The following is a 99,666-nucleotide window of genomic DNA, read 5'->3' on the forward strand; positions in this document are numbered from 1 at the left end:
AGCGCGAGCGCAGGGTCAAGAAGACGCCGTGAGCGTCACCGGCTCCCGGGGTGCGGCAGGTCGCGCACGCCGGTGAGCAGCGTGGTCACCGCGCCCATGATCCGCGTGGTCGCCTCGTCCAGCACGGCCTTGGTCGGCTCCAGCCCGTACAGGTCGGACAGGTCGACCTCCGCGCCCGCCACCACCGACACCTTCCGCCACGGCCGGGGCAGGAACTTCCCCGGCGGCAGCAGTTCGCGGGTGCCCCACTGCGCCACCGGCACGACCGGCGTGCGGGTCGTCAGCGCCAGCCGCGCGACCCCGTTCTTGCCGCGCATCGGCCAGCCGTCGGGGTCGTTGGTGAAGGTGCCCTCGGGGTAGACGATCACGCACTCGCCCGCCTCCAGCGACGTGCGCGCGCTGTCCAGCGCCTGACCGGCCCGCACGCTCTGCCGCTCGACCGGGATGTGCCGTCCCGACGACATGACCCACCCGATCACCGGCGCCTTCCACAGGCTCGCCTTCGCCAGGTACCGGGGCACCCGGCCGGAGGCCAGCGCGAACGCCGTCAGCGTCACCGGGTCGGCGAAGGACAGGTGGTTGGACGCGAGCAGCACCGCGCCCTCGCGCGGGATGTTCGTCCGGCCCGCCATCCGCATCCGCACGAACAACACCACCAGCGGCCACAGCAGGTCGATCGCCACGGAGTACCAGAAGCCGCGGCCCCGCCGGGGCAAACGGGTCGTCAGCGCCACCATCTGGGAGAACGTCACGCGAGGATCTTCGGTCATGCCTCCAGGGCCTGTCACCACGCCCCACCGCACCGCCGTCGCCCCGGTCTGATCGAGTTCGACTAATCTCCTCCCCCGTGGCAGGGCTCCCCACACCGCGGACCGCGGTGAACCGGATCAACGTGCTCCTCGTCGAGGACGACGAGGGGGACGCCGTGCTGGTCGAAGCCCTGTTGGAAGAGGTGGAGGCGGACGTCGCCCTGCACCGGGCGCGGACCCTGCGCGAGGCCGAGGGCCTGTTGTCGAAGGCGGACTGCGTGCTGCTCGACCTGGGCCTGCCCGACACGACCGGCCTCGACGGCCTGACCAGGCTGCTGGCCAACCCCGCGCCGGTGGCGATCATCGTGCTCACCGGCCTCAACGACGAGCACCAGGGCACCCAGGCGGTGGCCCAGGGCGCGGAGGACTACCTGGTCAAGGGCCACGTGGACGGTGTCGGCCTGGCCCGCAGCATCCGCTACGCCGTCGGCCGCAAGCGGGTCGAGGAGACCCAGCGCCAACTGCGCGACGAGCAACTGCTGGCCGCGGAGAAGACCCGCCTGGAACGCGGCCTGCTGCCCTCGCCGATCATGCACGGCGAGGACATCGGCTGGGAGGTCAGCTACCGCCCCGGCGGCAGCCGGATGCAGCTGGGCGGCGACTTCTACGACGTGGTGCGCACCGCCGACGGCACGCTCCAACTGCTCATCGGCGACGTGTGCGGGCACGGCCCGGACGAGGCCGCGATCGGCGTGCTGCTGCGCATCGCGTGGCGGGCGCTGGTGCTGGCCGACCAGGAGCCGTCCCGGGTGCTGCGCACGTTGCACCAGATCCTGGAGCACGAGCGCCACCAGCCCGGCCTGTTCACCACGGCGTGCATGGTGACGATCTCGCCGGACCGCCGCTGGGCGCGGGTCTACCTGGCCGGGCACCCGGAGCCGATGCTGCTGGTCGGCGACCGGGTGGTGGAGCTGCCCCGCGACCGCGCCGGGCTGCCGCTGGGCGTGCTGCCGGACAGCACGTGGAGCGGCCTGGACGTGCCGTTGCCGCCGGGCTGGTCGTTGCTGCTCTACACCGACGGCCTGGTGGAGGGCCGCGTGCGGGGCGACACCGAGCGGCTGGGCTCCGAACGCCTGATCGACCTCATCGGTGAGGTCACCACGGCCCGGCCCGACTGGGCGCGCACGCCGAAGACCCTGCTCAACGAGCTGATCAGCAGGGTGAAGGAACTCAACGGCGGGGAGCTGGACGACGACATGGCCGTGCTGTTGATCTCGGAGCGCGACTGATGGCCGACTACCGCACCCGCTGGCCGGCGAGCCGGCTGCTGATCGCGGCCGTCGCGATCCTGATCATCGTCTGCGGGGCGATCATCGGCAGCCTGGCCGTGTCCATGTCGGGCCTGACGGACGCGCGCAAGACGCTGCTCGACAAGGTCATCCCCGCGGGCAAGCTGGTCCGCGACCTGGACACCGCGCTGGTCGACCAGCAGAGCGGGCTGCGCGGGTACGTGCTCACCGCGAACGACGACTTCCTAACCCCTTACACCGAGGGGCGGCAGGCCCAGCGGCAGGCCGTCGACAAGGTCCGCGACCTGATCGGCCCGACGCGGCCGGACCTCGTGAGCGACCTCGACGAGCTCGACCGGCGGGCGACCGAGTGGCGCCAGACCTACGCCGAGCCCCTGGTGGCGCAGGTGCGGCAGACCGGCGAGCCGCGCTCGGCGGTGGCCGACGCCGAGCGCGGCAAGGGGCTGTTCGACCGGGTCCGGGCCGCCGCCGACGGGCTGGGCGGCAAGCTCGACCAGGCCGCCGTCGACGCGCGGCGCGAGCTGGACTCCGTGGCCCGGTCGCAGCTGTGGCTGCTGGGCGGCCTCGGCGTGCTGCTGGTGCTGATCATCGCCGGGGTGGCGGTGGTGCTGTACCGGATCGTGATCGCGCCGCTGAGCGGGCTGGCCGCGGACGTGCGGCAGGTGTCGTCGGGTGACTTCGCGCACGCGGTCGAGGCGGGCGGGCCGCGGGAGACGGTGATGCTCGGCGAGGACGTCGAGGCCATGCGCGTGCGCATCCTGTCCGACCTGGAGGACCTGCGGCGGTCGAACTCCGAGCTGGAGCAGTTCGCCTACGTCGCCTCGCACGACCTCCAGGAGCCGCTGCGCAAGGTGGCGAGCTTCTGCCAGCTGCTGGAGCGGCGCTACTCCGGCCAGCTCGACGAGCGCGGCGAGCAGTACCTGCGGTTCGCCGTGGACGGTGCGAAGCGGATGCAGGTGCTGATCAACGACCTGCTGGCGTTCTCGAGGGTGGGCAGGCTCACCCGCGAGCAGACGCTCGTGGACTGCGACGAGCTGGTCGCGCAGGTGATGGACAACTACTCCGAGGTGATCGAGCGGACCGGCGCCACCATCGAGGTCGGCGAGCTGCCGACGGTGCGCGGCGAGGAGTCGCTGCTCGGCGGCGTGTTCGGCAACCTGATCAGCAACGCGCTGAAGTTCCACGGCGAAGATCCGCCGCACGTGCGCGTGGACGTGGAGCGGACGGGCGAATTCTGGACGTTCACGGTGAGCGACAACGGCATCGGCATCGACACCGAGTACGCTGAGCGCATCTTCGTGATCTTCCAGCGCCTGCACCACAAGGACGACTACCCCGGCACCGGCATCGGGCTGGCCATGTGCCGGAAGATCATCGAGTACCACGGCGGCACGATCTGGCTGGACACCAGCGGGACCGGGCCCGGCACCACCTTCAAGTTCACGCTGCCGGCAGTGAAGGACGACGAGCAATGAGCAACCCGCTGAACGTGATCGACGTCCTGCTGGTGGAAGACGACCCCGGCGACGCGTTGATGACGCAGGAGGCGTTCGAGCACCACAAGATCCGCAACCAGCTGCACGTGGTGCGCGACGGCGTCGAGGCGCTGGAGTTCCTGCGCCGCGAGGGCCAGTACGCCGACGCGCCGCGGCCGGGGCTGATCCTGCTCGACCTGAACCTGCCGAAGATGGACGGCCGGGAGGTGCTGGCCGAGATCAAGGCGGACGAGACGCTGCGGCCGATCCCGGTGGTCGTGCTGACCACGTCGGAGGCGGAGGAGGACATCCTGCGCAGCTACAACCTGCACGCCAACGCCTACGTCACCAAGCCGGTGGACTTCGACCGGTTCATCGAGGTCGTGCGGCAGATCGACGACTTCTTCGTCACCGTGGTGAAGCTGCCCCGCTAAGGTTGCCCGTCATGGGCACGGTGATCTCGGCGGACGGCACGACGATCGGGTTCTCGCGGGTCGGCGACGGCCCCGCGGTGGTGCTGGTGGACGGCGCGTGCTGCTTCCGCGGCGGTGGGCCGATGCCCGCGGTCGCGCAGGCCCTGACCGGGTACACCGCCTACACCTACGACCGGCGCGGCCGGGGCGAGAGCACCGACCGCGGCCCGTACGCGATCGAGCGCGAGGTGGAGGACCTGGCCGCGGTCGTGGAGGCGGCGGGCGGCACGGCGTTCGCCCACGGCTTCTCGTCGGGCGCGGTGCTGGCCCTGCACGCGGCGGCGGCCGGGGTGCCGTTGCGCGCGTTGGCGCTGCTGGAGCCGCCGCTGTCGTTCGAGGAGCCGACCGGGCCGGACCCGCGGGACGAGATCGACGCCCTGGTCGCGGCCGGTCGGCGGGGTGACGCGGTGATCCGGTTCCAGGTCGCGTGCGGCATCCCGGAGGAGTTCACCGCCGGGATCCGCGAGTCGCCCGGCTGGCCGGCGCTGGAGGCGATGGCCCACACCACCTCCTACGACCTGACCATCACCGGCACCGTCCCGGACCTGGCCTCGGTCACCGCGCCGACGCTCGTGCTGGACAGCGAGGGCAGCGACGAGCGCCTGCGCGGCTGGGCCGACGGCGTGGCCGGGCACCTGCCGAACGCGCGCCGCCGGACGCTGGCCGGCGACTGGCACGGCGTCGCGCCCGACGTGCTCGCCGCCGCCCTGGCCGAGCACTTCCGCTGACCTGGCGTCTCAGCCGATCGAGTACCGCACCGCGCCGTCCTCGGACTCGGCGGTGAGCAGGCCCCGGTGCACCAGCACGTCGAGGTGCGCGGCCGTCTCGCCGGTGGCCAGCACCTGGTTGAACAGGTCGAGGTCGGCGAACGACCGGTTGCGCCGCGTCCAGCCGAGCTTGCGCGCGGTCTCGAAAGCGGTGCCGGTGCCCGCCCGCACGGCGTCCAGCGTGGCCGTGAGGCGGTCTTCGTGGTGGGCGAGCAGCTCGTCCACCCGGGCGTGGCTGGACTCCGTGACGGGGCCGTGAGCGGGCAGCAGGCGCAGGTCGGGGAAGTCGCGGACGAGGCGCAGCGAGTCGAGGTAGTCGCCCAGCGGCAACGCGGGCCGGGCGGGCTCGAAGCCGATCGACGGGGTGATGTGCGGCAGCACGTGGTCGCCCGCGAACAGCAGCGACGAGTCGACGTCCACGAAGACGACGTGTCCGCGCGTGTGACCGGGGGTCGGCAGCACCTTCAGCACCCGCTTGTCCAGGGCCAGGTCGCTCTCGTGGAGCCACTCGTCGGGCTCCTCGTAGTCGCGCAGCTCCGCCTCGGCGACCGACTCCACCACGGCACGCCACCGCTCGGCCAGGTGCGGCGCGCCCCACGCGGCCAGGTCGCGGAAACCGTCACGGGCACGGCCGATGACCTTGGCCAGCGACGGCTGCTCCCCCGCGCCCAACGCGATCTTGGTGCCGAAGCGGCGGCGCAGCGCCACGGCCATCGTGTAGTGGTCGCGGTGCACGTGGGTGACCAGGAAGCGGCGCACGTCCTCGAAGCCGTACCCGAGCGCGCCCAACGCCGACTCCAGCGCCGTCTCGCCCGCGTCCAGCGCCCAGCCGGAGTCGATCAGGACGAGCCCGTCACCGTCCTCGATCGCGTAGACGTTGACGGTGTGCAGGCCGTCGTTGGGCAGGGGCAGCGGGATGCGGTGCACGCCGGGCGCGACCTCGAAGACTCCGGGTTCGGTCCACTCCATCCCCGGATACTACTTGCCGGTAACCTCGGCTTGGCCGGTCAGTGCTTCCCGGGCCGGGGCCCGCCGTGCCGCCGCCTTGAGCACGAACGGGACCACGACCAGCGTGAGCAGCGCCAACGCCGGGTAGGCCCACCCGATCGCGGACAGCCAACCCGGCCTGGGGATGGTCCAGATCGTGGGCTGCCGGTCGAGCTGGAAAGCGATCACGTCCCAGAACATGACCGGGCACCACAGCACCAGCAGCACGCCCTTGGCCCACCGCGCGATCGGGGTGTGCACGAGCCAGATCAGCAGCGGCGCGACCCACACCCAGTGGTGGTCCCACGAGATCGGCGACAGCAGCAGCCCCAGCACCTGCACGACCAGCACGCCGATCAGCACGTCGCCCGCCCGCACCGCCGCGCGCAGCGCGAAGCCCGCCAGCACGACCGAGACCACCACCGCGAGCACCCACGGCCACGTCATCTCGACGTCGTAGCCCAGCGTTCGCGACAACGCGCCCCGCAACGACTGGTTGTGCGCGGTCGCGATCGGACCGACCCGGCTCGCGTCACCCATGAGCCCGAACCAGTAGTGCTTGGCCTGCGCCGGGTCCACGAGGAACCCCAGGCCGACGCTCGCCACGAACGCGACCACCGACCACACCGCCGCCGCGAACCGCCGCGTGGCCAGGTAGTACAGCCCGGAGATCGCGGGCACGAGCTTCACACCCGCCGCCAACCCGATGCCGACGCCCGCGAGCCGCGAGTCCCGGGCCGTCATCGCGCCCAGCACCACCGCCGCGAGCAGCAGGTTGACCTGCCCGAAGTCGAACGTGTGCACCACCGGCTGCAACCACAGCAGCACGGCGGTCCACAACAGCGCCCGACGCCGCCACAGCGCCGCGTCCGCCGTCCAGCCCTCGCCCGCCACCAAGCGCAGGGCGACCCGCACCATCCAGTACAGGCACAGCCCGGACAGCAGCCGCAGCGCCCACTGCGCGGCGACCCACGGCAGCCACGTCATCGGCAGGAACACCAGCGCGCCGAACGGCGGGTAGGTGAACGGCAGCGGGAAGTCGGGCGGCGAGTTCGGCGAGGTGACGTCGTAGAGGTCGCCGGAGAGCACGTGCGGCGCGAGCGCCCAGTACACGTACAGGTCGATCGTCTCGTTGCCGAACCCCGTGACGATGGTCCAGGTGCGGCCCAGCACGGAGGCCACCAGCAGCACCGGCGCGGCGGCGAGCAGCCACCGCTCCGCGTTCACCAGCGGGCGCGAGGACGGTTCAGCGGACACCGGGTTCGACCTTCGACGTCGTGGTGAGCGGCGTGCCGACCGGCTCGTGGCGCTCGGCGCGCACCGCGGTCGCCATCACCGCGAGGGTGAGCAGGCCGAGCAGCGGGTAGCACCAGCCGAGCGCGGCCAGCGGCCACGGCCGGGGGATCTCCCAGATGGTCGGCTGCTGGTCGATCAGGAACGTGATCAGGTCCGCGCCGGTCACCACGATCCACGCGGCGGCGACCGCGAGCACGGGCCAGGTCCGACGCGCGCCGTAGACGGCCCACAGCACCAGGGGGATCACCCACACCCAGTGGTGGCTCCACGAGATCGGCGAGAGCAGCAACCCGAACAGCTGCACGGCGACCACCGTGGCCAGCGCGTCCTTCGCCCGGACGGCGGCGCGCAGCGCGAAGCCGGTCAGCACCGCCGAGACCACCACCGCGAGCACCCACGGCCAGGTCATCCCGACGTCGTGGCCCAGCGTCCGCGACAACGCGCCCCGCAACGACTGGTTGATCGCCGACCCGACCGGACCGACCCGGTCGGCCGCGCCCAGCAGCTCGAACCAGTAGCGCCACGAGTCCGACGCCGAGGCGGCGAAGCCGACGGCCACGGTGAACGCGAAGCCCACCGCCGTCCACAGCGCGGCCTTGAACCGGCGCGTCACCAGGAAGTAGAGCACCGAGATCGCCGGGGTGAGCTTCAGGCCCGCCGCGACGCCGACGCCGAAGCCCGCCACCAGGTGCCGGGTGGCGACCACGGCGGCGAACGTGCCCGCGATCAGCACCAGGTTGATCTGCCCGAAGTCGAGCGTCTTGCGCACCGGCTCGCACCACAGCGCCAGCGCCGTCCACAGCAGCGCCCGGCGCGACCACGTGCCGTCGAACCGCTCCCCCGACCGGGCCGCGACCAGCGACAACGCCGTGTGGACCAGCCACCACAGGCACACCAGCGACAACGCCTGCCACACGATCCGCGCGGCCACCCACGGCAGCCAGGACAGCGGCAGGAACACCACGGCCGCGAACGGCGGGTAGGTGAACGGCAGCGGGAAGTCGGCCGTGAACGGCATGTCGATCGTGTAGAGCTGGTCGGTCAGCAGGTTCGGGGCGAGCGTCCAGTAGACCTTGAGGTCGATCATGCCCCAGCCGGCGGGCGCGCCGAGCCGCCAGAAGTACCAGCCCAGCGACAGGACCAGCAGCAGCGGCGCGAACCTCAGCACCCGCTGTTCGAACCGCTCAACCACCCGTGCTCCCGCGCTGCTTCCCGGACGCGTCCTGCTCGTCCGCCACGTCGTCGTCCCCGGTCTCCGGCGACGCCGGCCCGGCGTCGGGCGGCGCCTGCTCGACGACCAGCGTCGGCGGCTCGACGTCGTTCAGCCGCGCCTTCAGGTCCTTCGCCAGCGCCCACAGGGGCCGGCGGCCCAGCAGGGCCCGGCCCACCCACACGCCGATCAAGACGGTGACGAGGAGGTAGGACCACCAGATGACCGGGTTCGCCGACCCATAGTGCCACCGGGCGACGATCGTGCCGTCGGGGAGGGTGACGAGCACCATCCACACCGAGAAGCCGGCCGCGACCGCGAGCCACCGGTCCTGCCAGGCGAACGCGGCGGCCAGCGCCAAGGCCCAGGTGAAGTACCACGGGAGCACGGACGGCGCGAGCGCGGACGCGGCGAGCAGGGCGATCGCGGCGCGGCGCACGGCGTCCACGCCGCCGGCCCGGGCGAGCCACCACTGGCGCAGCAGCACGATCGCCAGGACGTACACGCCGGCGGCCCGGAAGAAGCCGAGGAAGCCCTCGTAGGTGGCGCCGGGGACGTGCCGCCCGATCGAGTGGTACAGCAGCTCGGCGGCGGCGCACGGCAGCGACATCCACGTCAGCAGCGGGGTCTGGCTCTGCAGCACGTTGATCCAGCCGAGGTCGACCCCGGCAACGATCGTGGACAGCGCGAACACGCCCGCGAACGTGATGCCGCCCACCGCGCACGCCTGGAAGAACCGCTGGCGCGCCGGGCCGGACAGCCGCGCCACCCACACCCACACCAGGAACGGCACCACGAGCACCGCGGTCGCCTTCACCGCGGTCGCCAGCGCGATCACCGCGATGCCGCGCACGTGCTTGCGGTCCAGCACCATCAGCACGCCGACCGCCATCAGGCCGACCATCAGGATGTCGTTGTGCGCGCCGCCGATGCCGACGGCGATCACGAACGGGTTCGCCACGGTCAGCCACAGCGCGGTCGACGTGCGCCCGCCCAGGTGCCTGGCCAGCCCCGGCATCGCCCAGGCCAGCAGCACCAGGCCGCCGAGCACGGCCAGTCGCATCAGGACCGCGCCGATGATCACGTTGTCGCCGGTGATCGCGACCGTGGACTTGGCCAGCAGCAGGAACAGCGGGCCGTACGGCGAGGGCGTGTCCTGCCACAGCGACGCCACGTTCCCGCCCAGCGGCAGGGGCAGCGCGGACGCGCCGGTCGTGTACGGGTCGTACCCGCGCAGCAGGACCGCGCCCTGGGCCAGGTAGCTGTAGACGTCCCGGCTGTACAGCGCCGGTGCGATGATCATGGGTGCGGTCCACGCGGCGGCGGCCAGCACCACACCGCGCCCGCCGACCTCGCCGGCGCGCACCATGCGGCCCAGCCGGACCCACGAGTAGACCAGCAGCGCCACGCCGGCGAACACCACGGCGGTGGCGAGGTCGCGGCCGTGGCCGTACCGCACCGCGTTGAGGATCGTGCCGCTCAGCAGCGGGTCGCGCCGCAGCACCGCGCCGGCGCCGATGCCGCCGACCGTGATCAGCAGCCCGCCGAGCGCGCCCAGCCGCAGGACGTTCGGGGGAACCTGCCGGAGAACCGTCGCCCACGGGCCGGCCTTGCGAGCCGGGCCGTCCGTCCGCGCGCCACTTCCGCTCACCTCAGCGGTCACAGCCAGGCCCACCTCATCGGTCTCGTGTTCGGTCCTCGTCCCCGTCGACCGCTTCTGCTGCCGACGACATCACCATCATGGCGGGGATCAAGGACGAATGAGGCCACGATCAGTAATGTTGACACGATCAGCTACCACTGTTGACCAGAAGCCGTGCACTTAGCCGTGTTGTTACCCCGCTTTGTGATGATTCACACGGAAGAGCAACCTCGGCTTGTCATCCGCTGACGCGGACGCCGGATGCGACGCACGTCACCCGGACTTCAGCTCAGGGTGCTTCTCGAGGTAGTCCCGCACGAACGGGCATTGCGCCACGACGGTGAGCCCCTTGGCGCGCACGTCCTCCAGCGCGTGCCGGACGAGGCGGCTGCCCAGGCCCTTGCCCTCGATGGCCACCTCCGTGTGGGTGAACGTGACGACGCCGTCGGCCGAGGTGTACTCGGCGAAGCCGCCCAGCTCACCGTCCAGGCGGACCTCGTAGCGGGACTGCTCGGGGTTGTCGGACACGGACGCTTCGGTCACCGGTGCTCCTCCGCGGTCGGACTTGGCCGGTGCCACGGTAGTCGCACCGGGCAAGATTGTCGGATGGACGTGTATCTGCTGATCCTGGGCGACCACCTGCCCAACCCGAACACGGGCGCGCAGGTCACCGAGTGCGACCGGCTGCGGGCGGTGGTGGAGCAGGCCGTCGTGGCGGAGGAGGCCGGTTTCGCGGGGGTCGCGATCGGCGAGCACCACTTCACCCGGTACATCGTGTCGGCGCCGGAGCTGCTGCTGGCCACGATCGCCGAGCGCACGTCGACGTTGCGGCTGTCGACCGGCGTGACGCTGCTGGCGCACCACGACCCGGTGCGGGTGGCGGAGAACCTGGCCACGTTGGACGTGCTGTCGCGGGGTCGGGCGGAGCTGATCGTGGCGCGGGGTGTGTCGCAGCGCACGGACGTGGCGTTCGGCGTGCAGGACGACGTGCGGGCGCGGTTCGACGAGAACCTGCGGTTGCTGTTGCGGCTGCTGGAGGAGCGGCACGTGACGTGGGAGGGCAAGTACCGCAGCCCGCTGGTGGACGTGACGACGATGCCGCGCCCGGTGCAGCAGCCGCGGCCGTTGGTGTGGATCGGCAGCGGGTCGGCGGTGTCGGCGGACCTGGCCGTGGAGCTGGGGCTGCCGTTGATGCTGCCCAGCACGTTGCGCGACCCGAGCACGCACCGGCCGGTGGTGGAGCGTTACCGGGCGGCGATGGGCGGGCGCGGGCGGGTGGCGTTGCCGAGCCACGTGTTCGTGGCGCCGACGGCGGCCGAGGCGCGGGCGGTGTGGCGGCCGCACCTGGCGGCGTACGCGGAGTTCGCCGACCCGTGGCGCGGTGACGGCGAGGTGGACGTCGACGTGCTGATGGAGGGCGCGGCGGTGTGCGGTGACCCGGTGGAGGTGACCGAGCGGCTGAACCGGCTGACCGAGCTGCTGCACCTGGACGCGCAGCTGGTGATGGTCGACATAGGGGGTCTGCCGCACCACGCCGTGCTGGACACCATCCGCCTGTTCGGCCGGGAGGTGCTGCCGAACCTGATCGGGGGACCGACGCGGTCGGCGGACCCGCGGCAGGCGTCCTGAGCGTTGAACTCGGGGGTCCTGAACGTAGGACACTCGCGTTCTGAACGTAGGACACACGCGTTCTGGAGGTAGGACACTCGCGTTCTGGAGGTTGGACAAGCGGGGTGAGGTGGGCGGTGGGTGGGTAGTCAGGGGGTGAGGAGGTAAGAAATGGTGCAGCCGAAGACGCCCGAGCCGCGGCCCGTGCCCGTGCCGGACCCCGTGCCCCAGCCGCCTGGCGAGCCGTCGCCCGCCACCGAGCCGCCCATCCCGCCCACGCCCGAGCCGCCGTCACCGAGCGAGCCCGCGCCGAACGAGACGCCGCCGACCCGGTAAGGGTCGAGGTGAGCCGGGTCGGCATGGTGCTCACCAGGTGCGCACGACGACCAGGCGGCGGGTGGCGCGGGTCAGGGCGACGTAGCGCTCGGCCGGCGTCATCCGCTCCGGGTCGACCACGACCACCACGTCGAACTCCAGGCCCTTGGCCGCGCGCGGCGTCAGCGGGCCGGTCGGGGTGATCACGGCGAACGTGCCGGTGGCCGGGCGGAACGACTCCGGGTCGGTGGCGACGACCTCCAGCGGCGGCTCGCCGTGCCGCACGGAGGTCGGCGGCACGGCGTCGGGGTCCAGCTCGGCCAGCGCGCCCGCGGCGTAGGCCATGATCTCGGCGGGCGTGCGGTAGTTGACCGTGAGCCTGCGGTACTGCCAGCGGTCCCCGACCAGCGGGCCCAGCGCGGCCCCCCAGTCGCGCACACCCGCCTCGGACTGGCGTTGGGCCAGGTCGCCGACGACGGTCATGGACCGGTTCGGCCCGCGCCGGGACAGCAGCCGCCAGTCCATCTCGGACAGCTCCTGCGCCTCGTCCACCACGATGTGGCCGTAGGTCCACTCGCGGTCGGCGGCGGCGCGTTCGGCGAGCACGCGGTGGTCGACCGCGGTGTGCCGGTCGGCCAGCCACTCGGCGTGCACCAGGTCCACGGCCCGCAGGTCGTCCTCGTACATCGCGGCGTCGCTGTCGATCACGTGCAGCACGCCTTGCGCGTACTCGACGGCCCGCCTGCGCTCCTCGGCCGCGCGCCGTTCGGCCGTGCCGTCGGAGCCGAGCAGCTCGGCGGCCTCGTCCAGCAGCGGCACGTCGGAGACCGTCCACGCGGTCGGGTCGGCGCGGTGCAGCTCCGGGTGGCCGAGGGCGTGGCAGCGGCCGGCGTAGAGGTCGGCCAGCAGCGCCTGCGGGGTGAGCAGCGGCCACAGCTCGTCGACCGCCCGCAGCACGTCGGGGTGCCCGGTCAGCTCGCGGCGCACGTCGGCCGCCAGCTCCGGCCAGTCCTCGCCGATGAGGTCCAGCGCGGGCGCGACCAGGACGTCCACCAGGGCCCGGTGGAACACCGGCCGCGCCTCGTTGTGCCGCAGACCGGCGGCACGGGCCCGTCGCCTGGCCCGCTCGGCGAGCTCCGCGGTCAGCGCCACGGTGACGTCCTCCAGCTCGACCGCGAGCGGTTCGGCGGGCAGCTCCTGGCGGTCGGCGATGGCCGCCACCAGCAGGTCCACCGCCCCGAGGCCGCCCTTGAGCGCCTGCAACGCCGGGGTGTCCTCCCGGTCGGTCCGCACGCCCGGGAACAGCTCGCCCGGCGTGGCGAACACGACGTCGGTCTCACCCAGGGACGGCAGGACGTCGCCGATGTACCGCAGGAAGCCGGTGTTCGGGCCGACCACCAGCACGCCCTGGCGGGACAGCCGCTCGCGCTGCGTGTAGAGCAGGTAGGCCACCCGGTGCAGCGCGACCGCCGTCTTGCCGGTGCCCGGCCCGCCCTCGATCACCAGCACGCCCCGGTGCGGCAGGCGGATCACCTCGTCCTGCTCGGCCTGGATCGTCGCCACGATGTCGCGCATGGTCCGCGAGCGGGGCGCGTCCAGCGCGTCGAGCAGCGCTTTCGAGGTGAGCTGGAGCTCGTCGTCGTGGAAGCCCTCCAACCGCCGTCCCCTGGTCCGGAAATGGCGGCGCAACGTCACGCCCTCCGGGTTCGCGGCGGTCGCGGTGTAGAACGGGCGGGCGGCCGGCGCGCGCCAGTCGGTCAACAACGGTTCGTAGTCGTTGTCGGTGTCGAACAAACCGACCCGGCCGACGTAGACGCGCTCGCCGGCGCGGTCGATGCGGCCGAAGCACAGGTTCTCCCCGGCCGAGTTAAGACGGCTGACCTGCTCGGACAGGGTGCGCACGGCCACCTCGCGGTGCCAGCGCTGCTCGTGGCCGTCCTTGAGCGCGGCGTCGAGATCGGCCTGGAGGGCGGCCCTCTCCCGGTCCAGCCGGTCGTGCAGGAAGGCGATCCGCTGTTGCTCGTCGAACAATTCCCCGGTGGTCACGCTTGCCCCCTGTGCTATACTTGGCTTAGCCGCATTCCGCCATTCACGGCACAATCAACCTTTGTTTTTACCACGTTTTCGCGCGCGTTTCGCGGTATGCCCCTCCGCGTCACCGGACGGCGTGAAATGATCTGCGGCGTGGAATCCGACGAGTTGGTGGTCGCCGTCGCGCAGCACGCGCCCGTGCCCGGTGACGTCGCGGAGAACGCGCGCCGCGCGGCCGCCCTGGTGGCCGAGGCGGCGGACGCGGACCTGCTGCTGTTCCCGCTGCTGTCGTTGACCGGCTACGATCTCCACCGGCTGGCCGAGCCGTCGGCCTGGACGATCCCGGACGACCCGCGGCTGGACGTCGTCCGCGAGGCCAGCCGGGCGCACGGCGTCACGACGGTGGTCGGCGCGGCGTGGGCGGGCCCGGACGGGCGGGTGCTCGCGTCGGTCGCGCTGTCCCCGGACGGCGGGGTCGAGGTCGTCGGCAAGCACCACCTGAGCCGGGCCGAGCGGGAGCTGTTCGAGCCGGCCGGGCCCGCGCACCCGGTGGACGTGCGGGGCTGGCGGGTCGCGCTGGCCGTGTGCTTCGACGCGGCGGCCCCCGAGCACGCCCTGGAGATGGCGCGGCGGGGAGCGGACGTCTACGCCGTGTCGGCGCTCTACACCGAGGGCCAGGAACGTCGACTCGACGTGCACCCCGCGGCGCGTGCGCTGGACCACCGCATGTACGCGCTGGTGGCGAACCTGGCGGGTGCGGGTCCGGGGTGGCGTTCGTGCGGCGGCAGCGGGGTGTGGCACCCGGACGGGCGGCGGGTGGCCGCGGCGGGCGCGGGTGCCCAGGTCGTGACGGCCCGGTTGGAGCGCGCCGAGCTCGACCGGCTGCGCGCCGCCGACGCCGCGGCCGGGTACCGGGGGTAGGCGTGGGCGTCCTGGACGGCAAGGCCGTGATCGTGACCGGGGCGGGTCGCGGGTTGGGCGAGGCGTACGCGCGGCACGCGGCGGCGTCGGGTGCGCGGGTCGTGGTCAACGACGTCGAGGGCGCGGCGGAGGTCGCGGCGTCGATCGCGGACGCGGGTGGTGAGGCGGTGGCGCACACCGGGTCCGTGGCCGACCCGTCGGCGGCGTCGGCGCTCGTGCGGTTGTGCGTGTCGTCGTTCGGGCGGGTGGACGGCCTGGTGAACAACGCGGGCGTCACGCACTTCGCCCAGCCGTGGGAGGACGAGCCCGACGTGCTGCGCCACGTGGTCGAGGTGAACGTGCTCGGCACGATGTACTGCGGCACGGCGGCGGCGAAGGTGATGCGCGGCGGGTCGATCGTGAACGTCGTGTCGGGCGCGATGCTGGGCCGCGCCGACGCCGCCGCCTACTCGGCGTCGAAGGGGGCGGTGGCCTCGTTGACCCTGTCGTGGGCGGGCTCCCTGGCCGCGCGCGACGTCCGGGTGAACGCCGTCGCGCCGCTCGCGTGGACGCCGATGATGGACCTCGACCCCCGCGCCGGGCAGATCAGCTCGCCCGACCAGACCCCGGCGAAGATGGCCCCGCTGGTGACCTACCTGCTCAGCGACCGGGCCGCGGCCGTGACCGGCCGGCTGGTCCGCTTCCTGCCGGACAAGCTGCACGTGATCTCGCAGTACGCCGTGAAGCAGCCGGTGCTGACCCGGCCCTCGTGGGACGTCGACGCCATCGCCGCCGCGTTCGAGACCGAGCTGACCGCCGAACCGCCGGGCCGTGAGAGGTGGCGGGTCTGACCTCGACCTGGAGGGCCCGCAGCGCCGCTCTGACCTCGCACTAGAGGGCGCGCAGCACCGCCGCCGTCTCGGTGATGCGGTCGGTCAGGGACGGCGGTTCCGGGGCGGTCACCCACCGGGCGACCGCGACCTGGAAGACGGCCACGGCGCTGTGGGCGGCGAGCGCGGCGGCGACCTCGGTGACGCCACGGGCCCGCAGGGCGTGGGCGGTAGCGTCGGCCAGCGCCGCGAGCTTGAGCAGCTCCCGTTCCCGCAGGCCGGGGTTGGCCTCGACGATCCGGTGCCGCCGCGCGGCGTGGTCGTGGCGGTCGGCCAGCAGGGCGCCGGCGGCGAGCACGCCGGCCAGCGCGGCGTCCAGCGGTGCGGCGTCGGGTGGTGCGGCGAGGATCGCCTCGGACGCCGTGGCCTCCATGGTCTTCGAGCCGTCGAAGAGCACTTCGCGCTTGTCGGTGAAGTGGCGGAAGAACGTCCGCTCGGTCACGCCGGCGCGTTCGGCGATGTCGCCCGCGGTGGTCTGCTCGAAGCCGCGCTCCGCGAAGAGGTCCATCGCGGCGCGGGTCATCCGCCCTCGGGCGTCCGGCTCCCAGCGACTCATGCCGGGAAGTGTAGTGATGACAGTGACTGACATGCTGTGCTACGTTCGATGTCAGTCACTGACATCCCTCGGAAGGACCACCGCGTCATGCGCGTCTTCGTCACCGGCGCCTCGGGCTGGATCGGCTCGGCCGTCACCGATGAGCTGCTCGCCCACTCCCACGAGGTCGTCGGCCTCGTCCGCACCGACTCCGCCGCCGCCGCGCTGGAGGCCAAGGGGGCCACGGCGCACCGCGGCAGCCTCGACGACCCCGCCGGCCTGGCCTCCGTCGCCAAGTCCGCGGACGCCGTCGTCCACCTCGCGTTCAAGCACGACTTCACCGACTACGCGGGGGCCGGCCGCACCGAGCGCGCCGCCGTCGAACGGATGCTCGACGCGCTCGACGGCACCGGCCGGCCGTTCCTGCTCGCCTCCGGCCTGGCCTCCGACGTCACCGGCCGCGCGGTGACCGAGGACGACCCGTCACCGCACCACGGCCCGGACTCGCCGCGCGGCGGCAGCGAGAACCTCGCCCTGTCCTACGCCGACCGGGGCGTCCGCCCGGTGGCGCTGCGCTTCGCCGCGTCCGTGCACGGCATGGGCGACCACGGCTTCGTCTCGACCCTCACGGAGATCGCGCGCCGGCACGGCGTCGCGGGCTACCTCGGCGACGGGGCCAACCACTGGCCCGCCGTGCACCGCTCCGACGCCGCACGGCTGGTCCGGCTGGCCCTCGACCAGGCGCCGGCCGGGTCAAGGGTGCACGCGGTGGCCGAGGAAGGCGTGCCCACCCGCGACATCGCCGCCGCCATCGGCGCTCACCTGGGCGTCCCCACGGCATCCGTGCCGCCGGAAGACGCCGAACGGCACTTCGGCTGGATCGGCGCGTTCTTCGCCATGGACATGCGCGCGTCGAGCGCCCGCACCCGCGACCTGCTCGGCTGGACGCCGACGGGTCCGACGCTGCTCGCCGACATCGCCGCCGGCGCCTACGCCCGGCCGGACCTGGCCGCTACGCGCTGACCCGCTGCCTGCGCAACGGCACGATCAGGGGCGTCCCGGTCTCCGGGTCGTCGATCACCCGGCACGGCAGGCCGAAGACGTCCCGCACCAGCTCCGCCGTGACGATGTCCGAGGGCTTGCCCTGCGCCACCACGCCCACACCGGGCTTCATGGCGATCAGGTGCGTGGCGTAGCGGCACGCCTGGTTCAGGTCGTGCAGGACGGCGACCAGCGTGTGGTTGCCGTCCTCGTGCAGGTCGGCGCACAGGTCGAGCACCTCGACCTGGTGGGCGATGTCGAGGAACGTGGTCGGCTCGTCCAGCAGCAGGATCGACGTCTGCTGCGCCAGCACCATGGCCAGCCACACGCGTTGCCGCTGCCCGCCGGACAGCTCGTCCACCAGGCGGTCCGCCAGGTCGTGCACGCCGGTCATCCGCATCGCGGCGGCGGTCACCTCCTCGTCCTCGACCGACCACTGCCGCAGCAGCCGCTGGTGCGGGTACCGGCCGCGCGCGACCAGCTCGCCGACCGTGATGCCGCCGGGCGCGATGGAGGTCTGCGGCAGCAGCCCGAGGCGGCGGGCGACCTCCTTCGAGCGCAGCGTCGAGATCACCTCGCCGTCGAGGTACACCGCGCCGGCGCGGGGTTTGAGCATCCGCGCCAACGCCTTGAGCACGGTCGACTTGCCGCACGCGTTGGGGCCCACGATGACGGTGAACGAGCCGTCCGGGATCTCCACGTCCAACCCGGACACGACGATCCGCTCGTCGTAGGACAGCGTCAGTTCCGACCCCCGGAGCCTGGTCACGTCGTGCTCCCCTTCCTCCACTCGTGGGCCAGCAGCCACACCAGGTAGAGCCCGCCGATCGCGCCGGTGGCGATGCCCACCGGTAGCTGGGTCGTCGGGAACAGCCGTTGCACCGCGAAGTCGCTCACCACCAGCAGCAGCCCGCCCGTGAGCGCCGACGCGGCCAACCCCGGGCCGGACGCGCCGGTGAGCCGTCGCGCGACCTGCGGCGCGGCGAGCGCCACGAAGCTGATCGGCCCGGCGGCGGCCGTGGCGACGGCCGCCAGGCCCACGCTCACCGCGAGCAGCGCCAGCCGGGTGCGCTCGGCGGGCACGCCCAGCCCGGTCGCGGCGCTGTCGCCCATCTCCAGCAACGCGAGCCGGCGGCCGAGCGCCAACGCGCACGGCAGCAGCACGGCCAGCACGAGCGCGACCACCTGCGCCTCGTCCCAGCCCCGGTTGTTCAGACCGCCGACCAGCCACGTCTGCGCGGCCAGCGCGCTTTCCAGGGTGGCCCGCGTGATCAGGTAGGAGTTGACCGCCACCATCACCGCGCTCACGCCGATGCCGATGAGCACCAGCCGAAAGCCCTGCACGCCCTGCTTGAGCGCCAACAGGTAGACCGCGGTGGAGGTGAGCAGGCCGGCCGCGGTCGCGCCGAGCGCGGTGGCCGCCATGCTGCCCTGCGCCAGCACGAGGACCGCGATCGCGCCGGTGGCCGCGCCCTGGGTGAAGCCGATGATGTCGGGGCTGGCCAACGGGTTGCGGGACAGGCTCTGCAGGATCGCGCCGCTGAGCGCGAGCGCCGCGCCGACCAGCAGGCCGGTGACCAGCCGGGGCAGGCGCAGCGTGAAGACGACGAAGTCGGCGTAGCCGTCGCCCTGGCCGGCGAAGGTGGCCAGCACTTCGCCGACGGTGAGCGGGAAGTCGCCGGTGACCACGGTGGCGACGGCCGCGACCGCGGTCAGCAGGGCGATGGCGGTGCTGACGAGCAGCGCGCGTTCGCTGATCCGCAGCGAGACGACGGGCGTGCGGATGGTCCTCACAGCGTGGCGAGCTTCCTGCGCCGGCACAGCGCGATGAACACTGGCGCGCCGATGAACGCGGTGATGATGCCGACCTCCATCTCCTGCGGTGCGATGATCACCCGGCCGACGACGTCCGAACCCAGCAGCAGGATCGGCGAGAGCACCGCGGAGTAGGCCAGCACCCAGCGCTGGTCGCTGCCGCCGATCATGCGGGCCACGTGCGGCACGGTCAGGCCGACGAACGCGATCGGCCCGGCCGCGGCCGTCGCGGCGCCCGCCATGAGCGTGACGGCCAGGACGCCGAACGCGCGGGTGCGGTTGACGTTCGCGCCCAGCGCCTTGCCGGTGTGGTCGCCCAGCGCCAGCACGTTGAGGTTGCGCGCCAGCAGGAACGCGATCAGGATGCCCGGCAGCGCGAACGGCGAGACCTGGCCGATCAGCTCGAAGTCGCGGCCGGCGAGCGAGCCGACGTTCCAGAAGCGGAACGAGTCGAACGTGTGCGTGAACAACAGCAGGATCGCCGAGACGTAGGCGTACAGCACGGCGGTCAGCGCCGCGCCGCTGAGCACCAGCCGGTCCGGGGTGGCCGCGCCGCGACCGGCCGCGCCGAGCACGTACACGGCGGTCGCCGTGCCCGCCGCGCCGGCCAGCGCGAACCACACGTACCCGGTGGGGCTGGTGATGCCGAAGAACGCGATGGCGGACACGATCGCCGCCGCCGCGCCCATGTTCACGCCGAGCAGGCCGGGGTCGGCGAGCGGGTTGCGGGTCAGCGCCTGCATCACCGCGCCGGACAGGCCGAGCGCCGCGCCGACCAGCAGGCCGAGCACCGCCCGGGGCACGCGGACGTCGCGCACGATGGCCGCGTCGCCGGTGCCGTCGTCGGCCAGGAGCAGGGAGAAGGTGTCGGCGAACGGGATGCTCTTCGTGCCGATCCACAGGCTGAGCAGCACGATCAGGCCCAGCACGCCGATCGACACGAGCAGGCCGACCCCTCGCACCGCTTCGCGCGACACCCGCACCTCCCGGAAGTTTAGGTAAGGCTAACCGACGCACGGGCCAGTGGATCGTGAGGTCGACGACGGGCCTGAGGAAGCCGGGGTGGCAGCTCCCGGCGGGCGCGGTGGACATCGGGCGAACCGACCGCCGACTCCTACGACTGCCGCACGGTCGACCCGGGCGGCAGGCCGGGCCGCCGCGCTGCGAGAAGGGCGGGTCAGCCGACGTGCCGGCCGCGACGGGGGGGGTGCTCATGCGCATCGACGGCCGGCCACGCTGGAGGGCGCGGACCCGTTCCGGGAGACCGGGTACGCCTGCACCGGGAGCCGACTCGATCGCGGCGAGCCTCCCGCGCCACCTGACCAACGAGGTGGGCCGGGACATCATCCGCGACGCGGGCGACGAGCCGTGCGCCGACCTGGAGAACCCGATGCCGTGCCGTCCCGGGCGGTGGTCAGGCGAGGGTCAGCGCGACGATCGCGACCAGCGCCGGGGTGATCTGGGCGATCGCGCCGCCCACGCCCGCGCCCTTGGCGCGGCTCATCGCGAGGCGGTCCGAGACGCCCAGGCCGATGCCGGCCAGGACCATGAACCCGCAGGTGTAGTACAGCAGCGCGCGGCCCACCGGTTCGTCGCCCGCGTTCAGCGCGATCAGGCCGACGACCGTGCCGGAGGCCAGGAACAGGTTGTACAGGCCGACGTTGAACGACCACAGCCGGACCGGCTCGACGTCCCGCGCCGGCACCTTGAACACGCCCCAGTGCACGCCGGGCCGGCGGAACAGCAGCGTCTCCCACACGAACACCAGCACGTGGATCGCGGCCGCCACGCCGGCGGCGACCTGCGCGACGACGGTCACGACGACCACTCCCCCATCGTGATCCCGTGCCGCTCCACGACCTCGCGCAGCAGCGGGGCCGCGTCGTGCAACGGGGTGCCGGCGGGCACGGACCGGTCGACGTCGCGGAAGAACCGGCCCATGGCGTCGGTCAGGCTGATCGCCAGGAACCGCACCGACGGGGAGTGCACGGTGAACGTGTGCGCCGCGTCCGGCGGGATGGCGATCGACGACCCCGGGGTCAGGTCGTGGACCTCCCCGTCGACCAGCACCGCCATCCGGCCGTGCAGCACGTAGTACGCCTTGGCCCACGGCGTGACGTGCGGCGGCACGGTGGGTCCGCGCGGCGCGTCGACCTCGAACAGCTCGTAGGCGCCGTCGGTGTGCGCGGCGTCCACCTTGACCATGACCTTCGCGTCCGGCGAGTTCAGCTCGAAGCCCTCGCCGGCGGTGCTCGAGTGCGTCCTCATGGCCCGACGGTAGGAGCGCCGCCCGACCGCCCTCCATCCCCGGAATCCGGGATGGAGCCGCACCCCGCGCGGGCGCATACTCCGACCATGTGGGAAGGACGGGCGATCGGGGCGCGGCGCGAGATCGCCGCGCTCGCCACCACGGGCCTCGGGGTCGTCGAGCTGCACCGGGCCGCGATCGACGTGGTCGAGCGGGTCGTGCCCACCGACCTGACCTGCTGGGCGTCGCTGGACCCGGACACCGCCGTGATCAGCACGATGACCAGCGGCGCGAACCGCATCCCGGCCCAGTACGAGCCGGTGCTGGCGGCCTGCGAGTACAGCGGCGCGGAGCCGCACTCGTTCGCCGAGCTGGCCCGCCGCCCGGAGCCGGTGGCGCGGCTGTCGGACGTGCCGCGCGACGCCGCGCGCAGCGGCAGGCTGAACGAGGTGTGGCGTCCCCTGGGCCTGCACCACGAGCTGCGCGCGGTGTTCCGGGTGGACGGCACCTGCTGGGGCGCGGCGGGCCTGGTGCGCGGCGGCGAGTTCTCCGCCCGCGAGGCCGAGTTCCTCGCTTCGGTCACGCCCGCGCTGGCCGCCGCGACCAGGGTGGCGGTGCGGTGCGGCACCTACCGGGCCGGTGGTGACCCGGCGATCGTGGTCGTCGGCCCGGACGGCGCGCCGCGCGCCGCCACCGCCGCCGCTCGGACCTGGCGCGACGAGCTGGACGCGATCGCGCCGGGCCGGTTCGCGGTGGTGCTGCGGGCCGTGGTGACGGGTGCGCGGGCGTCGGCGTCCGGCACGTTCCGGGCACGGGTGCGCGACGCGGCGGGCGGCTGGGTCCTGGTGCGGGCCAGCCGGTTGATCGCGGAGGACGACCGCGAGACGGTGGTGACCGTCGAACGCGCGTCCGGGGCCGAGCTGCTGGGCCTGCTGTCCGCCGCCTACGGCCTCACCGCCCGTGAGCGCGAGGTGTGCGACGAGGTGATGGCCGGTCGGTCCACGTCCGACATCGCGGCCCGGCTCGCCATCTCCGCGCACACCGTGCAGGACCACCTGAAGTCGGTGTTCGGCAAGGTCGACGTGCGCAGCCGGGGCGAGCTGGTCGCCAAGCTGCGGCCGGAGGACCACGGCTCCCGGTAAGCCGACCCGGGTGACGCGGCAGATAATGTGGCCGGCCACGGATCGTGTTACGTTCAGGTGGTCGGCCACATGTTTCGAGGAGGCGGCCCGTGGGACAGCCGAGCACCGCGGACGGCGGCAGGCTGAGCTACGCGATCTTCACCCTGGCCCGCGCGCACCGGGGGTTCGCCGCCGCGCTGCTGCGCGACCTGGGCCTGCACCCCGGCCAGGAGCTGCTGCTGATGCAACTGCTCGACCGCGACGGGCAGACCCAGTCCGAACTGCTCGACCGCGTCGGCCTGGACCACTCGACGGTGTCGAAGTCGTTGCGGCGCATGCAGGAGGCCGGGCTGGTGACCCGCGTGCCGAGCGAGCGCGACCGGCGGGTGCTGCACGTGTGGCTCACCGGGAAGGGCCGGGCGATGCGGGAACCGCTGACCGCCTTGTGGTCCACGCTCGAACGCGCCTCCACCCGGGGCCTGGGCCCCGACGAGATCGACGCCTTCATCCGCCTCGCCGGTGCGGTCGAACACGCGATCGCCCACCGCGCGTCCCTTGAGGAGACCTGATGAAAGCCGTTGTGCTGAACCGTTTCGGCGGACCGGAGGAGCTGCGCCCGGCCGAGGTCGAACGACCCGAGCCCGGTCCCGGCCAGGTGCGGCTGCGGGTGCGCGCGGCCGGTGTGAACCCGTTCGACGCGAAGGTCCGCTCGGGCGCGATGGAAGCCGTCTTCACCACGCCGCTGCCGACGATCCTCGGCCTGGAGGCGGCGGGCGTGGTCGACGCGGTCGGCCCGGACGTCACCGGCTGGTCCGTCGGCGACGAGGTGCTCGGCTGGACCGACACGGGCGCGTACGCCGAGTACGCGTTGGCCACCGCGGTCGCGCGCAAGCCCGAAGGGCTGTCGTGGGAGCGCGCCGTGACGCTGCCCGTGGCCGCCGAGACCGCCGGCCGGGTGTTCCGGCTGCTCGGGATCGAGCCGGGCGAGACGCTGCTCGTCCACGGCGCGGCGGGCGGCGTGGGCTCGCTGGCCGTCCAGCTCGCCGTGGCGGCCGGGCTGCGGGTCATCGGCACCGCGGGCCCGGCCAACCAGGAGCACGTCGCCGCGCTCGGCGCCACGCCGACGACGTACGGCGAGGGCCTGGTCGAACGCGTGCGCGCGTTGGCACCCGAGGGGGTCGACGCGGTGTTCGACGTGGCGGGCAGGGGCGCTCTGCCGGCGTCGATCGAGCTGCGCGGCGGCACGGACCGCATCGTCACGATCGCCGACGCCCCGGCCGCCGCCGAACTGGGCGTGGTGTTCTCCGGCGGCCCGCCGGAGCGGTCGCCCGACCGCCTGGCCGAACTGGCGGACCTGGCCGCGCAGGGCGACCTCGTCACCCCGGTCGGCGGCACGTTCCCCTTGGCCGACGCCGCCGAAGCCCACCGCGTGAGCGCCTCGGGCCACGCGCGGGGCAAGCTCGTGCTGATCGCGTAGCACGGCGGCGTCGAGCGGTCGCGCGGTTCGGGGGCGGCGCAGCCGGTCGACATCCGGCGCGTTGAACCGGCCCAGCGCGTGTGCGGTGCCTCCATTCCGCGACACGAACCGCGGCACGACTCGGATCGCCATTCCGGCCCGATCGCACCCGATCGCCGGACGCTCGGGTTCGACCCGTTCGTGACGACAACGTTCCAATCGCAGGCCGTAAAGCGATGCCGATCCACCGCGCCGGCCCGACCCACCGAACCGACGACCATATGTCGAGTAACCCTTTCGGCGTCACCCGACAGCACCAACCAGCCGCCCTCACGTGGAATTCCGAGCGATCGCAAAAAATCGACCCTCCTGCACGCACAAGCGATTGACCTGCGGAAACAGGCAGTCAGAGGCGACGGCGAAGGTATTGCCCGGACGACCTTCGCCAAGATCACATAGAATATCCCGAAGTCGCTCACCGCAGGTCGGAAAGCGGCAAGCGGTTGCCTGTCGCGTGTAACGTCGTGTTAAATGCGATGGATCACGACATTCGAGATACACCTCGCGGCCGGCCTTCACATCGACCCGCAGCGCCCGCGCGTTGCCCGTCGAACTCGGGGGATAACCATGAGCAGAAGAGTGATCGGGACTTGTCCCGCGGCCGCCGCTCGCCCGGTACCGCACCCGGGCCCGACTCGCTGACCGCCGACCCACCGCTCCTGCCGCACCTGGCGTCGTCCGTCGCGTCAGGACAGGCGAACGGGATCGGTCGCGCCGGCTGGCGGGGTCCCGCCGGCCGATCGCGGGACACCGGTCGAAGGCACGCGCCGCACCGCGGCGCGATCGCGGCACCACGGAGAGACACCCTGATCGAACCTGCCGAACGGAGGCTTGCTCGTGCGAGCTGTTCACCTCAGTTCCGATCGCCTTCAGCACGCCGCCCCCATCACCCACATCGCGTTCCGGGCCGACGGCCGACGGCTCGCGTCCTCGTCCTACGACGGCACGGTCCTGGTGTGGGATGTGGAGGACCGACGCAGGCCGACGCCCGTCGCACGGCTGCACCACCGCAGACTCGTCAACGCCTCGGCGTGGAACCCGCGCGACCCGGAGGTCCTCGCGACCGCCTCGGCGGACAAGACGGTCGCCGTCTGGCGGATCGGCGCGGACGGCGCGGTGGCGGCGATCTCGACGCTCGCCAGGCACACCGACGACATCAACTCGGTGGGGTGGCTGCCCGACGGGGAGCGGCTCATCTGCGTCTCCGAGGACGGCCGGGCGACGATGTGGGACGGCTTGACGGGTCGCTTCCTGGCATCGGTGGCATCGCACGCGGCCCACTGCATGATGGTGTCGGTCAACAACAAAGGGCTGGTGGCGACCGTCGGCGAGGACGGCATGGTCGCCGTCTTCTCGCCCGACGACGACACGCGGCGCGCGACGAAGCTGTACGAGTCGTCGGTGGAGGGCTGCGAGTGGTCCCCTGACGGCGACACCCTCGCCATCGCCCGGGACGACGGGCGCGTGGACCTGCTGACCGCCGCCCTGGACGTCGTCGTGTCGGCCGAGGTGTCCGGCTCGGCGGTGCGCAGCGTCGCGTGGATCGACGAGGAGGTCTTCGTCGCCGGCGCCTACGACGGCGCTCTGCACTTCATCGACCGGTCCGGCGCCGTGATCGGCAGGCACTCCGACGACCGCGCGTGGCCGCGCTCGGTGGGGGCCGCGCGGGGCGTCGTCGCGGTCGGCAGCTTCTGGTCCACCCCGCACCTGCTCGACGCGCGGACCCGCGAGCTGGTGCACCCGCCCGCCGAGCCGACGCACGGCCCGAACGCGATCGCGGTGCACGGCCAGGACGTCTTCGTCGGCTGCGACTCCGGACTCGTGGTGCGGTTACCCGTGGCCGTGATCCGCCGCGGGGTCGACGTCGACCCGGGTTCGGTCGACGTCCTCTCCACCGGTGGCGGTCCGGTCCTCTCACTGGCGCACCGCGACACCGGCCTGTTCGCCGGCACCTACTCGGGAGAGGTGCTCCACCTCGCCGACGGCGACTGGCGCAGGACCGGCGTCGGGGCTCCCGTCCCCTCACTCGTGGCCCACGGGACCGGTGTCCTGGCGGGCACCTACAACGGCGAGCTGGTCCACGTCGGCGGGCCGCGGCTCGCCGAGCTGTCGCGGGTGCGGGGCCACGACGGGTCGGTCAAGTCGCTGGCGGCCTTCGCCGACGGCGACATCGTCTCCGGTGCCACCGACCGCACCGTGGCGATCGGGGACCACCGGCGGCGCACACCGTTGTGGGAGCACGGCAACCTGGTCAACTCGGTGGCGACGCTGGGGCACTGGGTCGCGAGCGCGTCCCGCGACCACACCGTCAAGGTGGGCCGGGTGGCCCGCGACCCGCGGGGTGACTGGGCCGCTTCCGACATCCGGACGTTCCTCGGGCCCGACGAGTCCGTCAAGGCGGTCGCGCTGATCGGCGACCCGGCCGCGCCCGTGGTGCTCGGCGGCTCCTACGACTTCAAGGTCTACGCCTGGCACGTGGCCGCCACCGGCGCCGCGGAGGACCGCCTGGCGGGTCGAGTGGTGTTCGACTTCGACCAGGCCGTCTCGTGCATGGTGCGCGTGGACGAGCGGAGAGCGCTCGTGGCCGGGTGGGACGGCCGCCTCGTCCTGGTCGAGGCCGCGCCGGACGGTCGGGTCGCGGTGGTCGGGGAGCTCTCGTTGCCGGACCTGGTCGCCGCCGCCGCACCCGGTGCGGTGGTGCGGTCGTGACCGCCCCTCGACGGGTGACCGTCCGCAGCCGCGTGCCCGTGCCGCTGGCCCGCATGAGCGACCGGTCCACCGAGCTGATCAGCTTCCACGAGCTCGGTGACGGTGCCGAGCACCTGGCGCTGCTGGTCGACCCCCATCCGCAGGTGCCGCTCGTCCGGCTGCACAGCGAGTGCCTGACCGGGGACGTCTTCGGTTCGCTGCGCTGCGACTGCGGGCCGCAGCTGGACGAGGCCCTCGACCGGCTCGGCTTCGAAGGGGGCCTGCTGCTCTACCTGCGCCAGGAAGGACGCGGGATCGGCCTGTACAACAAGCTCGACGCCTACCTGATCCAGGACCAGGACATCGACACCTTCACGGCGAACGAACTCCTCGGCCACGGTGCCGACGAGCGCCGGTACGACGTCGCCGCGGAGATGCTGGAGGCGCTGGGCATCCGCCGCATCCGGCTGTTGACCAACAACCCGGACAAGATCGAGCAGCTGCGCCGCGCGGGCATCGACGTGGTCGCCGTCGAGCCGACCGGCACCTACGTCAACCCGCACAACGAAGACTACCTCGGGGCGAAGCGCGCCATCGCCGGACACGAGTTCGACGCGGTGCGGTCGCCGCAACGGCAGCCGCCCCACCCGTGATCGACCCCCGGGCCCCGGCCGTGTCGGCGACACCGGCCGACCTGCCGGGGCCCGGCGCCGTCACCCGTCTCACCAGGAGGTCGTCACCCATGGTTCCGGTGCTCGTCGCCCGCGGGCTGGTCAAGAGCTATCGCCGACGGCGGATAGTCGACCGGGTCGACCTCGCGGTGGAACCGGGCGAGCGGGTCGCCGTCCTCGGGCCCAACGGCGCGGGCAAGACGACCACGCTGCTGATGTGCCTCGGCGTGGTCCGGCCGGACGCCGGCACGGTCGCCATCGCCGGGCACCACCTGCCGCGCGAGCGCGCGGCGGCCCGCGCGCGCGTCGGGTTCGCCGCGGGCTACCTGCCGATGCCCGACCGGATCCGGGTGCGCGAGTACCTCGCCGTCTACGGCCGCCTGCACGGTCTGGACGACGTGGGCGAGCGGGCGACGGCCGCCCTCCGGCGCTTCGGCATCGAACACCTGGCCTCCGCGATGGCCGCGGAGCTGTCGTCCGGGCAGAAGACGCTCGTCGGCATCGTCAAGGCGACGCTGCACGAGCCGCCCTTGCTGGTGCTGGACGAGCCGACCGCGTCGCTGGACCCCGACGTGGCGAACCGGGTCCGGGCCGGTCTGACCGACCTGTGCGGCCCTGGCCGCGCGGCGTTGTTGTTGACCAGCCACAACACCACCGAGGTCGAGCGGCTCGCGGACCGGGTCGTCTTCCTCTCCGACGGGCGCGTCGTGGCCAACGACGCACCGGCCCGGGTGGCGGCCCAGTTCGGCGGCAAGGACCTGGAGGACGTCTTCCTGCGGCTCGCCGGATCCCCCGTCGGGACCGAGCGGTGACGGCCGCGAAGCCGACGACCGGGGTGCGGTCGCGCCTGGTCCGGGTCGCCGCGGTGAGCCACCGGCACTTCCTCGTCCTGCGGCGCAGCCCGCACCGGTTCTTCGACATCACCGTGCTGCCGTTCGTCGACTCGTTGCTGTTCGGGTCGCTCGGGACGTTCATCGCCCGGGAAGGCGGCTCCGGCCGGACCACCGCCGCGTACCTGCTGGCCGGGATCGTGCTGTGGCACATCCTCTACCAAGCGCAGATCGCCGTGTCGACCGGCTTCCTCGACGAGATCTCCTCCCGGAACCTGCTGAGCATGATGGTCACCCCCATCCGGGAAGCGGAGTACCTCGCCGGCCTCGCGCTCGTCGGCCTGGCCAAGCTCGTCCTGGCCGTGGCCGGGGTCTCCGCGGCCGCTTTCCTGCTCTACGCGTTCGACGTGACGACGCTCGGCGTCGGTCTGGTGCCGATCGCGGCGGTGCTCGTGGTCGCGGGCTGGGCCCTGGGCCTGTTCGTCATCGGGCTGGTCCTGCGCTTCGGCGCGGGCGCGGAGGCGTTCGCGTGGGGGATCATGTTCTTGATCATGCCGCTGTCCGGCGTGTTCTACTCCAGGCAGTCGCTGCCGGCGTTCCTGCAGCCGGTCAGCGCCGCGTTGCCGACCACGCACGCGTTCGCCGCGGGGCGGAGCCTGCTGTCCGACGACGCCTTCCCCTGGCACGACTTCCGACTCGCGGCGATCACGACCGCTCTCCTCGCCGCGCTCGCCGTCGCGTTCGTGGTGAGGGCGTTCACCGTCTTCCTCCGGCGCGGTCACATCACGCGCCACATGTGAGTGCCGGTGTCCCACGCGACCGAAAGGAGCATCACGGGTGAGTGACAGGGTGGCGGAGCACCTCCCCTACGACGACCACACCGCCGCGGTGAGCCGGGAGGACGGGCCGGTGCCGCCCCGCCCGAAGGTTTCCGTGCTCATGCCGACGTACCGCCAGGCGCACTTCCTGCCCCGCGCGGTCGGCAGCCTGCTCGACCAGACCTTCCGGGACTGGGAGCTGATCGTGGTCGACGACGGCTCGCCCGACGACACCGCGGACGTGGTCGCGCGGTGGGACGACCCGCGCATCAAGTACCACCGCCTGGACCGCAACGAAGGGCTCGGGTTCGCGCTCGGGTTCGCGCTGCGGGCCGCCGTCGGCACGTACGTGGCCTACCTGCCCTCGGACGACCACTACGACCCGCGCCACCTGGCGAACGCCGTCGCGGTACTGGACGGCGAGCCGGACTGCTACGCCTGCTACGGCGGCCTGAGGTGGTGGACCACCACCGACGCCAGCAAGCCGTTCCGGGTGCGCGTCACGTCCGCGACGCTGCGCGGCGACGACGTCGTCGGCGCGGAGTCGCGGGCGTTGCTCGACCGCACCGAGCCGCTGCCGTCCGACGACGTCCGCAACGGCAACGTGCTGGCGCTCGTCCAGGTCGTCCACCGGCGGGACCACGAAGCGGAGGTCACCTGGCCGACCAGGTCCGAGATCGTCTCCGACGGGCTCGAACGGGACTACTGGCGCGAGCTCGCCCGGCGCGGCGCCCGGTTCCGGTACACCGGCGAGGTCTCGTGCGAGTGGGGTGACCACCCCGACCAGCGCCACAAGATCATCGGTGGTCGTGGCGCCGTGCACCCGACGGACCCGACCGGCCGGGGCTACGGGCTGTCCCGGTACCGGCAGTTCTACGGGATCGAGACCGGCTCGGCGCTCAACTGGCGAGCCGGCTTCTGGGGCCTGCCCCACGACCAGAGGGAGCGCTACGGTCCGCTGCACGCCACCGGGACGCCCGGCGCGGCGGTGGCGCCGGACGAACCGCTGCGGATCCTCGTCGTGGGCGAGCTCGGGTTCAACCCGGAGCGGATCCTCGCCCTGGTGGAAGCCGGGCACTCGGTGCGCGGCTCGTGGATGACCGGCACCCAGGCGTGGCAGACCGTGGGGCCGCTGCCCTTCCCCGGCGTCGAGGACATCCCGTTCGACGGCGATTGGACCCGCCGGGTCCGCGAGTACGCGCCGCACTTCGTCTACGCGCTGCTGAACTGGCAGGCCCTGCCCACCATCGGTCGCGTGCTCGACGAGGTGCCCGACATCCCGATGGTCTTCCACTTCAAGGAGGGGCCCCACCTCGCGGCGGAGATGGGGTTGTGGCCGGTGCTGGTGAAGGTGCTGCGGCACAGCGCGGGGGTGGTCTTCATCAACCCGGAGTGCCGCGAGTTCTTCGAACGCAGCACGACGGGGTGCGTCGACCCGGACCGCGTGCTGATCCTCGACGGCGACCTGCCCAAGGCGAACTGGATGACCGACGACTGGTCACCGAAGCTGTCGGCCCAGGACGGCGAGCCGCACACCGTGTGCGTCGGGCGGATCCGGGTGGAGAGCAGGAGCTTCCTGGAGCCCATGCCGGTGTTGGAGAAGGCCGGTGTGCACGTGCACGTGTACGGCGAGACCTACCAGAAGTGGAGCCGCGACTGGATCGAGACCGGCCGGGGCAGCCGGTTCCTGCACCTGCACCCCGCCGTGGAACCGGCGGACTGGGTCCGGGAGCTGTCCCGGTACGACGCCGCCTGGCCCCACGTCCACGAGAGCTCCAACGAGGGCGACCTCCGGCGCGCGCACTGGGACGACCTCAACCTGCCGGCCAGGCTGGGCACGTACGGGGTCGCCGGTCTCCCGTGGATCGTGCGGAACAACAGCGGGCACCGGGTGGCCGTGCAGAGCCTCGCGGAGCGCCACGGGCTGGGCGTCGTGTTCGACGACATCGACGACCTGGCGCAGCGCCTGCGGGACACCTCGGCGATGGCGGGCGTGACCGCCCGCGCTCGCGCCGCCCGACCCCACTTCAGCTTCGACGACCAGCTGCCCGTGCTGCTCGACTTCTGCCGGAGGGTGGTAGAAATGGGCCCGAGATGATCGCCTGGCGGCGGCGCCTCGCCGTGCGCGGGGCGTCGCGCCGGTGACCGCCGCGCCACGGGGAGACAGCCGCATGCCGATGACCCTGCGTTTCGAGGTCTTCCCGCAGGACCTGGACACGACGGTGGAGTTCTACACCTCGGTGCTCGGCTTCACCGCGGTGCGGTACGAGCCGGAAGGCTCGCACCCCTACGCCTCCCTCGTCCGCGACGAGGTGTGCGTCGGCGTGTCCCCGCGCCCCCAGGCCGTCCCGGCGGAGCACCGCCGTCCGCCGGTGGGGGTGGAACTCGTGTTCGAGGTCGACGACGTCGAGGCCGAGGCCCGCCGCGTCGAGACCTCCGGGTGGCCGATCGAGGAGGAGTTGCAGCACCGGCCCTGGGGGCTGCGTGACTTCCGGATCTGCGACCCCAACGGGTACTACGTCCGGATCACGGAACGGACGCCGGACGGTGAGGCCGAACCTTCGGCGGGGTGAGCGCGCCGAAGCCGGTGACGGCGGCTCGGTCCGCGACGCGGACCTGCTCGGGGCCGGCCGGCTCCCGGTGTCGCCGTCCGGCGTTTGGGATGCTCGTGCGGTGACGAACCACATCGACGAAGCGCTGCGGGCGCTGGCGGACGGCGACACCGGCACGGCCAGGGAGGCGGTGCGCGGCGGGGGCACGCCGTTGGCGGCGGCGTTGGCGGAGCACTTGGCGGCGACGCGCGACGGGTCGGTGTACGACCAGCCCGCGGCGTTCGAGGCGTTCATCGGCGGCGGCGGCAACGTGGGGCTCTACCGGGCCGTCAGCGAGGCGTTGGGCCGGCTCTACGCCGAGGTGGAACCGGCCGGCCTGCTGGACATCGGCTGCGGTGACGGGCGGGCGCTGCGGCCCGCGTTGGCCTCGCACGCGCCCGCCTCGGTCACGTTGGTCGAGCCTTCCGCGGCCTTGTTGGACGCGGCGGTGCGCGCGTTGGACGGCTACGACGTCGACGCCCGGCGGACGAGGGTGGAGCCGTTCGCGGCGGGGTTGGCCGAGGACGTCGTGTTCGACGTGGCGCAGTCGACGTTCGCGCTGCACACGCTGCCGCACGAGGTGCGCGACCGCGTGCTGGCCGACCTGGTGGGGCACGTCGGCGTGCTCGCCGTGGTCGAGTTCGACGTGCCGGACCTGGCGCACGGCAGCCCCGAGCACCGCCGGTTCCTGGCCGAGGCCTACGAGCGCGGGCTGGCCGAGTACGACGACGACCGGGACCTGGTGGCGCAGGGGTTCCTGATGCCGGTGCTGACCGGCCAGCTCGTGCCGGGCGCGACGCGGGCCACCTGGGAGCAGCCCGCGTCGCGGTGGGCGGAGCAGGTCGAGCGGGCGGGGTTCACCGGAGTGCGGGTGACCCGGCTGCACGACTACTGGTGGTCTCCGGCGTTCCTGCTGACCGCTTCCGGGTCTCCCACAGCAGCGACGCGGCCGTGAGCAGCACCAGCACGGCCGCCGAGCCGTGCACGGCCAGCGCGTAGGCCACCGTGCCGCCGTTGGTGAACACCGCGACGCAGTCGCCGATGGGGATGATCGCGTCGGCCAGCACCACCCAGCCGAGGGCACGGCGGTGCCCCAGCAGCAACAGGACCAGCGCGGTCAGCGCGTAGGCGAGGTCGCGGACGCCCTTGACCACGAAGTAGCCGTTGCCCTCGGGCCACGGGTCGATGCCGAACCCCGCCGCCGAGCCCTGCCCGTCGAGCAGGAAGCCGAGGCCGAACCAGAAGCCGGCGAGGACGACGAGCGCGGCGAGGACGGTGTTGATCCGCTGGTGGGACATGTCCCGACTCCAAGGTGCTAGCAGTGCTAGATACACGAGCGACACTAGCGTTAGTCGCGCTCGGATGTCTAGCACTGCTAGCATCGAGTGGTGCCCATCCAAGAGCGCCGCGAGCGCGAACGCGCCGAACGCCACCGGCTGATCGTCGACGCGGCCCGGGAACTCGCCGAGGCCGAGGGGTGGGACGCGGTCACGACCCGTCGCCTGGCCGAGCGGGTCGAGTACAGCCAGCCGGTGCTCTACAGCCACTTCAAGAACAAGGACGCGATCGTGCGCGCGGTGGCGTTGCAGGCGATCGGCGACCTGGCCGAACGGATGCGCGCCGCCCGCACGGCCCACCGCTCCCCCGCCAAGGCGCTCCGCGCGCTCGCCGACGCCTACCTCGACTTCGCCGCCACCCGGCCCGCGCTCTACGACGCCATGTTCGTGCGGGAGGTCGACCTGTCGTTCGGCACGGCCGAGTCGCCGCCCGAGCTGCGGGCCGCGTTCGGCGAACTGGTGGCGGTGGTCGAGCCCTTCGCCGGCGACGACGACGTGGAGACGCTCACGGAAGTGCTGTGGAGCGCGCTGCACGGCCAGGCCACCCTCAACCAGGGCCGCCGCCTGCGCCCCGACCACCACCGGGCCCGCGTCGAGGTGCTGCTGAGCAGGTTCTGCTGACGAATCGCCGCCGGGCTGTCACAGCCGACCACGGTCGCGTCGTCCCATGGGCATGAGTGAGCACACCGCACATCGCAGGGTCGCGTTGGTCACCGGCGCGAACAAGGGCATCGGCCGGGGCGTCGCCGAGCAGCTCGCCGCGCTCGGCATGACGGTCCTGGTCGGCGCGAGGGATCCACGGCGCGGCGAGGAGGCCGCCGCCGCGTTGCGCGCGACGGGCGGTGACGTGCACGCGATCACGCTGGACGTCACCGACCACGCCACCGCCCGGGCGGCCGCCGAGCAGGTCGAGGAGCGCTTCGGCCACCTCGACGTGCTGGTCAACAACGCGGGCATCACCGGTTCCGGTCAGGTCTCGCCCTCCGAGGCCGTCGACCAGGTGCCCAGCACGGTCGACCTGGCCATGGTCCGACGGGTGTTCGAGACCAACGTCTTCGGGGTGATCGCGGTGACCAACGCCGTGCTGCCGCTGCTGCGGCGGTCACCGGCGCCGCGCATCGTCAACGTCAGCAGCCACGCCGCGTCGCTGGGCCTGATCAGCGACCCGGACGGCCCGTTCGCCGGGCTGCCGCCGTCGGCGGCGTACTCGCCGTCCAAGTCGGCGCTGAACGCGCTGACCGTGCACTACGCCAACGAGCTGCGCGCGGACGGCGTCCTGGTCAACGCGGCCGCACCCGGCTACGTCGACACCGACAGCAACAACCACACGGGGTTTCTCACGGTCGCGCAGGGTGCCGCGGTCGTGGTGCGCCTGGCCACGCTGGACGCGGACGGGCCGACCGGCGGGTTCTTCGGCGCGGACGGCCCGCTGCCCTGGTGACCGCGGCCGCCGTGCCGGAACGACGAACTTGGCACGGTCCTGCGCCACCGCGACCGCGACCAGACCGCCACCCTCGCGACCGCAGCCACCGTGCCGGAACGGCGAACTTGGCACGGTCCTGCGCCACCGCGACCAGACCGCCGCCCTCGTGGCCGCGGCCGCGTTCCCGAACCGGGCGCGACCGGGACCAGGCCGTCGAGGCACCTCCGCCCCGGCGGCTCGCCGTCGGGCCACCGCCTACGCGTGGCTGAGCGTGTCGTCCCACTCGATGCGGTGGTCGAACTGCCAGGTGAACCTGGCCGGGTCGGCGAACTTGAACGCCAGGGGCATCAGGGCGTCGCGCAGGAGGCGGCCCACGGGACCGGCGGCCTTATCGCGGTTCGTGCGCGCGGCCTGGGCGATGATCCGCTCGACCCGGTCGCGGCGCATCGCCTCGTAAGCCCGGAACGCCTCGTCGTGCGGCAGGTCGCGCAGGCAGCGGGCCAGTTGCACGGCGCTCTCGAACGCCAGCGACGCGCCCTGGCCGGAGCTGGGTGAGGTCGCGTGCGCCGCGTCCCCGACCAGGACCAGTCGGCCCCGGCTCCACCTCGGCACGCTCGGCACGTCCTCCAACGCGCCCGTGACGACCAGGTCGGCGGGGTCGGTGGCGTCGATCAGGCGCACGGCGGGGGTGCGGTCGGGCGCGAACGTCCCGCGCAGCACGTCCAGCCACCGCCGCGGGCTCGTGGCGCGGGCCTCGGCCGTGGTCAGGGGCGTCTTGCGGGGCAGGTTGGCGAACCAGCCGCCGGAGCCGTCGTCGTGGACCTGGTAGCCGAAGAACGCGCGCTTGCCCGAGACCAGCCGCAGCGCGCCGCCGGTCGACGGCTCACCGGTCCGGGCGAGCCGCGCGCCGAAGCCGATCAGGCGGGCGTGCCGCGGGCCCGGCGCGTCGGGGTCGATGATCCGCCGCACGGTCGACCGGATGCCGTCCGCGCCGACGAGCACGTCGGCGTCCGCCTCCGAGCCGTCGGCGAAGCGCGCCGTGACGTGCGTGCCGCGGTCGACGGCGTCGACGAGCTCCTTGCCGTGCTCGACGGCGATGCCCTGCCGGGCCGCCTCCTCGCGCAGCACGCGGTACAGGTCGTAGCGCCACACCAGCAGTTGCGGCGGTTCGCTGCCGAACCGGCCCAGCGTCCGGCCCGTCCAGCTCTGCAGCTCCATGGCGGTGATCGGCGTGCCGATCTCCCGCACCGCGTCGGCCAGGCCGACGACCTCCAGGGCCTGCATGCCGTTGGGCGCGATGCTCAACGCGCCGCCCGAGCCGTCGGCCGTGCGGTCGTAGCGCTCGTGGACGCTCGCCTCGATCCCGGCCTTGCGCAGGGCGATCGCGGCGACGGGCCCGCCGATGCCGCCGCCGATGACGGTCGCTCTCATCGTTCCTCCTCGTGGAAGCCCGCCCACAGCGGGCGCCAGTCCTCGATGCGCTCCAGGAAGTGCCGGACGAACGCGACCTCGGCGGTCAGCAGCGCGATGCGGTACTCCTCCTCGACCAGGAACAGCGGGTGCGCGTCGGTGCCCGCCATGACCGACTCGGCCTCCTCCACCTGCCGGCGCAGGCCGTCGAGCCGGTCGCGCAGGAGGGCGACGACCTCGTCGGGGTGCAGCGCCGCGATCATGGACAGGGCCGCGACGAACTGCGGGTACTCGTGCCGGGGTTCGGCGACGAGCTCCCGCATCCAGTCCTTCAGCTCGGCCCGCCCGGCATCGGTCAACGCGTAGACCGTCCGCTCCGGCCGCTGCCCCTCGCGCGTCGTCTCGTGCGCCAAGATGAAGCCGGCCTTCTCGAGCTGCCCGAACACCATGTACAGCGAGCCGTGGGTGAACTTGATGCTGCGGTCGTCACCGTGCGCCCGCATGAGCCGGCTCAGCTCGTAGGGGTGCATGGGCTCGCGGACGAGGTACCCGAGCACCGCCAACCCGAGCAGGTTGCCGACCTTTCGCTTGGCCTTCACCGACACCTCCTAGTCAACTTTGACTATCCATGAGCGACTAGTCAGCGTCAACTATTTCTCGTCGCATGCACACCAGGCCGGGCCGGTCGTCCCAGGAGTCGACGACGGTGAAGCCGAGGCGTTCGTAGAGCCCGATGGCGTCCCGCCGCCAATGCCACACCGACAGCCGCACGGCCACCGCACCCGTGTCGGCGGCGTGCTCGAGCACCGCGCCGACCAGCGCCTTCGCCGCTCCCCTGCCCCGGCAGGCCGGGTCCACCCACAGCCGCTTGACCTCCAGCGAGGCGTCGGCCGACGCGGAGGCCGCGACGCAGCCCACCGGATTCCCACCGGTCTCGGCCACCCACACGGCGTCGGCGGCGAACGCGGTCCGCGGGTCGAGCACCTCGGCGCGGTAGCGCGGCGGCAGGTCCTCGACGGCGGTCACCGCGACGCCCTTCTCCGCCTCGGTCCGCAGGTGGTAGGCGAGCAGGAGGGGCGCGAGCGCCTGGTCACGCCACCGCGCGACAGTGATCTCGGCTGTCATCGCCGCAGCTTCACACGGCCGGCGGGTCCGATCACACCCGCACAACCCTACGTATGGGGCTGGTGACGATGGGCTCACGGCTGGTTCGTTGGGTGACGGGAGCCTCCCTGTCACACGGCTCCCTTTCCCTGTACCCCAAGGAGACCACCATGCTCGTACGAAAGGCCGTTGGCGTCCTCGTCGGCGTGCTGGGCCTGATGCTGCCGCTGGTCGCGGTGTCCGCGCCCGCCGCGTCGGCGCAGTCCCAGGCCCTGGTGCGCACCCTGTACTACGACGTGAGCCAGGCCCAGGAGTTCACCGCGGACTGGGATCGCGCCGCGACGAACTGGAACAACTCGGTGTCCAACGTCAAGCTGGCCCGCCGGACCTCGACCTCCGGCGTCAACATCCGCATCCTCGCGGACGACGGCTGGCCCCGGGCCTACGTGACGTCGCTGGGCAACGGCACCGTCTACATGGGACGCCAGGCCGTGCAGCAGGGCTACTTCCGGCCGCGGATCTCGACCCACGAGATCGGGCACATCCTCGGCCTGCCGGACCGGCGGACCGGCCTGTGCACCGACCTGATGTCGGGTTCCAGCGCGCCCGTGTCGTGCCGCAACGAGCTGCCGAACGCCGCCGAGCGCGCCGAGGTCGACCGCCGCTTCGCCGGTTCCCTGGCCGTGGCGGACGTGCGCGCGGCCGGTTACACCGGCAGCAGCACGGAGTGCTACGTCTACTGACGCGCGTGCCGGTGCCTCGTGGGGCCCGCCCTCCACGAGGCACCGGAACTCCGCCGCTCCCCCACCCGTTGCGGTGACGTGGACGCGGTGGAGACGGTGTTGGCGTGGAGCATCCCCGGCGGGACGCTGTCGGTGGTCGGTGTCGCGGTGTACGAACTGCTGCGCCAACGCCGCCGAAAGCGCAAGGGCACCCCGCTGGCCACCACGACGGTCAACGAGATCACCGCGATGTTCTACGGCTCCAAGCGCAGGGAGCTGGACTACCGCGACTCGGTGGCCGTCATGCGCGAGGAGGACACCCAAAGCGCCCCACCGCTGCGCTTGGACCTGGACGAGGGCGTGGTGCGGCTACCCCGGTCCGATGATGCCCGCCTGGACCACGCCACCCGCGGTCCCGGCCACGACGTTCACGGTGACCGGCGGCGCGGCCGTGCGCAGGGCGCGCCACAGCAGGACGAGCAGGACCGCCTGCCCTGAGAGGATGGCGCACCCGGCGAACCCCAGGATTGCGGTGATCGACAGCGCGTTCGTCACGTCGTCCCCTTTCCACCCGTCCGGTGATCTCGGTTGCCGCTAGCGTGGGGCGACCGGCGGGCGTCCCGACAGCGGAGGGACGTTTCCGGGACACCGCAGGGGACACGCCGAGGGGTGACGAGTGGAGCCGTCAGCGCCGGAACGCGCCTTCGCCGCGGAGGTCGAGCGACACCGAGCCGCCGCCCGCGTCACGCAGGACTGGGTCGCGCAGCGCGTGGGCTTGTCCCGCGCCAAGGTCTCCGAGGTGTGCGGCGGTCGTTACCTGCCGAGCCGACAGGTCCTGGACGCGCTGGTCGTCGCGCTGGCCATGGACCGCGAACGGGCGGTGCGGCTGTGGAAGGCCGCGTGGGAGGCACGCGAGCGGCGGCGCAGGGCCGAGAGGGCGAACCGCCAGGACGCTCCCGACGACTGGTCCTCGTTGCCGGTCCTGCCCGACGAGGTGCGGTCGCTGCTCCGCGCGCAGGAAGTGGCGGCCCGCGACCTGCCGTACCGGTTGCCCGGCGCGCGGACGCCGTCGTTGGACACCGTGTACGTGCGGCAAGAGCTGGGGACCGGCACCGAGGACGCGCACGACGAGCAGCCCCGCACGGAACCGGAGCTGGACGAACGCGGCCTGCTGCGCGAACGGGCGGCGCCCAAGCCGCGCCTGACCGTCCGGCCGCCCGCGCGCACGGTGCGGCAGGCGTTGGACGACGACGAGCACGTCCTCGTCACCGGCGGCCCGGGACAGGGCAAGTCGACGCTGTCGCTGCGCCTGGCGGGCGAGATCGCCGCGCGGTGGTCCGGCCGCGACGGGTCGCCGCCGCTGGCCGAGCCGGTGGTGCCGTTGCGGCTGACGGCCCGCGAACTGGCCAAGCGCCTCGACCTGCCGTTCCCGAAGGCGCTGGTGGAGAGCATCGCCGCGGACTACGGCTCGCTGCTGTGGTCCGAGGTCGATCCGACGCGGGTGGCCGAACGCGTGGCCGGCTGTCGGTGGCTGCTGTTGGTCGACGGCTTGGACGAGGTGGCCGACCCGGTCGGGCAGAGCCGTCTGCTGCACGTGCTGGAGGGGTGCGCGGCGCCGGGTTCGCCGTACCGCGTCGTGGTGACCACCCGGCCGATCGAAGGCTCGATCCTCGCCCCGCTCCAGCGCGCGTCCGCCGCGCGGTACGAGCTGCAACCGTTCGACGAGAGGGCGCTGCGCCGCTTCGCGGACAACTGGTTCGACGGCAGCCCCGGGCGGGCCGATCGGTTCCTCCGCCAACTCCGGGCAGCGCACCTGGACGAACTGGCCCGCGTCCCCCTGCTGGTGACCATCGCCGCGATCATCTTCGAGCGGTTCGGCGACCGCCCGTTGCCGGACAACCAGTACGAGCTCTACGAGGCATACCTGGGCTACCTGCTCACGGCCCACCCGACCGCCCCCGGCCCGTTCGACCACCTGCGCGACGACCTGCTGCAACACCTGGGCCGGGTCCGCCTCGAGAGTGACACCTCCCTCGTCACGGCCGCCCGCACGTGGGTCGCCGAGCGCCTGCCCGTGCGGGTCGGGTGGACCGAGGAGTTGACGACGTTCCTCACCGCGGTGGGCCCGCTGGTCCAGCGCGGCGACGACCTGCGCTTCCTGCACCACAGCTTCGCCGAGCACCTGGCCGCCACCGCCAGGGCCCGCGAACTGCCCGCCTCCTTCACCGCCGGGCACCACGACTTCACGTCCTTGCTGCACACCGCGTCACAGGGCGAGCCGGGCCGTCATGCGCGCGCGGTGCTGCTCCACTACACGCGTCTTCGCCCTGACCAGGCCGACCACGTGCTGCGGTCGTTGCACGGGGGCGGCGCGAGCCACCACGTCCTGGCCGCGAAGCTCCTCGCCCAGCACCTGCCGGCCGGCCCCGAGGTCGTCGACGACTTCCTGGCCACCGCCCGGGCGTGGGCGATGACCACGGACTACCTGGGCGCGGAGGTGCTGCGCCACGCGAGCCGTGCCGCCCACCACCCGGCGCTCGTGTCGTGGCTGCTCGACCTGATGCGCGACGACCGCGCGCCGTGGGAGTCCCGGGTCGAGGCGGCGACCGCTCTGGCCACCCGCCTGCGCACCGCCCACACGCCGGAAGCGGTCGCGCTCCTCTGCGCGGTCGCCGACGACCCGTCCACCGCGGTCCCCGACCGCCTCGCCGCCGCCGAGGCGCTGTCGCAGTGCGGGGCCTCCGAACGTAACGCGGCCGAACGCGGCTTGCGGGCCGTGCTCGCCGACCCCCATGCCGAGATGTCGGACTGCCGCACCGCCGCCGTGGTGCTCGCGAGCCTCAGCGTCGAGGGACGCGAAGGCGCCACGAAGGCATTGCTGGACCTCCTCGACGACCCGCTCATGCCGAACGACGACCTGGTCGAGATAGCGACCGGCTTGGTGGAGATCGGCGTCGAGTTCCACGACAGGTGCGCCGAGGTCTTCCTGTCGGTGTTGCGCGATCCGGTCGGCTCGATGACCGGCCGCCGTGACGCCGCAATCGCCCTCGCCTCACTGGGAGCCCACCACCTGGACCAGGCCGCCACCGCACTGGTGGAACTGGTCGGGCAGCGGTGGCGCCACCGCGTCGAGCGTGCCAACGCGGCGAAGACCCTCGCCGAGTTGGGGCCGGAACACCGGGCCACTGCCGCAGCTCACTTGCAGGACATGATGGCGGAGCACCAGCCGGAGCACTCCGATCGGCGCACCATCCTGGAGGCGTTGATCGATCTCGGCGGATGCAGCCCGCACGCGGCGGCGGTCCACCTGCGCAAGACGATCGACGATCACCAGGCGGATGTGAACGCGGTCTACTGGGCCGTTCGAACGCTCGCCGACTTCGGACCGGAGTACCACGACGAGGCGGCACGTCACTTGCTGCGTATCGCCGACGACCCGTTGGTGACCGGATTCGAGCGAGAAGCAGCTCTCGGTCGGTTGGGCGAGTTCGGCGAACCGCATCGGACCAACGCCATCAACCGGTTGCGCCATGATCTCACCGATCCGGGCACTGATCCGGGTCGGCGGTGCGACGCAGGTCGCGAATTGAGCCGCCTTGGGCCGGAGTTCCACGGCGAGGTGGTGGAGAACCTCCTCGACATCCTCTCGCACGTGCTCCGTCCCTATGATGCCTCCAGGGCTTGGCAATTACTCGCTTCTCTTGACACCCGGTACAAGGAGGCCGCGGCCCGAGCACAATTCGAGCTGCTCACCCCCGCGACTGAAGAAGACGCCTACCTGAGTTCTTACTTCAGTCCCGTGCCGATCAAGGCTGAGGACTCCGACCAAGCCGCTGAGACGCTGTTGCGCGCCCTCTCCGACACGACACTCTCTTGGATGGTCAGACACCAGGCGTGTACCAGCCTCATCAGGCTGCATCGCAGATTCCACCAGCCCTTGTTGGGGGTCTTCTTAGAGCTGTGGGAAACGGACAGGCTGTTGTCAAGCGCGCGCTACTTCACACGAACGGCCCCGCAGGTGCGGGCCCGGTTGGCGAAGCACATCCAGGAAGTCATCGGAGCAACCACTGACGCAGAGGTCGTCATCTCGGGAGCGGAGGCGCTGGCCGCACTCGGCCACCACGACGACTCGACGGCGTCGCTCGTGCGCGGTGTCGTGCTCGACCACGTCGTCGCACCGACCACGCGCTTCAAAGCTGCGACCTCGCTGGCCCTCCTCGACCCCCACCGCATCGCCGAGATGATCGACTTCGCCGCCGACACCATGCTTCACCCGTCGCCGTGGAGCTGGAAGTTCACGATGTCCCAACTCGCGCGCCTGGGCGGCGACATCACCGCACACGTGGCCACGCAGGTGGACCGGGATGTCGACTGCGACATGAAGCGGGAAGCCGCGGCGCTGGTGATGGAATTGCGCGGGGAGCCCGACCACGAGGCGGTGTCCGCGCTCCGGCAACTGGCGGACGATGCGCACCTGGCTTCCGACAAGCGCGGTGATGCCTTCATGACCTTGGCGCGGTTCGAGCCGACCGCAACGGACGCCGTCAACCACCTCGAGTCGGTGGTGAACGACGAGGACGCCTCCACGGACGAACGTGGCGGAGCCGCCTACGACTTGGTCCGACTCGATCGGTCCCACTGGCACAGGTGCGTCGTGGTGCTGCAGCGGATGCTCGTCGATCCGATGGTCACGCTGGAGGAGCATGTCGGGCTGGTCCAGCGGCTCAGCCGCCTCAACGCCCTCCGCCAAGCTGAGATCAACAAGCTCAACTTCGCGGTCGTCCACCACCCGAGCGCCTCCACGACCACCCGGCGTGACGCCCTCAACCGTGTCGCCGACCGGACGAGAGATGCCATTTTCGAGGAACTGGTGACGGACAGGGCGACACCGGTCGGGGTGCGCCTGCCGCGCTACCCGAGTCCGGCGTTGACCGATGTGGTGACCACGGCCGCGCGTGACGTGATGACCGCGATCGAGTCGACACGCGCCGACCGGGTCGATGCGGCGGTCGCACTGGTCGACGCATCGCACCAGGTCGTACCGGAAGCCCTCGGCACGTTGACCCACCTGGCGTCGGACTCCAGCCTCCGGTTCCGCGCCTGGCGGGCCTTGGCCGACTGCGGCACGCCCTACCGACGTGAAGCGGTGGCCAGGGCCCTCGACGTGGTCGGGGACGAGGCGGAATCCCTGCACGCCCGGTTCAGGGCCGCAAACCTGATCATCGGTCTGCTGCGGCTCCCGCCTGCCGGGGTAGTGGACTTCCTGCGCCGGGTGGCCTCCGACGAACGGACCTCGTCGTGGCGGCGGCTCGAGTCGCTGTTCCGGCTGCGCCACGTGGACGGGTTGGACGGTGTCCGGGCGATGCGCGACGACGAGCGCGTGTCCCCTGTCGTCCGACGGCTCGCCGCGACGAAGCTGGTGGACTACCGGCCGGAAGACCGCGCCACGGGAGCCGAACTGCTCCGGAAGATCGCGGCCGACACTTCGCAACGACCGGCGTTGCGGTGTGCGGCGGCATCGGACCTGGTGCGGTTCGGCGCACCAGGTCGTGCTCACGCGGCCGAGATCGCCCACGCGATGGCCGTGGACACCGCGCTGTCGCCGACCTGCCGAGTTCGAGCGGCCGAGATCCTGGAGAAGGCGGCTCGGAGCAGGCGACGAGAAGCGTTGGCGATCCTCGGTGAGCTGAGCGCCGCGGCGGACCCGCGGCACCGGCTGCGTGCGTTGGAGGCCGTCGCGGCCATCACGCCGTTGACGGCCACCCACCCGCTCCGCGCGATGACGCGGGATCGCGACCTCCCGCCGGTCGTGCGCCTGCGCAGTGCCGAGGCACTGGTGGCCAACCACCGGGAGCACCGCGAACCCGCCGTCATCGCGGCACGTGAGGTGGCGTTCGACGAGCGCCTGCCGAAGCACGTCCGCGTGCGCGCCGCGCGGAACCTCGCCCGGTGGAGCGAGGTGTTCCGCGACGTCGCCCGACAGCTGCTGCACGCCCTGCTCGAACGTTGAGCGGTCAGCGCAGGGACAGCGGGCGCAGGTCGGTCCAGTGCTCCTCGACGTAGGCGACGCAGGCGTCGCGGGTGTCCGGGCCGAAGCGGGAGGTCCAGCCGGCCGGGATGTCGGCGAACGACGGCCACAGCGAGTGCTGGCCCTCGTCGTTGACCAGGACGTGGAAGCGGCCTTCGGGGTCTTCGAACGGGTTGGTCACGGCACGATCCTCCGGTCGGGGTCGGTCGTCGCGCGGTGCAGGTGGTGCAGCACGGCGTCGGCCAGGTGGTGGGCGGTGGTTGAGGTGAACGAATCGGTCGCGTAGACGAGGTAGCACGGCACCGGGCCGTCGTCCGGCGGTTCGTAGAAGCTGACGGTCAGCTCGGCGGGTGTCGTGCCGGTGGGGACGGCGACCAGTGACCCGGTGTCGCCCTCCAGCGCCGACAGCACCGCCTTCTCGTGGTGCACGATCATGACCTGCGGTTCGGCGGGCACCGGCACGTCGGCGTGCTCGAACGCGGCCAGGTCGGTGGACCGGATGCGGGCCAGCAGCTCGGTGTAGCTGGGCTCGCCCGCGGTGTCGGTGCGCAGCACGACCCGGTTGAAGAAGCAGCCGACCAGGTCGGCCAGCGCCTCCTCGGTCCGGCCGGCCACCATGGTGCCGATCGGCAGGTCCGTGCCGTACGGCGTCAGGGCCGCGGCGACGGCGGCCTGCACGACCATGAACATGCTGGTGTTGGTGCGGGCGGCCAGCCGGTCCACGGCCGCGTGCAGGTCCGCGGGCAGCTCGAACGCCACCACGTCGGCCCGGTGGCGGCCGGGTCGCCGTTCCCCCGTGCGGGGCAGCGCGATGTCCGGCAGGTCGCGCAGCGTGTCGCGCCAGAACGCACGCTGCTCCTCCCCCACCACCTCCAGGACTTCCAGCGACCACAACGCGTAGTCGGCGTAGGTCACCGGCAGCTCGGTCCACTGTGGAGCGTCACCGCGCCGCCGGGCCGCGTAGGCGTGCTGGAGGTCGCGGAACAGCGGCACGACCGACCACTCGTCCACGGCGAGGTAGCTCATGGTCAGCAGCAGCGCCTGCGCGCCGGACGCGTCCTCGAGCACCCGGGCGCGCACGGGCGGGCGGCCGGGCTCCGGGGGTTCGGCGGCGAACGCGGCCAGCGCCTCGTCCAGCACCGCCACCGGCTCCACCCGCAACGGCGGCACGGGCACGGCGCGCTGCACGCCGCCGTCCAGCACCGTGCGCAGCGGCTCGTGGCGGCGCACGACGTCGGCGTGCGCGGCGATCAGGGCCGGCACGTCGAACGGGGTCCGGGCGCGCAACGCCAGCGCGTGGTCCCAGCCGACCGGCCCCCGCTGCACGGGCGCGAGCGGCAGGTCCACCGGCCGGTCGAAGCGGCGCAGCCGCGGGCGGGCCGAGGTCGCGCCGGTCAGCCGACCGGCCAGCCCGGCGACGGTGGGCGAGTCGAACACGTCGCGCAACGCGATGTCGACGCCGAACACCGACCGGATCCGGCCGACCAGCCGCATGGACGCCATCGAGTGGCCGCCCAGTGCGAAGAAGTTGTCGTGGATGCCCGGTGACACCCCGAGGATCTCCGCGAACAGCTCGGCGATGGCCTTCTGCTCCGGCGTCACGGGCCGGTCGTCGCCGGTCAGCGCGGACCAGTCCGGCCGCGGCAGGGCGCGGCGGTCCAGCTTGCCGTTCGGGGTGAGCGGCAGCGGGCCGTCGAGGAAGAGCACCGTGGCCGGGACCATGTACTCGGGGAGCCGTTCGGCGACGAACGCCCGCAGGTCGTCCTCGGTCGAGCCGACCACGTACCCGACGAGCCTGGTCACGTCGCCCGTGCGGTCGGCGAGCACGGCCGCCTGCGCCACGTCCGGGTGCCGGGCCAGGGCGGCCTCGATCTCGCCCAGCTCGATCCGGAACCCCCGGATCTTGACCTGCGTGTCGACGCGGCCGAGGAAGTCGAGGTTGCCGTCGGCACGCCAGCGCGCCCGGTCGCCCGTGCGGTACATGCGCGCGCCGGGCGGCCCGAACGGTGACGCGACGAACCGGGACGCGGTCAGCGCGGCCTGCCCGATGTACCCGCGGGCCAGGCCGCGACCGGACACGTACAGCTCGCCGACCACGCCGGGCGGTACCGGCCGCAACCGGTCGTCCAGCACGTACACGGTGGTGTTGGGGTCGGGTACGCCGATCGGCACGGCCGTGTCCCATTCCGGCACCGCCTGCCACAGGGTCGAGTTGACCGTGGCCTCGGTGAGGCCGTAGGCGGCGAGCAGGTTGAGCCGACCGGCCCAGCGGCCGATCACGTCCGGCGGCACGGTCTCGGTGCCGACCAGGATGGTGGAGCCCTCGGGCAGCTCGCAGTCGGCGGGCAGCGCGGACACCAGCGACGGCGGCAGGATCATGTGCGTGATCCGCCGGTCGCGCAGGAAGTCGGTCAGCTCCGGACCGGCGACGCGCACCTCGTCGGGGGCGAACACCAGCCGCCCGCCCACGCACAGCGCCATGGTCAGCTCGAACACCGCCACGTCGAAGCCGACGGAGGCGAACTGGAGCACGCGGCTGTCCTCGGTGAGCCCCATCCGGTCGATCGCGGTGGCGGTGAGGCTGGCGATGCCCTCGTGCGGCACCACCACGCCCTTGGGCCGGCCGGTCGACCCGGAGGTGTAGATCACGTACATCGCCGAGTCCAGGGACAACGGCCCGCCGCGCACGGCGGTCGAGGGCTCGGCGGCCAGTTCTTCGCGTGCCGCGTCCGAGTCGAGGACCAGGACCTCGGCCACCTCCGGCACGGGGGCGGCCCGGGTGGTCACCACGAGCTTCGCGGCCGAGTCCTGGATCATGTACGCGATCCGGTCGGCCGGGTGGGACAGGTCCAGCGGCAGGTAGGCCGCGCCGAGCTTGAGCACCGCCAGCACGGTGGCGACCATGTCCGCCGACTTGGGCACCGCGATGCCCACCACCGACTCGTGGCCCACGCCGCGGGCCGCGAGCAGCCCGGCGATCCGGTCGGAGCGGGTGTCGAGCCAGGCGTAGCTGACGGAGCGGTGGCGGTCGACCACGGCGACGGCGTCCGGCTTCGCGGCCACGCACCGGGCGAACAGCGTCGTGAACGTCTCCTCCGGCACCTCGCGTTCGGTCCGGTTGAACTCGTCGACCACGCGTCGCCGCTCGTCGTCCGCCAGCAGGTCCACCGCGCTCACCGGCGCGGACGGCGCGGCCAGCACGGCGTCCACCAGCGCGGTCAGCCGGCCGCCGAGCCGTTCGGCGGTGACCCGGTCGAACAGGTCGGTCGCGTACTCCAGCCGGCACACCACCGGACCGTCGACCACCTCGGTGAAGCTGAACACCAGGTCGAACTTGGCGGTCGTGGTCTCGTGGCCCACCCACGTCACGGGCAGGCCGTCGAACGTCCCGGCGTCACCGCCGCGGCTGTGGTAGCCGACCATGACCTGGAACAGCGGGTTGCGCGCCGCCGACCGGGTGGGGTTGATCCGGTCCACCACCGCCTCGAACGGCACGTCCTGGTGCGAGAACGCGGCCAGCGACGTCTCCTTCACCCGCGCCACCAGCTCGGTGAAGCCCGGGTCGCCGGACAGGTCGGCCCGCAGCACCAGCGTGTTGACGAAGAACCCGACCAGGTCGTCCAACGCCTCGTCGGTGCGCCCCGCGATCGGCGCGCCCAGCGGGATGTCGTCGCCCGCGCCCAACCGGCCCAGCAGCGCGGCCACGGCGGCTTGCAGCACCATGAACATCGACGCGCCGGACGCCTGCGCCAACGCCCGCAGCCCGTCGGCCTGCTCGGCGGAGAACGCCACCTCCACGTCCGAGCCGCGGAACGTCGGCCGTCCGGGGCGCGGCCGGTCGACGGGCAGCTCCAGCTCCTCCGGCGCGCCGGCCAGCGCCCGCGCCCAGAAGTCCAGCTGCTCCTCGCCCACGACTTCCAGCACGTCCCGCTGCCACACCGTGTAGTCGGCGTACTGCACGGGCAGCGGCTGCCACCCCGGGGCCGCGCCGTCGCGTCGGGCCCGGTACGCGGTGGCCAGGTCGCGCAGGAACGGCCGGTCCGACCACTCGTCGGTGGTGATGTGGTGCAGCAGGATGACGATCAGGTGCTCGTCGGGGGCCAAGGACGCGACCGTCACCCGCAACGGCAGCTCGACGCGCAGGTCGAACGGCCGCCGCACCTCGTCGCGCACGATGCCGGCGACCTCGTCCTCCTCCGCCGAGCGCACGACCACCACGGGCGTGACGTCGTGCAGGACCCGCTGGAACGGCGTGCCCTCGTGCTCGCCGAAGACCGTCCGCAGCGCCTCGTGCCGGTCGACCACGTCACCGACGGCCGCGGTGAACGCGGTGACGTCGAGCGGGCCGTGCAGCGTGAACACCAGCGGGAAGTTGTACGCCGCGGACGTGCCCTCCATCTGCTGGATCAGCCACAACCGCTGCTGCGCCGACGACAGGGGCAGCTCGTCGGGCCGCGGCACGGGACGCAGCGGCGGCCGGGCCGGGCCGCCGCCGGCGCGTGCGGCCAGTTCGGCGACCGTGGGCGCGTCGAACAGGTCGCGGATGGCCAGCTCCACGCCCAGCGCCGACCGGGCCCGGCTGATCAGGCGGGTGGCGAGCAGGGAGTGGCCGCCGAGGTCGAAGAAGTTGTCGTCCACGCCCACCGACGGCACGCCCAGCACGTCGGCGAACAGCCCGCACAGCACCTCCTCCGCGCGGGTGGAGGCGGCACGCGACGACGTCGCGCCCGTGACCACCGGTTTGGGCAGGGCCCGCACGTCCAGCTTGCCGTTCACGGTCAGCGGCAACGCGTCCACCGGCACGATCGCGGCGGGCACCATGTAATCGGGAAGGCTGCGCTTCAGGTTTTCCCGCAGCGGTGCAGTTTCGACCGAAGCCACGACATAACCGACGAGCCGCTTCACGCCACCGGGACCGGCGTCGACCACGACCGCCGCGTGCGTGACACCGGGCTGGGCGGCCAGCGCGGCCTCCACCTCGCCCAGCTCGACCCGGTAGCCGCGGATCTTGACCTGGTCGTCGGTGCGGCCGAGGAAGTCGAGGTTGCCATCCGGCCGCGCCCGCACCAGGTCACCCGTGCGGTACATGCGGGTGCCGGGCGGGCCGTACGGGTCGGCCACGAACCGCTGCGCGGTCAGCCCGAACCGGTCGTGGTAGCCGCGGGCCAGGCCGACGCCCGCGATGTACAGCTCGCCGGGCGCGCCGGGCGGCACCGGCCGCAGGTGCGCGTCCAGCACGTACGCGCGGGTGTTCCAGATCGCCTTGCCGACGGTCGCCGTTTCGCTGTCCTCAGTGGACGCCCCAAGCGTGTTGATCGTGTACTCGGTGGGCCCGTACAGGTTGTAGCCGTACGTGCCGGGCGTGTCCCGCAGCCGCTGCCACACCGACTCCGGCACGGCCTCGCCACCGAGCAGCACCAGGGCGGGCACGTGCCCCTCCAGCAGGCCCTCCTCGATCAGCAGCTGGGCGTAGGTCGGCGTCACGTTGACCACGTCGACCAGGTGCTCGTCGCAGTACGCCACCAGGGCTGCCGCGTCGCGGCGCAGCTCCTCGTCGCACACGTGCACCTCGTGGCCCTCGACCAGCCACAGCAGCTCTTCCCACGACATGTCGAACGCGAACGACACGGTGTGCGCGATGCGCAGCCGCCGACCGCCGGCCGCCGCGATGGCGGGCGCGAAGATCGCCTGCCGGTGGTTGAGCTGCATGTTGGTCAGGCCGCGGTAGGGCGTGACGACACCCTTCGGGCGGCCCGTCGAGCCGGACGTGTAGATCACGTACGCCGGGTGGTCCAGCGAGAACCTCGGCCACTCGACGATTTCCGGCACGCCGGTGAGGTCCAACTCGTCCACGTGCAGCGCGTCCGGCACCAGGCCGACGGCCGCGGTGGACAGCACGCACAGCGGCTCGGTGTCCTCGATCATCATCAGCAGCCGGTCGGCCGGGTGGTCGAGGTCCAGCGGCAGGTACGCGGCCCCGGTGCGCAGCACCGCGAACAGCGCCACCACCATCTCGATCGTGCGCGGCAACGCCAGCGCGACGACCCGCTCGGGCCCCGCGCCCCGGCTGATCAGCACCCGGGCCAGGGTGTCGATCCGGTCCTGCAGCTCGGCGTAGGTCAGCCGCCGGTCGCCGAACACGAGCGCGGTCACGTCCGGGGTCTCGCGCGCCCGGGCGGCGAGCAGGTCGGCGATCGTGTCCTCGACCAGCGGGTTGGCGCCGGCGTCCCACTCGGCTTCGAGGGCGTGCCGTTCGTGGTCGGGCAGCACGTCGATCGTGCCGACCGGCGCGTCCGGGGAGTCGACCAGGCGGCGCAGCACGGTGGTGTAGCGGGTGAGCAGCGCTTCGGCGGCGTCGGCGGCGAAGGTGTCGGGCCGGGACGCCAGGGTCACGCGGGTGCGCGCGCCGGGCGTGATGATGAGGGTCAGCGGGAAGTGCGTGCCGTCCACGTTGGACACGTCGAGCACGCCGTGCCGTGACGCCAGCTCGTCCTGCCGGTCGTCGCCGTCACCGGTGCGCAGCACGAACAGCGTGTCGAACAGCTGCCGGTGCCCGGCCTCCCGCTGGATCTCGCCCAGGCCGACGTGCTCGTAGGACATGAGCGCGGTCCGCTCGGCCTGGATGCGCCGCAGCAGCTCCAGCACGGTCTCGCGGGGGTTCAGCGCGACGCGGGTGGGGATGGTGTTGAGGAACATGCCGATGACGTGCTCGACGCCGTCGACCTCGACCGGGCGGCCCGCGACGGCGGTGCCGAACACCACGTCGTCGCGGCCGACCTGGCTCGCCAGCACCATCGCCCACGCGGCGTTGAACACGGCGTTGGCGGTCAGGCCGTGCTGCCGGGCCCGCGCCCGGATGCGGTCGGTCAGCTCCTCGGTCAGCTCCTGGTGGAACTCGGCCGGGATGACCGGCTCGCGGGACCGGTCCACGGGCGCGACCAGGGTCGGCTCGCGCAGGCCGGACAGCGCGGTCCGCCACGCCCGCAGCGCGGCGTCGTGGTCCTGCCGCGCCAGCCAGGCCAGGTAGTCGCGGTAGGAGCCGGGCGGCGGCAGCACGGCGTCCGGGTCGCGGTAGAGCTCCAGCAACTGCTCCAGGAACAGCCACGCCGACCAGCCGTCCCACAGGATCAGGTGGTGGGTGATGACGAGCCGGTCGCGGCCGTCGGGCAGCCGCAGCACCAGGAACCGGCACAGCGGCGGCACGGCCAGGTCGAACCGCTCGCGCCGGTCGGCGGCCAGCAGCTCGGGCACGTCGGCGTCGTCGGCGTCGACCACGCGCAGCGGGATCTCCAGGCCGGGCGCGATGAACTGCACCGGGGAGGGCACGCCGTCGCTGGTGAACCCGGCGCGCAGGCTCGGGTTGCGGGCCAGGAGCGAGGCGCCCGCGCGGCGCAGCCGGTCGACGTCGAGCCGGCCCGCGAAGTCCATCGTCTCCTGGGACAGGTAGACGTCCAGCGCACCGGTGTCGTAGCTGGAGTGAAAGTACAGGCCCTCCTGCAACGGCGACAGCGGCCACACGTCCTCCGCCTCGGGCAGGGCGGCGCGCTGCTCGTCGGTCAGCACGAGCAGCGGTGCGTCGGCGGCGGTGTCGACGGCGGTGTCGACGGCGGCGAGCGCGGCCACCGTGCGGTGCTCGAACACGTCACGGGGGCTGATCCCGATGCCGAGCCGGCGGGCCCGGCTGGACACCGCGATGGACGTGATGCTGTCGCCGCCGAGGGTGAAGAAGTCGTCGTCCACGCCCGGCTCGGCCAGGCCGAGGACGTCGGCGAACACCTCGCACAGCAGCCGTTCCCGGTCGGTGCGCGGGGCACGCCGTTCGGCCTTGGCGAGCGTCGGCGCGGGCAGCGCGTTCTGGTCGAGCTTGCCGCTGGGGGTGAGCGGGAGGTCGGGCAGCGCCACGACCGCGTGCGGGACCATCGCGGCGGGCAGGGCGTCGGCGATGCCGGCCCGCACCGCGTCGAGGTCGACGTCGGCCGGCGTCACGTACGCCAGCAGTTGCCCGTCGCGGGCGATGACCGCGGCCCGGGCCACGCCGGGCAGCTTGACCAGCGCCGACTCGACCTCGCCCAGCTCGATCCGGTTGCCGCGCACCTTGACCTGGCGGTCGGTGCGGCCGAGGTAGACCAGCACGCCGTCGCGGCGGCGCACGACCAGGTCGCCGGTGCGGTACATGCGTTCGCCGGGCTCGCCGAACGGGTTCGCGACGAACCGCTCGGCCGTGAGCGCGCGCCGGCCGTGGTAGCCGAGGGCGAGCTGGACGCCCGCCAGGTACAGCTCGCCCGGCACGCCGGCCGGCACGGGCCGCAGGAACGGGTCGAGCACGTGCAGCCGGGTGTTCCAGACCGGGCGGCCGATCGGCACGGCCGGGTCGGGCGCGCCGTCGTACTCGAAGTGCGTGACGTCGACGGCGGCTTCGGTGGGGCCGTAGAGGTTGTGCAGCGGCACGGCCGTGAGCGCGCGCCACCGGGCGGCCACGTCGCCGGTCAGCGCCTCGCCGCTGCTGAACGCGCGGCGCAGGCTCGCCGACCACGTCGCGTCCTCGTGCACCTCGGGCACGGTCAGGAACGCGGCCAGCATCGACGGCACGAAGTGCAGGGTGGTGATCCGCTCGCGGCGGACGAGGTCGGCCAGGTAGGCGGGGTCGCGGTGGCCGTCCGGCTTGGCCAGCACGACCGCCGCGCCCTCGCACAGGGCCCAGAAGAACTCCCACACCGACACGTCGAAGCTGGAGGGCGTCTTCTGCAGCACGCGGTCGTCGGCGGACAGGCGGTACTCGTGCTGCATCCACGCGAGCCGGTTGACGATGGCGCGGTGCGTGACGACGACGCCCTTGGGCCGCCCGGTCGAGCCGGAGGTGTAGATGAGGTAGGCGGGCTGGTCGGGGTGCGGGGCGGGCAGTTCCCCCCGGGGTGCTCCGGTGTCGGCGCAGTCCTCGGGTCGGACGACGGTGGTCGCCCCGGAGTCCGCCAGCATGAACTCGACCCGGTCGGCCGGGTAGTCGAGGTCCAGCGGCAGGTAGGCGGCACCGGCCTTGAGCACGCCCAGCAGGGCCACCATCAGCTCGGCCGACCGGGGCACGGCGACCGCGACGACGGCGTGGCCGCGCAGCTTGTGCGCCAGCGCGGTGGAGCGCCGGTCGAGTTCGGCGTAGGTGAGGGTGACGTCGTCGTACACGACCGCCGTGGCGTCCGGGGTGCGGGCGGTCTGGTCGGCGATCCGGCTGACCAGCGTGCCTTCGGCGACCTCGGCGGTGGTCGCGTTGAGGCGCGCGAGCCACTCGGCTTCGGCGTCCGAGACCAGGTCGAGGCTCGCGACGGTCCGGTCGGGGGTGGTGGTGAACGCGGACAGCAGCCGGACCAGCCGGTCGGCGAGGGCGGCGACCTCGGCGTCGGGGAGGCGGTGCTTGAGGCGCAGCTCGACGCGGTCGCCGGGCAGGGCGATCAGGGCCAGGGGGTAGTGCACCTGGTCGCGGATCTCGACGTCGTCGACCAGGTCGGGGAAGTTCTCGACCACGACGAGGGTGTCGAACAGCTCGCCGTGCCCGGTGACGCGCTGGATCTCGGCGAGCCCGAGGTGCTGGTGGTCCAACAGCCGCGCCTGCTCACCCTGCAACCGCTCGAAGACGGCCGCGAGACCGTCACCCCCACGCCACCGCTGCCGGACCGGGACGGTGTTGATGAACAACCCGACCGCGTTCTCGATGCCGGGTACCTCCGCCGGCCGCCCGGCCACGGTGGTGCCGTAGACGACGTCGGCGCGCCCGGTGAGGCCACCGAGGAGCAGGCCCCACGCCCCGTGCAGGACGGTGCTGAGCGTGAGTCCCCTCCGCCGCGCCTCACCGACCAGGGCGGCGCTCAACTCGGCGGACAACCTGACCCGGTGCTGCCCGTGCCTCGCCGACACCTCGCCCCACGGCGCTGCCGCGCGCGGGATCGCTTCGCCGGCCACCGACACCACTTCGCCGGTGGCGGCCAACGGCGCTGCGTCGGCGTCGACCAACGACACCGCCGCACCGGCCGCCGGCCCGGCCGGCATTGCTTCGCCGGCGTCCCCTCCCAGGGGACCCCTGCTTTCATTCTGCCGGCCGGCACCGACGATTCCGGTCGGGGCGAGGGTGGTTGTGGACAACCCGACGATCTTCGTCGGTTCGTCCACATCGGACAGGGCGGCGCGCCAGGCGGCGTGGGCCGCGTCCCGGTCACGGCTCGCCAGCCACGCGAAGTAGCGCCGGTGGTCGACCGGCGGGATCCGGCCGCCGAGCAGCTCGCGCCGCAGCAGCCCCACCGACCAGCCGTCCAGCAGGATGTGGTGCAGGGTCAGCACCAGGCGGTCGCCGTGGCGGGCCGCACGCATCAGCGGCGGGTGGGCCAGGTCGAACGGTTCGGCGCGTTCGGCGGCCAGCACGGCCTCGACGTCGTCGTCGGCCGGGTACTCGCGCCACGGCAGCGACACCGACTCCGCGATCACCTGCTCCACGCGGCCGCGCTCGGTCTGGCGGAAACCCGCCCGCAGCAACGGGTGCCGGTCCAGCAGGCCCTGCACCGCGTCCCGGTCCACGTCGAGGCTCAGCACCTCCTGCACCACGTACGAGTCGTCCGCGTCGTACTGCGCGTGGAAGAAGAACCCTTCCTGCAACGGTGACGCGGGCAGCACGTCCGACGAGAACCCGTCGAGCGAGACCTCCGCGCCGACCGCGCGGGCCACCCGAGCCAGCGCCGCCACGGTCCGGTGCTCGAACACCTCACGCGGGGTGAATTCCAGCCCCGCCGCACGGGCCCGCGACACCAGCTGCATCGTGACGATGCTGTCGCCGCCCAGCTCGAAGAAGTTGTCGTGGATGCCGGGCGTGAGCCCCAGCACGGCCTCGACCAGCCCCACCAACGTCCGCTCGACCGGGTTGGTGGCCGGCGCGTCACCGGCCGGCGCGGTCCAGTCCGGTTCCGGCAGCGCCGCCCGGTCCAGCTTGCCGTTCGGGGTCAGCGGCAGCGGCCCGGCCACCGGCACCACCACCGACGGCACCATGTACTCCGGCAGCAGCCCGGCGACGTGCTCGCGCGCGTCCACCGGCGAAGCCGACCCGACCACGTAGGCGACGAGCCGCTTGACCCGCCGGTGGTCCTCCCGCACCAGCACGGCGGCCTGCGCGATCGCCGGGTGCGCCATGAGGACGCTCTCCACCTCGCCCGGCTCGATCCGGAACCCGCGGATCTTCACCTGGCCGTCCGCCCGGCCCAGGAAGTCGATGCCGCCGTCCGCCCGCCACCGCGCCCGGTCGCCCGTCCGGTACATCCGTTCGCCGGGCCCGGCGAACGGGTCGGCCACGAACCGGGACGCGGTCAGCGCCGGCTGCCCCCGGTAGCCGCGCGCGAGCCCTCGCCCGCCGACGTACAGCTCGCCCTCCACGCCCACCGGCACGGGCCGCAGCGCCGTGTCGAGGATGTAGCAGCGGGTGTTCGGGTCCGGCACGCCGATCGGCACCGGCCCGGTCCAGTCCGGTTCGGCGGGCCACAACGTCGAGTTGACCGTGGCCTCGGTGAGGCCGTACGCGGCGACGACCCGCAAGCGCTTGGCCCACCGGGCGATCAGCTCGGTCGGCACGGTCTCGGTGCCCACGATCAACACCGCGCCCTCGGGCAGCTCGCAGTCCGGCGGCAACGCCGCGACCAGCGACGGCGGCAGGATCATGTGCGTGGCGCCGTGCGCGGCGATGTAGGAGGTCAGCTCCGGGCCCGCGACGCGGCGGTGCGACGGCACGACGATCGCCCGCCCGCCGACGCCCAGGGACATGCACAGGTCCCACACGGCCACGTCGAACCCGACGGACGCGAACTGCACGACCCGGCTGTCGGGCGTGATCCCGATCCGGTCCACCGCGGTCGCGATGAGGCTGCCGATGCCCTCGTGCGTGACCACGACGCCCTTGGGCCGCCCGGTCGAGCCGGACGTGTAGATCACGTACGCGGCCTGGTCCAGCGCGATGTCCAGGCCCAGGTCCGAGCCGTCGGCGGGCAGCTCGAACCGCGTGTCCGGCGTGACGACGAGCTTCGCGCCCGCGTCGGCGACCATGTAGTCGACGCGGTCGCGCGGGTGGTCGAGGTCCAGCGGCAGGTAGGCCGCGCCCGCCTTCATCACCGCGAGCAGCGTGACGACCAGGTCGACCGAGCGGGGCAGCGCCACGCCGACGACGTCCTCCGGCCCTACGCCCGACGCGACCAGCGCGCGGGCCAGCCGGTTCGCGGCGGTGTTCAGCTCGGCGTAGGTCAGCGACACGTCCTCGCACACCACCGCCACGGCGTCCGGGCGCAGCGCGGCCTGGCGCTCGACCGCGCCCGGCCACGTCACCTCGTCCACCTCGCGCGGCGACGTGCCGAGGTCGAGCAACCGTGCCCGTTCGGCGTCGTCGACGAGGTCGATCGACGCCACCGGGCGGTCGGGGTCGGCGTCGAGCACGCGCAGGAAGCGGCGTTGGTGCTCGGCCAGCTCCTCGGGCGTGCACACGGCGGCGTTCGCCTCGAACGTCACGACCAGCCTGCCGTCGGCGCGCTGGAGGAACGACGTGGTGAGGTCGTTGACCGGGCCCAGCGACAGCATGTGGAACGCGGGGTCGAGCCCGGTGAACCCCATCTCCTTGCCGAAGCCCAGGTAGTTGACCGTCGGCCCGACCAGCTCGGGGATGCCGTCGCGCAGGCCGAGCTCGCGGGCCAGGTCCTCGCCGCGGTAGGCGCTGTGCGGGATCACCTCGCGGATCTCGCGGTCGACCTCGGCGATCAGCCCGGTGATGGTGCTGTCCGGCCGCACGGTGACGCGCAGCGGCAGCACGGTGGACGCCATGCCGGGCGTGACGCGGCTGACCGCGTCCCGCCGACCGGTCACCGGCATGGCCAGCACGATGTCCGACGCGCCGGTCACGCGGTGGGTGTAGGTGGCGACGGCGGCGATGACCTGCCGTGACGTCAACGGGTTCGGCAGCTCGACGGTGCGGCGCACGACCTCGCGCACCTGCCCGGAGGCCCGCGGCACGAGCCGCACCGGCTCGGGGTGGTCGGCCATCCTCGCGTGCCAGAACGCCCGGTCGGCTTCCCGCGCGGGCGACTCGCGGTAGGCGACGTCGGCGTCGACCAGCGCCCGCACCGGCTTCGGTCGCGGCTCGGTGGAACCCTCGTACAGCTCGCCCGCCCGCCGGGTGATGAGCACGCAGGCGTAGGCGTCGACCACGAGGTGGTGGTAGCGCTGGTACCAGAGCACGTGGTCGTCGGCGATGCGCAGCAGCGCGTGGTGGAACAGCGGGCCGTTCGCGATGTCGGTCAACCGGGCCAGGTCGTCCTCCATCCACGCCCGCGCCTCGGCGACCGAGTCGAACGACAGCAGCGTGACGTCGGTGGTCGGCGGGACCGGGATCTGGCCCTCGTCGGTGAAGCGGACGTGCAGCGCGCCGGTCTCGCCGACCACCTGCCGCACGGCCGCCACCAGCCGTTCGTGGTCGACCGGTCCGCGCAGCTCCAGGTACCACCCGACGTTGTAGACGGGGTTGTCGGGCTCGAGCCGCTGTGCCAACCAGACACCCGTCTGAGCACCGGTCAAGGGCAGCGCCATGGTCAACCTTCCCGTTCCTTCCCGACTTCCCCGCACACACACCGCGGGTGGGGATGCGCGACGGCACCCCCACCCGCGGTGGACCGCCGACTAGTTCTTGATCGCCTCGAGCAGCGGCACGACCTGCTCGATGCCGTAGGGCACGCTCAGGACCGTGTTGAACGACATGGCCGCGCCGATCGGCGGGTCCATGTAGGTGAGGAACAGGTCGCGCTTCTCGGTGACGACCTTCAGCCGCTGGTAGGCGGGCACGGACTTGACCCGCTCCCACGCGCTCTGGTCGAACATGAGCCACACCAGGCGGTCGGCGTCGAGCAGGTCGAAGCGCTCCTCGCTGAACTCGGCCACGTTCATCTGGCCGGCGAGCTTGCCGATCTCGTCGACGAGGGTGAAGCCCAGCTCCTTCATGAAGATGGCCTTCGGGTCGGTCGGCGCGAACGCGGAGTACTGGCCGGGCTTGAAGCTGTCGGCCACCACCATCGTCTTGCCGGACCACTCGGGGTGCGCGGCCTTGGCGTCGGCGAACCGCTTGGCCACGCCGTCGATCAGCGCCTGCGCCTCCTTCTCCTTGCCCAGCGCCTTGCCGATGTGCAGGGTCTGGTCCTGCCAGGGCGCGGCGTAGTCGGGGAACGCCTTGGGCTGCGCGACCACGGGCGCGATCTTGGACAGCGTGTCGTACTGCTCCTGCTTCATGCCGGAGTAGACCGCGAGGATCAGGTCGGGCTTGAGCGCGGCGACCTTCTCCAGGTTGTACTCGTCGCGCTCGCCGACGATCTCCGGCTGGGTGTCGCCCCAGAGTTCCTTGGTCCACGGCCAGTTGCCGAACGGCCGCTCCTTGAACCAGTCCACGACGCCGACCGGCTTGACGCCCAGGGCCAGCACCGGCTCCTGGTCGGACAGGCCGAGCGTGACGACCTTCTTCGGCTCGCTCTTGATCTCGGTGGTGCCGTACTTGTGCTCGACCGAGACGGGGAACGCGCCGGTGGAGGCCGGGTTGGTCGGGCTCGTCCCGCCGGAGCCGGCGTTGCCGCCGCCCCCGCAGGCGGCCAGCGCCAGCGCCGCGGCCGAGACGACCGCGACCAGCTTGAACTTCGTGGACATCAGGGTTTCCCTTTCAGCAGGCGCGGCGGCGCGCGCCGTGACACCAGGTTAGGTTTGCATAACCTAACAAACTGCGAGGAGTTTCAGCTCACCCGTGAGACGCTGATCGCGTACTCGGGCTGCGAGGGCACCACCGAGGTGCGGCGGTCGAGCACGGACTGGAGGATCTCCCCCACCCGCACGGAGGTGTTGGACAGCAACGACGACGAGATGCCGTGCGTGTGCTCGGTGCCGCCCTGGAGGTACAGGCCGGCCAGCAGGTCGTCGTCGGTGTGCAGGCGGTAGTCGCGGCCGACGCTGAGCCTGCCGTGCGCGTCACGGGCGCAGCGCCCGGCCAGCTCGCCGAGCACCGCGGTCGGGTCGGCCTCCCGGTACCCCGTGGCGTAGACGATCGCGTCGGCGTCGAGCACCTCGTGCAGGCCGGTGGCCAGCGACTCGACGGTGACCGTCACGCCGTCCCCGCGGTCGTCCAGCTCGGCCACGCGGGAGAGGTTGAGCAGCCGCAACCGCTGCCGCCCCACCACCTTCTCCCGGTACACCCGCCGGTACAGCTCGGCGATCAGCTCGTTGTCGACCACCGCGTAGTTGGTGTTGCCGTGGTAGTCCATGAGCTTGCGCTTGACCGGCTCGGGCGCGGCGAAGTAGTCGTCCACGGCGGCGGGGTCGAAGATCCGGTTGGCGAACGAGCTGTCGTCGGCGGGGCTGTAGCCGTAGCGGGCGAACACCGCGCACACCTCGGCGGACGGGAACCGCTCGTGCAGGAACGCGGTGACCTCCGCGCCGCTCTGCCCGGCCCCGATCACGACGAGCCGGCGCGGGTCGGTCAGCGACTCGACGCGGTGCAGGAAGTCCCGGTTGTGCCAGACCCGCTCGGACGGCCGCACGCCGTCGGGCAGCGCCGGGCGCAGGCCGGTGGCCAGCACCAGGTTGCGGGCGCGACGCACCTCGACCTCACCCGCCGACGTGCGCGAGACGACGTCGAAGTGCGTGATCACGCCGTCCTCGGCCACCGGGCGGACGTCCACCACGTCCTGGTCGTAGGACACCAGGTCGTCCACGCGGTCGGCGGCCCACTCGAAGTAGTCGTGGAACTCGACCCGCAGCGGGAACAGGTTCTTGTGGTTGATGAAGTCGACCAGCCGGCCCTTGCCGTGCAGGTAGCTCAGGAAGGTGAAGGTGCTGTTGGGGTTGCGCAGCGTCACCAGGTCCTTGAGGAACGACACCTGCATGGTGGCGTCCTCGATCAGCATCCCGCGGTGCCAGCCGAACCGCGGCTGCCGTTCCAGGAAGTGGGCGGTCACCACGTCTTCGGCGCGCGCGGCGGCGTTGTGCTCGGTCACGGCGATCGCGAGGGCCAGGTTGGACGGCCCGAACCCGACGCCGAGGACGTCGAAGACCGGTGGCTGTGGCATGGCTGTCCCATCGATGCGACTGAGGATGATCGAACTTTGGTTACCCTAACCTAAGTCGATCGTTCGCGGGAGTGATCCAGCCCTCTTCTGTGATTAGGCTAGCCTCACCTAGCAATCAGGGGAAGGTGGGCACCGGGGTGAGAACCGTCCTCAAGGCGGCAGTGACCGGGCAGTGGAGGTCCGTGACCGTCGCCTCGGCGCTCGGCGCGGCCCACCAGGCGGGTGAGGCGGCCGTGCCGCTGCTCATCGGCGTGGTGATCGACGAGGCGGTGCGCACCGGCGCGAGCGGTCGGCTGGCGCTGTGGATCGGCGTGCTGGCCGCGGTGTTCGTGACGCTGTCGTTGAGCTTCCGCTTCTCCTTGCGCAGCGGGGAGAAGGCCTCCCACCAGGCCGCGCACGAGGTGCGGTCGCGGTTGGCCGCGCGGGTGCTGTCGGCCGACGGCGCGGCGCACGGCCGGTTGTCCGGCGAGCTCGCGAGCATCGCCACCAGCGACGCGCAACGGGTCGGGCAGGTGAACCTGGCGTTGCCGATCGCGTTCTCCGCGGTGATCGGCGTGCTGGTGGGCGCGGTGGCGCTGCTGCGGGTGTCCTGGGTGCTCGGGCTGCTGGTGCTGGTGGCCGCGCCCGTGCTGCTCGGCCTGGCGCACGTGCTGGGCAAACCACTCGAACGGCGCAGCGACGCGGAGCAGGAGCGGGCGGCGCTGGCGTCCGGCGTGGCGGCCGACCTGGTGTCCGGGCTGCGCGCGCTGAAGGGGATCGGGGCGGAGGCCACGGCGGCCCGCCGGTACCGGGCGACCAGCCGGTCGTCCATGGAGGCGGCGATCCGGGCCGCCCGGGCGCGGGCCTGGCTGGACGGCTCGATGCTGACCCTGACCGGTGTGTTCCTGGCGGTCGTGGCGCTGGTCGGCGGAGGGCTGGCCGCGGCCGGCGAGATCACCGTCGGCGAGCTGGTCGCCGCGGTCGGGTTGGCGCAGTTCCTGCTGTGGCCGTTGTCGATCTTCTCCTGGGTCAACGGGCTGCTGGCGCAGGGCCGGGCGTCGGCCGCGCGGGTGGCCGAGGTGCTGGCCGCCGCCCCGGCCGTGCCGCCGGGCACGACGCCGTTGCCCGCGGTCGCCGGGCGCGTGGAGCTGGACGGCGTGGTGTCCGGGTCGTTGCGCGGTGTGTCGTTGACCGCGTCACCCGGCGAGCTGCTCGGCGTGGTGGCCCGCGACCCGGCGGACGCGGTGTCCTTGCTGGCCGTGCTGGCGCGCGAAGTCGACCCCTCGGCGGGCACGGTGGCGCTGGACGGCGTGCCGCTGTCCACTGTGGAGGGTTCGGTGCTGCGGTCGGCGGTGCTGGTGGCGGCGCACGACGCGGACCTGTTCGAGGGCTCGGTGCTGGACAACGTCGCCGCCGGCGGGCCGCACGTGGACGCGGCGATGGCCGCGGCGCGGGTGGACGACGTGGCGGGGGCCCTGCCCGACGGCCTGGAGACGGTGATCTCCGCCCGCGGCCGGTCGTTGTCGGGCGGGCAGCGGCAGCGGGTGGCGCTGGCCCGTGCCCTGGCCGCCGCTCCCCCGGTGCTGGTCGTGCACGACCCCACGACGGCGGTGGACGCGGTGACGGAGGTGTCGCTGGCCGCCGGGATCAAGCGCGTGCGGGCCGGGCTGACCACCATCGTGGTCGCCACGAGCCCCGCGCTGCTGGCCGCGGCGGACCGGGTGGTGTTCCTGGCTTCCGGTGTCGTGGTCGCGGCGGGCGCGCACGCGGACCTCGTGGCCGACGACGACTACCGACTGGCGGTGCTGAGCTGATGCGCGAGTTGTTGGCCACCGCGTCCGGCACGCGGACGTGGGCGGCGGTCGGGGAGTTGCTGCGGCCGCGCCGGGCCCTGGCTTGGGGTGCGCTGCTGGTGCTGCTGGCCGGCACGGCGGTCGGGCTGCTCACCGCGCCGGTGCTGGGCCGCATCGTGGACCTGGTCGGCGCGGGGTCGTCCGCCATCGCCTGGCCCGTGGTCGTGCTGGTCCTGGTCGCCGTCACGCAAGGCGTGTCGACGGCGTTCGGCACGGCCCTCGTGGCACGGCTGGGCGAGGGGATGCTCGCCGACCTGCGCGAGAAGTTCGTGGAACGCGCGCTGCACCTGCCCCTCGACCGGGTGGAGGAGGCGGGCGCGGGCGACCTGACCTCCCGCGTCACGCGGGACGTGCAGGTGATCGCCGACGCGGTGCGCAACGCGTTGCCGGTGATGGCCCGCTCGGCGTTGACCATCGCGCTGACCGTGGTCGGCATCGCGGTCCTCGACTGGCGGTTCCTCGTGCCGGTGCTGCTGGCGCTGCCGATCCACGTGCACACCGTGCGCTGGTACGGCGGTCGTGCCGTGAAGCTGTACGCGGCGCAGCGCGTGGCCGTGGGCGTGCAGCAGCAGCAGTTGCTGGACTCGATCGGCGGCGCGGCGACCGTGCGCGCGTTCGGGTTGGCCGACTCGCACGTGGCGCGGGTCCGGTCGCGCTCGCAGGAGGCGGTGGACCTGGCGCTGCGCGGCATCCGGCTGCTCACCCGGTTCTACGGCCGGCTCAACGCGGCCGAGTTCATCGGGCTCGCGGGCGTGCTGGTGACCGGGTTCTGGCTGGTCGGCGCGGGCACGGCGTCGGTGGGCACGGCGACCGCCGCCGCCCTGTACCTGCACAGCCTGTTCAACCCGGTCAACGCCGCCCTGGCGCTGGCCGACGACGCGCAGGCCGCCACCGCGTCGCTGTCGCGCCTGGTCGGCGTGGCCGACGAGCCGATGCCCTCGACCGCAGGCCGGGTGCGGCCGGACGACACGACGATCAAGCTGGCCGGCGTCTCGTACTCCTACGTGGACGGTCACCCGGTGCTGCGGGACGTCGACCTGGAGCTGGCCGCGGGCGAACGGGTCGCACTGGTCGGCGCGTCCGGCGCGGGCAAGACCACGCTGGCGAAGCTGATCGCGGGCGTGCACGAGCCGACCAGCGGCTCCATCAGCCTCGGCGGGGTCGACCTCGCGTCGGCGGTGCGGTCGGTCGCGATGATCACCCAGGAGGTGCACGTCTTCGCCGGTCCGCTGGCCGACGACCTGCGCCTGGCCCGCCCGGACGCCACGGACGACGAGATCACCGCCGCGCTGGACCGCGTCGGCGCGCTGGGCTGGGCCGAGGCGCTGCCCTCGGGCCTGGACACCGTCGTCGGCGAGGGTGGCCACCGGTTGACCGTGGCGCAGGCGCAACAGTTGGCGCTGGCACGGCTCGTGCTGGCCGACCCGCCGATCGCGATCCTCGACGAGGCGACCGCGGACGCGGGCAGCGCGGGCGCGCGGGAGCTGGAAGAGGCGGCGGCGCGGGCGTTGGACGGCCGGACCGGGCTGCTGGTGGCGCACCGGCTCACCCAGGCCGTCACGGCGGACCGCGTGGTGGTGCTGGAAGCCGGCCGGGTGGTGGAGAGCGGCACGCACGAGGAGCTGCTCGCCGCCGGCGGCCGTTACGCCGAGCTGTGGGCGGCCTGGTCGGGCACCCGGTCCGAACCGACGCCGCCGCAGGGCAGGAGCAGCGGCGTCAGAACAGCACGATCAGCAGGATGATCCCCAGCACGATGGCGATGATGGTCGGGATGGTGGCGGGCGACCTGCGGTAGTGGCTGTGCACGGTCGTGGTGCGGAACCAGCTGTACGGCACGCGGCGACGGTGTCGCTGGACCCAAGGCATTTCGGCTCCCATCGTGGTCTCGTCCCCAGAACGATCACCCGGGAGGTACCCACGTGGGACGGCCGTTAAGCCACGATCGGGTGATCACCCCGAACGGCGGACCACCAACGCGGTGGGCAGGACCACCGGCTCACGGCTCGGTGCCGCGCCTTCCAGCCGGGAGAGCAGCAGGCGCGCGGCGGCCTCGCCCATCTCCCTCATCGGCTGGCGCACGGTGGTGAGCTCGGCGTGCGCGGCGATGGGTATGTCGTCGAAGCCGACCACCGCGACGTCGTCGGGCACCTTGCGCCCGGCGGCGGTGAGTGCCCGCATCACGCCCAGCGCGGACAGGTCGTTGTGGGCGAACACCGCGTCGAACCGCAGCCCGGTCGCCATCAGCTTCTCCGTCGCCACCGCGCCCCGGTCGGTGCCGAAGTCGCCCTCCACCACCAACCGCGGGTCCACGTGCACGCCCGCGTCGCCCAACGCGTCGAGGAAACCGTCCAGCCGCTCCCGCACGCACCCGAAGTTCGCCGGCCCCGTCACCACCGCGAAACCCCGACGGCCCGCGGCCACGAGGTGCTGCGCCGCCGCTTGCGCGCCTTCCCGGTTGGTCGTGGACACCGACGGGAACCCGGGCCGGCTGCCCCGGTCGTCGATCATGACCACCGGCAGGCCCTGGTCGTGCAGCGTCTCGATGTAGCTCAACGTGTCCGGTGGCTCGATCACCAGCAGCCCGTCGAACGCCTTCGCCGACACGTGGCTCGCGAACTGCGACAACGACTCCGTGCCCCGGTTCACGGTGTAGAGCAGCAGCCCGTACCCCTCGGCCTCCAGCTCGTCCACCGCGCCCTGCACCACCTCGCCGGTCCACGGCCAGGTCAACGAGGGCACCAGCATCCCGACCGTGCGCGCCCGCCCCCGCGCCAACCCGACCGCCCGGGCGCTGGGCACGTACCCGACGTCGGCGATCACCTGCCGCACCCGTGCCGCCGTGGCCGCGTCGACGTCCGGCTTGCCGTTGAGCACACGGGACACGGTCGCCTTGCTCACCTGGGCACGTTGCGCGACTTCGGCGATCGTGACTCGCACGGCTCACTCCTCGGCAGTGCTGCGGTACCGGTACCGGTACCGGTTACGGAGGCAGTCAACCGCTCACGGCGGGTAGCCGTCAACCCCTCGTCACCACATGAACGGCCTGGGCGGTCAGCCCCGGCGCGGATAGCATCCCGTTCGTACTCGTCCTCATCGAGGAAGCGACTTCGTTGATGAGTATTCGCATCGCCCTTTCGTCCGACGACAACTACGTGGTGCCACTGGCCGCCTGCGTGCGGTCCATCCTCGACAACGCGCATCCCACGGGCGACGTGGAGATCGCCGTGCTCTCATGCGGCATCACCGCGGATTCCCGGCGGAAGCTGGTGGCGTCGTGGGGACCGGCCGCCGCCCGCGTCACGTGGATCGACATCGACCTGTCCAGGCTGGCCGGGTTGCCGACGAAATCCCGGGCCACCGGGCACCTGAACGCCACCACCTACGCCCGGCTGCTGCTGCCCGACGTGCTGCCCGAGACCTGGGACCGGGTGCTCTTCCTCGACACCGACCTCCTCGTACTCGGCTCATTGGCCGAGTTGTGGACGACGCCTCTCGGCGAGTTCCCGTTCGCCGCCGCGCGGGATCCCTACACGCCGCTGATCTCGTCCGAGCACGGCGTGCCCGGGTGGCAGGCGTTGAGACTCGACCCGAACGCGCCCTACTTCAACGCCGGCGTGCTGCTGATCGACCTGCCGCGCTGGCGGCGCGACCGGATCAGCAAGCGCGCCTTCGACTACATCCGGGACCATCGCGACGAGATCCTGCTGGCCGATCAGGAGGCGATGAACGCCGTCGCCAACGGCGGCTTCCGGGTGCTGGACCCGGTGTGGAACGTCATGAACTACTGGTACTGGCCGGAGGACGACGTCTTCGTCCAAGAGCACGTGGTCGACCACGCCCGGATCCGCCACTACAACGGGGACAACAAGCCCTGGGTGTCGTGGAAGTACCACAAGCTCGAGCGCCTCCGGCAGCGGAGCCTGCGCGGGGAGGAGCGGCCCTGGTCGCAGCTGCGGCACGAGCACTGCGACTACGACGTCTTCTTCGACTACCTCGACCGGACCGCGTGGCGTGGCTGGCGACCGGCACCCGAGCCCGCCGGCGACGGCGTCCCCGTGGCCTGACCGGCGGCCGCCGGGAGCACGGGTCGGTCGGCGTCGTGCGGCCCGGGGCACCGGCCCGCACGACGCCGACCGGTGTCAGCGCACGACCTCGCCGTCCCCGTCCACCAGCTCCGAGTTCGCCTTGATGTGCGCCACCAGATCGTCGATCTGGGCGTACGCGACGGCGACGTACGTGTCCGCCGCGCCGTAGTAGATGGCCAGCCGACCGGTCTCGGGATCCTGCAACGAGGCGCACGGGAACACGACGTTCGGCACGAAACCCGTGGTCTCGTAGGGCTCCTGCGGCGTGAGCAGGTAGTCGCGGGTGCGGTAGAGCACCTTGGCCGGGTTCTCCAGGTCGAGCAGTGCCGCGCCCATGCTGTAGACCAGGCCGTTGCACGGCTCGTTGACCCCGTGGTACAGCACCAACCAGCCTTCGGACGTCTCGATCGGCGCCGCGCCCGCGCCGATCTTCACGCACTGCCACCACCGCGGGTCGTTGACCGACATCACCTTGCGGTGCCTGCCCCAGTGCACCAGGTCCGGGCTCTGGGACAGGTAGATGTCGCCGAACCGCGTGTGGGTGTTGTCGCTCGGCCGGGTGAGCACGACGTACCGGCCGTTGATCCGGCGCGGGAACAGCACACCGTTGCGGTTGTACGGCGTGGTGATGTTCTCCAGGCGCACGAACGTGCGGAAGTCGTGCGTCCGCCCCAGGGCCAGCGAAGCCCCGCCGAAGTCCGTGCACCAGATGATGTAGTACGCGTCCTCGACGAACACGACACGCGGGTCGTACGCGTACGTGGGCTTGTACGGCCGGCCGTCCTCGTCGACCCAGCGGATCGGTTCGTCCTCCAGTTCCCAGCTCAGCCCGTCCGCGCTGCGGCCCACGTGCAGGGCGGGTCGGCCGTCGCGGTGGTCGGCGCGGAACACGCCGGCGAACGCGCCGTCGTGGGCCACCACCGCGCTGTTGAACACACGTGCCGTCGAGGGCGTCGGGTTCCAACCGATCAGCGGACCGGCGCGGTGGCGCCAGACGGGGCTGTCACCGCCCTCCGGCGCGGGCTGCCACGGGATGTTCGGCAGCGGATCCCCGACGATCTTCACAGCGGGCATGGAAACCCTTCCGTTCCTGACGGCGTCGCCGATCTCGAGCCGGCTAACGCTCCACAGCGGACAGTTCAGCGGTCGAGACCACCAGGTCGGCCAGCGCGTCCCGGGAATACCGCGACCGGACCAGATCCCACGCGGCCTGCCTGCGGCGCAAGTCGGAGGCGGGATCGGCGAGCACCGCGGCGACCGCGGCCGCGAACTCGCCCGATGTCTCGGCGGCCAGGTAGTGCACGCCGTCCAGCGCGTCGATGCCCTCCATGCCCTTGGCCGTGGACACCACCGGGCAGCCGGCCGCGAAGGCCTGGAGGATCTTCAACCTGGTGCCGCCGCCGTTGCGCAGCGGCACGATGAGCAGCGATCCGGTGAAGAACGGCTCGGCGTCCGGCGGGTCGGCGACCAGGTCTACGACGCCCCCGGCGGCGGCCTCGGCGAGCACGGGGACGGGACGGCGGCCGGCGACCACGACCGGCAGCCCCGGCGCGGCCGCGGCGATGGCCGGGCCGATGCCGGTGACGATCTCGAGCGCCGCCAGCGTGTTGGGGAAGTAGTCCAGCGCACCCAGGAAGAAGCAGCTCACGGGGCGACGCGCCACCACGGGCCGCGAGCCCGCGGCCACCGGCACGGCGTTCGGCAGGACGACGATCGGCGCCGTGGGCGCGTACCGACGGCGCAGCCGCTCCCGGTCCGCCTCCGACGGCACGGTCACGACGTCCGCCGCGGCGACCATCCCGGCCTCCACGAACCGCACGCCGACCTGCTCGGGCACCTCCGGGTCGCGCAACCGCGGCCACCACGGGTGCGCCGACAACTCGTCCTGCAGGTCCGCCTCGGCGTTGTGCAGGTCCACCACCAGCCGCGCGGTCCCCGCGGCCCGGATCGCGGGCAGGTACTGGCTCAGCCAGATGTGGCTGGTCACGACCACCGGGTACGGGTGGGCGTCGAGGAACTGCCGGACCTGGTCGGCGGTGCGCCGGCAGTAGTACCAGTTGTGCGGCACCGGGAGGGTGCCTTCCGGCGTGGTCATGAGCATCGCCGCGCACGGCGGGCAGCGCCGGGCGCAGCTCACCGCCGCGCGCAACGCGTTGATCGACAGCACGTCCACCGGGCCGGTCCGGCGCAAGGCGTCGACGAGTGCGGACTGGCGCATCTCAGCGCCGGTCTGGACGGCCGTGCCCTCGCTGTGGCGCGAGAGCACCGCCAGTGTGCGGCGATCACCGGCACGCGGGTCGCGGGTCAGGAACACGTCCGGCTCGACGGGATCGGCGAACCGGGCGCTCACCACGGGAGAGTTCACGACAACCCCTCAGTCGGTCGGGTGGCTCGACGGCGTCGGGCCGGCCGGAACGGGTGGGTGCGCAGGCCGCTCAGTGCTGTCTGACCCGGGTGTCCGCGGTGCGCGGTCCCGGCACTTCCACGGTCGACGCCGCGGCGGACCGCCGCTCCACCTCCTCGGCGAAGCGACTCCACCCGGCCGCGTGCAGCCGGGCCACGTCCGCCACCATGCGCACGGTGTGGGACGGCACCGCGTCGAGCAGGTCCGCCCAGTCCTCCTCGCAGATCGACCGCGTCACCAGCAGCCGCAGCAACGCCCGACCGCTGTCGGTGAAGCGCAGCGAGGGGTCTTTGCGCAACGCGGCGAGCGTCGCCTCGCGGTCGGCGGTCGACCCGTCCGCCGCGGCGTCCTCCCCGACCGGCGTCGCGGTCGGTCCGGCGGGTGTCGTCGCCGGACCCGGCCGGTGCTCGTGCCCGGGCAGCACCGGGCTGTCCCCGCGCCGCACGCGGTCGCGCACATCCTTGGCGGTGCCGACGGACACCCCCGCCACGCGGGCGATCTCCCGCAGCGACGCGTCCGGCCTTTCCGCGATCAGCCGACCGGCGCGCAACCGGCCGTCCACCGCGCTCAACGGGCGCATCCGGCCGTCCGCGCCGATCCTGCGGTTGCTCAGCACCCGGTGGTCCGGGTCGCTCGCCCGCCGGATCATGCCCGCGGTCTTCACCGACAGCCCGGTCGCCGCCGCGATCGCGCGGTCGGCCCAGTGCGGGTACGAGGCGATGATCCGGCGAGCTGCGGCCTTGCGCTCCGCCAGCGTCAGCGGCAGTCCGTGCGCGATGTTGGCCTCCACGGCCAGCCGGAACGCCGCCTCGGTGCTGCCGTCGAAGAACCGCACCCGGATCTCGTCGTCACCGCGCAGGAGCGCCGCGCGCAAGCGGTGCATGCCGTCGATCACGCGCATCGTCCGCCGGTGCACCAGGATCGGCGGCAGGTCGTCCAACACCTCCGCGAGCGCGTGGACGTGGTCGACGTTCTCCCCCGCGTTGCGCGGCGAATCGGCGGGTTTCAGCAGGCGAGTCGGGACGACCTGGGGACGTCCATTCAGCGAGGCCGACGTCGAAGAATTGTTCAAGGCTTTCTTCTTCCTTGTGCTCACGGTTCTCGTCAACAGTCGTGAACACCGCGCTGTCCGGCGCGTGAACCCGACCGCGTGATCTCCAACAAGAACGGCGCGCCCCCAAGCACGCGGCGATGACGAAGCGGTTCAGCGGCCCGCCCCGGCGTATGGCTCCCGCTATGCGGGATCAGCGCCCACCCCCTCGGACAGTTGTGGTCCCGACGGCGATTGTGGTCACGTGGACAAGGTGCGTCAACACCACGAACGCGGGTTCGCGCCCTGGTCGGGCGTCGAGTGGGCGGATGACCAGGGCCGATAGTTGAACCGGTTCAGCGCGAATCGCGTGTGGCGGCCGGCGTCCATCCGTGTGGCCGGTCGTCCTCCGATCGCCGCAGTGACGCCGTTCAACCGCAGTCATTTCCACAGTCGAACAGTTTGTTTAATGCCGTCGCCAGGACGGCGCTAAGGAGCGCAACGCAATGCGGATGAGGGAACTGGCGCGCGGGTTTCCGGTCGGCGCGCTGGGCCTGGGTTGCAGTTCGATGTCACACGGGTACGGGTCGGCCGAGCGCGACGACGAGGAGTCCGTGCTGGTGGTGCGGCGAGCGGTCGAACTGGGCGTCACGCTGTTCGACACGGCCGACGTCTACGGCCCCCACACCAACGAGGAACTGCTCGGCCGGGCGCTGCGCCCGTACCGCCGGCAGGACGTGCGGATCGCGACCAAGTGCGGCTTGGTGGTCGGGTCGGATGGTCGGTTCAGCCGCGATGGCAGGCCCGACCACCTGCGGTCGGCGTGCGAGGCGTCCCTGCGGCGGCTCGGCACGGACACGATCGACCTCTACCAACTGCACCGGGTCGATCCGGCCGTGCCCCTGGCCGAGACGTGGGGAGCGCTGAGCGAGCTCGTCGCCGAGGGCAAAGTGCGCGCGCTCGGCGTCTCGCACGCGACGGTGGACGAACTGGCCCTGATGCACGGGATCCACCCGATCACCGCGGTGCAGTACGAGCTGTCGGTGTGGGCGCCGCAGCGCAAGCGGGACGTCCTGCCGTGGTGCCGCCGCAACGGTGTGGGTTTCCTGGCCTTCTCCCCTCTCGGCCGCGGTTTCCTCTCCGGCACGCTGACCCGGGACAGCCTGCCGGCCGGCGACTCGCGCCTGCGCGATCCCCGGTTCGGCCCGGCCGCCATGCGCACCAACGAGGCCATCGTCGCGGGCCTGCGCGCGGTGGGCGCCGATCACGGCGACGCGACCCCGTCCCAGGTCGCGATCGCGTGGGCGCTGGCGCAGGGACCGCACGTCGTGCCGATCCCGGGCACCCGGCGGCGGCGTTGGCTGGAGGAGAACGTGTCGGCGGCCGACCTGCGGCTGACGGAGGAGGACCTGCGCCGGCTGGACAACCTGCCACCGACCGTGGGCGAGATGTCCTGGGACGGCGCCCGCACCCAGCCACGCCTCGGCCTCGGCCACGGTCACGGCCGGGTGCCCGTGCAGCGACAGGCCCACGAAGTGCCGACCGCCACCGGAAGTGACTGCACGTGGCACACCGAACGCGGATTGTGAACACCCCGGCGGTGAAGTAGCGTCCGATCGAGGGCCGCCGGACCGGCCGGACGACGTTGCCCGCACGTCGGATCCCGCACTGCTACAGGGCTTCCGCCGCGCACGTCGAGTCGTGCCCGGCACGTTCACCCGGTCGGCGGCCCGGTCGCCGACCGGCACACCGCACATCGGCGGCCCGGTCGTCGACGACAGCCCGCACATCCGAAGCGGAGATGATGATGCTCGACACGCGACTCGATTCCGCGATCCGAGCCCTGTCCCGGGCCGATCGAAGCGACACGCCGCCGGCGGAGTTGCGGGGTCACATGGACGTGGTCACGCAGCACGTGCGCAGGACTCTCGAGGAGTCGGGCTCGCTGGCCTCCCTGGGCGAGCTGGCCGACGACGTGAAGGTCCTGGTGCTCCAGCAGTACTTCCGACACACGCAGACCGGCAGCCACAAGACGGAGTTCGACCGCGACACGGTCGGCCGGTTGCTGCACGAGTGGTTCGGCATCAGCCTGGACACCACCACGTCGGACACCGCCGCTGGGGGCGACCGGTTCACCCGGCTGCCGGGTCGCATCGGGGCCGAGGCGGTGTACCGGCTGGACTTCGGGCAGACCGAGGTCTTCCTGTTCATGACCCCGACCAAGCTCGAGGCGGCGCGGGCGTTGGTCCGGTCCCTCGCCGAGGACGCCGTGCTGACCACGGAGGCCACGTCGCCGCCGTGCGAGGTGGCCGAGTTCGTCCCGCTGTGGCTCAAGGACCGCCAGCGCGACCCGGGCGAGTTCTACATCGACCGCGACGACCACCCCATCGCCGACTACTACGCCTCGCAGGAACGCGTGCTGGCCGACGAGCTGGGTGTCCGGGTGCGCGAGAGTTCCGCGGAGCTGGCCCTCGTCGCGAACGGCGACGGCCTGCGCTACCACCGGGACCGCCTGGTCAACCAGTACGCGTTGCTCGAACGCGGCGAGGAGTGCGCGGAAGACCTGCGACTGGTCCAGGACCTGACGCTGATCGACTGGGACATGCAGGCGGGCACGATGTCCGGGACCATCTTCGAGCACCCCGACGGAGACCGCTACCTGTTCGCGCTGCACCCCGGCGAGGTCGTCGGGATGTTCTTCAGCCAGCGGCCCGTGTTCCCGGGCCCGATGATGATGCCCTACCACTGCGCCCTGCCGGTGCTGGACCGGGAGAGCGGCCGCTCGGTCGGCGCCGCCAAGGGCAAGCGGCTCAGCGCGCTCATCCGCGGGCTGGCCGCGGGCGACGAGGTCGATGCGCTCAGCGGACGAGCCGCCGGCGTCGCACTCAACGACGTCGCGGAGGAAACGGGTGGCGTCCGCCGTTACCGCGATGGGCTCGAAGTGGCCCGCGTCGCCGACCTGCCGGACACCGCGGTGCACCCGGTCGCCCACCTCGCGGGCGACGACCAAGGCGTCTCCGTCATCGAGTTGTCCACACAGGACAATCGACCGCTGCTGGACGCCCTCGGCGCGCCCAGGGGCGCCCGGCTGTTCCGGGTCGACAAGGTCGGCGAGGGCTTCGCCGACCTCGGCGCGGTGGTGCCCGGGTTCGCCGAGGCCGCGTCGGTGACCCTGGTCAACCGCACTCGCCGCAGCCCTCGGCAGACCTCCTACCCGGTGGCCTTCGACCACACGCTGCTCGGCCTGTCCTGGTGGCAGCTCCACCGGCTGGCCGCCGCGGACGTCATGCGGGTGCCCCTGGCGACCCGGTCGTCGCTGCGGCTGTGCCCCACCGACGAGATCCTGCACCGGTCCGCGTTGCTGGACTCCTTCCACTCGACTGGATCCCTGCGGCCGCGCACGGTGATCTCGGTCGACGTCGTCGTCGCCTGACGCGCCACTGCCCACGCCCACCGCACCGGACGGACGGATGAGGAATCCATGGACGAGACCCGCTTCGCGGAGAAGACCACCACCTACCTGCGCGATCTGGCAGAGCGCAGCGAAGCCATCCGCAAGATGTACTTCTTCGACCCGGAGTTCGAGGACGTGCCCGCCGACATCGGCCGAGACCTGCTCAACGAGAAGGTGAACTCGCCGCTGTTCGGCACGGTCCGCAAGTTCGACGGGCGGTTGCTGGTGCTGCTGTCGTACACGTGCGCGGCCAACTGCCGGTACTGCGAGCGGCAGGACCGGGTCGGCGTCGGTCTGGACCGGGTCGGCAGGCTGGCGCCCCGGCAGGTCGACGCGGTCGTGGACTACGTGGCGAACGACCCGTCGCTCTACGAGGTCATCGCCAGTGGCGGTGACCCGCTCATCAACCCCAAAGGGCTGGAGCGGCTGTTCACCTCCTTGAGCCGGGTGGAGCACGTCAAGGTCCTGCGCATCCACACCCGCTTTCCGCTGCAGTCGCCCGAGCGCGTGGACATGGCGTTGATGGAGCGCCTCGCGGCCACCAAGTCGACGGTGTACTTCAGCCTGCACATCGACCACCCGGACGAGCTGACGCCCCAGGTGCTGGCGGTGATCCGCGACCTGCGCCGCTGCGGTTTCATCCTGATCAGCCAGAGCGTGTTCCTCAAGGGCGTGAACGACGACATCGACACGCTGCAGCGAATGTTCACGGAGCTGTTCCAGCTCGGTGTCCGGCCGTACTACATCTACCACTGCCAGCGCATCCAGACGACCGAGCGGTTCGAAATGGACCTGGCCGAGGAGGTGCGGATCATGTCCGCGCTCCGCGAGCGGCTGAGCGGGCTCGCCTTCCCGCAACACGTCATCGACCTGCCATCGGCCCGGGGCAAGGTGCTCGTGCCGTCGCATCACTGGGACTGGGATCCCGCCAAGGTCCGCGACTTCGACGACTCGTCGCTGAGCACGGCGACCTGGCAGATCCTGCCGACGAGCTGAGCCCGTGGTCGCGTTCCTCTATCACGTGCCGGAAGAGCCGGTCCGCGAGGCGGATCGGCTCACCGCGCAGGTGCACGCCAACTTCGAGGACGAGCGGACCATCGCCCGTCTGGTGGACCACGTCCGCGCGCACGGGACCGAGCTGACGCCGGTGAACGCCGCCCGGGACGACTGGCCGGCCCGGGTCACGGACCGGCGGGTGTTCAACTACACCTACGGGTTCGGCCTGCTCGCCGACAGCGTGCGGCCGACGCTGGTGCTGGAGGCTGCGGGCGCGGACTACGTCGGCGCGCCGCCCGCCGGTCTGTACCTCAGCGCCAACAAGCCGCACGCGAGCGACCTGATGGGCGCGGCCGGGTTCGACGTCCCGCGGCAGCGCCTGGTCTGCGACCCGGTGGGGATCACCGAGTCGGCCGCGCTGTGCGCGTGGTTCGGCGGGTGCGACCACGTGGTGGTCAAGCCGGCGTACGAGGAGTCGAGCGTCGGGCTGGCGGTGGCCCCGGTCGAGCCGGAGGGGCTCCGCGCCGTCCTCGCCGACCTGTTCGACCTGCTGCCGGGCCCGTTCGTGGTGCAGGAATACGTGGAGGGGGTGGACGTCACGGTGCCGGTGATCGGGCGGACGGCGCCGCACTGCCTGCCCGCCGTCGGCCTGGTCCTCGAGCGCCCGGCCGACGGCCCGTTCGTCTTCGACGCCGCGCGCAAGGCCACGAAGGCGGACGTGCATTACGCGCCGCTCACCGAGTGGTCCGACGACGTGCTGGACGCGGTGTACGCGATGGCGTTGCGCGCGTTCCGGATCACCGGGCAGCGCGACTACGCGCGGCTGGACTGCCGAGTGACGCCGACCGGCAGGTGCTACTTCCTGGAGGTCAACGCCAACCCCCAGCTGGGACTCGGCAAGGCTTCGTTCGCCGTCTCGGCGAACGCGGCGGGCCTCGAGGTCGGCGAGGTGATCGGCGCGATCATCCGGGACCAACCGGCCGCGCCCGGCCTGCCCGGTGCCGTGCGGTGAGCTCCGGTCACGATGACCCCGACCGCCCGCGGTGTCGGTGCGGCGGCCGCCTCCTGCCCCCCGTGCGCCGCGGCGCCCCGTCGCCGGGTCGGAGGTCTCCGGGACGGATGTCGTCGGACAGGGCGTCGTCGGTCGCGTCGTCGTCCGGTACGTCCACTTGGGCGTCGTCTTCGCGCAGTCGGTGGTAGGTCCGGTCGAGCAGTTCGTCCGACGGCGGCGGCGTGACGGGTTGCCAGAAGTCCGGGCCGGGCGGGGCGAGCACCTCGACGCGCGCCCCGCCCGCCCAGGCCGCGTCGAACGCCAACCGCCACGAGTGCAGGAACGTGCGCAGCCCCGCCGCCTCGGCGTTCTTGTCGAACAGCGGGTCGCCCAGGATGGGGTGGCCGATCCAGGCCAGGTGCACGCGGATCTGGTGACGCCGCCCGGTGTGCGGGACGACGACCAGCAGCGTGTGCCGGTCGTCGTGCCAGGCCCGCGCGAAGCCGGTGTCCGACGGGTAGGTCCGCACGTGGCCGAACTCGGTGCCCGGCGCGAGCGACCAGCGCGACCGCTGCGCGTCGAACCCGATGTCGGACCGGTTGCCCGCCACCCGGACCCGGTTCTTGCGGCCGACGCTGAACGGCAGCGTGATCCGGCCGCGCTCGGGCAGCCCGGTGGACGCGGTCACCGCCAGGTACGCCTTGTCGACCGTGCGCTTGTTGAACTGGCGGGTGAGGTCGCCGTGGAACTCCAGCCGCTTGGCGAACAGGATCGCCCCGGAGGTGTTCTTGTCGATGCGGTGCGCCGGGAACAGGGTCTCGCCCGCCTCCTCGGCGAGCCGGACGAGGTCGGTGCCGTGCCGCTCGCCCATGACGGCGATGCCCGGCGGCTTGGCCAGCACCAACGCCGCTTCGTCCTCGAACAGCACCGCGCCGCGGCGCAACTCGGACCAGGTCGTCACCGCGGCGCCGCTTCCACCACGCGCAGCACCTCGCGGGCCCGCGCGGGCGCGCCATCCGCACCGTGGACCACCATGGCCAAGTCCGCGCCGACCCAGTCGGCGGGGACGGTGAAGGCGCAGTCCGTGCGCCGCCACGTCCCGCGTCGTTCACCGGGCGTGACGCGGTCGGCACCCACGACCTCGTCACCGCGGCGGAGGTGGCTGCCCGTCACCGGTGCCGGCGACCACGTCGTGAGGGAGATCGCCACCCGGGAGCCGGCCGCAGGCGTCGCGGCACCGAACGAGGGCATCGGGGGAAAGTCGAGTGCGTCGGGCCGAGGCGTCGTCAGGTCGATGTCCTCGACCGCCCACGGGCCCCATAGCACGGTGTAACGACCAGCCGGCGGGTGCGCGGTGAGCGGGCCGGGTGCCGGGTCGAGGGCGGCGACCAAGCGTTCGCCGACGAGGTCGAAGCGCACCTTCCCGGCCACGGCCGCCCGCAGCACGGGGCCGGGCCGAGGCTGTGTCAGCACGGCGTCCAACGCGTCGGCCAGGGCGTCCACCTCGCCGACCGGCACCAGCGTCGCCACGTCGCCGAGTGTTTCCCGCAGCACCGGCAAATCGTAACAGACCGACTCCGTGCCGAGATAAGCCGCCTCGACCGGGGGATATCCGAAACCCTCGAACCAACTCGGGAACAACACCGCGCCGGCACGTGCCAACAATGCGAACTTGGTCGAGTCGGGGATTCGGTTGTGCACCTCGACGGAAGCACCCGGCACGGTGGCGAATTTCGCCTCCAGCGCCGCGACGAATTCCACGTCGACCGGACCGCCGAAGACCAGCCGCAAGGTGCGTCCGGCGAACGCGGAGGCGGGCAGTGCCAGCACGTCGCCGCCGCCTTTGTGGTCGTGGAACGGCCGGGCGAAATACAGCACGCTGCCGTCCTTGTCGCCGTGCGGCACGCGGTCGGCCACCACGCTGTTGAGCGGCGGGTAGCACTGCTCGAACCGCAGCGCGCCCACGTCGGACCGGTAGTAGTCGCGGGCGTGGCGGTCCGCTTCCAGGGTGCTGGACAGGACGATGCCGCCCCGCACCACGACTCGACGCCAGTAGTCCCACACCTCCGGGTGGTCCGGGGTGGGCGCGTACTTGTTGAACCAGTTGGCGCTCTCGTAGTTCAGCACCGCGAGGGCGGCGCCGCACCGTGCGGCGACTTGCTCGGCGCAGGAGTAGAAGGGTGGGTGGAAGCCGCCGGTCGGCGCCACGACGACCACGTCGAAGTCGTCCGCCACCTCCGCCGGGTCGTACCCCGGGGTCGTGATGTAGCGCACCGGCGCGGAGACGTCGTCCAGGTCGGCGCGCGCCGCCGGGACCGTGTTGGTCACCACCGTCACGTCGGCGCCCGCGTGCGCCATGGCGTGGGCCATCAACAACGCGTGGTAACGGCCACCGGAGTACGCCACGCCGGAGGTTGAATAGTCGTACACGAAAATCGCCGCCGAAGTCACAACCCGTTCCTCCTGTTCGCGCCTGCACATTAGCAAGTACCAGTCCGGGCGAGCGGTGTTCAACCCGGCGGAAATCCTTCGGTGTCGGGCCTTGTCGGTGCGGAACAGGGCCGTGGATACTCGCCCGGTCATCGAGCCGAACGCGGGGAGCACGGCGCATGCTGGTCTGGCACGAGTGGGTCGAACAAGCCATAAGACCCCGGAAACTCATCCTCCGGTACGTGCCGGCCGCCGGCGTCGGCCCGGTCGCGGCACTCCTCGCGGTGAACGTGGTGGCGGGTGTGCTGCCGGTGGCGTTCGTCATCGCGGTAAGCGCTCTCATCGGCCACGTGGGTCACCTGGCGGGCGGCGGCGCGCCGGGTCCGGCCCTCTGGTGGTTGCTGGCGGCCTCGGCCGGCACGTTCTTCCTCCAGCACGTCGCGACGACGCTGCACACGCCGCTGGCCGAACTGGTCCAGCGCCGCGTGGACGGTCGGGTGCACGACAGGCTGATCGAGTCCGCCCTGCGCAGTCCGGGTATCGCGCCGATGGAGGACCGGGTGACGGTCGACCTGTTCAAGGAGGCGTCGCTGCGGCTGCGGGAGGACTGGGAAACCCCGGGCACCGCGCTCGTCGGCCAGTTGGCCCTGGCCGCCCGCTACACCCGTCTTGCGGGCTTCGTCGCGATCGTCGCCGCGGTGCTGTCCTGGTGGCAGGGGGCGGCGCTGCTCGCGGCCACCCTCGTCTTCCGCTACGGCCAGCGCGGCGGGCTGCGCCGGTACTCGCGGGTGTGGCAGGAGATCACCCCTCTCGTCACCCGCAGCGACTACCTGCGCGACCTGGCGACGGGCCGTGCGGCGGGCAAGGAGATCCGCGTTTTCGGCCTGGCCGGATGGCTGGCCGGGCGCCACGCCCGAGCGGTGCGCGACTGGCTGGACCGGGTGTGGCGGGAGCGTCGCCGGATCTACCTGTACCCGTACCTCGGATTCAGCGCGATCGGGCTGGTGATCGGCGCGTTGGTGCTCGTCTCGGTCGCGCACGCGGTCGGCACCGGCGGGCTGACGCTGACCGGGTTGAGCCTGGTGCTCCAGGCGACGGTGGCCGCCCTGCTGCTCGGCGACCACTACCCCGAGTCCGACGTGCCGAGCCAGTTCGGGATGTGGGCGGCGACGAGCCAGGACAGCTTCGACCGCCGGATCACGGCCGCGACGCGGCAGTTGCCGGTGCGGCGTCCCGCGGCCGACCCGGTCGGGCTGCCGCGCACCGGGATCAGCCTCGACCGCGTGGACTTCCGGTACGCGGCGGGCTCGCCACCGGTGCTGCGCGGGTTGTCGCTGGAGCTGCCCGCGGGTCGGTGCACCGCGCTCGTCGGCGTCAACGGCGCGGGGAAGACGACCTTGGTCAAGCTGCTGACCAGGCTCTACGAGCCAGAGGACGGCGCGGTGCTGGTGGACGGCATCGACCTGCGCCGGTTCCCGGTGCAGGCGTGGCGGCGCCAGGTCAGCGTCATCTTCCAGGACTTCATCCGGTACGAGCTGTCGCTGGCGGAGAACGTGGCGCTCGGCGCGGCGCACGTGCCGCTCGACGTCGAGGCGGTGCGCGACGCGCTGCGCCAGGTCGGGTTGCTGGAGTTCGCCACGCGGCTGCCGCACGGACTCCACACCCCGGTGTCGGGCGGGTACGCGGGCGGCACCGACCTGTCCGGCGGCCAGTGGCAGCGCGTGGCCATCGCCCGCTCGCTGTACGCGGTGGGCGCCGGGGCGAAGCTGCTGGTGCTGGACGAGCCGACCGCGGCGCTGGACATCCGCGCCGAGGCGGCGTTCTTCCGACAGTTCGCCACCCTGACCCGGGGGGTGACCTCGCTGCTGATCTCGCACCGGCTGTCCAGCGTCCGGCACGCCGACAGGATCGTCGTGCTCGACGGCGGGGCGCGGGCGGAGGTTGGAGGGCACGACGAGTTGATCGCCCGCGACGGCCTCTACGCGCGGATGTTCCGGTTGCAGGCGGACCGGTTCCTCGACCCCGCGCCCCGGGACGGCCAGGTCGGACGGACGGGGGTGTCCGGATGAGCGGGATCCTGGGCGGGTGCGCGGACCTGCTGCACGTGGCCTGGCGGGAGGATCCGCGCCGGCTCCTGGTCGCCGCAGTGCTGATGATCGGCCAGGCGGTCGCCCTGCCGCTGGCGTCCGCGGTGCTGGCGGTGTTCACCGACGCCTCGGTCGCAGGCGACGTCGGGCGCGCCGTCGGTGCGGCGGCGGCCACGGCCGGGCTGGTCGTCGCCTCGCTGGTGCTGGGGAACTTCGCCCACCTGGCGTACGAGGAGCTGGGCGAGCTGACCCTGCTGCGGTTCGACCGGGCCCTCGTGGACGTGGCCAACGGGTCCGCCAGGCTCGACCACCACGAACGGCCCGAGTACGCCGACCGGCTCCACGTGCTGCGGCAGGAGTTGCAGCGCGTCGGCTGGAACGGCGTGCAGGCGCTGGTGCCGTCGCTCGGGCTGGTGGCGGGCATCGGGATGACCGCGGTGCTGCTCGGCTCGCTCGACCCGTGGCTGCTCCTGCTGCCGCTGGCGTCCGTGCCGCCGGTGGTCGCCGGGCGGCGGGCGGAGGCAGTGGTGGCGGCGGCCCGGGAGCGGGTGTCGGAGGTCAGGCGCCGCGCGTGGCACCTCTTCGCGATGGTGGCCGACCGTGGCCCGGCCATGGAGTTGCGGGTGTGCGAGCTCGGCGACGAGGTCCGCCGACGGCACGCGCAGCTGTGGCGCACCGCCTCGGACGAGCTGGTACGCGCCGAGACGCGGGCGGCGCTGCTGCGCCTCGCGGGCCAGGGCGTGTTCGCCGCCGTGTACGCCGCCGTGACGCTGACCGTCGTGCTGGACGCGGTGTCGGGCCGGCACAGCGCCGGTGACGTCGTGCTCGCCGTGACGCTCGCCGGGCAGGTCGCCGGGCAGGTCACCAGCGCGTCCGCCCTGCTGCGCGACCTCCAGCGGTCGGCCGCGGCGATGGCGTCGCTGCGGTGGGCGCGCGGCGTCACCGCGACCGGGACGCCGTCGGACGCCGTGCTGCCACCCGACCGCATCCGCGAGGGCATCCGGCTGCGCGGCGTAACGTTCGGCTACCCCGGCGCGAAGCGGCCGGTGGCCGACCGACTGGACGTGTTCCTGCCCGCGGGCGCGACCGTGGCGCTGGTCGGCGAGAACGGGGCCGGGAAGACCTCGCTGGTCAAGCTGCTGTGCCGGTTCCACGAACCGGACGCGGGCACGATCGAGGTGGACGGCGTGGACCTGCGGCGGTTCGACCCGGCGGCCTGGCAGCGCCGCATCGCCGCGGGGTTCCAGGACTTCGTCCGGTTCGAGCTGTCCGTCCGCCACGTCGTGGGCGTCGGCGAACTGCCGCTGGCCGACTCCGACCCAGCGGTCCGCGCGGCACTGCGCCGGGCCGGGTCGGAGGACGTGCTCGACCGCTTCGACGGTGACCTGGACACCCTGCTCGGCAGCTCCTTCCCGGACGGCACGGAGCTGTCCGGCGGCCAGTGGCAGAAGCTCGCCGTCGGCCGCGCGATGATGCGCGAGGACCCGCTCCTGCTGGTGCTCGACGAGCCGACCTCGGCGCTGGACCCTCAGACGGAGCACCTGCTGTTCGAGCGGTACGCCGCCACCGCGCGCCGCACGTCCAACAACGGGTCCATCACCCTGGTGGTGTCGCACCGGTTCTCTACCGTCCGCGACGCCGACCTCATCCTGGTGCTGGCCGAGGGCAGGCTCGTCCAGGCCGGCGACCACGACGCGTTGATGGCCGAGGGCGGGATCTACCGCGACCTGTACGAGCTGCAGGCCGGGTCCTACCGGTCGTCGTCGGAGGCGGCCGGCGGGTAGCTGCCCTTGTCGTCGTGCACCTCGCGGCCGGTCAGCGCGGGCGTGAACACGCACACCATGCGCAACTGGGTCGTCGCGCGGACGGTGTGCCGCTCGTGGCCGTCCAGCAGGTACATCGTGCCGGGCCGCAACGGGTGCCGGTCGCCGCTCTCCCCGTCGACCAGCTCCCCCTCACCCTCAACGCACAGCACCGCCTCGACGTGGTTGGTGTACCACATCGCCGTCTCGGTGCCCGCGTACATCACCGTCTCGTGCAAGGAGAAGCCGACACCGTCACCGGCCAGGACGAGCCGTCGGCTGCGCCAAGTGGCTGCGACGACATCCCGTTCGGTACCACTGATCTGGTCGAGCGTGCGGACGATCATGCGAGCATCCCTTCCTGTTCCTGTCGTCGCGCCACCGGCGCGCCTGGCAGCGCGTCCACCGCGTCGGCGAGGATCCGCAAACCCCGGGCCAGTTCGTCGGCCGGGATGGTCAGCGCGGGCATCAGCTTGACCACCTCGTCACGCGGCCCGGCCGTCTCCACCAGCAGACCCCGCCGGAACGCCTCGCGCGCGACGGCCGCCGCATCACCCGGGCGCCGCAACGCCAGCCCCCACACCATGCCGCGCCCGCGCACGACCGGGTCCAGGTCCGGCCGTCGACCGGCGATGTCCGCGAGCGACCGCGCCAGCACGGCCGCGTTGACCGCCGTCCGGTCGGCGAGGGCGTCGTCGGCCCAGAACAGCTCCAACGCCCGCGCGGCGGTGAGCAGGGCGGGCCCCACCCCCCGGAACGTCCCGCTGTGCTCGCCGGGCCGCCACCGGTCCAGCTCGCGGCGGAACAGGGTGAGGCCGAGCGGCAACCCGTACCCGCTCAAGGACTTGGACAGGCACACGATGTCGGGGCGCACGCCGGCGGCCTCGAAGCTGAAGAACGGGCCGGTCCGGCCACAGCCCATCTGCACGTCGTCGACGATGAGCAGCACCCCGTTGCGCCTGCAGGCCGCGGAGAGGGACCGCAGCCACTCCGCGCGCGCGACGTTCACACCGCCCTCGCCCTGGACGGTCTCGACCACCACCGCCGCGGGTGGGTCGGTGCCGTCCCCGTCGAGCACGGCCCAGCGGTCCGCTCCGGGAGCGCTCGGGGTGGTCCCGTCGTCGAACGGGATCAGCACGGTGTCGCGCGGTGGGACGCCGGTGTCGTGCCGGCGCGCCGACCCCGCCAAGGACTGCGCGCCGAGCGTCATCCCGTGGAACCCGTTGACGAAACCGACCACGCGGCGGCGGCCGGTGATCTTGCGCGCGAGCTTGAGGGCGGCTTCGACGGCGGTCGTGCCCGCGGGACCGGAGAACTGCACCTTGTAGTCCAGGCCCCGAGGTCGAAGCACCACCTCGTCGAGGGTGGACAGCAGCAGGCGCCGGGGGCCGGTCCACATGTCCAACCCCTGCACCAGGCCGTCGCGTTCCAGGTGCGCCAACAGCGCCTTCTTCAGGTCCGGGTGGTTGTGGCCGTAGTTCAGCGCGCCGGCGCCGGTGAAGAAGTCCAGCCAGGCCCGTCCCGACTCGTCGTACAGGTGGCTGCCAACCGCCCGGTCGAAGACCACCGGCCACTGCCGGCAGTAGTTGCTGACGTTGGAGTCGAGGTGGTCGAACGCGTTCGGCATCGCGCTGCTCTCCGTCCGGTCGTGGGTGACGGGCACGCGTGGCGCTCAGCGCGCCAGCGGTCCGATGCGGTGCAGCACCTCGTCCTCGTGGGACGCGGCGCTGGCGAAGTCGGGTGCGCCGAACAGGGGGCGGGTGCGAAGGTCGCAGCCACGCGCGGCGGCGAAGGACTCGAAGAGCCTGCGCGAGGCCGGGTTGCCGGGCGTCACGGTCGCCTCGACGAACGTCACCGGCCCCGATCGGGTCGCCTGTGCCACCAAGGCGTCGAGCAGTCCCAGGCCGACGCGGCGGCGGCGGTGCCCGCCTGCGACCGCCACCTGCCAGACGAACAGCGTGTCCGGTTCATCGGGACGGCGGTACCCGGTCGCGAACGCGACCACCTCGCCGTCGAGACAACCCACCGCCGACGTGGCCGGGAAATCACGGCACCACAGCAGATAGCTGTACGGGGAATTGACGTCCAGCCCGCCGGAATCGCGGGCGATCCGCCACATCGCCGCGCCATCAGCGACTCGCGGACGCCGGAAAGTGATTTGCGACGACGTCGGACCGCCGCTCCCCTCGATCATGTGATCGACACTAGCGAGCAGGTGTGCCGTGCTCAAGACTGTGGGTTGAGCAGCGCGAACGCCGATTCACTGAAGTCGCGCGACACCGTTCATAGCGTTTTCCGGCATCCGGCCGTATGATGACTACGACGTTTCCCAATTTCCCTGACAAGCGTCGAGGCGAAGCCGCAAAAAGGCGTGCGGCCGGGATCGGTGGACAACCGGTGGCATCGCCCCTGGGGTGGAATGGTCCAGTGCGGCCGCGGTCAGGCCAGCACGGCGTGACCCGCCGGCGTCAGCTCGGCGGGCACCCACGAGCCCGAGTCACCCGGCACGGCGGGCCGGAGCAGCCCGGCGTGCGCCAGCTCGCGCGCGGCCGACTGGTCGCTGCACAGCAGCCCGTCCACCCTCAGGTCCGGCTCGACGCTGCGCGTCACCTCGGCCCGGCCGGCCGCGATGGCCCGCAGCAGGGCCCGCGCCCGGTGGTTCAACTCGTAGTTCATGATCGCCCCCGCGGAACGTGTGCACCTGTCATATCGCCGCGGCCCCGTGAAGTCTTACTTCGGTAGGGTCTCCGTTCATGGGGATGGTCGCGGCCGTGAGCCGGAGCGGGGACTACACGTTCACCAAGCCCAACCAGGAGGCGATCACGCTCGTCGCGGGCCTCGGCGTCGAGGGCGACGTGCACCAGGGCGTCACGGTGAAGCACCGGTCACGCGTGCGCCGCGACCCGACCCAGCCCAATCTCCGCCAGGTGCACCTCATGCACGCCGAGCTGCACGACGAGCTGAACGCCTCGGGCTTCGAGGTCGGGCCGGGTCGGCTGGGCGAGAACGTGACCACTCGCGGGGTCGACCTGCTCGGGCTGCCCACGGGCACGCGGCTGCGCCTCGGCCCGGACGCCGTGGTCGAGGTGACGGGGTTGCGCAACCCGTGCCCGCAGATCGACGCGTTCCAGGACGGCCTGCTCAAGCAGGTCGTCGGCCGCGACGAGGACGGCAACGTGGTGCGCCGGGCGGGCATCATGTCCGTCGTGCTGGTCGGCGGCGTGGTCCGGCCCGGCGACGAGATCCGCGTGGAGCTGCCCGCCGAACCGCACAGCGCGCTCGTGCCGGTGTGATCGGGCCGCTGCGATGACGGGCACTCGGCGCTACGGTCCGTGTCCGTGACAGGACTTCTCGCGGGCACGGTCGCGCTCGTCACGGGAGCCGGCGGGCTCATCGGGCACGGGATCGCGGCCCGGTTCGCGCGAGCCGGGGCGGCGGTCGTGGCGCACACCCGGCACAGCGACGTGACCGCGCTCGTCGCCGGGATCACGGCGTCGGGTGGGCGGGCGACCGGCCTGCGGGCCGACCTGACCGACCCCGACGACTGCCGCCGCCTGGTCCACGAGGCGGCCGAGTGGGGCGGCCGGTTGGACGCGGTGGTCAACAACGCGGGCGTGCAGCCGGTGCAGGACCTCGCGGGGATGACGGCGGCGCAGTGGCGCGAGGTGGTGGACGTGAACCTCACCAGCGCGTTCTGCTGCACGCAGGCCGCCGCGGAGGTGCTGCCCGCCGGCGGTTCGGTCACGCACATCGCCTCCGTCGAGGGCACGCACCCCGCCGCCGGGCACGCGCACTACAGCGCCTCGAAGGCCGCCCTCATCATGCACGCCCGGTCGGCCGCGCTGGAGTACGGGCCGCGCGGCATCCGCGTCAACACCGTCTCCCCCGGGTTGATCGACCGGCCCGGCCTGGCCGACGACTGGCCCGAGGGCGTCGACCGGTGGACGCGCGCCGCGCCGCTGACCCGCCTCGGCCGGCCCGAGGACGTGGGTGACGCCTGCGTTTTCCTGGCCTCGCCGATGGCGTCGTGGATCACCGGAAACGACCTGGTGGTGGACGGTGGCGTGTCCGCCCGACCCACCTGGTGAGCAATTCCGACCGAATTGGAAATCACCAGGAGCGGATTACGACATCCCGGTGAGATGCGAATTCTGCTGAATAGCGACCGGCACTCGTGGTCACCCCTGACCCATGCGACGAACACGAACCCTCATGGCTTCCTTGTTCGCCTCCGGCCTGTTGGCCGCTCCGCTGATCGCCACCGGCACGGCGTCCGCCGCGCCACCGGAGACGGATCTCGTGCTGGCGGTCCACGAAGAGGGCACCGGGGTCGAGTCGACCCGGCTGACCTGCGATCCGGCGGCCGGTGAGCACCGGCTGGCGCGGGCCGCGTGCGGCGAGATCGAGGCCGCCGGCGGTGATTTCACGCGGTTGCCCGGCACCGATCCGCAGGTGTGCACGTTCGATTACCGACCGGTGACCGCGGTCGCGTTCGGCTCGTGGCGCGGTGAGCCCGTGCGTTACGTGCAGGAATTCCCGAACCGGTGCGTGATGGAGCAGGAGACGGGCACGGTTTTCTCCTTCTGACCTCTTCCCGACCAGCCCTGACGACCTCGTGGCCGAACACCGGCCGCGGGGTCGTCCCCATTTCCGGCCGGTTCCGCGTAGTCGTGCGGTCACCGTGCGCGTGCGGCGAATGGTTGTTGTTGCGAAGGAGGTTAGCCGCTCGCCACGGGGGTAGGTCGGTAGGCGAGAGCACGCCGACCTTGAGGAGTCAGTCGTGGACGAGAACCAGGTGGGTGCGGTCCGCGAGACCGCCGGGCAGGAGGGCACCGCCGTGGCGCAGCACGCCAGGCAGGCCGCCGGAGAGGTGGGTTCGACGGCGCGTGACCAGGTCGGACAGGTGGCCCACGAGGCGACGGGTCAGGCCAAGCACGTGGTGCGCGACATGCGGGAACGGGTCGCGACCGAGGCCGAGGAGCAGGCGCGGCGGGTGTCGCGGCAGATCGACCGCATCGCCGACGAGCTGGGCACGATGGCCGACGGCTCCGGCCCCGACTCGCTGACCGCCGGCGCGTTGCGCCAGGTCTCCGACGCCGGCCGGCAGGCGGCCCGCTACCTCGACGAACGGGGTGCGCGCGGGCTGCTGGACTCGGCGCAGGACTTCGCGCGGCGCAAGCCGGGCACGTTCCTGATCGGCGCGGCGGTGGCCGGTTTCCTGGTCGCCCGCGCCGCGAAGAGCATGAGCGGGTCCGACCAGTCGCAGTCACGGCAGCCGCAGCCGCAGCGCGGGTACACCGACCAGACGCCGACCACGCCCGTGACCACGCCGACGGCCGTGCCGAGCGCGACCGCGACGCCGTCGTCGCCGTCGCCGATGCCGTCGGAGTACGGCACGTTGGCGCCGCAGATCCCGTCGGACCACCCGACGCCGTCGCCGCGCGCCCCCTACCAGCCGGAGGGGTCGCCGTATGTCCAGCGCTGAGACCCGGTTGACGGGCGGCCACGTGCCGGAGAGCCGCGTGCCCGCGGGCGGGGCCGTCCCGGCGGGCGGTCCCGTGCCGCCGGCCGAGGAGCAGGCGTCGCTGGGCCAGCTCGTCGGCGAGCTGACCGAGGACCTGTCGCGGCTGATGCGCCAGGAGCTGGAGCTGGCCAAGGCCGAGATCAGGCAGGAGGCCACGAAGGCGGGCAAGGCCGCCGGGATGCTGGGCGCGGCCGGGTTCGCGGGGTACATGACCGCGGTCCTGCTGAGCCTGGCGCTGGCGTTCGGCCTGGCCACGTTCATGGGGTTGGGCTGGGCGACGCTCGTCGTCGCCGTGCTGTGGGGCATCGCCGGGTTCGCCCTGTTCTCCGCGGGCCGCTCGCGGCTGCGCCAGGTCAACCCCAAGCCGGAGCGCACGATCGAGACGTTGAAGGAGGACGCGGAATGGGCCCGTCACCCGACCAAATAAGGCACGACATCGACCGGACTCGCGCGGAGCTGGTGGCGGACGCCAACCGGATCGTCGACCACACCAGGCCGCGCAACATCGCCCAACGCCGGGTGGACCGGGTGCGGCACCGGATGAGCACGTTGAAGGAGCGAGTCATGGGCACGGTTCCGGAGACCGCCTCGACGGTGCAGGACCGCACCTCGGGCATGGCGTCCGCGATGGGCGAGCGGGCGCAGGACGCCGCCTCGACCGTGGGCGACAAGGCGCAGCAGGCCGCGTCCGTGGTCGGTGAGAAGGCGCAGGAGGCCGCGCACGCGGTCCAGCGGGCTCCCGAGCAGGCGCGGCAGCAGGCGCGCGGCAACCCGTTGGCCGCGGGGCTGATCGCGTTCGGCGCGGGCGCGCTGGTCGCCACGCTGATCCCGGCGACGCGGGCGGAGCAGGACGCCGTCCGGCAGCTCAGCGAACGCGCCGGCGGCGCGATGGAGCCGGTGAAGGAAGCCCTCACCGAGTCCGTGCAGAAACTGAAGCAGGACGCGGGCACCATGGTCGGCGAGGCGGCGGACCAGGTGAAGCAGGTCGCCCAGGAAGCCACGCAGACCACCGTGGAGCAGGCGAAGGGCTCGGCCCAGGAAGTCGGCCAACACGCCCGCGAATCCGGCCAACAAATCACATCCGAAGTCCGCAACTCCTGACCGCCCCCGTGCGGCGGCACCGCTCTCCCCCGCGGGGCGCGGTGCCGCCGCCTTGTCCTACGGTGCGCCGGCCTCGTCCAACCACACCAAATGCACCCGTCGGACACCCGCCGACCGCGAACTGATCTCGAACAGCGCCCGTGCGCTCTCCGCGCTGTCGGAGCTGAGCCGGAAGCCGCCCTCGACCGCGTCGACCTCGGCACGCTCCGCGTAGGCCAGGCCGTAACCGGCGGCACGCACCTCCCCTTCGCCGTACTCCTCGACCACGGCGAACAGTCGAGGCGCACTCTCGCTCGCAACCTCATGCAGCACCACCGCGGGCACCAAGTCCTGCTCCACGACCGCCACCACGTTCACGCGCCCTCCAAGTTCTCGACGATGTCGGCCGGCTCGCCGCCTGCCATCAACGTGCCGTTCGCCTCCCCTGGTGTGACCGACCACATCACCGCTGTCTCGCCGAAGGCGCTCGGTGGCAACGTCACGGGTGTGCCTGACGCGACCACGCGTGCCTCACCGTTCAGCAACACGGACGGAACCGGGGGTCGGACGAGGAAGTAGGCCGACGGCATCCCCTGGATGACGAGCACCGGCGTCCGCCGGACGACGAACGCGGGATGGCGGGCGATCGCCTCGGCCAGCGAGTCGAACACCATGAAAGCACCGAGCCCGGAACCCGTCACAGTGAACACGTTGGGCCGGTTCAAGCCGGGGACCGACCACATCACTCGCGCTTCCTCGGCGTCGGTGGTCGCTTGGTCGACCCCCAGGAGGAGAGGGTTGACGACCTGCCGCTCGTCGGTCGGGTCGGCGAAGTGCCCGTCGTGCCAGATGGCTCCGGGAACGACGGGCCACCCCCTCTCGACGTAGTCCAGGGCCGCTTCCGATGTCGTGGACGGCGGGATGGCCACCTTGTTGCTCGGCACAGCTGTTCCTTTCCTGCGCTTGCCGCGGATGACGCTCGGTCTTGATCGAATGTGGGGGCGCGACGCCTCCCACGACAGCGCCAGGACGTTCCTTGCCGTGGCCGACCTGTGACAGCGGTACGCTCGACCAGCGATGACGGTCAGCGGGTCAACGCCAGGAGGTCACCCGATGGCAGTACGGCGAACCGCCTTCATCCGCGCTCGGAAGGCGGCGGGTTTCACTCAGGAATCGTTCGCCGAAGCGATGTACGTCGACCGTTCGACCGTGGCGCGCTGGGAGACGGGAACCCGGGAACCCTTGCCCCACCAGCGTCCGAAGCTCGCCCGGCTGCTCGGGATCAGCACGGACGAGTTGGCCGAACTGCTGTCCCCCGTCGCCATCCAGCCTTGGCCCGCGCACGCATCCGACGACGAGCAGGACGCGCTCGAACTCGTGCGCCGGATCAACGCGAGCGACGTCGGCCAGGAGACGTTGGAGCGCCTGGAAGCCGCCGTCGACGACTTGGCGATCGCGTATCCGCGGACACCACCCACCGCGTTGCTCGGTCGGGTTCGGCAACACCTCGGATACGTCACCCGGTTGCTCGACGCCCGCAAGACGCTGGCCGAACACCAACGGTTGCTCGTCGTCGGCGGTTGGTTGTCCCTGCTCGGTGCCACGGTGCACATCGACCTCAACCAGTCATCGGCCGCCACGGCTCGGCTCAAGACCGCTGCCAGCCTCGCAAGGCACGCCGGGCACGACGAGATACGTGCGTGGGTGTACGAGACGGAGGCGTGGCGCACGCTGACGGACGGCGATCACGACAAGGCACTGGAGCTGTCGCGGACGGCGAAGGCCATCGCGCCCGCCGACGGTTCCGCCGCGATCCAGGCCGCGGCGCAGGAGGGGCGAGCCCTGGCGCGGCTGGGGAGACGGAGTGAGGCATACGCGGCGATCCAGGAGGTCCAACGGCTTGCCGCGGGGTTGACCAGGCCGGACCGGCCTGAGCACCACTACCGCTACGACCCGGACAAGGCGGTGGCGTACACGGCGACGACGTTGGCGTGGGTCGGCGACCCGGCCGCCGAGGGGTACGCCCGCGAGATCATCCGGCGGCTCGGCGCGGGAGACGATCCGACGACGTGGCCGCGTCGGGTCGCGTCGGCCAACATCGACCTGTCGCTGGCGCTGTTGACCACGGACCGACTGGACGAAGCGTGCGGCCACACGTTGCGGGCCATCACGTCCGGGTGCGTGGTTCCCTCCAACCACTGGCGCGCCGCTGAAGTGGTGCACGCCGTGGAAGCGCGAGGGTTGCCGGAAGCGGTGGAGTTGAGGGAGGCGTACGAGGAGATGGTCAGGCTGTAGGTCGCGCCTCCGCCAGGATCGGTTGCGCCACGGCGAAGGCGCGGTTCGCGGCGGGCAGGCCCGCGTAGATGCCCACGTGCAGCAGGACTTCCTTGATCTCCTCCGCCGTCACGCCGTTGCGCAGGGCCGCGCGGACGTGCATGGCCAGTTCGTGTTCCTGGCCCAGGGCGGCCAGCACGGCCAGCGTGACGCACGAGCGCGCCCGCCGGTCGAGTCCCGGCCTGGTCCACACCTCGCCCCACGCGTAGCGGGTGATGAAGTCCTGGAAGTCGGCGGTGAACGCGTCGGTGCCGGCGATCGCCCGGTCGACGTGCTCGTCGCCCAGCACCTCCCGCCGCACGCGCATGCCCTCGTCGAAGCTCACAGGTGCGCCTCCAGGATCGCCGAGACCTCGTCGGCCGACTCCACGTTCGCCAGGTGCGCCCCGGGCACGAGGTGGAACGTCGCGCCCGGCACGGAGTCGGCGATGAACCGGCCGCACTCCGGCGGCGTGGCCTCGTCGCACTCGGCCGCGATGACGGCTGTGGGGGCCTCGATCGCCGGCAGCACGGACCGCAGGTCCATCGCCGCCAACGCCTCGCAGCACCCCGCGTAACCCTCGTCGTCCACAGAGGACAGTCCCGCCGCGAACGCGGACACCACCTCCGGTGACCGCTCGCGGAACGCCGGGGTGAACCACCGGCCCACCGCGGCGGGCGCGAGGGAACCGGTGCCCGACGCCCGCACGGCCGCCGCGCGGTCCAGCCACGGCTGCGCGGACGCGAAGCCGGCCGTCGTGCAGCACAGCACCAGCCGCTCGATCCGCTCCGGCGCGTGCCCGGCCAGCCACATGCCGACCATGCCGCCCATCGACACGCCGCAGTACGACACGCGGTCCAGCCCGAGCGCGTCCAGCAGCTCCAGCACGTCGTCGGCGAGGTCGTCGATCCGGTACGGCCCGTCCACCGCCCCGGAACGGCCGTGACCCCGGTGGTCGTACCGCAGCACCCGGAACCGCCGCAGCAGCACGGGCAGTTGCCGGTCCCACAACGCGGTCGTGGTGCCGAGCGAGTTGCCCAGGACGACGACCGGCGCGTCCGGCGGCCCGCTCAACTCGTAGTGCGGCTTCACGGTCGGCTCCTCCCCCGGTGCGCCGCCAGGGCGCGGTCGGTGAACTCGCCCGCGCGGCCGGTGTACCCGGCCGGGTCGAGCGCGTCGTCCAGCTCCTCCTCCGACAACCCGATCCGCAGGTCGGCCAGCAGCGCGTCGCGCAGCGACTGCCCGGCCGCCACCGCGGTCCGGCACACCTCGGCGACCAGCTCCTGCGCCTCCGACCGGCCGATGCGGTCCGCGAGCCGCACGGCCACGTTCTCGGCCATCAGCAGGCCGCCGGTCAGGTCCAGGTTGCGCCGCATCCGCTCGGGGTCGACCCGCAGCCGCGACAGCAGCTCACGGGTGCCGCGCACCGCGCCGCCGACCAGGCGCAGCAGCTCGGTGACGGTCTGCCACTCGCTGTGCCACGCGCCGGCCGCGCGTTCGTGCTCCTGCGCCATCGCCGACAGCACCGTGGCCACCAGCCCCGGCACGCGGCGGGTGCACGCGGTCACCAGGACGGCGCGCACCGGGTTGTGCTTGTGCGGCATCGCCGACGACGTGCCGCCGTCGCCCTCGGCCACCTCGGCGACCTCGGTCTGCGCGAGCAGCACCACGTCCTGCGCGATCTTGGCCAGCACCCCGGACACCTCGCCCAGCGCGCACGCCAGCTCGGCCACCCTGGTCCGGTCGGTGTGCCACGGGATCAGCGGCGCGGCCAGGCCGAGCTGGGCGGCGAGCTGCCCGGTCAGGTCACCGCCCGAGCGCACCGCGGCCAACGTGCCCGCCGCGCCGCCGAACTGCACGGCCAGCCGCTGGGTGCGCACGCGGGTCAGCGCGTCGTCGGCCTCGTCCACCGCGACCAGCCAGCCCGCGCACTTGAGCCCGAACGTGGTCGGCAGCGCGTGCTGGGTGAGCGTGCGGCCGGCGATGAGCGTGTCCCGGTGCCGCTCGGCGAGCCGCTCGCACTCGGCGGCCACGCCCCGCAGCCCGGCCAGGATCGGCCCCAGCGCCCGGAACGCGACCAGCGACAACGCGGTGTCCAGCACGTCCTGGCTGGTCGCGCCGTTGTGCACGGCGGCGCGGCCCTCCGCGGTGACGTGCGCGCCGATCGCCCGCACCAGCGGCACGACCGGCGTGCCCGAGGTCAGCGCGCCCTCGCCGAGGGCGACCGGGTCGTAGTGGCCGACGTCGATGGCCGTGACGACCATCCGGGCGGCCTCCTCTGTCACGATGCCCGCCCTGGCCTGCACGATCGCCAGCGCGCGCTCGAAGTCCAGCATGGCCCGCAACCACGCCCGGTCGCAGGTCTCGTCGTCCACGTCCGGGTCGGTGAACAACGTGCCCCACAGCGAGCGCGTGCCCGGTTCCCGCGGTCCGGCGGACCGGCCGCCGTGCTCAGAGCTCGAAGAAGACGGTTTCATGCTCCCCTTGCAGGTGGATGTCGAAGCGGTAGCCGTGCGGTGCGCTCGCGGCCACGAGCGTGGCCCGCCTGCTCTCCTCGACCGAGGTGAGCACCGGGTCCTCGGCGTTGGCCTCCTCGTCGGGGAAGTAGATCCGCGTGACCAGTCGCACCAGCATGCCCCGGCAGAACACCGACACGTTGAGGTGGGGTGCCTCCCAGCCGCCCCCGCCCCCGGCCGCGGGCAGCGGACCGGGTTTCACGGTCAGCAGCGAGTACCGCCCCTCGGGGTCCGTGGCGCTGCGGCCGAAGCCGCGGAAATCCTTCCAGCGCACCGCGCCGCGCGGGTCGTCGGGGTGGGCGAAGCGGCCGTCGGGGTCGGCCTGCCACGTCTCGACCACCGCGTCGGGCACCGGCGCGCCCGCGCCGTCGTAGACCGTGCCGCCGATCCGGAACGCGCCGGGCGTGCCCTCGGGCACCACGAACGGGCCGTCGGCCCACTCCAGGCCGAACGAGAAGAACGGGCCCACGGTCTGCGACGGGGTGGTCTGGAGCCCGCCGTGGGAGTCACTCATCGTCGTCCTCTTCCTCCAGCGGCGTGGGGTTCTTGCCCCGCAGCACGATGTCCCACCGGTAGCCCAACGCCCACTCGGGCACGGTCGTGCCGAGGTCGAACCGGGCCACCATCGCCTCGCGGGCCTTCGGGTCGCGGACCGAGTTGAAGATCGGGTCCTGGTCGAACAGCGGGTCGCCCGGGAAGTACATCTGGGTCACCAGCCGCTGGGTGAACGCGGTGCCGAACAGCGAGAAGTGGATGTGCGCGGGCCGCCAGGCGTTGTCGTGGTTGCGCCACGGGTACGCGCCGGGCTGGATCGTGGTGAAGGAGTAGCGGCCCTCGGCGTCGGTGACGACGCGGCCCACGCCGGTGAAGTTCGGGTCCAGGGGCGCGGGGTGGCGGTCGAGGTCGTGCCGGTACCGGCCGCCCGCGTTGGCCTGCCAGACCTCCAGCAGGGTGCCGGCGACGGGCCGGCCGTCGCCGTCGAGCACGCGTCCGGAGACGATGATGCGCTGGCCCTGCGGCTCGCCGTCGTGGCCCAGGGTCAGGTCGTTGTCGTGAGGTCCGACGCGGCCCTCGCCGAGCAGCGGCCCGGTGATCTCGCCCAGGCGCTGCGGCAGCAGCACGAACGGCCGGTGCGGGGCGCGGAGCACGTTGGACCGGTACTCGGGGAAGGACACGGGCGGGTGCGACGGCGTGTCGGACCGGTAGGTGTGCGGCGGATCGGTCGGCACCGGGATCTCCTGTTCGTCGTGCCGAGAGGACGGGTGTCTAGCGGGTCAGCTCGCGCAGCACGGCGAGCTCGCGGTCGGTGGGCGGCTCGCTGTGCTCCAGCTCGTCGGCGACCTCGAGGTCCCAACCGGTGCGCTCGCGCGCGGTCGCCGGGTCGACGCCGGGGTGCACCGCGGTGAGCACCAGCTCCCGGGTGCGCGGGTCGGGCCGCAGCACGCCCAGGTCGGTGATCACCAGCCGGGGTCCCGCGCCGGTCAGGCCCAGGGCTTCCCGCTCGCCCGGCCCCGAGCCGAAGCCGAACGAGGTGACGAAGTCGACCCGCTCCACGAACGCCCGCCTGGTCTGCCGCACCACCACGACGACCTCGCGGCACGACGCGGCGATCTCGGGCGCGCCGCCCGCGCCGGGCAGCCGCACGCCGGGGTTGCGGTAGTCGCCGCCGATCACGGTGGTGTTGATGTTGCCGAACCGGTCCAGCTGGGCCGCGCCGAGGAAGCCGACGTCGATCCGGCCCGGTTGCAGCCAGTAGTTGAAGATCTCCGGCACGCCGACCACGCTGACCGCCGTGTCGGCCAGCACGCCGTCGCCGATCGACAGCGGCAGCCGGTCGGGTTTCGCGCCGATCGTGCCGGACTCGTAGACCAGCACGAGGTCCGGCGCGTGCGTGCGGCGGGCGAGGTTGGCCGCCGTGCTGGGCAGCCCGATGCCGACGAAGCACACCGCGCCGTCGCGCAGCGCCCGTGCCGCCGCGACCGTCATCATCTCGTCGGAGCTGTAGTCGTGGTCGGTGCTCACGCGATGCCCTCCAACCACTGCGCGAACTTCTCCCGGTCGCGACTGATCTCGTCCCAGGCCACGTAGAAGTCGTTGTCGCGCACCGAGTAGTCGTGCGCGTAGGACGGGTGCGCGCCGCCCGGCGCTTCGGCGACGTAGTCCACGACCCAGGACGGCAGCACCACCGCGCCGGGCCGCGGCTCCAGCTCGTCCACGACCTCCTCGACGGTGACCAGCGACCGGGTCGCGGCCAGCACCGCCTCCTTCTGCACGCCGGTGATGCCCCACAGCTGCACGTTGCCGTGCCGGTCCGCGCGCTGGGCGTGCACCACGGCGGCGTCCAGCCTCAGCGCGGCGACCGCGGTCAGCACCTCGCCGGTGAACGGGCAGGTCACCGCCGCGATGTTCGCCGTCTGGGCGGGCAGGTCGGTGCCGGTGTAGCCGCGCAGCACGGCGAACGGCAGCCCGGACGCGGCGGCGACGTACCGGTTGGCCATGCCGGCGTGGCTGTGCTCCTCCAGCTCCAGCGGCCGCGGCCAGCCGTTCTGCACGGCGTCGCGGAACCGGTGCAGCGAGCCGACACCGGGGTTGCCGCCCCACGAGAACACCAGCTTGCGCGCGCAGCCCGCGCCGATGAGCTGGTCGTACAGCACGTCGGGCGTCATCCGGACCAGGGTCAGGTCGCGCCTGCCCTGCCGGATCACCTCGTGCCCGGCGGCGAACGGGATCAGGTGGGTGAACCCCTCGAAGGCCACGGTGTCGCCGTCGCGCACGACGTGCGCGACGGCCTCCGGGAGGGGCGCGATGGTGGCCAATCGGACCTCCGGGTGTGCACGGCCGGAACTCGCGGCGTCGTGCGGCGGGCAGGGGCGAACGTGCGGCGAACGCTAAGGAGCGCGCCGGAGCCAGGTCAACGGGATCTTCCACTCACCGGAAGCCCGGCGACGCCCGCACCGGCCCGCTGTCCCACCGGGTGCCGGCCGTCGCCGGCGGGGTCGCCCCGCCCGTGAAGCCGGGTTCACCACTGTCCATTTCGGACAGTTCAGCGACGCGCCGTCCGTTGCCGCACCAGCCGGAGGACGCGTCGGAGGCGCGACGGGCGCGGGGTCGCGGTCGTTCCCGAACCGGCAGTTCGTGGCATCCCCAAGCCCTGAAACTTTTCACCAAGGCCGTTGCAACACTGAGCGAAGCGTTGCGAATAGATCCGCAGGTCGCCTCCATCGACGCGCCACGCGCTCCGGGTGGGTTGGACGGCTCGCGATTGAACGCAGCGCTGCAATTCTTATCGGGATGTTGCCATTGTTGACCCGCCTGCGGACAAGGCCATGGAGATCCACAGCGCACTCCGACCCGCATGGGGCCGGGCGCCGGGTGGCTGCGGTGATTCAGTCCGGCAGATCCTGACGGCGCGCCGGGTACGACGGCCACGGGCCCAGCTCCGGCAGCGGCACGGCGCAGGTCGGCGGCGCGTCGGGCACCCGGCCGGCGAGCCAGGCGGCCAGGTCGCGCACCCCGCCCACCACCTCCGTGCCCGTCCCCCACGTCCGCGGCACGTCGGTCGCCCGCAGCGCCACGCCATCAGGCAGCCGCGACCTCAGCACGGCGATCGTGTGCACCGCGAACTCCGCGCTCCACTCCGCGGGCCGCACCCCCACGTCGAGGTCGACCAAGTGGATCCACACCTCGCGCCACCGGGTGAACACCGGCGGCACCGGGTCGGGGTCTGCGGACGCGGACCAGTCGGTGACGCCCGCCCACGCCCGTTCCAGCCGGGAGGCGTGCTCGACGGTGGCGGCGCGGTGCTCGGCGGCGCTGCGGGACGCGGTGGCCTCGATGATCGCGTCCCGCTCCCCCGGCTCCCACAGCTCGACCCGTTCACCCCGTGCCGCGCGCTCGACCACCCGAGCGCGGGCGCGGGCGGCGTCGGCCAGGTGCGCCAGCACGTGCCCCCGCGTCCAGCCCGGCAGCAACGACGGCTCCGCGACCTGCGCGTCGGTGAGGTCGGCGATCGCCGCGAACAACCGGCGGTGTGCGACCGCGACCGCGGCCAGGGGTGGCTCCACGTCACCCGGTCCCAGTCCGGCGACGGCCTTCACGGCGCCGCCTGCAACACCAGCAACGTCAGGTCGTCGTGCTCGGCGGGCCCCAGCCAGTCGAACACCACCCGCCGCAGGTGGTCCGACACCGCCTCGGCCGACAGCCCCGCGCAGTCGCGCAGCGCCGCCTTCAGCCGCACGTCGCCGAACAACTGCTGCCGGTCGCCGTGGTTGCGCGCCTCGGTCAGCCCGTCGCTGTAGAGCAGCAACGTCTCCCCCGGCGCGAGGGCCACGGTCGTCTGGTTGAACCGCACCTCCGACAGCACGCCGACGATGCCGCCGTGCACGGCCACCTCGTCGACCCGCCCGTCGGCGCGCAGCACGAGCGGCGCGGGGTGGCCGCCCGCGGCCAGCGTCAACCGCAGGCCGCCCGCTTGCACGGGCATCATCGAGCCGACGACCAGCGTGGTGAACAGGCGGCTGCCCGCCGCCCGCAGCGCCGCGTTGAGCAGGTGCAACAGCTGCGCCGGCCGCTGCTCGACCACCAGGAGGGTGTGCAGGCTCTGCCGCACCCGGCCGCTGTGCGCGGCGGCCTCCAGGCCGTTGCCCGCCACGTCACCCAGCACGAACGCCGCGCTGCCGTCCTCGCGCGGGTGCACGTCGTAGAAGTCGCCACCGATCAGCACCCGCCGGTGCGCGGGCTCGTAGACGCTGGCCAGGCGGACCCCGGGCAGGTCGGGCAGCGCGGTGGGCAGCAGGTTCGCCCGCAGGGCCTCCACGGTCCGCTGCTGCTCGCTGAACCGGGTGCTCGCCTCGACCGCCGCCGCGGCCCGTGCCGCGTACCGCTGGAGCAGGTCCACGGTCCACGTGCCGCCGAAGCACACCAGCGCGCCGCCCTCGGTCAGCGGCACGGCCACGCCGACCCCCGACACGCCCCACGGCCCGTCACCCAGTTCGGTGAGTTCCGCGTGCTCGACGACGTGGTCGAGCACGGCGGTCAAGCCGGGCGCGGTGTCGGCCACCTGCCGCGTGGTGCGGGCCACGGCGACGTCGCCGCCGGGGGTGCGCCGCCACCATTCGAGACGGCCGCGCGCGCCCGGCAGCACCACGACGGTGTGCTCGGCGGGTGCCAGCTCGACCACGGCCTTCACGGCGTCGGCGCGTTCGGTCCGAGACGCCATCCGGCGCGCGGCCTCGTCCAGGTAGTCGTCCACGCCCCGGTACCAGGCGACCCACCCGCCGCCGAGGTCCTGTCGCCGACCGCGGCCGGTGGTCCGGGCCACGTCCTCGGGCAGCATCGAGCCGGTTCTGGCCTGCGGGAACAGCACGGACGCGAGGAAGTTGACCAACCGGACGACGCCTTCCGGGTCCAGCACGACGACGGCCTCGTGGAAGCCGTCGACCACACGACGCCACGCGTCGAGGTCGAGGCCCGTGTCGGCGCCTTGCCGGTAGCCCTGGGCCATCACGGCTCCTGTGTGTCGGGTCGACCCAACCTATCGGACAAGCCGCCTCCAACAGTGGCAGGCTTGGCGCAGTTGCGCTGACATCGGAGGCTCGTGTGACGACCGCCCAGGACGACACGGACGTGACCCTGGCCCGACTGCTGACCGCGATGCGGGAGATGAAGGACGGCAACTTCCGCCGTCGCCTCGTCGTGCCCCGCGACGGGGTGACAGCCGCGCTGGCCGAGGCATTCAACGAGATCGCCGAGCGCAACCAGTGGCTGGTCGGCGAGCTGGTGCGGGTGCGCCAGTCGGTCGGCCAGGAGGGCAGGCTGGGCGAGCGGCTGGCCCCGAGCACCGCCACCGGCGGCTGGGCGACGGCCGCGGACGCGGTGAACGGCCTCGTCGAGGACCTGACCCGCCCGACCGCCGAGCTGAGCCGCGTGCTCGCCGCGGTCGCCGAGGGCGACCTGTCGCAGGAGATCGTGGTCGACGCGCGGGGCGAGGTCGCGGCGCTGGTCGAGAGCTTCAACTCGATGACGGCGACGCTGCGGACGTTCGCGGGCGAGGTCACGCGCGTGGCCCGTGAGATCGGCACGGACGGGCGGTTGGGCGGCACGGCCGTCGTGCCGGGGGTGGCGGGCACGTGGAAGGACCTGACCGACTCGGTCAACTTCATGTCCGACAACCTGACCAAGCAGGTGCGCGACATCGCGCAGGTGGCGACGGCGGTGGCGCAGGGCGACCTGTCGCAGAAGATCACCGTGACGGTGGCGGGCGAGATGCTGGAGCTGAAGGACACCGTCAACACGATGGTCGACCAGTTGTCGTCCTTCGCGGACGAGGTCACGCGCGTGGCCCGCGAGGTCGGCACGGACGGGCGGCTGGGCGGTCAGGCGCAGGTCACGGGGGTCGCCGGGACGTGGCGGGACCTGACCGACAACGTCAACTTCATGGCGAACAACCTGACCTCGCAGGTCCGCAACATCGCGCAGGTGGCGACGGCGGTGGCGCAGGGCGACCTCTCGCAGAAGATCACGGTCGACGCGCGGGGCGAGATCCTGGAGCTCAAGTCGACCATCAACACCATGGTCGACCAGCTGTCGTCCTTCGCGGACGAGGTCACGCGCGTGGCCCGCGAGGTCGGCACGGACGGGCGGCTCGGCGGTCAGGCGCAGGTGCCGGGGGTGGCCGGTACCTGGCGGGACCTGACCGACTCGGTCAACTTCATGGCCGGCAACCTCACGTCCCAGGTCCGCAACATCGCCCAGGTGACGACGGCGGTCGCGCAGGGCGACCTGTCGCAGAAGATCGACGTGGACGCGCGCGGCGAAATCCTGCAGCTCAAGACCACGATCAACACGATGGTCGACCAGTTGTCGTCGTTCGCGGCCGAGGTGACGCGGGTGGCGCGGGAGGTCGGCAGCGACGGGCGGTTGGGTGGTCAGGCGCAGGTGCCGGGGGTGGCCGGTACCTGGCGGGACCTGACCGACTCGGTCAACTTCATGGCCGGCAACCTCACGTCCCAGGTCCGCAACATCGCGCAGGTCGCGACGGCGGTGGCGCGGGGTGACCTGTCGCAGAAGATCACGGTGAACGCGCGCGGCGAGATCCTGGAGCTGAAGGACACCATCAACACGATGGTCGACCAGTTGTCGTCCTTCGCGGACGAGGTCACGCGCGTGGCCCGCGAGGTCGGCACGGACGGGCGGCTCGGCGGTCAGGCGCAAGTACCGGGGGTCGCGGGGACCTGGCGGGACCTGACCGACTCGGTCAACTTCATGGCCAACAACCTCACCGCGCAGGTCCGGTCGATCGCGCAGGTCACGACGGCGGTGGCGGGTGGCGACCTGTCGCAGAAGATCACGGTCGACGCGCGGGGCGAGATCCTGGAGCTCAAGTCGACCATCAACACCATGGTCGACCAGCTGTCGTCCTTCGCGGACGAGGTCACGCGCGTGGCCCGCGAGGTCGGCACGG

84 protein-coding genes (1 of these 84 only partly in view) are annotated in these 99,666 nt (G+C 72.7%); 42 read left to right on the forward strand and 42 right to left on the reverse strand.

All coding sequences use genetic code 11. From position 1 onward, the window contains the following. A protein-coding gene (locus LZG04_RS10210) for a YkvA family protein (RefSeq protein WP_233815573.1) crosses the window boundary here: on the forward strand, positions 1 to 32 show its end. The gene continues 421 nt to the left of window position 1, outside the view; 32 of the gene's 453 nt are visible here — the last part of the coding sequence; its start codon lies off the left edge, out of view; its stop codon occupies positions 30 to 32. 3 nt (positions 33 to 35) lie between these two features. Here the strand turns inward: LZG04_RS10210 and LZG04_RS10215 are convergent, their stop codons facing one another. Further along, positions 36 to 770: a 1-acyl-sn-glycerol-3-phosphate acyltransferase gene (locus tag LZG04_RS10215; protein ID WP_233815574.1), complete on the reverse strand. Its 735-nt coding sequence runs from the start codon at positions 768 to 770 to the stop codon at positions 36 to 38. Between the two features lie 77 nt (positions 771 to 847). Between LZG04_RS10215 and LZG04_RS10220 the strand changes: the two genes are divergently transcribed. The 4 genes from LZG04_RS10220 to LZG04_RS10235 are packed head-to-tail and all read left to right on the forward strand — an operon-like array spanning position 848 to position 4,735. After that, complete coding sequence (locus tag LZG04_RS10220) at positions 848 to 2,038, forward strand: PP2C family protein-serine/threonine phosphatase (RefSeq protein ID WP_233815575.1); 1,191 nt, start codon at positions 848 to 850, stop codon at positions 2,036 to 2,038. Continuing rightward, a complete protein-coding gene (locus tag LZG04_RS10225) occupies positions 2,038 to 3,534 on the forward strand; it encodes an ATP-binding protein (RefSeq protein ID WP_233815576.1) in 1,497 nt (498 codons plus the stop codon). Before LZG04_RS10220 ends, LZG04_RS10225 begins: the two co-directional genes overlap by 1 nt. Then, a complete protein-coding gene (locus LZG04_RS10230) occupies positions 3,531 to 3,968 on the forward strand; it encodes a response regulator (protein ID WP_233815577.1) in 438 nt (145 codons plus the stop codon). Before LZG04_RS10225 ends, LZG04_RS10230 begins: the two co-directional genes overlap by 4 nt. Positions 3,969 to 3,979: 11 nt before the next feature. Beyond that, positions 3,980 to 4,735, forward strand: coding sequence for an alpha/beta fold hydrolase (locus tag LZG04_RS10235; RefSeq protein ID WP_233815578.1), 756 nt, complete (start codon positions 3,980 to 3,982; stop codon positions 4,733 to 4,735). Positions 4,736 to 4,744: 9 nt separating this feature from the next. Here LZG04_RS10235 and LZG04_RS10240 read toward each other — a convergent pair whose 3' ends face one another. From LZG04_RS10240 to LZG04_RS10260, 5 genes are all read right to left on the reverse strand, one after another. Then, positions 4,745 to 5,743, reverse strand: coding sequence for an MBL fold metallo-hydrolase (locus LZG04_RS10240; RefSeq protein WP_233815579.1), 999 nt, complete (start codon positions 5,741 to 5,743; stop codon positions 4,745 to 4,747). A 9-nt stretch (positions 5,744 to 5,752) separates the two neighbouring features. Next, complete coding sequence (locus LZG04_RS10245) at positions 5,753 to 7,018, reverse strand: glycosyltransferase 87 family protein (protein WP_233815580.1); 1,266 nt, start codon at positions 7,016 to 7,018, stop codon at positions 5,753 to 5,755. After that, positions 7,008 to 8,249, reverse strand: a complete 1,242-nt coding sequence (locus LZG04_RS10250) for a mannosyltransferase (RefSeq protein WP_233815581.1) — start codon at positions 8,247 to 8,249, stop codon at positions 7,008 to 7,010. The genes LZG04_RS10245 and LZG04_RS10250 overlap by 11 nt, the downstream gene beginning before the upstream one ends. Next, positions 8,242 to 9,930 (reverse strand): polyprenol phosphomannose-dependent alpha 1,6 mannosyltransferase MptB, encoded by a 1,689-nt coding sequence (gene mptB / locus LZG04_RS10255; protein WP_233815582.1) that lies wholly within the window; start codon positions 9,928 to 9,930, stop codon positions 8,242 to 8,244. The genes LZG04_RS10250 and mptB overlap by 8 nt, the downstream gene beginning before the upstream one ends. A gap of 252 nt (positions 9,931 to 10,182) precedes the next feature. Beyond that, positions 10,183 to 10,452 carry a GNAT family N-acetyltransferase gene (locus tag LZG04_RS10260; RefSeq protein WP_233815583.1) on the reverse strand — a complete coding sequence of 90 codons (270 nt, stop codon included), beginning with the start codon at positions 10,450 to 10,452 and terminating at the stop codon, positions 10,183 to 10,185. A gap of 63 nt (positions 10,453 to 10,515) precedes the next feature. Between LZG04_RS10260 and LZG04_RS10265 the strand changes: the two genes are divergently transcribed. Next, positions 10,516 to 11,538 carry an LLM class flavin-dependent oxidoreductase gene (locus tag LZG04_RS10265; RefSeq protein ID WP_233815584.1) on the forward strand — a complete coding sequence of 341 codons (1,023 nt, stop codon included), beginning with the start codon at positions 10,516 to 10,518 and terminating at the stop codon, positions 11,536 to 11,538. Between the two features lie 150 nt (positions 11,539 to 11,688). Then, complete coding sequence (locus tag LZG04_RS10270) at positions 11,689 to 11,853, forward strand: hypothetical protein (protein WP_233815585.1); 165 nt, start codon at positions 11,689 to 11,691, stop codon at positions 11,851 to 11,853. Between the two features lie 30 nt (positions 11,854 to 11,883). Here the strand turns inward: LZG04_RS10270 and LZG04_RS10275 are convergent, their stop codons facing one another. Next, the gene (locus LZG04_RS10275; protein ID WP_233815586.1) at positions 11,884 to 13,878 is read right to left on the reverse strand and encodes a UvrD-helicase domain-containing protein; all 1,995 of its coding nucleotides are present in this window, start codon (positions 13,876 to 13,878) and stop codon (positions 11,884 to 11,886) included. Positions 13,879 to 14,016: 138 nt separating this feature from the next. On the opposite strand from LZG04_RS10275, the gene LZG04_RS10280 reads away from it, so the two are divergent. Then, positions 14,017 to 14,784, forward strand: a complete 768-nt coding sequence (locus LZG04_RS10280) for a carbon-nitrogen hydrolase family protein (RefSeq protein ID WP_233815587.1) — start codon at positions 14,017 to 14,019, stop codon at positions 14,782 to 14,784. Between the two features lie 2 nt (positions 14,785 to 14,786). Beyond that, the gene (locus tag LZG04_RS10285; RefSeq protein WP_233815588.1) at positions 14,787 to 15,614 is read left to right on the forward strand and encodes an SDR family NAD(P)-dependent oxidoreductase; all 828 of its coding nucleotides are present in this window, start codon (positions 14,787 to 14,789) and stop codon (positions 15,612 to 15,614) included. A 40-nt stretch (positions 15,615 to 15,654) separates the two neighbouring features. Here LZG04_RS10285 and LZG04_RS10290 read toward each other — a convergent pair whose 3' ends face one another. Then, a complete protein-coding gene (locus tag LZG04_RS10290; protein ID WP_233815589.1) occupies positions 15,655 to 16,209 on the reverse strand; it encodes a TetR/AcrR family transcriptional regulator in 555 nt (184 codons plus the stop codon). 87 nt (positions 16,210 to 16,296) lie between these two features. Between LZG04_RS10290 and LZG04_RS10295 the strand changes: the two genes are divergently transcribed. Then, a complete protein-coding gene (locus LZG04_RS10295; protein WP_233815590.1) occupies positions 16,297 to 17,211 on the forward strand; it encodes an SDR family oxidoreductase in 915 nt (304 codons plus the stop codon). On the opposite strand, the gene LZG04_RS10300 is transcribed toward LZG04_RS10295, so the two are convergent. From LZG04_RS10300 to LZG04_RS10320, 5 genes are all read right to left on the reverse strand, one after another. Continuing rightward, complete coding sequence (locus LZG04_RS10300) at positions 17,201 to 17,998, reverse strand: ABC transporter ATP-binding protein (protein ID WP_233815591.1); 798 nt, start codon at positions 17,996 to 17,998, stop codon at positions 17,201 to 17,203. The genes LZG04_RS10295 and LZG04_RS10300 overlap by 11 nt on opposite strands. Continuing rightward, a complete protein-coding gene (locus tag LZG04_RS10305) occupies positions 17,995 to 19,023 on the reverse strand; it encodes an iron chelate uptake ABC transporter family permease subunit (protein WP_233815592.1) in 1,029 nt (342 codons plus the stop codon). The genes LZG04_RS10300 and LZG04_RS10305 overlap by 4 nt, the downstream gene beginning before the upstream one ends. Continuing rightward, positions 19,020 to 20,021 (reverse strand): iron ABC transporter permease, encoded by a 1,002-nt coding sequence (locus LZG04_RS10310; protein ID WP_233815657.1) that lies wholly within the window; start codon positions 20,019 to 20,021, stop codon positions 19,020 to 19,022. Before LZG04_RS10310 ends, LZG04_RS10305 begins: the two co-directional genes overlap by 4 nt. A 437-nt stretch (positions 20,022 to 20,458) precedes the next feature. Beyond that, a complete protein-coding gene (locus tag LZG04_RS10315) occupies positions 20,459 to 20,863 on the reverse strand; it encodes a DUF1304 domain-containing protein (RefSeq protein WP_233815593.1) in 405 nt (134 codons plus the stop codon). Beyond that, positions 20,860 to 21,312 carry a cupin domain-containing protein gene (locus tag LZG04_RS10320; protein WP_233815594.1) on the reverse strand — a complete coding sequence of 151 codons (453 nt, stop codon included), beginning with the start codon at positions 21,310 to 21,312 and terminating at the stop codon, positions 20,860 to 20,862. The genes LZG04_RS10315 and LZG04_RS10320 overlap by 4 nt, the downstream gene beginning before the upstream one ends. 87 nt (positions 21,313 to 21,399) lie before the next feature. Between LZG04_RS10320 and LZG04_RS10325 the strand changes: the two genes are divergently transcribed. The 10 genes from LZG04_RS10325 (at position 21,400) to LZG04_RS10370 (ending at position 32,482) form a co-directional block, all read left to right on the forward strand. After that, a complete protein-coding gene (locus LZG04_RS10325; protein ID WP_233815595.1) occupies positions 21,400 to 22,434 on the forward strand; it encodes a helix-turn-helix transcriptional regulator in 1,035 nt (344 codons plus the stop codon). Between the two features lie 89 nt (positions 22,435 to 22,523). After that, positions 22,524 to 22,982: a MarR family winged helix-turn-helix transcriptional regulator gene (locus LZG04_RS10330; protein WP_233815596.1), complete on the forward strand. Its 459-nt coding sequence runs from the start codon at positions 22,524 to 22,526 to the stop codon at positions 22,980 to 22,982. Further along, positions 22,982 to 23,890 (forward strand): NADP-dependent oxidoreductase, encoded by a 909-nt coding sequence (locus tag LZG04_RS10335; protein WP_233815597.1) that lies wholly within the window; start codon positions 22,982 to 22,984, stop codon positions 23,888 to 23,890. Before LZG04_RS10330 ends, LZG04_RS10335 begins: the two co-directional genes overlap by 1 nt. Positions 23,891 to 24,766: 876 nt before the next feature. Then, on the forward strand, positions 24,767 to 26,638 hold the full coding sequence (locus tag LZG04_RS10340; RefSeq protein ID WP_233815598.1) for a WD40 repeat domain-containing protein: 1,872 nt from the start codon (positions 24,767 to 24,769) through the stop codon (positions 26,636 to 26,638). After that, positions 26,635 to 27,270, forward strand: a complete 636-nt coding sequence (gene ribA, locus LZG04_RS10345) for a GTP cyclohydrolase II (RefSeq protein ID WP_308199031.1) — start codon at positions 26,635 to 26,637, stop codon at positions 27,268 to 27,270. The genes LZG04_RS10340 and ribA overlap by 4 nt, the downstream gene beginning before the upstream one ends. Positions 27,271 to 27,359: 89 nt before the next feature. Continuing rightward, positions 27,360 to 28,100 (forward strand): ABC transporter ATP-binding protein, encoded by a 741-nt coding sequence (locus LZG04_RS10350; RefSeq protein ID WP_233815599.1) that lies wholly within the window; start codon positions 27,360 to 27,362, stop codon positions 28,098 to 28,100. Beyond that, the gene (locus LZG04_RS10355; protein ID WP_233815600.1) at positions 28,097 to 28,918 is read left to right on the forward strand and encodes an ABC transporter permease; all 822 of its coding nucleotides are present in this window, start codon (positions 28,097 to 28,099) and stop codon (positions 28,916 to 28,918) included. Before LZG04_RS10350 ends, LZG04_RS10355 begins: the two co-directional genes overlap by 4 nt. A 37-nt stretch (positions 28,919 to 28,955) precedes the next feature. Beyond that, positions 28,956 to 31,034 (forward strand): glycosyltransferase family A protein, encoded by a 2,079-nt coding sequence (locus tag LZG04_RS10360; protein ID WP_233815601.1) that lies wholly within the window; start codon positions 28,956 to 28,958, stop codon positions 31,032 to 31,034. Positions 31,035 to 31,113: 79 nt separating this feature from the next. Further along, complete coding sequence (locus LZG04_RS10365; RefSeq protein WP_233815602.1) at positions 31,114 to 31,509, forward strand: glyoxalase/bleomycin resistance/extradiol dioxygenase family protein; 396 nt, start codon at positions 31,114 to 31,116, stop codon at positions 31,507 to 31,509. A gap of 100 nt (positions 31,510 to 31,609) precedes the next feature. Continuing rightward, positions 31,610 to 32,482 (forward strand): class I SAM-dependent methyltransferase, encoded by an 873-nt coding sequence (locus LZG04_RS10370; RefSeq protein ID WP_233815603.1) that lies wholly within the window; start codon positions 31,610 to 31,612, stop codon positions 32,480 to 32,482. Here LZG04_RS10370 and LZG04_RS10375 read toward each other — a convergent pair. Then, positions 32,385 to 32,825: a DUF4267 domain-containing protein gene (locus LZG04_RS10375; protein ID WP_233815604.1), complete on the reverse strand. Its 441-nt coding sequence runs from the start codon at positions 32,823 to 32,825 to the stop codon at positions 32,385 to 32,387. The two genes, LZG04_RS10370 and LZG04_RS10375, sit on opposite strands and share 98 nt — an antisense overlap. Positions 32,826 to 32,915: 90 nt before the next feature. Here LZG04_RS10375 and LZG04_RS10380 point away from each other — a divergent pair, with 90 nt between their 5' ends. Both LZG04_RS10380 and LZG04_RS10385 read left to right on the forward strand, forming a co-directional pair. Then, entirely contained in the window at positions 32,916 to 33,485 is a 570-nt protein-coding gene (locus tag LZG04_RS10380; RefSeq protein ID WP_233815605.1) for a TetR/AcrR family transcriptional regulator, read from the forward strand. A 52-nt stretch (positions 33,486 to 33,537) separates the two neighbouring features. Continuing rightward, positions 33,538 to 34,305: an SDR family oxidoreductase gene (locus tag LZG04_RS10385; protein ID WP_233815606.1), complete on the forward strand. Its 768-nt coding sequence runs from the start codon at positions 33,538 to 33,540 to the stop codon at positions 34,303 to 34,305. A gap of 237 nt (positions 34,306 to 34,542) precedes the next feature. Here the strand turns inward: LZG04_RS10385 and LZG04_RS10390 are convergent, their stop codons facing one another. From LZG04_RS10390 to LZG04_RS10400, 3 genes are read right to left on the reverse strand one after another with little or no spacing between them, the layout of a single operon-like run. Further along, the gene (locus LZG04_RS10390; protein WP_233815607.1) at positions 34,543 to 35,718 is read right to left on the reverse strand and encodes an NAD(P)/FAD-dependent oxidoreductase; all 1,176 of its coding nucleotides are present in this window, start codon (positions 35,716 to 35,718) and stop codon (positions 34,543 to 34,545) included. Beyond that, entirely contained in the window at positions 35,715 to 36,296 is a 582-nt protein-coding gene (locus LZG04_RS10395) for a PadR family transcriptional regulator (protein ID WP_233815608.1), read from the reverse strand. The genes LZG04_RS10390 and LZG04_RS10395 overlap by 4 nt, the downstream gene beginning before the upstream one ends. A gap of 37 nt (positions 36,297 to 36,333) precedes the next feature. Further along, a complete protein-coding gene (locus LZG04_RS10400) occupies positions 36,334 to 36,822 on the reverse strand; it encodes a GNAT family N-acetyltransferase (RefSeq protein WP_233815609.1) in 489 nt (162 codons plus the stop codon). A 149-nt stretch (positions 36,823 to 36,971) separates the two neighbouring features. On the opposite strand from LZG04_RS10400, the gene LZG04_RS10405 reads away from it, so the two are divergent. The 3 genes from LZG04_RS10405 to LZG04_RS10415 all read left to right on the forward strand — a co-directional run bounded on the left by LZG04_RS10405 (position 36,972) and on the right by LZG04_RS10415 (position 43,533). After that, on the forward strand, positions 36,972 to 37,544 hold the full coding sequence (locus LZG04_RS10405) for a snapalysin family zinc-dependent metalloprotease (RefSeq protein WP_233815610.1): 573 nt from the start codon (positions 36,972 to 36,974) through the stop codon (positions 37,542 to 37,544). 78 nt (positions 37,545 to 37,622) lie between these two features. Then, complete coding sequence (locus LZG04_RS42420; RefSeq protein WP_233815611.1) at positions 37,623 to 38,021, forward strand: DUF6191 domain-containing protein; 399 nt, start codon at positions 37,623 to 37,625, stop codon at positions 38,019 to 38,021. A 178-nt stretch (positions 38,022 to 38,199) separates the two neighbouring features. Then, complete coding sequence (locus tag LZG04_RS10415; RefSeq protein WP_233815612.1) at positions 38,200 to 43,533, forward strand: XRE family transcriptional regulator; 5,334 nt, start codon at positions 38,200 to 38,202, stop codon at positions 43,531 to 43,533. Between the two features lie 4 nt (positions 43,534 to 43,537). Here the strand turns inward: LZG04_RS10415 and LZG04_RS10420 are convergent, their stop codons facing one another. The 4 genes from LZG04_RS10420 to LZG04_RS10435 all read right to left on the reverse strand — a co-directional run bounded on the left by LZG04_RS10420 (position 43,538) and on the right by LZG04_RS10435 (position 59,660). Further along, a complete protein-coding gene (locus LZG04_RS10420; RefSeq protein ID WP_123742389.1) occupies positions 43,538 to 43,732 on the reverse strand; it encodes an MbtH family protein in 195 nt (64 codons plus the stop codon). After that, positions 43,729 to 57,147 carry a non-ribosomal peptide synthetase gene (locus LZG04_RS10425; RefSeq protein WP_267935816.1) on the reverse strand — a complete coding sequence of 4,473 codons (13,419 nt, stop codon included), beginning with the start codon at positions 57,145 to 57,147 and terminating at the stop codon, positions 43,729 to 43,731. Before LZG04_RS10425 ends, LZG04_RS10420 begins: the two co-directional genes overlap by 4 nt. A gap of 90 nt (positions 57,148 to 57,237) precedes the next feature. Further along, positions 57,238 to 58,248, reverse strand: a complete 1,011-nt coding sequence (locus LZG04_RS10430; RefSeq protein ID WP_233815614.1) for an iron-siderophore ABC transporter substrate-binding protein — start codon at positions 58,246 to 58,248, stop codon at positions 57,238 to 57,240. An 83-nt stretch (positions 58,249 to 58,331) separates the two neighbouring features. Continuing rightward, positions 58,332 to 59,660 carry a lysine N(6)-hydroxylase/L-ornithine N(5)-oxygenase family protein gene (locus LZG04_RS10435; protein ID WP_233815615.1) on the reverse strand — a complete coding sequence of 443 codons (1,329 nt, stop codon included), beginning with the start codon at positions 59,658 to 59,660 and terminating at the stop codon, positions 58,332 to 58,334. A gap of 125 nt (positions 59,661 to 59,785) precedes the next feature. On the opposite strand from LZG04_RS10435, the gene LZG04_RS10440 reads away from it, so the two are divergent. Together LZG04_RS10440 and LZG04_RS10445 are read left to right on the forward strand one after the other, a co-directional pair. Further along, positions 59,786 to 61,453: an ABC transporter ATP-binding protein gene (locus LZG04_RS10440; RefSeq protein WP_233815616.1), complete on the forward strand. Its 1,668-nt coding sequence runs from the start codon at positions 59,786 to 59,788 to the stop codon at positions 61,451 to 61,453. Then, the gene (locus tag LZG04_RS10445; protein WP_233815658.1) at positions 61,450 to 63,234 is read left to right on the forward strand and encodes an ABC transporter ATP-binding protein; all 1,785 of its coding nucleotides are present in this window, start codon (positions 61,450 to 61,452) and stop codon (positions 63,232 to 63,234) included. Before LZG04_RS10440 ends, LZG04_RS10445 begins: the two co-directional genes overlap by 4 nt. Positions 63,235 to 63,442: 208 nt before the next feature. Here LZG04_RS10445 and LZG04_RS10450 read toward each other — a convergent pair whose 3' ends face one another. Beyond that, complete coding sequence (locus LZG04_RS10450) at positions 63,443 to 64,429, reverse strand: LacI family DNA-binding transcriptional regulator (RefSeq protein ID WP_233815617.1); 987 nt, start codon at positions 64,427 to 64,429, stop codon at positions 63,443 to 63,445. A 176-nt stretch (positions 64,430 to 64,605) separates the two neighbouring features. Here LZG04_RS10450 and LZG04_RS10455 point away from each other — a divergent pair, with 176 nt between their 5' ends. Further along, entirely contained in the window at positions 64,606 to 65,556 is a 951-nt protein-coding gene (locus LZG04_RS10455; protein WP_233815618.1) for a glycosyltransferase family 8 protein, read from the forward strand. 75 nt (positions 65,557 to 65,631) lie between these two features. Here the strand turns inward: LZG04_RS10455 and LZG04_RS10460 are convergent, their stop codons facing one another. The 3 genes from LZG04_RS10460 to LZG04_RS10470 all read right to left on the reverse strand — a co-directional run bounded on the left by LZG04_RS10460 (position 65,632) and on the right by LZG04_RS10470 (position 69,077). Continuing rightward, positions 65,632 to 66,651, reverse strand: a complete 1,020-nt coding sequence (locus tag LZG04_RS10460) for a glycoside hydrolase family 130 protein (RefSeq protein ID WP_233815619.1) — start codon at positions 66,649 to 66,651, stop codon at positions 65,632 to 65,634. Positions 66,652 to 66,694: 43 nt separating this feature from the next. After that, the gene (locus LZG04_RS10465; RefSeq protein WP_233815620.1) at positions 66,695 to 67,942 is read right to left on the reverse strand and encodes a glycosyltransferase; all 1,248 of its coding nucleotides are present in this window, start codon (positions 67,940 to 67,942) and stop codon (positions 66,695 to 66,697) included. 70 nt (positions 67,943 to 68,012) lie between these two features. Continuing rightward, the gene (locus LZG04_RS10470; RefSeq protein WP_233815621.1) at positions 68,013 to 69,077 is read right to left on the reverse strand and encodes a ParB/RepB/Spo0J family partition protein; all 1,065 of its coding nucleotides are present in this window, start codon (positions 69,075 to 69,077) and stop codon (positions 68,013 to 68,015) included. A gap of 446 nt (positions 69,078 to 69,523) precedes the next feature. Between LZG04_RS10470 and LZG04_RS10475 the strand changes: the two genes are divergently transcribed. From LZG04_RS10475 to LZG04_RS10490, 4 genes are all read left to right on the forward strand, one after another. Continuing rightward, entirely contained in the window at positions 69,524 to 70,600 is a 1,077-nt protein-coding gene (locus tag LZG04_RS10475) for an aldo/keto reductase (RefSeq protein WP_267935973.1), read from the forward strand. Positions 70,601 to 70,926: 326 nt separating this feature from the next. Next, on the forward strand, positions 70,927 to 72,444 hold the full coding sequence (locus LZG04_RS10480) for a hypothetical protein (RefSeq protein WP_233815623.1): 1,518 nt from the start codon (positions 70,927 to 70,929) through the stop codon (positions 72,442 to 72,444). Positions 72,445 to 72,492: 48 nt separating this feature from the next. Further along, on the forward strand, positions 72,493 to 73,461 hold the full coding sequence (locus LZG04_RS10485; protein WP_233815624.1) for a KamA family radical SAM protein: 969 nt from the start codon (positions 72,493 to 72,495) through the stop codon (positions 73,459 to 73,461). A 4-nt stretch (positions 73,462 to 73,465) separates the two neighbouring features. Then, positions 73,466 to 74,473 (forward strand): hypothetical protein, encoded by a 1,008-nt coding sequence (locus tag LZG04_RS10490; protein WP_233815625.1) that lies wholly within the window; start codon positions 73,466 to 73,468, stop codon positions 74,471 to 74,473. 7 nt (positions 74,474 to 74,480) lie between these two features. Here the strand turns inward: LZG04_RS10490 and LZG04_RS10495 are convergent, their stop codons facing one another. Continuing rightward, positions 74,481 to 75,413 carry an RluA family pseudouridine synthase gene (locus tag LZG04_RS10495; RefSeq protein WP_233815626.1) on the reverse strand — a complete coding sequence of 311 codons (933 nt, stop codon included), beginning with the start codon at positions 75,411 to 75,413 and terminating at the stop codon, positions 74,481 to 74,483. After that, complete coding sequence (locus tag LZG04_RS10500) at positions 75,410 to 77,056, reverse strand: glycosyltransferase (protein WP_233815627.1); 1,647 nt, start codon at positions 77,054 to 77,056, stop codon at positions 75,410 to 75,412. The genes LZG04_RS10495 and LZG04_RS10500 overlap by 4 nt, the downstream gene beginning before the upstream one ends. 5 nt (positions 77,057 to 77,061) lie before the next feature. On the opposite strand from LZG04_RS10500, the gene LZG04_RS10505 reads away from it, so the two are divergent. Further along, the gene (locus tag LZG04_RS10505; protein WP_233815628.1) at positions 77,062 to 78,951 is read left to right on the forward strand and encodes an ABC transporter ATP-binding protein; all 1,890 of its coding nucleotides are present in this window, start codon (positions 77,062 to 77,064) and stop codon (positions 78,949 to 78,951) included. Then, positions 78,948 to 80,753, forward strand: coding sequence for an ABC transporter ATP-binding protein (locus LZG04_RS10510; RefSeq protein WP_233815629.1), 1,806 nt, complete (start codon positions 78,948 to 78,950; stop codon positions 80,751 to 80,753). Before LZG04_RS10505 ends, LZG04_RS10510 begins: the two co-directional genes overlap by 4 nt. Here the strand turns inward: LZG04_RS10510 and LZG04_RS10515 are convergent. From LZG04_RS10515 to LZG04_RS10530, 4 genes are all read right to left on the reverse strand, one after another. After that, positions 80,720 to 81,118, reverse strand: coding sequence for an ectoine synthase (locus LZG04_RS10515; RefSeq protein ID WP_233815630.1), 399 nt, complete (start codon positions 81,116 to 81,118; stop codon positions 80,720 to 80,722). The genes LZG04_RS10510 and LZG04_RS10515 overlap by 34 nt on opposite strands. After that, complete coding sequence (locus tag LZG04_RS10520; RefSeq protein WP_233815659.1) at positions 81,115 to 82,398, reverse strand: diaminobutyrate--2-oxoglutarate transaminase; 1,284 nt, start codon at positions 82,396 to 82,398, stop codon at positions 81,115 to 81,117. The genes LZG04_RS10515 and LZG04_RS10520 overlap by 4 nt, the downstream gene beginning before the upstream one ends. 45 nt (positions 82,399 to 82,443) lie before the next feature. Continuing rightward, positions 82,444 to 82,965 carry a diaminobutyrate acetyltransferase gene (gene ectA, locus LZG04_RS10525; RefSeq protein WP_233815631.1) on the reverse strand — a complete coding sequence of 174 codons (522 nt, stop codon included), beginning with the start codon at positions 82,963 to 82,965 and terminating at the stop codon, positions 82,444 to 82,446. Positions 82,966 to 83,210: 245 nt separating this feature from the next. Next, entirely contained in the window at positions 83,211 to 83,447 is a 237-nt protein-coding gene (locus LZG04_RS10530; RefSeq protein WP_233815632.1) for a hypothetical protein, read from the reverse strand. A 95-nt stretch (positions 83,448 to 83,542) separates the two neighbouring features. Between LZG04_RS10530 and LZG04_RS10535 the strand changes: the two genes are divergently transcribed. From LZG04_RS10535 to LZG04_RS10560, 6 genes are all read left to right on the forward strand, one after another. Further along, the gene (locus LZG04_RS10535) at positions 83,543 to 84,064 is read left to right on the forward strand and encodes an MOSC domain-containing protein (protein WP_233815633.1); all 522 of its coding nucleotides are present in this window, start codon (positions 83,543 to 83,545) and stop codon (positions 84,062 to 84,064) included. A 45-nt stretch (positions 84,065 to 84,109) separates the two neighbouring features. Then, entirely contained in the window at positions 84,110 to 84,859 is a 750-nt protein-coding gene (locus tag LZG04_RS10540) for an SDR family NAD(P)-dependent oxidoreductase (protein WP_233815634.1), read from the forward strand. 124 nt (positions 84,860 to 84,983) lie between these two features. Continuing rightward, positions 84,984 to 85,358, forward strand: coding sequence for an SSI family serine proteinase inhibitor (locus LZG04_RS10545; protein WP_233815635.1), 375 nt, complete (start codon positions 84,984 to 84,986; stop codon positions 85,356 to 85,358). A gap of 193 nt (positions 85,359 to 85,551) precedes the next feature. Beyond that, entirely contained in the window at positions 85,552 to 86,256 is a 705-nt protein-coding gene (locus LZG04_RS10550; RefSeq protein WP_233815636.1) for a hypothetical protein, read from the forward strand. Further along, complete coding sequence (locus LZG04_RS10555) at positions 86,243 to 86,722, forward strand: phage holin family protein (protein ID WP_233815637.1); 480 nt, start codon at positions 86,243 to 86,245, stop codon at positions 86,720 to 86,722. The genes LZG04_RS10550 and LZG04_RS10555 overlap by 14 nt, the downstream gene beginning before the upstream one ends. Continuing rightward, a complete protein-coding gene (locus tag LZG04_RS10560) occupies positions 86,698 to 87,396 on the forward strand; it encodes a DUF3618 domain-containing protein (RefSeq protein ID WP_233815638.1) in 699 nt (232 codons plus the stop codon). Before LZG04_RS10555 ends, LZG04_RS10560 begins: the two co-directional genes overlap by 25 nt. 57 nt (positions 87,397 to 87,453) lie before the next feature. Here the strand turns inward: LZG04_RS10560 and LZG04_RS10565 are convergent, their stop codons facing one another. Further along, on the reverse strand, positions 87,454 to 87,753 hold the full coding sequence (locus tag LZG04_RS10565) for a hypothetical protein (protein WP_233815639.1): 300 nt from the start codon (positions 87,751 to 87,753) through the stop codon (positions 87,454 to 87,456). Then, the gene (locus tag LZG04_RS10570) at positions 87,750 to 88,319 is read right to left on the reverse strand and encodes a bifunctional DNA primase/polymerase (RefSeq protein WP_233815640.1); all 570 of its coding nucleotides are present in this window, start codon (positions 88,317 to 88,319) and stop codon (positions 87,750 to 87,752) included. The genes LZG04_RS10565 and LZG04_RS10570 overlap by 4 nt, the downstream gene beginning before the upstream one ends. Positions 88,320 to 88,488: 169 nt before the next feature. Between LZG04_RS10570 and LZG04_RS10575 the strand changes: the two genes are divergently transcribed. Then, positions 88,489 to 89,670, forward strand: a complete 1,182-nt coding sequence (locus LZG04_RS10575) for a helix-turn-helix transcriptional regulator (protein WP_233815641.1) — start codon at positions 88,489 to 88,491, stop codon at positions 89,668 to 89,670. On the opposite strand, the gene pcaC is transcribed toward LZG04_RS10575, so the two are convergent. From pcaC to LZG04_RS10620, 9 genes are all read right to left on the reverse strand, one after another. Then, positions 89,660 to 90,034, reverse strand: a complete 375-nt coding sequence (gene pcaC / locus LZG04_RS10580) for a 4-carboxymuconolactone decarboxylase (protein WP_308199033.1) — start codon at positions 90,032 to 90,034, stop codon at positions 89,660 to 89,662. The two genes, LZG04_RS10575 and pcaC, sit on opposite strands and share 11 nt — an antisense overlap. Continuing rightward, positions 90,031 to 90,780 (reverse strand): 3-oxoadipate enol-lactonase, encoded by a 750-nt coding sequence (pcaD, locus tag LZG04_RS10585; RefSeq protein ID WP_233815642.1) that lies wholly within the window; start codon positions 90,778 to 90,780, stop codon positions 90,031 to 90,033. The genes pcaC and pcaD overlap by 4 nt, the downstream gene beginning before the upstream one ends. Further along, a complete protein-coding gene (gene pcaB, locus LZG04_RS10590; protein WP_233815643.1) occupies positions 90,777 to 92,165 on the reverse strand; it encodes a 3-carboxy-cis,cis-muconate cycloisomerase in 1,389 nt (462 codons plus the stop codon). Before pcaB ends, pcaD begins: the two co-directional genes overlap by 4 nt. Then, positions 92,140 to 92,718, reverse strand: coding sequence for a protocatechuate 3,4-dioxygenase subunit alpha (gene pcaG, locus LZG04_RS10595; RefSeq protein ID WP_233815644.1), 579 nt, complete (start codon positions 92,716 to 92,718; stop codon positions 92,140 to 92,142). The genes pcaB and pcaG overlap by 26 nt, the downstream gene beginning before the upstream one ends. Continuing rightward, positions 92,711 to 93,433: a protocatechuate 3,4-dioxygenase subunit beta gene (pcaH, locus tag LZG04_RS10600; RefSeq protein WP_233815645.1), complete on the reverse strand. Its 723-nt coding sequence runs from the start codon at positions 93,431 to 93,433 to the stop codon at positions 92,711 to 92,713. Before pcaH ends, pcaG begins: the two co-directional genes overlap by 8 nt. A 37-nt stretch (positions 93,434 to 93,470) precedes the next feature. After that, complete coding sequence (locus LZG04_RS10605) at positions 93,471 to 94,193, reverse strand: CoA-transferase subunit beta (protein WP_233815661.1); 723 nt, start codon at positions 94,191 to 94,193, stop codon at positions 93,471 to 93,473. Between the two features lie 29 nt (positions 94,194 to 94,222). Continuing rightward, positions 94,223 to 95,020, reverse strand: a complete 798-nt coding sequence (locus tag LZG04_RS10610) for a CoA transferase subunit A (protein ID WP_233815646.1) — start codon at positions 95,018 to 95,020, stop codon at positions 94,223 to 94,225. A gap of 570 nt (positions 95,021 to 95,590) precedes the next feature. Continuing rightward, positions 95,591 to 96,301: a maleylpyruvate isomerase family mycothiol-dependent enzyme gene (locus LZG04_RS10615; RefSeq protein ID WP_233815647.1), complete on the reverse strand. Its 711-nt coding sequence runs from the start codon at positions 96,299 to 96,301 to the stop codon at positions 95,591 to 95,593. Next, entirely contained in the window at positions 96,298 to 97,707 is a 1,410-nt protein-coding gene (locus LZG04_RS10620; protein WP_233815648.1) for a PP2C family protein-serine/threonine phosphatase, read from the reverse strand. The genes LZG04_RS10615 and LZG04_RS10620 overlap by 4 nt, the downstream gene beginning before the upstream one ends. A gap of 149 nt (positions 97,708 to 97,856) precedes the next feature. Here LZG04_RS10620 and LZG04_RS10625 point away from each other — a divergent pair. Next, a partial coding sequence (locus tag LZG04_RS10625) for a HAMP domain-containing protein (protein WP_233815662.1) occupies positions 97,857 to 99,666 on the forward strand: 1,810 nt, incomplete at its 3' end.

The sequence above is a fragment of the Saccharothrix sp. S26 genome, from assembly GCF_021390395.1.
Taxonomy (GTDB): domain Bacteria; phylum Actinomycetota; class Actinomycetes; order Mycobacteriales; family Pseudonocardiaceae; genus Actinosynnema.

Excerpts from the sequence above, each read along its gene's own strand:
- LZG04_RS10215 (WP_233815574.1), bottom strand. The coding sequence starts at position 770 with ATGACCGAAGATCCTCGCGTGACGTTCTCCCAGATGGTGGCGCTGACG.
- LZG04_RS10225 (WP_233815576.1), top strand. The coding sequence starts at position 2,038 with ATGGCCGACTACCGCACCCGCTGGCCGGCGAGCCGGCTGCTGATCGCG.
- LZG04_RS10230 (WP_233815577.1), top strand. The coding sequence starts at position 3,531 with ATGAGCAACCCGCTGAACGTGATCGACGTCCTGCTGGTGGAAGACGAC.
- LZG04_RS10235 (WP_233815578.1), top strand. The coding sequence starts at position 3,980 with ATGGGCACGGTGATCTCGGCGGACGGCACGACGATCGGGTTCTCGCGG.
- LZG04_RS10240 (WP_233815579.1), bottom strand. The coding sequence starts at position 5,743 with ATGGAGTGGACCGAACCCGGAGTCTTCGAGGTCGCGCCCGGCGTGCAC.
- LZG04_RS10265 (WP_233815584.1), top strand. The coding sequence starts at position 10,516 with ATGGACGTGTATCTGCTGATCCTGGGCGACCACCTGCCCAACCCGAAC.
- LZG04_RS10270 (WP_233815585.1), top strand. The coding sequence starts at position 11,689 with ATGGTGCAGCCGAAGACGCCCGAGCCGCGGCCCGTGCCCGTGCCGGAC.
- LZG04_RS10290 (WP_233815589.1), bottom strand. The coding sequence starts at position 16,209 with ATGAGTCGCTGGGAGCCGGACGCCCGAGGGCGGATGACCCGCGCCGCG.
- LZG04_RS10295 (WP_233815590.1), top strand. The coding sequence starts at position 16,297 with ATGCGCGTCTTCGTCACCGGCGCCTCGGGCTGGATCGGCTCGGCCGTC.
- LZG04_RS10320 (WP_233815594.1), bottom strand. The coding sequence starts at position 21,312 with ATGAGGACGCACTCGAGCACCGCCGGCGAGGGCTTCGAGCTGAACTCG.
- LZG04_RS10325 (WP_233815595.1), top strand. The coding sequence starts at position 21,400 with ATGTGGGAAGGACGGGCGATCGGGGCGCGGCGCGAGATCGCCGCGCTC.
- LZG04_RS10335 (WP_233815597.1), top strand. The coding sequence starts at position 22,982 with ATGAAAGCCGTTGTGCTGAACCGTTTCGGCGGACCGGAGGAGCTGCGC.
- LZG04_RS10350 (WP_233815599.1), top strand. The coding sequence starts at position 27,360 with ATGGTTCCGGTGCTCGTCGCCCGCGGGCTGGTCAAGAGCTATCGCCGA.
- LZG04_RS10365 (WP_233815602.1), top strand. The coding sequence starts at position 31,114 with ATGACCCTGCGTTTCGAGGTCTTCCCGCAGGACCTGGACACGACGGTG.
- LZG04_RS10375 (WP_233815604.1), bottom strand. The coding sequence starts at position 32,825 with ATGTCCCACCAGCGGATCAACACCGTCCTCGCCGCGCTCGTCGTCCTC.
- LZG04_RS10385 (WP_233815606.1), top strand. The coding sequence starts at position 33,538 with ATGAGTGAGCACACCGCACATCGCAGGGTCGCGTTGGTCACCGGCGCG.
- LZG04_RS10390 (WP_233815607.1), bottom strand. The coding sequence starts at position 35,718 with ATGAGAGCGACCGTCATCGGCGGCGGCATCGGCGGGCCCGTCGCCGCG.
- LZG04_RS10400 (WP_233815609.1), bottom strand. The coding sequence starts at position 36,822 with ATGACAGCCGAGATCACTGTCGCGCGGTGGCGTGACCAGGCGCTCGCG.
- LZG04_RS10405 (WP_233815610.1), top strand. The coding sequence starts at position 36,972 with ATGCTCGTACGAAAGGCCGTTGGCGTCCTCGTCGGCGTGCTGGGCCTG.
- LZG04_RS10425 (WP_267935816.1), bottom strand. The coding sequence starts at position 57,147 with ATGGCGCTGCCCTTGACCGGTGCTCAGACGGGTGTCTGGTTGGCACAG.
- LZG04_RS10430 (WP_233815614.1), bottom strand. The coding sequence starts at position 58,248 with ATGTCCACGAAGTTCAAGCTGGTCGCGGTCGTCTCGGCCGCGGCGCTG.
- LZG04_RS10435 (WP_233815615.1), bottom strand. The coding sequence starts at position 59,660 with ATGCCACAGCCACCGGTCTTCGACGTCCTCGGCGTCGGGTTCGGGCCG.
- LZG04_RS10455 (WP_233815618.1), top strand. The coding sequence starts at position 64,606 with ATGAGTATTCGCATCGCCCTTTCGTCCGACGACAACTACGTGGTGCCA.
- LZG04_RS10460 (WP_233815619.1), bottom strand. The coding sequence starts at position 66,651 with ATGCCCGCTGTGAAGATCGTCGGGGATCCGCTGCCGAACATCCCGTGG.
- LZG04_RS10475 (WP_267935973.1), top strand. The coding sequence starts at position 69,524 with ATGAGGGAACTGGCGCGCGGGTTTCCGGTCGGCGCGCTGGGCCTGGGT.
- LZG04_RS10485 (WP_233815624.1), top strand. The coding sequence starts at position 72,493 with ATGGACGAGACCCGCTTCGCGGAGAAGACCACCACCTACCTGCGCGAT.
- LZG04_RS10505 (WP_233815628.1), top strand. The coding sequence starts at position 77,062 with ATGCTGGTCTGGCACGAGTGGGTCGAACAAGCCATAAGACCCCGGAAA.
- LZG04_RS10510 (WP_233815629.1), top strand. The coding sequence starts at position 78,948 with ATGAGCGGGATCCTGGGCGGGTGCGCGGACCTGCTGCACGTGGCCTGG.
- LZG04_RS10515 (WP_233815630.1), bottom strand. The coding sequence starts at position 81,118 with ATGATCGTCCGCACGCTCGACCAGATCAGTGGTACCGAACGGGATGTC.
- LZG04_RS10520 (WP_233815659.1), bottom strand. The coding sequence starts at position 82,398 with ATGCCGAACGCGTTCGACCACCTCGACTCCAACGTCAGCAACTACTGC.
- ectA (WP_233815631.1), bottom strand. The coding sequence starts at position 82,965 with ATGATCGAGGGGAGCGGCGGTCCGACGTCGTCGCAAATCACTTTCCGG.
- LZG04_RS10530 (WP_233815632.1), bottom strand. The coding sequence starts at position 83,447 with ATGAACTACGAGTTGAACCACCGGGCGCGGGCCCTGCTGCGGGCCATC.
- LZG04_RS10545 (WP_233815635.1), top strand. The coding sequence starts at position 84,984 with ATGGCTTCCTTGTTCGCCTCCGGCCTGTTGGCCGCTCCGCTGATCGCC.
- LZG04_RS10555 (WP_233815637.1), top strand. The coding sequence starts at position 86,243 with ATGTCCAGCGCTGAGACCCGGTTGACGGGCGGCCACGTGCCGGAGAGC.
- LZG04_RS10560 (WP_233815638.1), top strand. The coding sequence starts at position 86,698 with ATGGGCCCGTCACCCGACCAAATAAGGCACGACATCGACCGGACTCGC.
- LZG04_RS10575 (WP_233815641.1), top strand. The coding sequence starts at position 88,489 with ATGGCAGTACGGCGAACCGCCTTCATCCGCGCTCGGAAGGCGGCGGGT.
- pcaB (WP_233815643.1), bottom strand. The coding sequence starts at position 92,165 with ATGAAACCGTCTTCTTCGAGCTCTGAGCACGGCGGCCGGTCCGCCGGA.
- pcaG (WP_233815644.1), bottom strand. The coding sequence starts at position 92,718 with ATGAGTGACTCCCACGGCGGGCTCCAGACCACCCCGTCGCAGACCGTG.
- LZG04_RS10605 (WP_233815661.1), bottom strand. The coding sequence starts at position 94,193 with ATGATGACGGTCGCGGCGGCACGGGCGCTGCGCGACGGCGCGGTGTGC.
- LZG04_RS10620 (WP_233815648.1), bottom strand. The coding sequence starts at position 97,707 with ATGGCCCAGGGCTACCGGCAAGGCGCCGACACGGGCCTCGACCTCGAC.